Below are 115,343 nucleotides of genomic sequence, written 5' to 3'. Positions count from 1 at the left end.
AGCCATGGGTCTGTTTGAGGTTGAGGAGCGGCCAAGCTTGTTGCACGCAACCCGTGTTGGGTTGCCGAGTGTTCGTGGTGCCGATGTGTCGGTCACGTTAGACTTAATGGTCCATGATATTGATTTGGCGCGCTTGCTGTTTCGTGCTGAACCGGTTGCAATCACAGCAACACGCTTGGCTGGCCAGCCAGACAATCCAGATGCGGTCGAGGCTGTCTTAACGTTTGAAGGCGGCGGTGAAGCCCGCTTCCTTGCAAGCCGGGCAGCGGAAGAGCGTGACCGCCGCATGACGATCAATTATGCGGGCGGCGAGGTGGCGATTGATTTCATTGCTAAAAGCTTCAGCGACGGGCCCGGTTTTGGCCTGCATGCAGATTTTGCAACCCGCATCCCTGATCCCATGGGGGCAGCCACGGCGGACTTTATCGCCGCCATTCTCGGCGAGCGCCAAGTTGCAATTTCGGCGGTCGATGGTGCCGCAGCGGTGCGGATTGCAGAAGCAATCGATACTAGCACCAGAAAGGACCTTTGACCCGATGATAGAAGTGCGAGCTTGTGACATCTCAGATGTGCTCTTGATCAAGCCGAAGCGCTTTATTGATCAGCGTGGGTGGTTTGAGGAATCTTATAGCCAAACCGCTTTACTTCCGTGGCTCTCTGATCTTGTTTTTGTGCAAGATAATCATGTGATGACAGGCCCTGCCGGGACTATCCGTGGACTGCACTTTCAAGCTCCACCTCATGCACAAGATAAGCTAATTCGTTGCACACGCGGAGCGATCTATGATGTGGCGGTGGATATACGACTTCATTCGCCGACATTCGGGCGCTGGATTGGGGCTGAACTAAGTGCAGCCAACGGTTTGCAGATATTTGTGCCAAAGGGCTTTGCACATGGCTATTTGACTTTAGAAGACGACACTGAAGTCGCCTATAAAGTGTCATCTAGCTATAATCCCAAAGCCGAAGGTGGCGTCCGTTACAATGATCCATGGCTCAATATTGCTTGGCCACGGATAAAGGATGGTGACTATTTGGTTCATATCCGCGACCAAGATTGGCCACTATACCCAGATTTTGTAACACCGTTCGTGCCGACTTAACCCCATATTCGACATATGATGGGTTGGATGAAAAAAATGAAACTACTAATTACCGGTGGCGCAGGCTTTATTGGTTCGACTCTTTGTCGATACCTTGTCCAGCAGGTGGGTTGCGAAGTTATCAACCTCGATAAGCTTACTTATGCTGCAGACCTTCGCTCCCTTGCCGTTTTGGAAGGAAATCCAGCCTATCGGTTTGTTCAAGGCGATATTCTAGACGCCCAACTGGTTGCGTCCATTTTGAGGGAGTTCCAGCCGCAGGGGATAATAAACCTTGCTGCCGAGACGCACGTGGATCGCTCCATTGAAGGAGCCACCAGCTTCATTCAAACGAACATTTTAGGCACTTTCAATCTGCTCCAACAAGCTCGTGCCTTTTGGGATGGGTTATCAAAGGACGACAAGAGTGAATTTCGGTTTCTGCACGTCTCAACGGATGAGGTTTTTGGTTCATTAGGTCAGACCGGCTATTTTGAGGAAACCAGTCGGTACGCGCCAACGTCACCTTATTCAGCCAGCAAGGCATCCTCTGATCATCTGGTCCAAGCTTGGTACCACACTTTTGGCCTTCCGACATTGATTTCAAATTGCTCAAACAATTATGGACCATATCAGTTCCCCGAGAAGCTCATTCCGTTGATGATCATCAAAGGCATGCAGGATCAGCCTTTACCCGTTTATGGTGATGGGCAGCAGATTCGCGATTGGTTGCATGTGCAAGACCATGTCGAGGCCCTTTATCGAATTTTCACTAAAGGACGAATTGGGCAAAGCTATTTGGTGGGTGGACACAATGAGCAGAGCAATTTATCAATTGTACGCGCGATTTGCGAACGGTTGGATCACTATCGCCCAGAAGGATCTGCCTCCAAACAAGCTTTAATTCAATTTGTTCAAGATCGTCCTGGACATGATCGAAGATACGCTGTGAATGCTTCTTTGATTGCGCACGATCTCGGCTGGAAGCCAAGATTGAATTTTACTGAAGGGCTGGCTGCCACAATTGACTGGTACATATCAAACCAAGATTGGTGGCAACCCCTTATCGACAAATCCTATGACGGGCGTCGCTTAGGTCTTATTACGGGTTAGGGGCGTTTCTTTGACAGAGCTTCATTCCCGAAAATCTAAAATCCTCGTCGTTGGCGCGAGTGGTCAAGTCGCTAGAAGCCTCGCGGCCCTAAAAGATGATGCTTTGCAAATCTGTGCTCTTGGTAGGAACTTCTGTGACCTGAGTAACCCAGCGAGCCTTGAAGAGAGTGTGCGGCTCATCAATCCCGTTGGCATCATTAATGCAGGTGGTTATACACACGTCGATAAGGCTGAAAGTGAGCCAGAGCAAGCCTATCTGCTCAATCGGGACGGGCCGCTCGAACTGGCACGAGTGGCCAACCGTGCCCAAATTCCATTGATTCATTTTTCGACGGATTCGGTTTTTGATGGAACTATGGATCGTCCATATGAAGAGGCAGATGAGGCGCGACCCCTCAATGTTTACGGCCGCTCCAAGCTAGCAGGTGAACAGGCAATCCTGCAGGCTTTCCCAGAGGTGACAATCCTTCGAGTGTCATGGCTTTTTTCGCCGTGGGGACGAAACTTCCTTTGGACGATTTTGAACCTTGCAAAGGCCCCTAGGCGGATTCAAGTCGTAGCAGATCAAATCGGCTGTCCTACGCCGGCAACAGATGTTGCATTCGCGTCTTTGGCTGTCATGAAGTCATTGCTGGAGAAAGGCCCGAATGGCGGGCTATATCACATGACGGCCCAAGGCCCGGTGAGCCGACTTGAATTTGCCCATGCAATTCTGGAAGCAACGAGGTCATGGCGCGCGCCTCGAAGCGTCGAACTGGAACCGACTGCAACGCGTGATTTTCCAACCCCTGCCGCCCGCGGTCTGAACGCAGTTCTAAATTGTGCCCTCCTAAAGCAGACCTTTAACCTAGAACTTCCACACTGGCAGAACGGCCTTCTGGCAACTGTGGAGGCGCTCGCCATCGAGTTCAAGGGAGATTGAAATGAAGGGAATCATTCTGGCGGGTGGCTCAGGAACCCGGCTTTATCCATTAACCCTGGTTGTCTCAAAGCAATTACTACCGGTGCATGACAAGCCAATGGTATATTATCCCTTGTCGGTTTTGATGCTGGCGGGCATTCGAGACATTCTTTTGATTTCCACGCCTGCAGACACGCCGCGCTTTCAGGCGCTTTTGGGTGACGGCGGTCAATGGGGAATTTCTATTTCCTATGAAGTTCAACCCAAACCTGAAGGTTTGGCGCAGGCATTGATCATCGGTCGGGACTTCGTCGGTAGTGATTCATGTGCCTTGATTTTGGGGGATAACATTTTTTACGGGCACAATTTGAGCACCGCTCTGGCTTGCGCTGCTGCACAAACATCTGGTGCGACATTGTTTGCTTATCAGGTTGCCGATCCAAGTCGCTACGGTGTCGTCAGCTTTGACGAACAAGGCATTGCGACATCCATTATCGAAAAGCCAAAGGAGCCGGTCTCCAACTGGGCGGTTACAGGCCTTTATTTTTATGACAACAAGGCTCTTGAGTTTGCGACTGAGATTAAACCCTCCGCGCGAGGTGAATTGGAAATCACAGATGTAAATTCCTGCTATCTGAAAAGTGGAAATTTGCGCGTTGAGCGGTTGGATCGCGGTTATGCTTGGCTGGATACAGGGACGGTAGATAGCTTGCGCGATGCAGGTGATTTTGTGGCAATTATCGAGCGCCGCCAGGGGCTGAAAATTTGTTGCCCGGAAGAGATCGCGTTTCAAAAGGGCTGGATTACTTCCGAGGGCCTATTGAATTGCGCCGAAGCAATGGGCTCTAGCTCTTACGGGACATACCTAAAATCTTTGATTGCAAGACATCAGCGCATGTGAGCTTTGTTGTCATTGGTCGCTAAATGTGATGGTCGGAAGTGCGTTGTCTTGCATAAAACGGCCAATCAATGCGCTATTGAAACCTCAGCCATCAACGTTTTGACACGACGTTGACGTGGCTTTTTCAACACTTTACCCGGTTAGGTAATTATGAGCACTCTTCCAAGATCCGACATCGGCTTCATTGACCTTCTCGCCCAAAGGCGGCGGTTAGGTACGCGAATAGATGATGCTATTCTCAGTGTCGTCAATAGTGGGGCTTATATTATGGGCCCGCAGGTGCAAGCCTTTGAAGGGGCTTTGGCGGAGTTTGGCCAAGCGAAATACGCACTTTCTTGTGCCAATGGTACCGATGCTTTGGTCCTTCCTTTGATGGCCTGGCATATTCGTACTGGCGACGCCGTCTTTTGTCCGAGTTTTACCTTTGCTGCTACAGGAGAGGTTGTTCCTTGGCTTGGGGCTACCCCAGTTTTCGTCGATATTGATCCGGTTACTTACAATCTCGACCCATCCCATCTGGAAGCTTCAATTCAAGCAGTTCTAGCGGAAGGAAAGTTGACCCCAAAAGTCATTATCGCGGTCGATCTGTTCGGTCAGCCTGCGAATTATCCGGCAATTTCGAGTATTGCCAAAAAATATGGTCTCAAGTTAATCGCGGATTCGGCACAGGGGTTTGGGTCCACGCTTGAAGGCCACCACCCTATTCATTGGGCAGACGTGGCTACCACAAGTTTTTTCCCGGCGAAGCCTTTGGGATGCTATGGTGACGGTGGTGCAGTCTTGACGGACGACTATAATCTCTGGGAGGTCATGGACTCACTTCGCGTCCATGGGAAGGCCACTAAAAGCGATCTTAGTACGCAAAGCTTCGAGCATGATCCTAAATATCTGAATATCCGGATTGGTATGAATTCACGCTTAGATACCATCCAGGCAGCTATCCTACTAGAAAAACTAGCGATCTTTTCTGAGGAAATTGATACCCGCAATCGAATTGCTGCTCGATACAATGAATTATTGGGAGGATATGTTTCTGTGCCAACCTTGATCGAGGGCGCAGTGTCCACTTGGGCTCAATACACGATCGAACTTCCAAACCGCGATGGTTTTGCTGCGTTTGCGAGGACACGTGGTGTACCCACCGCTGCTTATTATCCAATTCCGATCCATATGCAGAAAGTATATAGCCGCTTCCCTGTCGGCCCAAATGGTCTTCCCGTAACTGAGAGCAAGGCGGGAGCAGTGATCTCCTTGCCAATGCACCCATATCTCGATGAGTCAACACAAGACTATATTGTCGAGACTGTACGTCTATTTGTTGGACGCAATGAGATTTAGCATGCGCCAGCCTACCAAGTGAATTGCCAATCCGGTTGGTCAATAGCTGCGTCCTAAGTGTTACTTTGACAGGAAAATCGCGGGAAGTCAGTATTTGGAAAGAACAATCAATAGTGTGATGTGTTTGTTTCTGCATGTAGATCAATCAAGGGTATATCTGTTGCGCGTAGTTTGCCCCATGAATTGACGACTGCTCGCCCTCGTTAGTCGGTCCGTGCTTGGAGGTCGGCCTTTAACTTATTGTTTTGTAGAAATTTTTTGACAAATTTGTGACGGGAATTTTATGGCCTTTGGCTCTCGATTTGGTGTGGAAAACGATGATGCGATCAGGTTGACTTCAAGAATCTCATCTGGCAAGACCCGCGAAGTTAACCATCCTTCTCGCTGTCGGAGCTAGGATGTGATTCCTTAGATGCAGGTTGGTATACTGATTCAGAAAGAGCTCCTGATGCGAAGCGATTTAAGTCAGACGTCGTGCGTTATCTTGGCTGGTGGCCTTGGCTCAAGGCTGTCAGAAGAAACTGGTACGCGACCAAAGCCATTGGTAGAAATTGGTGGGCGTCCAATTCTTTGGCACATTATGAAGATTTTTTCCCAATATGGGGTCAAGAATTTTGTGATTTGCTGTGGCTATAAGGGCTATATGATCAAGGAATACTTTGCGAATTATTTTCTTCATGAAAGCAACGTCACGATTGAAATGGGGAAGCCGACCATCTTTCATGAGGTGAATGCCGAACCATGGCGTGTAAGTGTTGTTGATACGGGTGAGCATTCTATGACTGGAGGCCGCATCCGGAGAATTCGAGACTATATTCCGCAGGATCGCCCGTTCTTCATGACATATGGGGACGGTTTAAGTGATGTGGACATTGGTGCGCTCTATGATTTCCATTCCGCACACGGAAAGAAGGCAACTGTCACTGCGGTGCGGCCTTTGGCGCGCTTTGGTGCTTTGGACCTGCACGGAACAAACGTCCGGGCCTTTAAAGAGAAGCCGAGTTCTGAAGGTGGCTATATTAACGGTGGCTTCTTCGTTTTGAGTCCGTCTGTCATCGATTACATCCAAGGCGACACCACCGTATGGGAGCAGGAGCCATTGGAGCAGATTGCGCGGGAAAATAATTTGGAAGCCTTCATGCACGAAGGCTTCTGGCAGCCGATGGACACTTTACGCGACAAGCAGCAGCTTGAAGACTTGTGGGTCAGTGGAAAGGCCCGTTGGAAGTTATGGTAAAAGTTCCTAACCATGCCTTTTGGAAAGGCAAGACTGTGCTTCTTACGGGGCACACAGGTTTCAAGGGTGCTTGGGCCAGCTTGATGCTGCACGAATTGGGCGCGAAGGTCGTTGGGTTTTCATTGCCCGGACCTGTAACCACCCCCGATTTATATGGAGCTGCGGGGCTCAGCCGATTTGTCGATGACCATCGCGGAGATGTTCGAGATGAGTCGGCACTGTTGAAGGTGTTTAATCTGGCGCAGCCAGACGTCGTTCTGCACATGGCTGCGCAGCCACTGGTTCGACTTGGGTTAGTAGAGCCAATTGAAACGCTTGATGTAAACATCATGGGTGTGGCAAAGATTCTCATGGCTTGTAAGGCGCAGCCTAGCGTGCGCGTTGTAGCCATTGTTACCAGTGACAAATGTTACGAAAACCGTGAACGCGTTTGGCCCTATCGGGAAGACGAGGCCATGGGCGGTAAAGATCCATATTCCGCTAGCAAGGGTTGCGCAGAGATCGTTACCTCTGCTTTTGCACGTTCATTCTTCAGTGATGGATCCGGGCCGCGGGTAATTAGCGTTCGCGCCGGCAATGTGATTGGGGGAGGCGATTGGGCGGAGGATCGGCTCATTCCCGATTTAGTGCGCGCCTACCAAAATTCTAACGAAGTTGAAATTCGCAGCCCATCAGCCGTTCGCCCGTGGCAGCATGTCCTTGAGCCGGTCAGCGGCTATCTGATGGCTATTGAAAATACGGCAGGGCGGGCATCTTGGTCAGGATTTGATTCTTGGAACTTTGGACCTACGCCGGGCGGTGAAATGACGGTAGCCGAAGTGGTTAGCGTCTTTCAGAATATTGTAGGCGGCCTACCTAAGGTTAATTTTGCGAAAGAGGCCGAACTGCAGTCGCAACGCAAAGAGGCTGGAATCCTGAGAGTTGACCCAACCAAAGCTAAGGTAGAGCTCAATTGGTCACCGCGTTGGGACAATGAAACCGCAATTAAGCTTACGACCGAATGGTATGTAAACGTCCTGCGCGGCCAAGATGCCTTCGATCTAGTGTCCTCAGAGGTAAAATCTTTCTTGGCTTGCTAAGTTGAGGCGCAAACCCAGCTGACTTAGAAACAAATCGAATTGGAAACCCCTTAAGGTGGGGTATAGGAGTTCAAAGTGGCAAAAAAGATCCCAGACTTTGCAGAACAAACAATCATTATGGGGGATCACTCAAGCGAAGAGGCGATTGCCTTGCGGGCTCAGATAGGAGAGCTCGTCGAACGCTATGCGAAGCTCGCCCATGCGCCAAAGCCATTTCATCCTGGCAGCGGTCGCGTCCCGGTGTCGGGAAAAGTTTATGATCATCGCGACTTACGAAACCTCGTCGACGCAGGCCTCGATTTTGTACTAACTACCGGTCGCTTTAACAAAGAGTTCGAAAAGCGTTTGGCCGCTTTTTTGGGCGTAAAGACAGCGATCACCGTAAACTCAGGATCTTCGGCTAACCTCGTTGCTGTTACCGCTCTAACTTCTGACTTGTTCCGTGATGATGCGCTTAAGCCAGGTGACGAAGTAATCACCTGTGCTACGGGCTTTCCAACAACAGTCAACCCGATCATCCAAAATGGTTTGGTTCCTGTTTTTCTTGACGTGGAGCTCGGTACTTACAATATGAGCATGCGACGTTTGGAGCAGGCTTTGAGCCGCCGAACGCGGGCTGTAGTTTTGGCGCATGCATTGGGTAACCCATTTAACTTAGCGGCCGTAAGCGATTTTTGCAAAAAGCACGGCCTTTGGCTTGTTGAAGACTGCTGCGACGCACTGGGCGCAACTTATGACGGCAAAAAGGTTGGGACGTTCGGCGTTGCTAGCACAGTAAGCTTCTATCCGGCACACCACATTACGATGGGTGAGGGGGGAGCAGTTTTGTTCTCAGACCCAATCTATAAACGGGCGGCTGAAAGTATCCGTGACTGGGGGCGTGATTGCTGGTGCGAGCCTGGTTTCGACAACACTTGTGGGCGCCGTTTTGATTGGCAATTGGGCGATCTTCCGGATGGTTACGATCACAAATATACGTACTCAAACCTCGGCTACAACCTGAAGATCACCGATATGCAGGCATCCGTTGGATTGTCGCAGCTCGATAGGTTAGAAGAGTTCATTGCAGCCCGGCGAAGAAATTTTGACTTGATCTGGGCTGGGCTAGCGGATCTACAAGATAGATTAATCCTCCCCCGAGCAACAGAAAATTCCGAGGCATCTTGGTTTGGCTTCCCAATTACGGTCCGTGAAGAGGCGGGCTATTCTCGTCGCGATGTCGTAGCACATTTGACGGCTGCAAAGATCGACACGCGTCTTCTGTTTGGCGGGAACCTTTTGCGACAGCCTTATATGAAGGGCCGGAATTATCGTGTCGTTGGTGACTTAACCCAGTCAGACGTCGTGATGAACTCCTGCTTTTGGGTAGGCGTTTACCCAGGCCTACAGGAGGAGCAAATTGCTTACATGGTCCGCGAGATCCGCAAGAGTGTCGGTGCTGGCTAGGTTGATCTGACATGCAATTTCGGTTTGCCAGAATATCCCACAGCTGGGGAAAGTCTCTGGTTTTCTGAACCGTTATTGCACGGGTCCCATACCTATCCATTCCAACATTTTGACTACCTACACAATCCATCAAGAAAACAAATCAGGAGAAATGCTATGAATTTGCGTGAACGAAAAATGCTGGACATCCTTAAGCAAGGTCGGGCCGAGTTTGGGTATGTTGCAGTAAAGGCTGAGTTTGAGGCGGAAGGTACTCGGACAGATGAATTGTTGCGCCTGATAGAGATAGCTCGGAAAGCTGACCTCAAGATTGGTCTTAAGATCGGTGGTTGTGAAGCTGTCCGCGACCTGCTGGAAGCTAGGCAAATTGGTGTTGAATATATCATCGCGCCGATGATTGAATCTGACTATGCACTATCAAAATATGTAGAGGCACGGGACAAGGTTTACAGTCCAGATGAGCAACTCGACACAGAGTTTTTGTTCAACTTAGAGACCATCAACGCATATAATGTGAAAGAGCAATTGATTGACCGCGCAGCCAAATATCATTTGGCTGGTCCTGTTTTCGGGCGCGTTGATTTTTCCGGTTCGCTTGGTCTGACCCGGGATGGTATCGATGGACCCAAGATTACTGAATACGTCACCACGGTTGGCCAACTGTGTAAGGACAAGGGTCTCTCCCTCGTGGTCGGTGGTGGAATTTCGATGGATTCCATTGAAACCCTTAAAGTAATGGGAGCTGTCCATTTGACGCGCTTCGAGACCCGCAAAGTGATTTTTGCAGGAACCGCTACCGATACTCCGAATTTGTCTGACGGGCTCTTGAATGCTGTACATTTTGAGATGCTTTGGTTGCAGAATAAGCGCGACTATTACGGTGCTATCGAGCGCGAAGACGCCAAGCGGATCGATATGTTGGAAAGCCGTTGGCGTATTTTGAGCTCAAATCGCTAAGTGTAGCGGTTGCCTTGTATCGCAACCGCTGAAGTCGAATTTTTTCGGGCCCATTTGTTTCAAATGGGCCCGTTTGTTTGCCTTTCAGCTTATCTGGACAACGGGTGGGTCGATAAGACTTTCAATTTGAGCTAGGCGCTGGGTCAGTTCCTGGATGGCGAGAACAAGTGGCCCAATAAACTGTTCATAACGCAGTCCTTGTTGGCTTTCAGGGTCAGTAGGGTCTGCTAAAGTCCAAGCTGCCCAATCTAGCTCGTTCGGAGTGGCTGCCCTGACATCCTGGGCCAAAAATCCGATGTGCGTGCGCTTGCCGGCTTTGGTTGTTGCTTGTGTACAGTTAATCCCATCCTCAACTGGTCCGGGCTCTAAAGTTTGAGCGCCACTTTGCCATCGGTAACTCACTGGGCGAAGGCTGCAGATGAATTTTAAGCCCAGCGGGCAGTCCTCGATATCTGTCTTCAGTCGAGAATCTGACGTGCTAATAGCACCGGTGACTGAGAAGATCGTCGACCACCTAGACTGCGCTGAACCTAAGTGTTGGGCATTGTCAGCACCCGGCAGCACTGCTCTTGTGTTAGCATTCAGAACAAAGAGATTCATTCCCGTTGTGCCAGCATCATTTAACGTCCCGAATACCAAATGATTATTGGTGAGGTATTGGCGGAAGTTACGAGCATCAGGGACGGCATCGGCTTCTTGGATAACAAACTCGGGAGATTGACTTTGCGCGATGTGTAATCGCCTTAAAGGGTTGCTAATCCCAATACCCGCTCCTACCGCCGTAATGTGCAGATCTTTCTCACCAACTTGAAGGCCAGCCGAAGGTAGGCTCAACGCGCCGCTCATACTGTCGCCACTTTTTGCGACGCGATCTTGGTTCGCGATCTCCCATTGCAAACCTGACCAAACGACAAGCCTCCTTTCATCAATTACCCACACCCGCCAGCCAAGTTTTGGGGAAAAGCAGCGCCAAGCTCCATCGACGAAGTAGGCCAAGAGATTGGGCGCAAATCCCTGCCAGTGGGGCCCAGAACACGCCATGGGCAGTATCCAGCATTGACCTTCAAGCGGTGAGGGTGGTTCACTCGCTAAACTGCGACTAAGGACACGCGCTTGCACCAACTGATCAAGCGCAATCAGGCTTTCATTTAGCGTTACGTGTTTCTCGGCCTGCGAAGCGAGAATAAAGGGCAAGCAGAGATTTGCGGTTTCAGCGGTCATAAGTAGCTCCAATTGTTTGGCCCTTAGCTTAGTAGCCAATACGCCTACGAGGATTGGGAGTGCCCTATCCCTCAAAGTCGATGACGGCCACTGCTTGCCGAAATTCTTCAGAGCCTTTACCAATTCAGCGTCAAAGTCGTGCTCATCCTCAAATAGGTTTGGGCGGAATGGCCCTTATACGGGGTCGGATAAATGGAAGATGTAAGTTGGAAAATGGATCGTGGCGGCAAGCCGCTCAAGCAACCAAATATGTTGTGATCGGGCCGTCAGGCTGGATTGGAAACGCTTTGCTATCTTGGCTTGGCAAATCAATTGGTGAGGAGTGGCGTTCCAAAACCAAATGTTACGGGTCATCAGCGCGCATGATTGTGGGCCCTGATAATCAACCTCTAGAAGTTCTGGCATTAGCAGATCTTCTTCAAGCAGATCTTTCCGGGGCCGTTGTTTTTCATTTGGCCTACCTTACCAAGGAAAAGGCGGCAGAACTGAGTGATGGCGAGTTTTTCAGTCGAAACCAAGCCATCGACCAACTTGTTCTTGATGCAATTACTGCCTCAATGCCAAAGGCAATCTTTGTTGCATCGTCAGGTGCTGCAGCAGACGCCCAATCTGGCAAGGGACGAAACCTTTATGGCGTAACTAAACTGCTGCAGGAAGATCGGTTTTTGGCCTACGCAGCCAAGTCTGGTTTGCCAACTTTTGTTGGCAGAATATTCAATATCGCTGGTCCGTACATTAACAAGTTTGATCACTACGCTGTTTCTTCTTTTGCACAACAGGCCATTCTTAGTGGTCAGATCAATGTTACGGCTTCAATCCCTGTATTCAGATCCTTTCTTGGGGTGATCGACTTAATTGAATTGGTCACCGCGGAATTGTTAACGGGTGCACCAGATTTGGTTCCAATTGATTTATGTGGTCATGAGTTATTGGAGATGGGTCAGATTGCGGCGACTGTCGCCCATGAGACAGCTGGTCTCACAAAAAAGCCTGTGGTTCCCATTTTCAGGCCTAAGATCGATTTTTCGCGCACGAGTTCCTACTTTGGTGATCCTAGACCAGCCCTTCAGCTTGCTCTCAAACACGACATTTCTTTAATGCCATTTCCGGTGCAAGTGCGAGAAACGATTGCCTATATGAGGACAGTCCTTTGACAATCAAGAATTCCCAAATTCTGCCATAAGCTTAGGCGACGATACAAATTGTATAGGGTGAGCCAGAACTTAGGCTTGGTTATTCCAAATCAAAGAGCATTGAACAAGTATTGAGATATCGAATGAAAGAGGAACGACTACAGGTGACAAAAGTTCAGCCCCTGCCAAAATTAGTTATGTTCGACTTAGACGGGACCCTTGTGGATACTGTGAGGACAACCGCCAGTGTTTTCTCACAAATTAGAAGTAACCGTGGCTACAGTCCTGTTGAACCAGATGTTTTGAAGCCTTACATCAGTCGCGGTGCTGAAGATCTGGTTGCTGCAGCCCTTGGTGAAGCCTTGGTGTGTCGCACTCGGGACCTTGTTGAATTCCGAACGCTCTTGGCACAGGCCGAGGCAAATCCAGATGAGATTTATGATGGCGTCCCCGATGTCCTCGCGGCTTTGGCTGAAATGGCAGTCCCGCTAGCAATTGTTACCAATAAGCCCCAGAGCTTGGCAGAAAAACTGCTCGCAGAACTTAAACTCGAGGTTTTCTTTGATTTGATTCTGGGAGGGGACGCAGTTGCGAACAAGAAGCCGCACCGTGATCATATTGATACCGCATTGAAGCATTTTGGGGTGGCAGCACATGAGGCTGTGATGGTCGGTGATAGTGAAATTGATCAATCCGCAGCTCTCGCGAGCGGCGTAAAGTTCGTTTTGTTTCGCCAGGGTTATGGCGGCTCCGCTTTAATGTCGTGTCAGCAGACGACTGGAGTAGACGAATTCAAGTCCGTCTTGGATGTGCTGCGAGGTTAAATGCATGTTTGTTTGACATCCACTTGCTTTCCACCACGCATTGGAAGCGAATCTATCAGCGAGTGCGACGTCTCTTAGCCCTTGGATTGAGCAGAGACGATTGTTGAATCACTTGTATTGGCGCTTCAAATATCTGAACACCTTAAGATTAAACTGTTCCGCATTAATCTAAGGAGCAGCTAAGCGAGCTCTAATCTGTGATTTGTTTCTTGATCTCTGAATTGTGTCATCACGGAAGCTACGGCCACCGCGGTTGGGTTTGAGCTCGAGCCCTTGCAGGTGCTACCAGCCGTAGAAAGGAAACCCCGGAGCCTGCCTCATATTAGCTCTTTGACCATTTCATAGACAAAGGGTACCGCTTCTGCATCAGTTCTGAGGATTTCAGCGAAATTGGGGTTTGAAATGAACATTCGGCCCCAAGTTATTAGATCTACGTCGCCGTCCGCCAGAATCTGCTCTGCCTGTGGCTTTGTCAGCGAGGCGCCAGCTATTAGCAAGCCTGGCCATAGTGGTCGCGCAAGCTTTACGACGCGTGCAGACGTGTCGAAGTAGTTCGCGTTCGCACAGCAGATATCGAGATTTCTGAGACCCAATTTCCACATGGCAGGCAACAAATAGTTGATCATCTCTTCCATGTCGGGCCAGTCATAAATCTCGCCCATAAAGCGGGATGGTGAAATTCGGACGATAACCTTTTCGCTTGGCGCAATTGCTAGAATTCGCTCCAACAATTCGAGGGTAAATCTACAACGATTTTCCACGGATCCACCGTACTGATCTTTACGATCATTGACTCGTGAATCCAAAAACTGATCAGGCAAATAGCCATTGGCACAATGTAATTGGATCGCGTCAAAGCCGACTGCTAGGGCATTGCGTGCTGCAATCTCAAAATACTGGTATACCTGTTCAATCCCCGCGGCGTCCAAAGCGACGGGTTGGCCAAACGGCTTGTTATTTTGACGATTTATACCCGCCGCTGCAACATTTGTTGAGCTAACCGGAGGCAAACCACCGGTATAGTCTGAGTGGGAGATCCGACCACAATGCCATAATTGGCAGGCGATCTTTGCGCCATGAGCATGGACCGCATCGATAACGGGACTCCAACTGTCCGCCTGCTCTTTTGTCGCAATGTGAGGGACATTATTGTACCCATCCGCACTTGGATGAATAACAACGCCTTCGGTCAAGATAAGACCGACCCCGCCTTCGGCTCGCTTTCGGTAATACTCTTTGATTTGATCTGTCGCTTGGTGATTCTGATCAGCAAAATTCCGAGTCATGGCCGACATGACAATTCGGTTCCGGACAGAGAGAGTGCCGTCTTTTTGGAATGGGCTGAAAAGGCCTGAATTACTCATTATGTGAGGCTCCCGCACGGTATTTATCGAAAAACTTGTCCTTTAGGTAGTCACAAAGCGCGTCGCGCCAAGGACGCTGTAGGTCAAAGCCTTCACTTTCCAAACGCTTGGAGACGAAGACCGCTCTCTGTGGCCGTTGACCATTCATGGTGCCTTCAACTTCCGACGCCTCAACTTTACGCAAACTTAACTTGTCGGACCAGCCTAGGCTCTCAACGATAACCTGTGCGACTTCATAGAAGCTTGCCTCGCCCTTTGAGGCCATTTGATAGGTACCATGCTTATCGGCTAATGCTAGGGCAATTGCGTTGCGGGCCAAGTCTACAGTCCAAGTCGGCTGCCAAATTCTATCGCCAACGGTGAAGCTTTGTCGGCCCTCCTCAATTGCTTCAGCCAAGACCGGAATAATCCTGCCTACGAAATTCTTGTCACGCTTGCCGCCACCGAAAAATCCAGCCATCCGAATAATGAGGGGTTTAAGTGTGTGCGTAAGGAATAGCCCTTCGGCTTCCAACTTTAGCTTGCCGTAAACAGATAAAGGCTCGGGAACCGTATCGTCATCAATCAGTTCATTTGCGTTCCCGAAAATCAAAAATGACTGCGGGTAAATCACTCTCGTTCCGGTTGCTTGGCAAGCCAATGCAACATGACGAGCACCATCTACAATCGTACGCCTGGCCTGCTCGACATTGGCCGCACAAGCCTCAACATTCACTAGGGCAGCGCAATGGAAGACAAAACCGGGGCTTGGCCCGCTACTAACCCAGTCAACCGCGCGCTTTACCGCATCCGGGTCCGTTACATCGAGCTCGGTGTGCCCCGGTGCCCAAACTTCAAAGTTTGCCAGTTCGTGAGCTACTTGCGCGGCATCTGAACCAAGCATACCTTCACCACCAGTAATCAGAATCCTGCTCGTGAGCCTTTGTTGTCTAAAGATTGGGTGATCTAGGTTCATTAAGGGTCCTATAATGTCCGCATTTGTGCAGGCAGATTTTGAGCTTCTATGATTGTTACTGATTTGTACTTTGCACTTAAAACATCACCTGTCGTCGCAAAAAGATATTCTTGCAACGGCAACTGCAATTCGGTGCATTGCCTATCGATTACACTCCTAATGGCACTGCGTTGCCTAGATTAGCGGTATCAGCATGTTTTCCGCTAATTCTTCGCGAGACAAGAAAGGCGCCAAATCTTCAAGTGGAGCCGAAACCATGCTGCCATCTTCAAGTCGGCGTGAGGCAGTTTTGGGAGCGAACACCTGGTTCTTATCGATCCGGACTTCGCAAATACCTGGCCCGTTTGAAGCTAGAAATGCTGCGATCTTTTCCGACATTCCCTCATGGGTTAGCAGCCGTTCAAACCCAAAGCCAAAACAATCAGCTATCTTCTTGAAGTCAGGGAAAGTCACGCCTGTTGTAGGTCCACACCCAACAACAAACCCATCAAAATAGTTTTGTTGTGCTTGTTTGATCGAATGGTACCCGTCGTTGTTTAAAATGAATATCTTCACAGGCATTTGGGAGCCTACGATAGTCTGCAATTCCTGCAGATTTTGCATGATGGAACCATCCCCAGCAATGCAAACAATGCGTCGGTCCGGATCTGCGATATGCGCGCCGATCGCCGCGGGCAGATCATAGCCCATTGAGGCAGATCCAGAATTTGTAAAGAGGCGCTGTCCAATCTTGAGTTCACTTGCTTGGAAGGTCACCACACAAGCGGTTCCGTCTCCTGTGACCACGACCTCATCGTCGTTCAGTTCTTTAAAAAGCGCTTGTGTAAAGCAATAAGGGTTTACAGTATCCTTGGTTTCCCAATATTCGGGAAGAACGGTCGAATAGCGCGCGACGCGCTCCCGCCCCCATGCCAAGTAGTCTGCATGGGCCTTGGGTGCCTTATAATCTTTCGTCAAGTCCAGCAGAATATCGATTAATTCGCTAAGATCTGCATGCACGGGCATATCGATCTTCAGTGTAGGCTTCGCCAGTTCGGCCTGATCGATGTCCACCATGATTTTATAAGCTGCACGCGCGAAACTTTGATAGTTATAGCTGACTTGGCGAATATTGAGGCGTGACCCAAATACCAGCAAGACATCTGCGTTTTGGACAACGAAATTGCCAGCTCGGTCACCAACTGAGCCAGGCCGACCCGCATAACAGGGATGGTCGTTGCAAAGTACATCATGCGCGTTCCATCCAGTAGTTACTGGGATTGAAAGTCGGCGCGCCAACTCTAAGAACCGATCCCGCGCCCCAGATAAGCGGACTCCCATGCCGACAAGCATAGCGGGACGTTTCGCAGCTTTCAGCCGTTCAAGAATCTCAACGGCTACAGTCTTGAGAGCCTCGTTTTGAAGTCGACCATACTCACTGGGGATTGCAAACTCTTTGCCATATCCTTCGACAATCGGATCGAATGCTCGCAGTTTGGCGGGTTCAATAGCAGCGCCTTGCACGTCGATTGGGATATCAATCCAAGTTGGTCCTGGCCGGCCAGATTGTGCCAACCAAAGTGCCTTCTCAAGTTCGAACCGAATATCAGCCGGATTTTGAACGATCACGGCGTATTTTGTTATTGGTCGGACCATCTCGATGATGTTTGCTTCCTGGTCTCCCAGCTGGCGCAATCTTGGTGCCGCATTGGTAAGGAGTGTCTCGCGCTTTACCTGACCAGAAACAACAATCATCGGGATTGAGTCGGTAAAGGCACCAAAAACACCATTAAACGTATTGATGCCGCCAGGGCCTGTCGTCACATTTACGCAAGCGATGCGATTAGAAAGTCTAGCGTAGCTTTCGGCCGCCATGGCAGCTGCCTGCTCGTGGTGGCAGCACACATAAGACAAATCGGGGTGCCGACCAAGTGCATCGTTGAGGTGCATGGCTCCACCTCCTGTCAGCATAAACACATGTTTTACACCATGTTGCGCAAGGCAACCTGCAACATAATCAGCTAAACGAATCTTTGACATGATTTGCCTGTTGTCCTTCAAGATTGAAGTTGCTTGTTTTATTGCTTGGCCCAGAAAGAATTGCCGCTATCCCTGCGCAATTTCACCTGTTTCTCGCATTTTTGTATTGAGAATGAGAGGCGTGGGCTTCTTCCGTAGTAGTTCATCTGGGTCGGAGGTCGCATAGGCCTCCCAAACATCTGCAGGTGGTCCGTCCATAATGATCCGACCAGAATGCATCCAAACCGCATGGTTGCAGAACTGATCCAATGCTTCTTTGCTGTGGGTTGCCATCACAAAAATTTTCGCATGTTCCGCGCGTTCTTCAATTCTTTGAGCAGCCTTCAACATAAAGTGCATGTCACCGGCGCTTAGAACTTCATCCACCAACAGAATGTCCCCCGGTAGAGACGTAGCGATAGCAAAACTCAATCTCACCATCATCCCTGAGGAATAGGTGCGGACCGGCAGGTCAAAAAAGTGCTGCAATTCGACGAAAGTTTCAATTTCCAAACAAATTTCTGCAGCCCGGCCTTTTGGGATTCCGAAAAGGCGCTGGATATTGAGCGCATTTTGACGGCCGGACTTCTCTGGATCTAGCCCTGCGCCGATACTCAATACGGACGCCAATAGCCCGTCGACGACTCGTTTTCCTTTTGTAGGATGGTGAATTCCGGCTAGGGTCCGCAACAATGTACTCTTGCCCGAGCCATTTCGCCCGACTATTCCGAGGCGTGTCCCTTCCCCCAGTCGCATGGTTACACCATTAAGGCCGCGAACATATCGAAGGCCATTCTTGGATGCTTGGGAGAACATTCCGAAAGCGGCTGAACGCGCTACAGCTCCGAGGATCGACACATCTCGACTTGATGAAACTACTGGGTAATGAACGTATGCACTCTCAAGTGCCAGATATGTAGCCATGATACCGTCAGATCCAGTAGCTCAATTGCTTACGATAATGAGAAAACGCCAACGTTCCGAACAGCAATACAAGTAAAGCTGTTGCACCAGCGACGATCCAATTGGTCGAAGAGGGCAATGTTCCCAACATTGGGGCGCGTACGACCTCTACGAGGTGGTAGACGGGATTCAAATCTGCCAGTTTTGCTTGCGCGCTGCCTTCTACGCGGCGCCAAAAAATTGGAGTCAGAATGAACAACGCACCCACAATGGAGGCAATGAGCGGACCCAAATCGCGATAGCGTCTACCAAGCACGCCTAAGCCCAATGCGAGGCCAGTCAACGTCAAATAGACCAAGAACAAGCCTGGAATGGCGAGAATAATGTTCGCATTGATCGGGTACTTAAAGATAATGATGACTGCGATAAAGACCAACATATTATGGGCAAATGCGAAGAAATGGCCAACTACTGCTCGATGAACGTGCAACGAAATTGGCAGATCATAAGCCATCAAAATCGGCATGGCCCGCTCATAAAGATTAGACGAGTCGCTCAGGCAGTTTGCGATCATCAACCAAATGGTTAAACCCGCCGCAAGATACACAATTTGATCTTGAAAGTCTGCTGACAGAACTAAAGATGACCACCAAGCATAACCCATAACAAATGCGGCGTGGGACAGAGTCACCCAAAATGGCCCAATGAGGGTACGAGCATAGCGACCAGCTAAGTCATCAATGGCCAAGCCAATCCAAGCTTGCCAATTCACATAACCCTGCCACAAGTCAGCACGAGTTGAAGTTACTGATTGCAACATGGATTTTTAGTTACCTTGCTAAGTTAAATGCCCAAAAAACACTGCTCTTTGCTTCGACAGCGATCCGAATCTGTTGGCTGTTGATCAGTAGATAAGCGCACGGCTTACCTTTTGAATGGGGTGTTTGCAAGGACCGATTAGCATCAACTGGGACCTTCAATTAGAAGGTAGCCAGCCCGCAGATTGTTTATTTCAAGCTTGCTTATTCACCCCGAAAGCTGGGCCAAGCATGTTTCGGCATTTCTGAATCCCGCCGGAGATGGCGATCCAAAAATGGGTCGCAAGCGAGTGCTTGACCCCACCTTATCATGAACTTAGCCCGATCAATTTGAATGCGCCTTGCGAAAGGGCCCCTTGAGGGACTGCCACGAGATGACATTTCAGGGTGGGTCCAGATTGAATCCCCAACAAGAATGCAAGATTCCGTCGTCAAAGCCGCGGCGCGGAGGCAAAGGTCAACGTCCCCACATTCGACGAAGAGTCCTTCATCAAACCCATAAAGTTGATCAAACAGATTCCGTGATAGGGCCATAACAGCCCCAGTGACTGCGCTGACAGCTCGGTGCGGCTTGATCCATGCTTCCATCAAGGTGCTTTCGATAGGCAAGCCTCTACCAAAATGGCCAACTAGTCCGCCCATTCCCAAAACTAATCCCGCATGCTGAACACCACCTTGGGGATAAACTAGGACACCTCCAGAGATTCGATTGGGAAAGGCTTTACTTGTCCGCAAGAGCGTCTGGAATGCGTCAATTGAGGTAGGCGCGACGTCATCGTTCAATAGTACAAGCTGTGTGCGATCTGATGCTTTCACACCAAAATTTATCAAGCGCGAAAAATTGAATGGTCCTTCTGCCCGTACGACTTGGACGCCTTGCTCCGCTAGGTCCATTAATGTTTTTGCCGTCGCGGGCATTTCCGAAGCATGATCCACGATGATGACCTGTGCACCTTGGCTGCAGACTGAACTGAGACCAGCGTGCCATAGGGCCGTTAAATGTTCCGGCTTATCGCGGCTTGGTATAACAATTGAGACCTCCGACCACACAACCGGACTGTCAAGTTTTTCACAAGCACCCTCATAAGCGACTTTGCTTGACTCAATTTTCGGCTGCTTAGCGACATATGTTTCCAAGGAATTGCGTCGTAACCTTGACATTATCGCACCGACTAGGCGCCAACATCGCCAAATGAGGTCGCCAATTGCACCGGGGGGAATTAGCGCGACGACTCGAAGTTTGCTTCTGGCTTCGGCTGATTGACCGAAAGCAAAAGCGCGCAAGCTTTTGCATTTTTGAGGCACATCAAGTCGGTGCACAGAAAGGGCAGTGCCAGGAATGCTTATCCCAACTTGTTGATTGCCATCTGGAGTTTGACTTCGAAAGCTAAGGTAGTGGTCAGGGCTTGCAGTTTGGGGATTAAAAATGCATGTCCATGCCCCTGATGCGGGCTTTTCCAAAGCGAAGATTAAACAACGTGTTCCCTTCTTTCTGCGGTGGCCGTCCATTTTTTGCCCGAATCCAGATTTAGCAAGTGCAAACTTACATCATGTTGTGCGCGCATTTTGGCTGAGAGTGAAGCGGGGTTAAAGGGGATTACTGAGCGTCTCGTGCTATCCTTGCAATGCGGGGCACTTAAGGTAACTGAGTGTTAACGGTCTCGCGTGGCCGATAAGCCATACTTCAACGCGCTCGGGCCTGATACCATGCTGCAACTCCATCATTGCGAATCTCGGTAGGCTTAAGATTAAGAGTCGTCAGCATCTAAGGCGGCAAGGCCCAGCTGCGACAAGGGGAAAAGATTTGGTCGTTTCAGAATATATAGCAGCAACCGCATTGCCACCCGGTAAAACTTGTATCTCTACCGCAGCTTTGTTGTATCCTAAGATGGGCAGTGGCGCGCCTTACTACATCGTTGCGCCTCCCTATACCCAAGACTCCGCTGGCGTAAAAATGCTCTATGTCTTATGTCACCTGCTGAACCTGTCAGGTGCTCGCGCATTTATCTATGTTTCGCCGTATTTTCGAAGCGCGGCAGATCTCGGGCCAGGGCTTGTCACGCCTGCATTAACGCCAGCGACAGTTGAGCTACACCGTGTTGCCGGTGAAACACCAATAATCGTCCTGCCGGAGACAATGCATGTTAACCCATTCAAAGGTGGGATTGTGGTGCGATGGGTGATGAATTTCACTGGCCTGCTAGGAGGACCAAATGCGTTCTCGGAAGATGAGTATATCTTCGCATATTCTGAGGTCATCGCGCGCACCATAAAAAACTGTGCGGGAAAGCTGTTTCTGCCCGGTTCGGACCCCCAGTTCTTCAAACCGCCTGAAGACAACCAACCGCGATCGGGGATTTGTTATTATGCGGGCAAGTATGTCGAAGTGCACGAACAGGAAGTGCCGGACCATCTTATTCGTAACGGCACAAAAATAACTCGTGGACCGGGCGGGCAAAGCCGTGAGGCTCTCCGCGAAATTTTCCAGACGCACGAAGTGCTACATATTTTTGAGAATACCGCTTTAGCAACAGAGGCTTTGCTTTGTGGTTGCGTTGTGGTCGCGAATAGAAATCCCTTCTTTGACGAGTTGATTGCAGAGGCTGAACATGGATCGGCTGGTGTGTGCTGGGACGATAAAGCCGAAAGTTTAGCCCAAGCCAAAGAAAAGCTAAAGGAGTTCCGAACAAATTATACGGCTTGCGAACAAGCAGCACTAGAAGGGGTAATTGAATTCTTTGAATGTACTCAGCGACTGGCTGCCAAGACCAATCTCACGGCGAAGCTTTCTATAAGCCGCCGTGTTAACTTAATTGCTGTATATGATTATTTCACATATGTGCTGCGGCAAGTCTTACGGTCAACAATTGAACAAGGTTTTTTTAGGACTTTCGGTTCTGTTTTTTTGAGTATTGCTCGAAAATTCAGAAAAAAATAGATATCGTTACTCGTTTATTATTGCTTAGGTTAAAGGGGGGGGCGGTTAAATCTTGTTGGTTTATGCACCAAAATCACCTTTCCCCATTGTATTGCACGCTTGCTTTCTTGACAGGCCGTCGGCCTCAGAAGTATCGGCTTTGAAGCAGTTTCGCCTTCTGGCTTAAGTAAATTTATCTAAGTCGATCATGCATGTGGATGCGGGCAAACAGGCAGAATTTGGGGAAATTCAATGGCAGTCAAAAAAGTTAACAACGAAACTTCATCCGTGGCCAAAACAACCGCAACGCGGGCACGCGGAACTGCCCAAGCGTCAGCCGATGCAACCAAAACAATCCCGCTGNCAGCGTTGAATCAGAAACTAACTGATTTGGGAATCCACTTTGTCCACACGGCCTAGTATCTGCATTCCCACTTATAAGCGCGGCAAGTTTGTGGAAGCGCAAGTTCGATCCGTTATCGAACTCTTTCTGAAGCGCGATGATGTTGAGGTCGAATTGGTCGTTGTGAACAATATGTCGCCAGATGACACAAAAAAGCGACTGGAAAAATTTTCTCATCCTAATTTCAAGCTTATCAATCGCACTCAGCATTATGATACGGCTGAGGAAAACATGATCAGGTCCCTCGAATTTCTCAGAGGCGATTATGTCTGGTTCTTAGGTGACGACGATCCGATCAAGCCCAATGCGGTGGACCGGGTGTTGTCAATACTTCAAACTCGCAACTACAGCTGCATTATCTTCAACTCGTCAACGATCTCCCCCGAAGGACATCTGATCGATATGAGGCCCATGCCGATGCATGGTCCGCAGGTATCTGGACCCATCGATGAAATTATTGAGATGATCGGCCTCATCAATACGTTTGCCGGTATCTCAAACATCATCCAGTTGAAGTCGCGCCTAGATGCAGAGCGTGGCTTGGAGTGGATGCGAACCTCAAAAATCTATAGCCATGTTGCATGGTTTGTTGAGGCCCATCGTGGAGAGAGGACTGCCTTTGTAAACCTTCCGCTGGTCTATTATCGGCAGAATGATTATTCTGATGGCCATTGGGATCGCGTAGCCGAGCGCTTGGGTGTTCAAAGCTTATTCTTCTGGTCTTTGGGGATCACACGTTTAGTCCAAAGACTGGTAGACCTTAATTGCCTATCAATACGTCAAGCGGGTCAAATATTTGAGTTGGCAAGTGGTGGGTTTCGATATCGCTTGATCGATGACATTGTTTTCAAAACCTACACTCAACTCCTGTCGTCCTGCCGGGCGGAGAGTGAACGCGAATTGTTCACCAGAGATGAGTTTAGTGAAATTTCTCAATTCGTTTTGAACTGTGATCCAAGCCTGTATAACCTCATTGAACTTTTGACAGAAGCCCACGAGGCAATCCAATCGGCGCGTGGTGATCAAAAGGGGATCAGTAATCTGTTGTCCAAAAATTCGTTTAACAGGTCCTTATTGGAAGACATCTCTAAGAATCTCAGCGAAAAATTCCTCCAAAGCTACGCGTCCAGCCAAAAGGAGGGTCAATTTGTGGGGCGGTGCATTGGCGTGATTTTTGGCTATTGCATCTATCGAATGCCCCAATCCTTTGTTGCCATCAAAGAGTCGGAAACAAGTATTCGAGACAAAGCCCTGAGCTTCGTGGATCCAATTGCTGATAAAGACCTTGTTTATATTGGTGAATCCTATGAAGATTTAGTCGATCAATTAATAATGAGACTAGAGCGGCAGAACGAAAGCACACCTAATCTTAACCCGATTTCGGGAGAGGCGGGCGCTGCAACGTTTGCAAGCTTGGATCCGTCAATTGTCACTCAGCTTCAAGACGCTGTTGCCGTATTCAAACGGCAGGCTCAGGAGAACGAAAATCTCCACGTTGCTGCTGCTACCCGATTATCGGCAATATATGATTCTACATCATGGCGCTTAACCGGCCCAATTCGAGCAATCTCGCGCTCGATTAAGGGGAAGGGTTGAGCCAGAAAACCCATCGGATTCATGGTTCTTCTGGAACTTTCTGTTGATAAATGACGACTAGGGTATCTCTTGTCAGCAGGCCGTTGTTGACCTCGTACCCAAAATTGCTCAGCGGTAACGGGTCTAAAACAACCCAGAACTAGGCGCCACAAGTTGTGTTTCGCCGGGCAGAAAGCGTAAGAATTATGGCAAATTCCTCGGCGGGACAAAAGAAGGCGCGAACCAAGTTTCGTCCTTTCCTGATGAACCATAATTTGCTTTTAGAAAGTGGTAGCAAAGACCCATTCTTGCTTGATGAGGCACTTCTCAAACTCAACGGCAATACTGGCAATGGTTATATCACCTATGCGCTTTCTCGCTTCATCGACTTCGATCCTGCTGTTGGCTTGGCGAACATGTTTGATAGATCGGCATTGGGCACAGACGTCGTAGAATACATTAATTCAGAATTCAGCCATGTGTTACTGGTTCTTCAAGACCAGCTATCAGCAGGTGCAAACGAGCTGAACTGGGACCAGCTTTATCGCTTCGTCGCGAAAATTGAACGGCCAATTGTTGCTTTCAGTGTCGGTAGTAACGCCATTAGTCAGAGTCCGCGTGAGATACGGGCATCTCTCTCTAGGCCGATGGTGAAGTTCTATCGATTGTTGGCCTCGAAGTCGGTTAGCCTAGGGGTTAGGGGCGCGATTACCGCAGACTTAATGTCCCTATTAGGCATTAAAAACATTGCGGCAGTCGGATGTCCAACTTGGTATGAGGCGGGACCTAAGAGAGTGGTGCCCTATCCAGAGCTCGATCGGACCAAACGGATCGTAGCAACAGGCTTGTTCTCGCATTTTGAGACGTCGAACATAGACTACATCCTTCAAAGTGAGGCAGCAGTCTTAAGGGCCACATTTGAGTCCGATATCACGAAGCCCGTACATGACGATTTCTCGAATATTAGCTATCCCTTCTATTATCCCTGCTTCGCTCGCGCCTTTTTTAGGGGCCGAATTTTTCTGGACCCGAGCTATCCAGATTGGAAGGCACGTTTTGGGCCCGATGTGTCTTTTGCGTGTGGAACACGAGTGCACGGGTCGATTATTGCCATGAACTCAAACGTCCCGGCCTTGTGCACTGCGGGGGATACCCGCTCTTTTGAAATGGCTGATCTCTTGAAGTTTCCGCTCAAAGCTGGGCATTGCGCGGCTGATTCATCGCTCGAGGAGCTCTATGAGATGGCAGATCCGACTGCTGCCAATTCAGCCTACTCAGGCTTGTACAACGCTTTTTGCGAATGGCTTGTGTCTTGTGGTCTTAAGTTGAAAAGGCCAAAGCGTACCCATGAGCCCGGTTGGGAATATGGTAAGCTACTTCCGCTCGACGACTTCCAGCGCTCGGATCGATTTATGGGTCTCTTCACAGCCTCGAAAGCCATCGGTGAAATCGGATAAACGCCTAGCCCAAGACAAGCTGTGACATTTCTGCCTTATGCTAATCGATAGCGGTTCTAACGACCTTGTATTTTGCGTTCCCAGGCCAAAGCTGCCGCGACAATATCATCCAAGTTCTCATACTTGGGCTTCCACGGCATCAGGGATTTGAGGTGGGCCGAATTGGCAACCAAGGACGGCGCATCGCCTGCCCGACGCGGCGACATTTTTGCCTGGATTGGATGGTTCAATTGCTTTTCCAAAGAAGCTAAGACTTCTAAGACTGAAGCCCCTTTGCCATAGCCGCAATTGGCGGTGACATTGGCCCCGCCCGCCAAGAGATGTTGCGCAAGCAGCACGTGTGCATCAGCCAGATCGCTGACGTGAATATAGTCTCGGACGCAGGTGCCATCGGGCGTATCATAATCGGTGCCATAGACCTCCATGCTCTGCCGCTTGCCGGTGGCCACTTCGCAAGCAACTTTAATCAGGTGTGTCGCATTCGGGGTGCTTTGGCCCGTACGGCCTTTCGGGTCAGCACCGGCTACATTGAAATAGCGCAACACGCCGACCGACAAGCCATGGGCCGCCGACATGTCGGCCAGCATCAGCTCGGTCATCAATTTGGATTGTCCATAGGGGCTGAGGGGTGCTTTGGGCGCGGTTTCGGTCAACGGCTCTGCACTGCCCGGCGCATAAACGGCGGCGGTTGAGGAAAAGATGAATGCCTTTACGCCAGCCTTTACCGCCTCTTGGATCAGTCCCAAGCTTTTGGCGGTGTTGTTCTCATAGTAAAGCCCGGGGTTTACCACCGATTCTGGCACAACGATGGAGCCCGCAAAATGCATGATCGCGTCGACCTTATGGCTGTTTAAGATCGTTGCGAGGGCAGCCCGGTCGCCGATGTCTATCTCAATCAAGGTCGCATTGGGGGGCACATTTCGCGCCACACCCGTGGATAGATTGTCCAGCACAACAATTTCATAGCCTGCATCCACACAAGCCCAAGCTGCGTGGCTGCCAATATAACCTGCCCCACCGGTGATTAAAATCTTAGTCAAATCGACGCTCCCAGATTAGCTTATGACCTATGGGCTGTCGTTGCATCAAAGTAAAACTACCCACTCAAAAGCCGCAGCTCACACCGGCAATTATCCAAGCCGTTTTGCCCAATCTGAACCGGCAAAGCGCAACCCCATGCGCTCTTGGCCTGCAGCATTGGGATGCAGATGGTCTGGCAGGTCCGCTTCATCGGCTGCCCCAAACAGAGTGAGGCCATCGAGGTAGGCAAGGTTGGCATCGCCGCCATTTTGCCGACGTGTGATGACATCTGAGATGATGGCCCGCGATTCGACCAAGGTCAGGGCGCCATCAGCCGCACTGTGAGGCCGCTCCGTCGTGCCATAGCTGGCCAGGCTATCGCGCATTAGGGGGCCAACGCGCGTCTCAAGTAACGGGCAGAAGATGGGCGAGATGACAAGCAAGGGGACATCGGGCTTGCCCTCGCGAATTGTATCTAAGAAGCTGTGCAGGGCGCTGGCGAAGACGCGCCGTCGCATGGTGTCAGCACCAATAATATTGATCCCGACTTCTAGGCTGATGGCATCAAAGGGCCCATCGCGCAGGCTGCGGGCGACAAAGCCGTCCAAGTGGCATTGGCCCGCCAAGCCAATATTCATCAAATCATGGCCCAAAGCGCGCGCGGCTACGGCAGGCCAGGTCCAAGACGGGCCTTTGGCTTCCATGCCATGACTGATGGAGCTGCCATAATGGGCCCAGCGCAGGCCACTCGGCTGTAGGCTCGGGAGAAGTTGTGCCCCGTCTGAGATCGATAATTCGAGAAGCTCCACTTGCGCCGATTGGGGCAACCAGAGTTCAAGTGCTTTGTGCCCAGCACCCAGATCGTCAATAAAGATTTCAGAGGCATTTCCGGGCACAAACGAGGGACCGGTCGGGGTAACAAGGATCGTATGCCCAGAGCTGGCCTCGGTTGAGGCCTTTTGGACCCCATCGACATAAAGCTCGAAGGTCACCGGCCGTCGTGGCGTGCCGGCGAGTTGAATGCCAGTCTCAAGCACCTTCAGCGAGAGTGCTTCGGCATCGGTCGTAAAACACAAGCGCACGCCGCTTGTCATACCCACCATCAGGTCCACCGCCGGATCTGGCGATTGCGCCCACGTCCACGCAGGCAGGCGCCATGCTTTCAAGCTCGATGAGGTTCGCACGACATGCATGGCCCCGCGTACGGACAAGGCGGCATGATCAAGCGGGACGGACTGCATCTGCATGGCTTCATTCGTCCGCTGGTTTGATCAGAGGGGGGTGAGGGCTGCCCGGATGTCGCCCATCGCATCTTTCAATGCGGTGCGGGCCTCTTCAACCGCGCGTTGCAATTGGGCTTCGCGCGCCTTTGCTGCGTCTAATTCTTCTTGCAACAGGGGATTTACGTCCGGTGTTGCCGGATAGCCGCGCGTTTCTTGTGCTTCGCGCAGGCCAGCTTGGTGGCCTTCTTCATAACCGGTCCGACGCGCTGTGTCGGTGACGCGCGCCATAGACGCCGCCAAGGCTGTTTCAAGGCGCGACAAGGCACTGTCGAAACGGACGAGAGTTTGATCCAGCGGAGGAGGTTTTCCAATGCTCATGACAAATCCCATAGCTTAGTCCTGCCAAAACCCCAAATCATCGGCAAGCAAACAGTGCCATTGGGTGGACGATTCGATAGATGATGGCTATAGCGACGCTACAAATGGCGTGGGCACTTTATACATGCCATGTTCCAGCAAAATAGGGCGAAAGCGCCTTGATTTTGTAGTTTTACTACGGAGATTAGTATGAGCGTGCGCGTCGCGATCAATGGATTTGGCCGGATTGGCCGCCTTGTTTTACGGTCCATCATCGAGAATGGACGAGATGATATTGAAGTGGTGGCGATCAATGATTTGGGACCTGCCGCGACGAATGCGCACCTGTTGAAATATGATTCCGTGCACGGTCGTTTTCCCGCCAGTGTCAGCGTTGAGGGCGACACGATTGTCGTCGATGGCAAGCCTATCAAAGTAACCGCCTTGCGCGACCCCGCAACTTTGCCCTGGGGTGAAAACAAAGTTGATATCGCCATGGAATGTACGGGCTTGTTTACCGCCCGTGATAAGGCTGCGGCTCATTTGACCGCTGGTGCCAAGCGCGTTTTGATTTCCGCCCCCGGTGAACAATCAGACAAGACCATCGTGTATGGCGTCAATCATCAGTCCCTCACCAAGGATGATTTGATTGTCTCCAACGCATCCTGCACCACCAATTGCTTGGCTCCCGTTGTGAAAGTCTTGAATGACGCCATTGGCATCGACAAGGGTTTTATGACCACCATCCACTCTTACACGGGTGACCAGCCAACCTTGGATACGATGCATAAGGATTTGTACCGGGCACGTGCGGCGGCTTTGTCCATGATCCCAACCTCAACCGGTGCAGCCAAGGCAGTCGGTCTGGTTCTGCCTGAATTGGCAGGGCGTTTGGATGGCGTGGCTATCCGCGTGCCAACGCCAAACGTATCGTGCGTGGACTTGAAGTTTGTTGCCAAGCGCACCACCACGGTCGATGAAATCAACGCCGCAATCAAGGCCGCCGCTGATGGTCCGTTGAAAGGTGTCTTGGGCTATACGTCAGACCCCAATGTCTCGATCGACTTCAATCATGACAGCCATTCATCGACCTTTGCTTTGGATCAAACCAAAGTGATGGACGGCACGCTGGTACGTATCCTGACTTGGTACGATAATGAGTGGGGCTTCTCGACCCGCATGAGCGATACTGCCATCGCTATGGCCAAATTGATCTGATGGATGTGACTGAACCCAAGCCTGATTTCACCCCGTCGCGCTTCATCAATGGCCTTGTCGAGGCAGGTTTGGTTACGGCCACACTTGTCCTCGCCCTCTTAGGTCTATCTTGGTGGGTTGCTGGTGTGATGATCGGCTTGGCCAGTGGCTGGTGGGGGTTTGTGCATAGGCTTCGCCTCAGTGGCATGCTTCGTGCGAACCCCGCCAAAGCAATCGGCACCGCAACTCTGGCCATCGTGTTCATCGTTTTTGTTCACGGCCTTGGATTTGGTTTAGGTGCGGCATTTCACGCGTTGATAGGGTAAAAATGACTTTTCTATCGCTCAAGACGGCGGATCTTCAAGGCAAACGCGCCTTTGTCCGCGTTGATTTCAATGTCCCAATGCAAGACGGTGTGATCACCGATGACACACGCCTCCGCGCCGCGTTGCCGACGATTGCGCTTTTGAGTGAGAAGGGTGCGAAAGTCATTCTCGCGGCCCATTTTGATCGCCCCAAGGGTAAAGTCGTGCCAGCCATGTCCTTGGCCCCGATTGTCCCTGCCCTTGCTGCCCTCTTGGATCGACAAGTTGCCTTCGCCGCTGATTGCGTAGGCCCTGTCGCAGAAGCCGCGGTCGCGCAGTTGCAAGCAGGCGAGGTGCTGTTACTGGAAAATACCCGCTTCCAGCCGGGCGAAGAAAAGAACGATCCAGAGCTGGCTAAGGGCTTTGCGCGTCTGGCTGATATCTATGTGAATGACGCATTCTCTGCCGCCCATCGCGCCCATGCCTCAACCGAAGGCTTGGCGCATTTACTGCCTGCTTATCCGGGGCTGTCGATGGCCCATGAGCTGGATTATCTCGATAAAGCGCTTGGCAACCCAACCCATCCCGTGATGGCCGTGGTGGGTGGAGCGAAAGTGTCCAGCAAGATTGATCTGCTTCAGAACCTTGTTTCAAAGGTCGATATTCTGGCGGTCGGTGGTGGGATGGCCAATACTTTCTTGGCCGCACGTGGGGCCCATGTCGGCAAGTCCTTGTGCGAGCATGATCTCCTCGACACCGCGCGCGCGATTGAGGCGCAGGCAGCAAGCAATAAGTGCCAAATCCTGCTTCCAACCGATGTCGTGGTGGCAGAAGCTTTTGCCGCCCATGCCCCGCACCGCACCTGCGAGATTGGCGATGTAACAGACCAAGAGATGATCTTGGATGCCGGGCCAAAATCGGTTGCTGCTTTGGCGGCTGCCTTAGAGACGGCCAAGACTTTGGTTTGGAATGGTCCTTTAGGCGCATTTGAATTGCCACCTTTCGACATTGGCACGATGGAAGCGGCCCGGACGGCTGCGGCGCTCGCGCGCTCAGGTCGCCTTGTTGCCGTCGCAGGTGGTGGCGACACGGTCTCGGCGCTCAATCAAGCCAAAGTTGCTGATGACTTCACCTTTGTTTCAACCGCCGGCGGTGCCTTCCTCGAATGGATGGAAGGCAAAGCATTGCCGGGCGTCGAAGCTCTTAAGCATCCATCCTAATCCAACTGTGTATCCAAGAGGACAGCTATGAATCTCGATCAACTCGTCGCGACCGCCAAAGCCATGGTCGCCCCCGGTAAGGGCATTTTGGCAGCGGATGAAAGCACCGCCACCATTCGTTCGCGCTTTGATGCCATTGGCGTTGAATCCACCCCCAACACGCGTCGCGACTATCGCGAGATGTTGTTCCGGTCGGAAAGGGCGATGAAGGACCATATCTCGGGCGTGATCCTCTATGACGAAACCATTCGCCAATTTGCCCGCGATGAGTCGCGCTTGGTCGATATCATCAAGTCGCATGGCGCTATCCCTGGCATTAAGGTCGATTTGGGCCCGCGCGAAATGCCTTTCTTCCCGGGCGAGCGGGTCACCGATGGCTTGGATAATTTGCGCGATCGTCTGCGCGACTATTATGTGCATGGGGCCCGCTTTGCGAAGTGGCGTGCCGTGATTGATATTGACGCCCGTCGCCCAAGTGCCGGTGCGGTCAAGGCCAATGCGCATGCTTTGGCGCGCTATGCGGCTATGTGCCAAGAAGAAAACATTGTGCCGATTGTCGAACCCGAAGTCCTGATGGACCTCGACCATGACATTAATCGCTGCTTTGAAGTCACCGAATATGTGCTGAAGAGCACGTTCCAAGCGCTTTATGAGATGCGGGTGCAATTGGAAGGCATCGTCTTGAAGCCAAATATGGTGATCGCCGGCCGTAAGTGTAAAACACAAGCCAGCGTTGATGAAGTGGCCGAAAAGACCGTTCAGTGCTTGAAGAATACGGTGCCCTCGACAGTCACCGGCATTGCCTTCTTGTCGGGCGGCCAGTCTGACATTGATGCGACGGCCCATTTGAACGCGATGAATGCCATGCATGCGCTTCCGTGGAACTTGACCTTCTCCTATGGCCGTGCGCTGCAGGCTGCCCCGCAAAAGGCGTGGTCGGGCAAGGAAGAAAATATCCCAGCCGCCCAAGCCGCTTTCTACAAGCGCGCCCATATGAATGGGCTCGCCTCGCTCGGCCAATGGTCGCGAGAGCTGGAAGACAAATAGTCAAAGGCTTAAGCCTGAAAAAATGGGGCACCAGATCGTCGGTCTGGTGCCCTTTTTGTTAGCTTGCAAGGCCCGCAATCGCTTTGGCCGTGGCAATCCAAGCAGGATGGGTCGAAATCGGGACGCACAGGATCTGCACCGCAATGATGGCGACAGCGCCCCAAACCGTGACAGGATGAAAGCGGCCAAGAACCCGCCGATCATAGATCAAAAAGGCAATCAGCAAGAGATCAATCACCAGCGAGGGTGGGAGTGTGACAAACACAGGCGGTGGTCCAACCGCACCGGGCGGGGTCATCAAGACCGCAAAGGGCCGCGCCATCGGGGCTTCCAAGAGCGGCACAAAAGAAAGGCTCATCAAACGGCTATGCCACTCAGGCCGATGCACATTCATGATCGCCAGCGTAATAAAGGCCGTGATGATGGCAATGCCTGAGAAAGTTACGATGGAAAAAGAGGCGGCTTGGGTGGCAAAGCCCGTTAGCTCGCCCTGCTTGATCGTATTAATGGCCGCCAAAACAATCGAAATGGCGAGCGCGGTAAATAGTGAGACCCCGGCTATCCCCCAGCTTCGATGGTCTGCCATTTTACGATTGGCCACGAAATTGACCTGCACGGCATAAAAAAGCACCCACGCAAATAAGAGGAAGCCGTGAATGTGCAGGATGGGTTTTCCGGCAAAGCTGCCGTCCATCAGCTTTAGCCAATAGGTCGGGATAAAGCCGCCAAAGGCCACGGCGACAAACACCCACGCCATCATCTGATAGAAGCGCCGTGGCTTCTGAGTTGTTTCAACTATTGTCATCATCGTCCCCCCAATAAAGCGCGCTGCCCGCCAAACCGAACAGGCGACCTGTTCTTTCACGCCATGTGGCCAATCGCCTCCCGCCACGCCTCAATCGAGGATGTCGCCTGATAGTCACGCTGCATCTCAGAGGTTAGGACTTCAATCATGGTGGAATTTTCAATCCAGAACTCGATCACGTCAAACATGCCACCGCGCGAACAGCGCACAGACCGCCAGTTTTCACGCTGGGCGATGGCCTCGATGGCTGATTGAGGTTTATGGCATTGGATCGCCAGATGCGTGGCACCATAGCGGGCGGGCTGCTCAAGATCTGTTGTGTCAAACATGGCATCGTCCACCCCGGGAACCAGCGCCCGACCCCGGGGATAGACCTCAATGCCAGAGCCACGCTCATCACCTGCCATGGCGATCCAAGCCCCCGAAACAGGCGCAAACGGTAAGGCTTCTCCATCCCAAAGCTCAGCTAAGACAGAGGCGACGTGTTTTGGATCGCCCGCAGAAATAGAGGCATGTAAAATCATCGGATACTCCTACAAAGTGCCGTTACGCGCGGCAGTAAAGATGGCTTGGATGGCCCGGCGTGCGATCTGGCCGGACTGGTCGCCCGAAAGGTCCCAATAATCGCGCATGGTAAGCCAAGCGGTGGCAGATTGGATCAATTGCACGCTGGCACACACCGTCAGCACCAAGTCTTCTGAAGCGTCTGGGCCAAGCTCGGCCCGTACTGCGCGGCGGATCGCGGCTTGGCGTTCATCATTGCGCGCTAATGTCATGGCCCGGCCTTGTGGCGAGAGGACCGCGCCGCGCATGATTTCGGCTTCTTCGTCAAAGGCAGGAAAGGCCTTCACGGGAAAGTCGAGCAGCGCAGCCAAAGTATCGGGGAAGCCCTCCTGGCCCAGTCGCGCCTTATGGGCGCGCCACCATCCCTCCAAAAGGGCTTCCTTATTGGGGAAGTGGCGGTAAATCGTCCGCTCGCCCAAGCCCGCCATTCGGGCGACTTGGGTAAAGGTTAGCTCTGTAAGTTCCACGTCCTCAAGACACCGGCCAACCGCATCCAAGATAATCTCGGCAGTGGCGTCACGCTGGCGTTCGCGATGGGTTTTGCTTAAAACTTCTTCCATGACAGTGATACTGTCATGATGGCAGTAGAACTGTCAAGTATAATCTGGCGGTGCTAGCGGTCTTGTAAAAGTCGGTCGATATAGTCGCGCTCATTCTTGTCGCGCTGCGGGTCTGCTTGGCGACGGCGCAATTCATCGCGCACATCGCGGGCGCGCCGCTTTTCAACACCGTCCGGGACTTTGGTAGCTTTGCCATCATCTTGTTTCGGTAAAGCCCGGCCAAGGGGGTCTGTCTCCCCACCCGCACCTGCTTGACCCTGTGGGTTCGACTCGGCGGCTTGTCTAAGTGCCTGTAACGCGCGCGCCTGGGCGTCTTGGGCGCGATTAAGGTCACCTTCGCGTAAGGCTTGCGCGGCTTCGCGCATGGCTTCAGCGGCTTGGCGCCTATTTTGGTCTTCCGCACTTTGTTCCTGGGATGGATCGTCTTGGCGGTTGCCGCCTAAAGCATCCGCCAACCCCTCTTGTTGATTGGCCAGATCTTCTGCTCTCTGACGGGATTGGTCAGAGGGTGGGGTCTCGCCCAATTGCTCGGTCTGATCCGATAGGGCCCGCTGTTGCCGCATCGCATCGTCAAGTGGCCCGCCTTGGCCTAGACCATTTGCTTGGCCAGACCCACCAGGGGCACCAGGCTGGAGGTTTTCGAGCAACTCGTCCAATTGGTCCAATTGCGCCAAAGCCTCTTCGCGCGAACCGGAACTACCGGATTCTTCTAGTTCCCGAAGGCGGTCTTCCAAATCGCCCGCGCTAATCTGTGGGCCAGATTGGCCTTGGTCGCCGCCTTCACCAGAAGCACCTTGCTGTGCCAATTCCTGTAGTCTCTCCCCCACCGCTTCGCGCAATTCTTGCGTCAATTGCTGGATTTCTTCCGGGGAGGCACCTTGTTCAAGGGCTTGTTTCAAAGCCTCGCGCGCTTGGGCGATTTTCTGTTGGGCTGGGGTCTGGTTGCTTGCCTCAATCTGTAACGCCATCTCCCACAATATCGGCGCGACACGATGGGCGTCAGCGACGTCGCGCGCGATGCTCAGCCGTTCGAGCGCATAATGCAGGCTCAATTGGCCCAGATCGCTCAAGCCCAATTGCTGCATTGCTTCGGCAATGGCTTCAAGGCGACGGGTTGCTTGGGCGATGCCGGGTGGGGCACCGGGCTGCGGGTCAGTCAAGTCAAGCTTGATGGGGCCAAGATGAAGGACATCACTTGCCGCTCCGCCCCCACTTACGGGTTCAAACAACGTGGCAAAGACCGGCAGCGGGCGCTGGTAGGGTCGCGCTTCTCGCAAGATCAAGAGGCGGACTTCTTGTAAGGCCGCCGCCAAGCTTGATTGCCAATTCCGCTCAGGCAGGGTGAGTTTCATGGTCTGTGAAGCAGTTTCTTGACCTAAGCCATCGCGCACCACGATTTGGGCTTCGACAGTTAGGCCCGCCAAAGCGTGGTCTTCAACCTCCAAAAAGACCCGTCTCGCGCCATTCTCGCCGGCAGCCCCCTCGAGGGGTATGGGCGTATCAAAGACGGAACGACCGGCCAATCCTTCGGGGACTTTCACCGGGCGGATACGCACAAAGGCTGCGGCGAGGCCATAATCATCGCTGGCCTGAAACGCGATATCGAGCCGGCCTTTGGGGTCAATTTGGATCGGTTTGGGCAGGCTTAGCTGGGGCTTCTGGTCTGGCGTTACATTCAAATGCCACTGGGCACGCGTGCCGAGGCGATCAAGCGTCAGGGTGCCAGAACGGGTAATCTCAATTTGGCCTTGCCACGCAGCACCCTGCGCCGGGCTTAGCCGCGTGCTGCGTGAGGGCCCGCGCAAGACCGGTGCCCCGCGCGCGCCATCGACACGGGCGGTTACTTTAGAGCCGACCGGCAAAGACACCTCGCGTTGGCTGCGGTCGAGCCGGATTAGGGGTAAGCCCGTATAAGCGGGCGGTTCGGCCCAAACCTCAACAACCAAGTCGCCGTCGCCGACCAAGGGCGATAAGTCAAACGTCAAGGCGCGCACACTGGCCACAGGGTTCAAGCAGCATAATCCAAGTGCCGCCAGCAGGGCCAAAGCCTTGGCGGCATCTTGCCACAAAAGCTTGGGTTTCACGGGGGTGGATAAAGCGGCTGCCGCTTTGATCAAGCGCGCTTGGTGCCAGGACCACAAGGCATCATCGCCACTGATGCGCCGATCCTCCCCCCCAGTCAGCGGGCGTAATTCTTGTAGGCCGGCGGCTTCTTCAAGCGCGCGCCCGGCCTCATGCTCACCCATCGGATGGAAGCGCTTCCAGCCGCGCCAGAACAAATAGGCACTGAGGAGCCAGGTTAGGCCCGCTCCAGCCGAGACCAGCGCTGCGGGTAGGCCCTCGATGAGGCTGCCTGCTGCGCCCACGATCGCGAGAAGACACAGAGGCGGCCATAGGGTTCTGAGGCCTTTGACCCGCGCGTCCGCACGCATGGTCCGCGCAATCGCACGACGCGTCGAAAGGGGAGGGGTGGTTGGCGCTAACACCTCACCCCTCTAGCACAGAGGCGGCTTGTTTGTGAATCGATTTGAACGCTAGGGCCCTGCGAGGTTTAAGGCTTGCTGGCGGCCGGTTTTGGCTTGGCGGCAATCGCCTCTAATTGCGCCAATAGACGGTCGGCATCGGGGGATGACCCTTTGGAAACGCGCGCCCATTGCACCGCGAGTTCGAGATTTTGCGGCGTGCCTTCGCCCTTGGCATTGACGAGGGCCCAATAAAAGGCCCCGTCCATATCGCCGCCTTCGGCGGCCGCCTTGAACCAGTGTGCGGCGCCCTTCAGATCGCGGGCCACGCCGCGCCCTTGGTACAGCATTAGGCCATAGTCAGCCGAAGCATCGGCGCGCCCTGCTTGGGCGGCTTGGCGCAAAAAGCCAATGGCTTTCAAGGGATCATCCATCGGGTCGGGATCGCCATCGGCATAAAGGATGCCCGCAGCATAGGCCGCATCCGCATCGCCATAGCTAGCTGCTTGCGCGTAAAGACTTGCCGCTCTCGTGCGATCTTTTGGGCCTGCGGCACCGGACAGAAACAAATCGCCCAAGGGTGCAAGCGCGTCTCTGCGGCCATTGGACGCTGCGCGCTGTAACATGGCAAGCGCTTCGCCCGGTGATGATCCGCCCTTCCGAGCTAGGCCTAAACGCGCCAACCCCAGCATCGCATCACTATTGCCACCAGTGATGGCACGGCGGTACCATCGCACCGCAGCTTCGGGCGTGGCTGTATCGACCAAGCCTTGCTCATAGATAGAGCCCGCTAAAGCGGCAGCTTTCGGATTGCCACGCGAGGCAAGGTTTTCAGCTTGGCTGAGCGCATCGCGATACTGACCCGCCCGCAAGGCCGATAGGGCAGCTTCCAGCGCGCGTTGATCGGCTTCAGCCTCAATGGCCATCGGGCTTGCGGGGGCTTGCGCCATCGCCTGCCCCGGCAACACAAGGGCAAAAGCAACAAAAGTCCGGCGCAGACGGCTTAGGCGCATGCGTCAAACATCTCCTTGAAGGCGGCACTGGCTGCGATAGGGCCTTGTGGCCAAGACCATAGTCCAGCCGACACAGCCAAGAAGTCTGCGCCAGCTTTCACAAGCTCTGCCCCGTTTTCGGGGTTGATGCCACCAATGGCTACGCATGGAATTTCCATAATCTCTTGCCACCACGAAAGTATGTCCAGATTGGCGCGCGTTGGTGCCACTTTTGTGGCGGTGTCGAAAAAAGCACCAAAAGCGACATAATCCGCCCCGGCTTCGGCCGCTTCCATCGCCAAATGGCGGCTATCGTGACAGGTGACGCCAACAATCCCATCCTTGCCAACATGATTGCGCGCCGCTGCCACGGTACCGTCCGACTGGCCAATATGCACCCCATCTGCGCCTGCAAGCTTTGCCAGGTCGGGGCGGTCATTCACCAGGCAGGCCACGCCTAAGTCCTGGGCCAGGGGAAAGATTGCGGCAGCTGCGGCGAGAATTTCAGCATCACTGGCTTCTTTCAGGCGCAATTGCAGGCAAGCCACATCGCCAGCTTCTATGACTCCCCCCAGGGTCTTGGCAAAATGCTCTAAATTCTCAATTTTCGGCGGCGTGATGAGATAGAGTCGCGATTTTGGACGGTCCGACACGAAGTTATGGCTCCTAAAGAGTGATTGGGCAGAACAGATAGCGGACAAATGCCGACATTGTGAGATGCACAACCACTGAGAAACAGGCACATGACGCGCCTTCAACGATTTCAGAGATGTCTATGACCCAAGCCACGCCTCCCGCCAAGCCTGCCCCCAACACCCAGCGAGGTTTTTTAGCCTGGGTTGAGCGGGTCGGGAACATGTTGCCCGATCCTGTTATGATCTTTGTTTGGCTGATTGGCTTCTTGATGGTGCTTTCAGTGATTGGCTCGGCGCTGGGCTGGTCTGCGTCTCTTGAATTTGCCGGGGAAAAGCCACCCGCGGGCGCGGTCTTGAAAGATGGGATCCTCATCTTTGAAGCCACCAGCCTGTTCACGGAAGACAATTTGAAGAAGTTGATTGTCGATATGCCGCGGACGCTAACAGGCTTTGCGCCGCTGGGCGTGGTTTTGGTCGTGATGCTGGGGGCTTCCGTAGCCGAACGGGCAGGCCTGTTCAGCGCCTTGATCCGCAACAGCTTACGCGATTTGCCCCGTGCATTCCTAACCCCTGTCGTCTGCTTGATCGGCATGACCAGCCACCATGCGTCTGATGCGGGCTATGTGGTGTTCATTCCCTTGTGCGGCTTGGTCTATGCTGCGGCGGGTCGCCACCCGCTGGTGGGGATAGCCGCCGCTTTTGCCGCCGTGTCGGGCGGCTTTGCCGGCAATATCACGCCCGGACAGCTCGATGTTTTGTTATTTGGCTTTACCCAAGAAGCCGCCCGCATCATCGACCCGACTTGGACTATGAACCCTTTAGGCAATTGGTGGTTCATTCTGGCCATTGTTGTGTTGTTCACCCCGATCATCTGGTTCATCACTGACCGGGTGTTAGAACCCCGCTTAGGGCCATGGACGGGTAGTCCTGACGATGATCTGAAGGCGGAATTAGCCAAGTCTGTTGTCACTCCCGAAGAAAAGCGCGGCTTGGCTTGGGCTGGCCTTGCAGCTCTCGTGGTCATTGGTCTCTTTGCGGCTTTGTCCTTGTGGCCGGGCTTTACCCCCCTGATTGACGAAAGCCAGAAGGGCACTGCCCAGCTGCAACCCTTTTATCAGGGTCTCATTGCGGCCTTCACCTTGATCTTCCTGCTGGGCGGTATCGCCTTTGGCATCTCCGTCAAGTCAATCCGCTCGTCTTCTGATGTGGTTAGCATGATGAATGAGGGCATACGCTCGCTAGCCCCCTATATCGTGTTTGCTTTCTTTGCCGCTCATTTTATCGCCATGTTCAGTTGGTCGAACCTTGGTCCGATTGCGGCGATCAATGGGGCCGCAGCCTTGAAGGAATTAAGCCTGCCAGCCCCCTTCCTGTTGGTCTGCGTCCAAGCGTTCTCGTCCTTCCTCGATCTGTTCATTGGCTCGGCTTCGGCGAAATGGAGTGCGATGGCCCCGGTCGTGGTACCCATGTTCATGCTGTTAGGGATTTCGCCCGAGATGACGACGGCCGCCTATCGGATGGGCGACAGCTATACCAATATTGCCACGCCCTTGATGGCTTACTTCCCGCTCGTCCTAGCCTTCTGTCGGCGGTGGGACAAGAATGTCGGCGTCGGCACGCTCCTGTCTATGATGTTGCCCTTTGCCTTGGCCTTCATGGTTGCCGGCATGGCGATGACCGCAGCCTGGGTCTATTTCGACTGGCCTTTGGGGCCGGGTGCCACGGTGCATTACACGCTACCAGGGGCCAAATAGAGGCCTCTGTTTAGCCGCGTTGGAATGGATAAAAGTCTGAACCCAAGTGCATAATTTGGGTTAGTTCGTCCAAAGCTGTCCGCCCTTCAAGAAGAAGGGCGGGGTCGGCCAAATCATCTGGCCCCAAGGTCTCGCGATAATGGCGGTTCACCCACGCGACCAGATCGTCATAGAGCGACCCATCGAGGACCGCCCGAGCACTTAAAGCCCCCAGCTTGCCCTCATCCAGCACCACCCGCAGCCTGAGGCACGCTGGCCCACCGCCATTGCGCATGGATTGACGCACGTCAACGAATTGTACCCGACCGATGGGCCCATTGCTGGCCACCAACGTTTCAAGATAGGCGTGGGTGGCCGCATTCTCGCGACATTCTTCCGGCGCGATCAGCACCAAACGATCTTCGCCCGGCACCGACAGCAATTGGGTGTTGAACAAATAGGATTTGATTGCGTCTGCTAAAGGCACCTCGGCCTCTGGCACCTCGACAATGGCCACCTCCATCAGGCCATCGCAGGCCCGCTTGATTGCCTCATAAGCGCCCAGCCGATCTTCAAAGGCATGTTCGTGACAGAACAAGACCTGCAAGCTCGCCACCGCCACCACGTCATTATGGAAAGCGCCCGCTTCAATGGCTTTCCGGCTTTGTTGCAGGTGCAGGACGCGGGCAGGGGCTAAGCCATGACGGCGGGCAATGGCTTCGCCGGTCTGCAAGGTTTGGCGGGCAGGAAAGCGCGTTTCTTGCTGGCCAAAGCCATTTCGGCCCCAAACGAAAATCTCAACACCCGCCTCGCCATGGTTGGCACACAGGCGCATGTGGTTGGCAGCCCCCTCATCGGCGAACAAGGGCTGATAGGGCAGGGCTTTATGTACAGCAAACTGGGCCGTATCGGCAAAGATGGCCCGTAAGCTGCGCTCAGTTTGGCTGGCCTCCAAGGCGCGATGGGGCATGGTTAGAAGATTGGCCGGGCTGAAATGCAGGCGGCCATCGCTGCAATCGGCGGCTGGCGACACGGTCGCCGCATTGGCGGCCCACATTTGCGCCGAGGAGGAAACATTGCGCACAAGCGCGGGATCTGCCTTCCACGCTTGTGCAAGAATCTCGGCGTCAGAACCGGAAAATCCAATGGCTTTCAGCGTGGGTAAATGCGGGCGCTCGTGGGGTGGCAACAGGCCTTGAACAAGGCCCGCATCGGCAAGCCTTTTGGCTTTGGCAAGGCCTTGTAGCGCCCCTTCCTTTGGCCGCGAAATGGCGGTTGCATTGGCGGCTGAGGCCAAATTGCCGGTGCTAAGCCCGCCATAATTATGGGTTAAACCGACCAAACCATCAAAATTTGCTTCAAACGCCAAGACCGACCCCCGTGAGGTGTTTCCATCACGGGCTATAGACATAGGCTTTGGTGTCAAGCCTGTTGTGCCAGCAATTTGGCTTGCTGCGACCGGTCGCCCCGAACCAACAGCCAAACGCCAATCCCTAAATTGCTCAACAAGGTGACCGCGAAAGCCATCGAGCTTTGGATGGGCGTGTCTGGCCATCCAAGGGTTACGATTGAACTTCCCAGAATGAGCGTGGCACCCACAATGGCTATGGCGGAAAGAAGGCGTGGCAAGAGACGGGCTCGAAACAAGATAAAAAAGCCAATCAAAGTCGCGAAAGCCAATCCCATCGCCCCTAGGTCAAAAGCTGCATTGGAAACATTGCGCAACACCTGGTGCAAGGCCTCGGCCCCCGGCTGTCTTAAAAGATTGGGTGTTATCTGATTGTCGACCATGGCAAAGCGGATGGCCCAAGCCACAGTCGCGCAAATGGCTTCAAACAGACGCCAACCTAGAACGAGCCCCGCAGCCAGGGGGCTAAAAGGTGCGATCCACAGGGCGAAGGTGACGGCAAGCCCGACGCTCAAGAGGCTCGAGGCCCCATAGCTGAGCAGCGCGAGACGATAGAGGCCTTCGTTTTGAGCAATCTTCGCGCTCGTGGCGGCAAAGTCACCGGCTATCACAAAGCGACTGGCAATTTGAAACCCGGCCATATGGGTAAGGGTCACTATCAGGAGGAGGAGGCCGGTTAGCCGTGCGAGCGTCCAGAACTGCTGCCGTGTGGTCATAGGGGTGGTCCCATGTCAAAGGAATAAAAAAGGGCCACCGACACGCGGTCGATGGCCCCATCTGTGCGCTGGCTTATCTGGCCTTACAAGGCTCGGCGGCGGCGGATCTCGCTGGCGGCATAGGTGAAGGCACCGGCTACTACCAAGCCAATCCAGAAGCTGGGCTCTGCCAAACTATTCGATAAATGTGCCAGCACCTCAGCGACGGGGATGGTGGGGATATGCTCGCTGCTAGGCTCAACCATACGACCTATGCCATTGGTCATTGGCTCTCCGATGAGACGGCCAACAGGTTCCCACAGAGCGTTGAGGACCTTGTCATCATCATCACCGCGATAGGCAATAGCCATATAGACCAGGGGGACCACGAACAGGGGGGCAAAGGCTGCGACGAAGGGCATTTTGGGGGCCCAAGCGCTGACCATGGTGACCCAGCCATAAACCGGCAAAGCCCAGCCAATATAGATCAAGAGTCCAACCGCCAGAACCGTCCACAATTTCGTAGCATTGAGGAAGATGGTTGCCGCGCTGATGCCGGTGATCCCAACATTGCCGATGGTTGCAACCGCAAGGCCCGTGATGGCAATGTGCAAGACAATCGTCACAGCAAAAGCGAAGAACAACCCAACCCCCACGATGGAGACAAGCTTAGCACTGGTGGTCTGAAGATCGCTCACCGGCATGGATTTCCAGAATAAGATGGTGCGATCCTTTCGCTCGTCATGAAGCGCTCCTGCGAGCACAAACAGGATCGAGATCAATGCGATTGCCAAGGGAAAGGCCGCTGCTGCTGCCGTGCCGACAGGAAGAATGGCTTCAAGGCCCGCCTTTGCCTTTGGATCAATTGTTTGGTCCAAGGTTTTGGTTTCGCCATCGGGGCTGGTGATGGTGATTGTTCCATCTGGGCTGCGTTTGACGGTCGCTGTGCCCTCGCCAGTATCAACGATCACCCCAGCTTGGACACCTTGATGTTGTTGTCGGGTGGCAAAATCCTCAGGGTCAAAGCCAAAGCGGGCATTGCCGGTCAGGGTCGCAAAGGTTGTTACCACAAGCAGGATCGCTGCGATCACGATGGGGGTGATGACCAAGGCACCACGATTATCGGCCATATCCCGCCGAATGAGGGTCAAAAACTTGTTCATGAGAACACTCCCGCAGGAAGGGTAAAGCTGATAACAGCGGTTTGAATATTCAGGCCAGAGGCGGGGTCAAACGACCATTCGACGCCACCAGCCCCTAAGAGGACGAGACCAACCAGCGCCAGTACGAAACCGGATGTGCGGGCCAGTTTGACGACAATGTCGCCACTGGCGGGCGCTAAGCTGCGGTTGGCACCTGTGCCGGAAGCGTTTGCAGCTTTGCCTGGAAAGGGTCGGCCTTCGGCCGGTGCCTGACGTTGGGCTAAGGTAAAGAGTAAACCTGTAATCATCATCTCCCCCTATTGTGCCAAAGCAACAAACAAATCGGCGAGGCCAACTCGACGCGGTTCGCCAAAAGCCTTCAAGCGGTCGGCGGGAACGCCGTCGAACACATAAGTGGTGCGTCCAAGCAGCGAGCGACCATAAAGGGGACGCAGGGCTTCTGCGTCGGCCTTTTGGGTGTCGAGGACATCGACGGCCAAAAAGCGCTCCGCAATGACGTCCATCGAGGCATCGAGCGTAACTGCGCCATCACGAATGAAAATCGCATGGCTTAAGATGGGTTCGACTTCATCGACTTGGTGGGTTGTGATGATCACCGTGCGGGTTTCGTCAAAGAAGTCCGACAAAATTGCATCATAGAAGCCGCGGCGATTGACGATATCGAGGCCAAGCGTGGGCTCGTCCAGAACCAAAATGCGCGCATCAATCGCCAGGGCAATCGCCAAATGGACTTGCACAATCATGCCCTTCGAGAGCGACTTGACCTTAGAGTCCAATTGAACGGTCGTGGTTTTGAGGCGGGCCACAGCTTTGGCTTGGTCAAACTTTGGGTGCAGCCCTGCGACCCAATCCAGCAGATCCGCGACTTTGGCCCAGCGGGGCAGGGTGGCGACATCGGCGATGAAGCAGACTTGCTCCATCAAAGCGGCCCGTTGCATCAAAGGGTTCATCCCCATGACTTGCAGATCACCTTGATAGTCAGACAAACCGAGCAGGCAGTTGAGCAAGGTGGACTTACCGGCACCATTGGCCCCAATGACGCCAACGATGCGGCCCGCTGGGATCTCGAGGTTGGTAGGCTTCAGCGCTTGCTTTTTGCCGTAGTTTTTCGCCAAGCCCTTGGCCGAAATCAATACTTCCGTCATTGCCCATTCCCCTCAACATCTTTCAGCAATTCCTGCACGCTTAAGCCCAAGCGCTTGATCCGTGTGACCACGACCGGCCATTCTTCCTTGAGGAAGGTCGTGCGTTCGCTGGCGCTTAAGCCTTTGCGCGCGCCATCGATCACAAACATGCCGAGCCCCCGTCGACGTTCAACCAGACCATCATCGGCCAATTCTTGATAGGCCTTCGACACCGTCAGTGGATTTACTTGGAGGTCTAAAGCGACTTGCCGAACAGACGGCAAAGGCTCTCCTTCCTTTATACCGCCATCCAGAATGGCAGACAGGACCCGGTCCTTGATCTGCCGCCAGATGGGTTGATCGTCGCGCCAAGCTTGCGTCATAGACAACTCCCATTAAGCCAGAACTTGCTGTTCTAGCGTTCTGGTGTGTTGGTATAGTAATACACCATCCCTGTCAAGCGGCTTTTTTGGGTAGAGTTGAAAGAGAGTCAGCGCCGATGATGTGTGAGTTGCGAGGGGGGCTATGCCCTCCACTGTTGCTCAGGTGGACCGTCATCTTCGACCCCTCGTGCACGAGGAATGGAGAGTGCCATCTGAAAGGTTTTGGTGCAGGCCCTGCCTGCACCAAAGGCCATAGATTAGCATCCCCGATTGGCTGCGCCATCGGAGATACCAAGCTTTTAAAAGCCTCACCGCACCGGACGGGCTCGCGCGGCGCTGAAATAGATGGCGTTCATAACCAGTGAATCGAGGCCATCGGCCATGCCGCGATACGTGGGGTCTATGGTGAAAGCGACGACATAGCCGCGCCCCCGCGACTGAACGGCCAGGGCAGGTTTGAACGCCAATTGACGGCCAATATCATCCCACACAATCCCGCTCGCTTTGATCTGGTCTGGCCCGGCAAAGCGCACGACATTGTCGCCCACATCAGCAGTCAGCGGACGGTAGATGTCTGAACCCGCCACCATCATATACAGTCGCGGCGCAATCCCGGCCGTTAGCCAATGATCCTTGGCGGTTTCGCCACGCAGGATGGCGCCATCCAGTTCGGTGGGATCGCGGCTGGTTTCCACAATGGCTTGCTTATAGGTCGTTTCATCGGGAAAATTGATCCCCTCGACGCCAGAGGCTCCCGGCTTGACCTTGGGCTCAGGCAGGCGGGCGCGCGCTTCCGCCTCGGTCACGGTTGCCTGCTCGCGGCGCAAGCCGATGAGATCGACATCCGGCTCTGCCAGCCAGCCCGTCGCAGTGCCAAGCGAGATCAGGACCCCGCCATTTTGCACGAAGTTACGTAGATTGCGGGCACCGGCTTCACCCAAAGCCGCCCCGTAGCTGCCTTCGCCATCGGGTAGGATAATCACATCATAGGCGCTCAAGGGCTGGCTCGCCAAACGCCGAATCCGTACGGGGGTGACGGGCACGCCAAACTTGCGTTCTAGAACATAACGTGTCGCCCCGGCCGAATTGCGGTCTGTCGGGCTGTCCCAGGCCAACAGGATACGCGGGTTACGCAATTTGACCGCTTTGTCTGAGCCTAGGCTGGGTCCATCGGTGACCCAAGACGAATTAAAGCCTGTCAGAATGGCACCCGTCTCGGCAGCAAGGCTTGAAAGCTGGTTGGTGAGGTCTGCTTCATTCTCGCTGCGCGTGACCACCAAACTGCCTGCGGGATAGGCTTTGCCGTCCAAGGTGAAGGCTTCTTCCATCTTACGAATTGTCAGGCCGCGCTGCAGCGCCTTGGCCATAAAGCGGGAGGTGGCGGTTGAGCCCGAGGCCGCCACAAAGGCGACTTGTGCATCAGGATTGATGACTTGGCCGGGCTGGATCATGGCGGTGCTTGCCTTCTGGCTCGCCACGCTGGGATCGGTAGCGCAACCGACTGTCTCGACATTATAAAGGAAGGGCAACGACCAGCCCGTCACATCATAAATCTGATCCCCAAGGCCCGCGCGCCGCCGGCGCTGCTGTTCGGCGACAAAGCTTGCCTCCATCGCCGTATCAGGCTCCAACAAGTTACGGATCAAGCGCTTGGTGGGCTGTGCGGCTGAAATGACATAGGAGCCAGCTGCAAAGGTACGGCCACACGCGGTGAAATTGGTCGTGCTGCGATTGACCTCAATGCCCTGTCGGGAGAGCAAAGCAGCCAATTTGTCGGTGCTGGACTGGTCGGTCTGGGTTGGCAGGATATAGGATTTCACCGCCTCGCTCTTCCCCTCGGCAATAGCCGAGCGGCGGAACTCGTAGAAGGAACGCACAAAGCGCCCGCGCTCACGCGCAGCCACTTCGATGGTCGACAGGACGGCGATGAATTGGCTTTTGACGGTGTCGCGGAAAGTAAATTGGCTGCCGTCCGACCGTTTCGCCACCATGCCACGGGAAGAGCCCTGCTCAAACGTCATGGAGATTGTGCCTTGGGCCGTCGGCCACCCGTCACCATAGCCCGGATAGAAGAGGTCATAGCTCTCACGGGTGAAATAGGGCAGGCCGAATTTGTCAAACCAGCGACCATTATTCTGACCCAAGAGATTTTTCAGGGCGAGTTGCTCACCCGTCACATGAGGATTGATCGGCTGGGCTTCGGGCGGGAAGAAGAAGCTGCGGTCGCTGCCCATCTCATGGCTATCAACCATAACGACTGGGAAATAGTTCAAGATCGCCGCCGTGTGCCCCCGCGTCTCAGGCTGGGTAAGCGCAAACCAGTCGCGGTTGAGGTCAAATTGCATGTGATTGACGCGCCCACCGGGCCAAGGCTGGTCGCGCTCAGCCGAAAGAGGATCACCATTGGGGATCATGCCAGTGCCACCCAAATTGGTGCCGATAAAGCGATCACGGCCATCGGGATTTTGGATGGGCACAAGGATGATCAGTGTATTGCGCTTGATCTCTGCCATGCGCGGGTCGCCGCGCGCGGCCAACAAGTGATAGGCAAGTTGGAGGGCAGAATCAGCCGGTCCAATCTCGTCGCCATGGACCGAATAGGCAAGCCAGACGACAGCGGGGTGGCGCGCGATAATGGCTTCGGCTTCGCCGGCAGCCAGTTTACGCGGATCGGCAAGCTTTTGCGCATCCGCTTGGATGGCGTCGAGTTTAGCAATTTTGTCGGGGCTACCGATGGCTGCATAGATTAAGCGCTTGCCCTGCCACGACCGGCCATAGTCGAATATCTTCATTTGATCGGGCGCATGGGCGGCCAGCGCTTCAAAATAGCGAATGATCTGGGCGTGGGGCGTGATTGCTTCGCCAATCTGATAGCCCAAGACGCTTTTGGGGGACGGGACGGCCGGGTCGTAATTGGCACCGGGCCAGTAAAAATCAGCAGGCACAGGCGGGACCGTGCCGACGGCCCCGAGCTCCTCATGCGGGATGGCCTGGCTTTGGGCAAAGCCTGCCGCAGGCATGAGGGCTGTTGTGGCGATTAAGGCCAGCATCAAGCGAGATTTGAACATGTTATGCCCCCAATTTGCAAAAAGCCATCCGGCGACTCTAGGTCTAGAGCGCCCGCAAAAGGCGTTCAAGCTTTTGGGGTGCTTCTTCTGGGCTGGGAATTAGGCAACAATCGCTTCGTCGCGATGATCAGACCCTTCGCTCATTTGCGTTGCCCGCATCAGGGCATTGGCGAGGGCTTCGGCGCTGATGGGTTTGGTCACGAAATCGGTCATGCCAGCGGCCATGCACTGGTCGCGATCTTCCTTGCGCGCATTCGCGGTCAAGGCGACGATGGGGGTATTGCGATTGAGGCCATGACCTTCACGGACCCGCCGCGTTGCGGTCATGCCGTCCATGATGGGCATTTGCACGTCCATTAAGACGACATCGAAGGCCTGCAATTCCATCGCTTCCAGCGCCTCGACACCATTGGTTGCCCACATGGTGCGGACTGGCCAGAGGTCCAGCATTGCTGCGAGAATTTGCCGGTTAAGCGCATTATCATCGACGGCCAAGACTTGGAGGGGCCGACTAATCTCGCTCTCCCCAGCCGTTTCTAAAATAGCATCTTCCTGTTCGAGCGTCGCTTCAAACCGCGCCTCGAATAAGAAGACGGAGCCTTTGCCCGGTGTTGAGGCAAGGGTCAGATCGCCTTGCATCTGTTGGGCCAAGGACTTGGCAATTGCGAGGCCCAAGCCTGTGCCGCCAAAGCGGCGCGTGATGGTGCTATCGGCCTGGATAAAGGCTTTGAAAATGGAGTCTTGACGGTCCAAGGGGATGCCGACGCCCGTATCCCCAACCTCAATGCCCACGCGGCATTCCCGCCCCTGAGTAACGCTGGTCAACCGGATTGTGACGCCACCCGAAACGGTAAATTTCACCGCATTGGAGACCAAGTTAAACACGATCTGACGCAGGCGGGTGGGGTCGCCAATCACCATGTCCCAGTCCAACTGGGAGGTGTCGATCTTGAGATAGAGGCCTTTTGACGCCGCATGAGGACCCCAAAGGGTCTCTAACTCACGCGCCAATTGCTTCAAGCTGGTCGGATGTTTTTCGATTTCAAGCTGGCCTGCTTCAATCTTGGCATAATCCAACACGTCATTGACCATCGCCATCATCAAGCGACCGGCTTCGTTGAACATGCGCACATAATTGGCTTGGGTATCATCCAGTTTGGTGCGCGCCATCAGTTCGGCTGAGCCTAACAAGGCGTTCAAGGGCGTGCGCAATTCATGGCTCATCATCGCCAGGAAGCTCGATTTGGCTTCATTGGCATGCTCAGCTGTTTGCTTGGCAATTTCGAGCGCTTCTTCGCGCGCGCGCCGTTCGGTCTCATCGCGCAGGGCGATGATGCGGAAGGCGGTGCCGTCAACCGTCCCCAAGCTGAAGGTCGCCGAAATCGGCACGTCATGGCCGGCGCAATGGCGACCATTGAAGGTGCAGACCTGGCCTTCATTGAGGTGGGCTGGATCGATGAAGCGCGCGATAGGGTTGCCGGCCACCGCGCGCGCATCTTCGACGCCAAAGGCTTGGGCCGCAGCATGGTTCATCAGCAAAATCTGATTATCTGCGTCCAACGTGATCAAAGCATCACGCGATTCAAGAATATAGCGCGTTAAGGTTTGGCGGGCTTCTAGCGCAATTTGCGCGTTCAACTCCGCCATTTCTTCTGACATCAAGGTGATAGAGCGTTCAAGGCGATGGCGCGCACGTGCATCATCATCATAGGCTGATGAGATCAGAGCATAGAGACGCTCCTGATCCAAAATCCCATTTTGATCAGTGCATTGTTCGATCTGGCGTGCCAGCAGGCTGTGCATTAGGCCGCCTCGAACACCGTGACAGTCATGGTCTGGTTGTGCAGATTACATGTGCCTTGGAAGCCGTTGGGGGAGATTTCGCCGTAGGAGTAGAAGCCCGCATGGGCAATGCCACCGAGGGCGTCCACCACTGCGCGCACTTCTTCGGTCGCCCGCTGTCCCAAAAGCAAGCGCCGTCCAATGCACGAGACCAGCATCGCAAAGCCCGCATTTTCTCCACCAGCTGCGGCGAGGCCTGCCTTGCCTGCCCCTTCGATCAAACCATTGGTCTCGCCCACCATCAATTGCGCGGTCCAGCCTTCAGGCATGTCGCCAGCAAAAGTCATGGCACCCGTTTCTTCGTCGATCCCAAGGATCGTGCGGACGACGGTGTCGGCGGGATTGGCCGGATTGCTGACCTGAAGCGGATAGAAGAGGGCCGAGCCCGGCAGTTTCTCGGCTTCATCGCCAAGATAGCGCTTATAAAGCTCTAGGGCAGATTTGTTGTCCAGCTGGTAGAGGGTGTTGCCGTCCGACTTAGTGATCCTGCGCATCGGACCAAAGACTTCCCAGCCACCGAACGAGCCCGTGCGCAGGCGCAAGCCCGCGCCAAAGAAGGCCACAGCCACAACTTTTCCGGGGCTCATCGGGCCCGAACAGCCGACCAAGGTCTCGCCGAACCGGTCTCCGTCGCCGGCCAAACCGCCATTGATCGAGGCGTGAGGACCCAAGATATTGCGGAAGCCTTCCACCAAGGCTGACCCATTCACGCGCGCCCCATCCGATACGATGAAGACACCGGCTAGGTCTTCGCCATGGAAGCGGCTGGCAAGGGCTTCGCCAATGCCAAAGCTGTCGCTGGCGACGGCAATATCGGCTTCAACCACCTGAATGCTAACATTGTCAAAGCCCAACAGCGCAGCAAACCCGCCACCCACATAGGCTTGGCCATTGGCAATTTCGCCACCGGTGGTGCAGCCAATGACTTGGGCATTGGGCAACAGAGCCTTTAGTTCAGCAAAGGCCTGGGTGGTACGAGCCACTTCGGGATCGAGGAAGGCGAAAACGACTTCAAAAGAGTTTGGATCGAAGCCCACTGGGACGTCCCAGCCGCCTTGTTGAAAATGCAAAACATGGTGGCGCATCTGGTCCCCCCCTTATTCTTTCGAGGACCATTTAACGCAAAAGTGATTGATATTTCGTTGCGCGCGGCCTGTTATTACAAACAAAGCGCGCTGAAACCTAATAGGCGTGGAGCTTTGCCCAGCGATCTCGGTGGAACCCACTTGATCCGTAGACGGTTTCTAAAACCCGTGCCCGCTTCAAATAAAAGCCACTGTCATGGGCGTCGGTCATACCGATCCCACCATGCATTTGGATCGTTTCATTGGTCACGAGTTGCAAAGTGTCACCCGCACGGGCCTTGGCCAAACTGACAGCTTCGCCGACCCCTTTGCCGCGTTCCATGGCGTCGATGGCCGCGACCACACAGGATTTTGTCAATTCGATTTCGACCAGCATGGCCGCTGCGCGGTGTTGTAGGGCTTGGAATGAGCCGATCAGCTGTCCAAATTGGGTGCGGGTTTTGAGATAATCATGCGTCATGTCAAAGCTTGCCCCAATGAGGCCCATCATTTCGCAACACAGCCCAATTCTGCCATGATCGAGAATGAGGTCGAGCGTTGTCTCGTCCAAGGGCTTGCCGCCTAGATAGGCCGCATCATCCAGCGCGACGGCTTCAAAGGTCACATCTGCCAAATCACGGGAATCAACCCCGGCCAAAGCGTGGCGTGTGACGCCTTCAGCCTGGCCGGCCACCAAAAAGGCCCCAAGGCCGGTTTCAGTTTTGGCGATCACGATCAGGGTTTGGGCGTGTGCCCCATCAGGCACAAAGCGCTTCTTGCCCGAAAGGCTCCACCCCTTGGCGGTCTTGGTTGCTTGGGTATCGATCTTGTGCGGGGCATGATGGGCCCCTTCATCCAGTGCCAAGGCAAAGCTGTGGCTGCCGTCGGCAATCTTCGGCAAGAACGCGTCTTGCTGGGCAGAATGGCCCTGTAGCTTCAAAATGGTCGCACCCATCAGGCCCGTTTGAAACAAGGGCGAGACGCCCAAGGTGCGGGCTTGGGCTTCCAAGACGAGGCCCATCGCGCGCAACCCCATGACCGAGCCGCCATGGTGTTCCTCGATCAAAGCCCCGGCAAAGCCCATAGCTCCAATCTCGCCCCAGAGCGCGGGATCGAGGGTTTCTTTAGCGTCGCGCAGCTTGCGGAAGCTGGCCACGGGCGCATGATCGGCGAAAAACCCGTCTGCTGCGTCTTTCAGAAGGGTTTGGTCTTCATTGAGTGAAAATGCCATCGGGGCCCCTCCTATTGATGATCGCGCAAGCCGAGCACACGCTTGGCCACGATGTTTAGATTGACTTCTGAGGTGCCGCCTTCAATCGAATTGGCCTTGGCGCGTAGCCAATCGCGTGTGGCTTTTAGCGCTTCTGGGCGATAGCCTTCGCCCTCCCAGCCCAGACCTTCCATGCCCAAGGCTTCTACCAAAAGCTCAGTCTTGTCTTGGTTAAGCTTGGCGGCTGCAATCTTCAGAACTGACGCATAATGCGAGACTTCGGCCCCGGCCTTTGCCTCTTCTTGGCCCCGGCGCATGGTCAGGTGGAAGGCACGCTCATACATGCGCTGCTTCGTGATGCGCGACCGCAGATCGCTATTGGCCAGCTTGCCATTTTCCAGCCCAATCGATTCCTTAGCGGCATCGACCAGATCAAGGCCAGCGCCACTGCCGAAGCCTGACGCCGAGATATTGGTGCGCTCAAATTGCAAGATGCGTTTGGCAACGTCCCAGCCCTTATTCTTGGGGCCCAGCATCTGGCTGGCGGGCACGCGCACATTGGTGAGGAAGGTCTCGCAGAAGGGCGACGCGCCTGAGATCAATTTGATCGGCCGGGCTTCCACGCCGGGGGTCTTCATGTCGAACAGAAGAACAGAGATACCCTCGTGCTTTGGCGCATGGGGTTCGGTCCGCACCAAGCACAACATCCAGTCAGCATGGTTGGCGTACGAGGTCCAAACCTTCTGCCCATCGACGACATAATGATCGCCATCAAGGACGGCACGCGTTTGCAGGCCTGCTAGGTCCGAGCCAGCCCCAGGCTCTGAATAGCCTTGGCACCACCAGGTGCGGCCATGCACCATGTCTGGCAAATAGGTTTGCTTTTGCTCTTCGGTGCCGAATTCCAAGATTACCGGACCAAACATCCAGATGCCAAAGGACAAGAGAGCGGGGCGGGCATGGATGCGGCGCAATTCATCCTGCAGCACGCGGTTTTCTTCCCCGGTCAGGCCGCCGCCACCATAGGCTTTCGGCCAAGTCGGTGCGGTCCAGCCCTTTGAGGCCATGGCTTCCAACCAAATTTTCGAGTCGGGGTTTTTAAAGGTGGCATTGCGACCGCCCCAAACCGTTTCACTCTCAGGCATGGGGGTGCGCATAGAGGCGGGGCAGTTGGCTTCCAGCCAAGCCCGCGTTTCGTGTCGAAAAGTCTCAATGTCGGTCATGATGCCTCCGCTCACCTTGATGGGCCGCCTCTGATGGGCGTTAGCGTTTAATTAGAACCCTTGGCAGGCGCTGACTAGCCCCCAAACTGGGCTCATTGCGCGTCCACCTTTTAGCGGATCGGGCCAGACAGGGTGCCGGTTTTAAATCCCAGCAGATTCACTGCATGGACCAGCATAAAGAGGGCTGCGACCCCGCAGATCAGCGACACCGTCGTCCAAGGGATCAGGCGAACTTTGCCAAATTGTGCGGGTCTTGAGGCGCGCCACGACGCAAAGGCAAATCCGCAAAAGCTGGTCATCATAAGAATTAAGGTTGCTGCCCAATCCAATGCTGCGGCTCGCTGATTGCAGGTTGATGTTTGGCAGAAGTGGCCGTGCGTAGCCTTGCCTCTGCGCCATGCTTGGTTTTGTCCCAGATTGAAGGTGAAAGATAGATGCGCCAAATCGCCCGACACAGCACGGGGACCTGACAGGCTTGGTATAGGGGGAAGGCAAAGCAGGCGGTCCACAGGCTGCGCCGCCCATCTCGCTGAACCGCTATAAGGCCGACATAGGCTTGGCTGAGCCCCATGAAACACGTCCAGAGGGCAATGTGACCCCACTTGCCATCGACCGCTTGTCCAAGGGCGGCGAGGCTTGATAGCAGCATCACGGCTGCATTGAGCGGCCCAGAGCCCAACCCCAAAAAGAAGGTCAGCAAACCAGCACCACCCAGTTGTTTGGCTAATCTCCTGGGCATGCGCAGATGCACACCGATGGTTTGGATATGGCCTTGGATCCAGCGGCCCCTTTGGCGCACCCACCCGCCAAAGGTCGGAGCCCCCTCTTCATAAGTTGCACTTTCAATCAAGCGGCTCGTGAGGCCATGGCGGGCAAGCCTAATCCCCAAATCAGCATCTTCGGTGACATTATAGGGGTCCCACCCGCCAACAGCGCGCAGAAATTCGATATCAAAGTGGTTTGAAGTGCCGCCGAGCGGCAGAAAATGCGACAGATGGACGAGGGCAGGCAAGATCAAGCGGAACCATATGGCATAGTCCAATGCAAATTGACGGCTGATCCAGCTTTCCTTCTCATTCCAGATCACCAGCGGGGCTTGCACCACGGCCAAATTGGCCGGCCCCGTCTGAAAGGCCTGCCACGCTTCAGAGATTTGACCGGGCGCGGGCAAGTCTTCAGCGTCATAAACGGTTAAATAGCGTCCGCGACAAAAGGGTAGCGCCGTCTGGAGGGCTTTTGGCTTGGTGCGCGGGCCTCCCTTTGGAACACGAACCAAGGTGAATTTGACCTGCGCTCGCCAGAGGGCGAGAGCTGCCAAGGTCTCTGTATCATCCGCCTCGCAGGCAAAAACCAAGTCGAGCTTATTCTTCGGCCAATCCAGCTTGCCAATCGCCCGCAGAAGGGACGGCACAGAGCCTGCCTCATGATAGAGGGCAATCAAGATGGTCCACACAGGCTTTTCAACAGCCAAATTGCAGGCGCGATCGGCCGGTGGCGATCGTTCCGGCAGCAAGGTCGCCCATAACCGAAACAGGCCCAAGCCGAGCGCCAGAGACATCAGCGCCCATTCGACGAGTTGCCGGTCGAGTTGCATCAAAGTCGCAATCAGCATTCCGGCGCAGGTCAGAAGAATGAGCGTGGCAAATAGCCGCCCCGCAGGCTTGGCAGCGGATAATTGTGGGTCGATCTGGGCGAGCCGACACAGCGCTTGTGCCATGGCACGCGCCACGTCATCTGGCTGGGGATCGCCCCCTGACGAAAATGGGGTCTGACCTAATTGGGCTGTTTTATCTGGGCTTTCTGCCATGTCTCTCGCTTTCCTTTGGCGAAAGACACACCTCCCATTTCAGCATTCGCCCCGTCCCCATGAGTCCAAACAGACCTCAGATTGTCTAGCTATTTTTGGTTGATTCGGTCGCGCCATTGCGTTCAACCTGCACGCGGGTGGATCAAGCGGTTGCGTGCGTCGGCAGGGCTGGCTAGAAGCGGCTAACGAAATTTTGTGCTGCACAGGGGACATTTCATCCATGAACGTTCATGAACATCAGGCCAAAGAAGTCCTCGCAAATTATGGCCTTCCCGTTCCTCCAGGCATTGCGGCTTTCTCGGTAGAAGAAGCCAAAGCCGCCGCTCAGAAACTGGGTGGCTCCATGTGGGTGGTGAAATCGCAAATCCACGCCGGTGGCCGCGGCAAGGGCAAGTTCAAGGAACTGCCACCCGAAGCCAAGGGCGGGGTACGCCTTGCCTTTAATCTCGATGAAGTCGCCGCTCACGCCAAAGATATGCTGGGCAATACGTTGGTGACTGTGCAAACCGGGCCAGCTGGCAAGCAAGTTCAACGCCTGTATATTGCGGGCGGCGCAGACATTGCACGCGAACTCTATCTCTCGGTTCTGGTGGATCGTGGAACCGGCCGCGTCGCCTTTGTGGCGTCTGAAGCTGGCGGCATGGACATTGAGACGGTCGCCCATGACACGCCCGAAAAAATCTCCACCATCGTCATTGACCCAGCCGTTGGCGTTACCCCAGCTGACAGCGCCAAGGTTGCCAAGGCTTTGAACTTGGACGCTGGCCAAGCCGATGAATGCCACGACCTCTGTGTGAAGCTCTATACCGCATTCACCAAGGGCGACATGGAAATGTGCGAAATCAACCCGCTGATCGTCGAAGAAGGCACCGGCAAGCTTGTTTGCTTGGACGCCAAGATGAGCTTTGATTCCAACGCAGAATTCCGTCACCCTGAATGGGCCTCCATGCGCGACCTGTCGGAAGAAGACGATAAGGAAATCGAGGCCTCCAAATATGACCTCGCCTATATCGCGCTCGACGGCACGATTGGCTGCATGGTCAATGGTGCAGGCCTTGCCATGGCCACCATGGACATCATCAAGCTTTATGGCGAAGAGCCTGCCAACTTCCTCGATGTCGGTGGCGGCGCGACGCGCGAGAAGGTGACGGCAGCCTTCAAGATCATCACGGCGGACCCCGCTGTGAAAGGCATTCTGGTCAATATCTTCGGTGGCATCATGCGCTGCGACGTCATCGCAGAAGGTGTGGTTGCAGCCATTACTGACGTGGGCCTGAAGGTTCCTTTGGTCGTGCGCTTGGAAGGCACCAATGTCGAATTGGGCAAGCAAATCCTGCGCGACAGCGGTCTAGCAGTCGTTCCAGCCGACGATTTGGCCGATGCAGCGCAAAAGATCGTCGCGGCGGTTCGCAAGGCGGCTTAAGGTCACCAAATTCGAAACTAGAGAAGATGAGGGCCCCATCGTCGATGCGGGCCCTTTTCTATGCCAGCGCCAACTGGCACTTTCGAGAGGCACAGGTTAAAGGGTCGCCATGTCCTCATCGAATCCATCCGTATCCCGTCTTGAACCGCTCGACATTTCCGTTGTGGTCCCAGTTCATAATGAGAGTGGAGCTGTGGCCAGTCTGGTGCAAGAAATTGCGACGGCCCTGGATGGCTGGGCCTATGAGATGATTTTCGTCGATGATGCGTCCAAGGACGATACCCATGCCAAGCTGATCGCGCTGAAGGCCACCTATCCGGCCTTGCGTGTCCTCGCCAACCGCAAGAATGCCGGTCAAAGCCGCGCCATTATGAATGGCGTCTTAGCTGCACGGGCCCCCATCATCGGCACGCTGGATGGCGATGGGCAAAATGACCCCGCCGATTTGCCGAAGCTTCTCCAACAGATCAATCGGCCAGACGCGCCGCAGGGCTTAGGCTTTGTCGGTGGGCGACGGGTGAAGCGGCAGGATAGCCAAGCCAAAAAGATCGCCTCGCGGTTTGCAAACCACGTGCGCCAAGCCTTGTTGCGCGATGGGGCTGATGATTCAGGCTGCGGTATCAAAGTGATCCGGCGAGAGCTATTCCTGCGCTTGCCCTATTTCGATCACATGCACCGTTACATGCCGGCCTTGGTGCAGCGCGAGGGGGCGGTGGCCGAATTTGCAATCGTCAATCACCGTCACCGTTCAACCGGGGCTTCCAAATATACCAATTTAGGTCGCCTTTTGGCCGCTTTGACCGATTTGGGCGGGGTCATTTGGCTACGGACGCGCCGCCGCGACTTCGGCCATGTGGACGAAACCTAAGTGTCGGTTCACTCTGCTCCCCAGCGCATAAGATAAATGGGTGATTCGCAGCCATGCTGGTGTTGAGACGTATCTTTGAGATGGTGCCGATCTTGACGATCCCTGTCTTGATCTATGCGCTATTCGGCGGGGTGACCGCCTCGACGCGTGGGCCCGATGTCTTCACCCAATCGATTGAGAAGGGTGTCTTCTTACTCACCATGCCCTCGGGTGCGCCTTGGGCGCTGTCAGGCGGCGATCTGCTCTTGATGATGGGCTTGATCATTTTGTTCTTTGAATTGACGCGCGGGGTTGGTGTCAGCCGCTATGCCATCATCCACCACACCTTGGCAGTTTTGTTAGCCCTTTCTTGTGCTGGGGCATTTTTGATGTTTGAGGCGTTTGCAACCTCAACCTTCTTTCTTTTGACCCTGATGTGCTGGCTCGACATGATTGGTGGCGTCATTTTCAACATCGCCAGCGCGCCATCTGGTGGGCGCGGGGCATCCAATTACGATTCCTACGGGGATTAAGCAGATTGGCCCTTTTCTTTGATGCTGCCTGGTTCAAAGCGCGTCTGGCCGCGCTCAACCTGCAAAAGGAAGATATGGCCCGGGCTGTAGGCTGGACCCAAGAAGAGCTTGCTTTGGTCTTTAAGGACCAGATGGAAGTGCGAGCGAGAGACGTCGAGTTGCTCTCAGCCCTCTTGGATGTGCCGGCGAGCGAAATTGCCAATCGATGCGGCATCTCAACCCCGATCTCGGCAAAGCAAGCCAGCCAAGAAGTCCAGATTGAGCGCTTGATACAGCGCGTTGCCACCCTCGAAGCGAAAGTCGCGGCATTAGAATTGGCGCTAAAGGAGCGTTAGACGACCAATTGCACCCGGCGCGTCTGACGCATCCGGGCTTGATAGGCTTTTGCGCCCCGCAGGGCTGCAAAGGGATCCTCGCCCGTTAAGCCTGCTTCCACCAAGACATGAATGGAAAAGCCTGCCGCTGCGCTATGGGCATCATAACGGCCACGGTCCTGGGTAGCTTTATCAAACCGCGCCCGGCCGGCATAATCTTGGCTGGACCCTTTAAGGTCGTCGGGGATCGCCTCAATCGCCGGCACAGCGGTGACTTTGTGCCGATATGGCACAGAAGCGTAAGCTGCATAGGGCGTGAGACTGGTCATAACCCGCTACTCGCAGGTCATGTGCCAGCGGCTCAACCAAGATCGTTTAATGTGCGCGTGTTAGGTTCTTGGCGGCAATCGCATGCACTTTGGCCGTGGCGCCCGATCCGCTGGGCATCAGTGCGTGGACCGGGCCATGGAACAGACCCTCAAAGGCTGGGTCAAACAGATTGAGGCCACCGGTAAAGGCCCCAAAGGCGGGCATGATCAGGCTGCGGCCATCGGTTACAAAGCAGCGTCGCCGGATACTGCCGCCGCGCTTACCCGTCACCCGGGCGCAGGGGTGCAAATGTCCCGCCACCTCGCCCGCGACGTCGCCAGTCGGTTCATGCCGAAACACCAAACCGTCATGAACCAGTTCATGGGTGCGCTGCCCCGCCAGCCAAACGGGGGGCTCTGGGTCATGATTGCCCTCAATCCAAATGGTTTCAGCTTGGCTGACCAAGTTTTCCAGCTTGGCCCGATCTGTGTGGGCTAGTCGGTCGCCTGCACCCAAATCATGGAAGCTATCGCCCAAGGCGATCAGCACTTTGGGGGCGAGCTGCGCGATCAGAACCTCCAGCCGCCGCAGGGTCTCTGCCGTATCAAACGGCGGCAACATCACCCTCCTCATAGCAAAGGCAGACCCCTTTTCAAAATGCAGGTCCGAAACGATGAGGGTCTGCGTCCGCGGCAGAAACAGCGCAGCCTCTGCCAAGGCCACAACTGGGGTCTTATGGAGCTGGAAGGCATGACCCCGCATAAGCCGCCCCTATTTGGCCGGTTCAGCCGCGCCTGCTTTTGCGGCCTTCTCAGCCTCTTTTTTCAGCTCATCGCGCTCGGTATCCAAGAGGCGTTGGGCCGGGTGGCTCTCGGACTGACGCCACACTTTCGGCAATTGGCAAACCCGCACGGACTTTTCGAACACGCTGCCCAACACCATGGTCGAGCCCGACCGAATAGCGACCGAGGCACCCGAGAAGCCGTCCTTGCCGTCCTTGAGATAGACTTGATCAATCTTGCCACCTTTGCCGGTGGGCGAGGGCTCTAGGATTAAGATCTGGCTGGGAGAAGGCTTGGCGGGATTACCCGCATGTTGAATAAAGCTGAGCATTTTGGGATGGGCGGCCATCCACACAATGCCCTCTGGATCGACGTCGAGATTGTCGATCCCCGTGCCCAGCAACGCGGCATCACGCCGTTTGATTGCCCCTGTGGCGGGGTCGCGATCATAGAGGAAAATGCTGCGGCTTAGGGTAGCGCTGGCATAAAGTGTCTTGCCATCGTTGGAGAGTGCCAGCGAATTGGCAAAGCCCAGCCCGCCTTCCAATTTTTTGCCTGCACTGCCATCAAAGTACCAAATCGCACCGCTGCGATCATCGCCTGTGATAAAGCTCAAGCTCTCCGATAAAGAGCCCCGCTCCAGATCGCTTTCGCTGGTGGCGTAAAAGCTATTTTCGCCCGTAGCCACAATGTCATTGATACGGGTGAGGCCTTGGACCGACACGGTGCGGCGTAATTTCAAGCTGCCATCGGCTTGCGCATCAAAGATCTCAACCGTGGTTCCGCTAGGATCCATCGTCCCCTTGGGATGGTTTACCACCATCAGCGTCACTTTGCCGTCTGGTCCCCGGAATAAGGAGGTGCCATGGGGATGGAAAGCTGCGGGCTGGCCGCCGGTCAGGTCCTTCAGTGGCCCCGGGCTTGCCAAGCTGGCGACGGGCAGGCTGTAAATCGCGCCGCGAACGGGCTTGCCCTGCGCGGCTGCGCGGCGGTCATCGGACGCCACATAGATACGCCCATTGGTACGATCAATCGCCATATCCTCTGCGCCCGGCATGCCGGCTATATCAACACAGCTGCCATCAAAAACGGGGACCAAGGTGGTGAATTCACCCGCGCGGGCCGCCGTGCGGAACCACGTGTAGGACAGGATCCCAACAATCGCGACACCGGTTAGAAGAATAATCTGTGAGGGTTTCATCAACCTGACTTTCACGCCTGAGTTTGGGTTTCAAATTGTAGCTTTGCGAGATGGGCATAGAGGCCACCTTTGGCCACCAATTCACTGTGCGTGCCTTGTTCGGCAACTTTTCCGTCTTCCAACACAATGATCCAGTCGGCGCGTTGAACGGTGGCGAGCCGGTGGGCGATCACCAAAGTCGTACGGTTGGCCATGGCCTCGTCAAAGGCCTTTTGCACTAAGCGCTCGTTTTCAGCATCCAGCGCACTGGTTGCCTCGTCCAGCAAAAGGACAGGGGCATCACGAACGAGGGCGCGGGCAATCGCCAGACGCTGACGCTCCCCGCCTGACAGGGCGCGCCCCCGATCGCCAATGGCTTTGTCATAGCCACCCAAGCGGGCAAGAATAAAGGGTTCTGCCTCTGCCCGGCGTGCGGCATCTTGGGCCATGTCGGCGGTCGCGCCTTCATTGCCGAACACGATATTGTCCATCGCCGTGCCGGTGAATAAATCTGGATTCTGCGACACATAGGCAAAGCGGTGCCGCCAGGTGATGGGGTCTGTATCGCGCGCATCAATCCCATCCACTTCAATCGCACCAGAGGCGGGGTCATAATAGCGCAACAAAAGCTTGAACAAGGTCGACTTACCAGCCCCAGACGGGCCAACAATCGCCACTGTCTGGCCGGGCTTTACCTCAAAGCTCACACCTTTGAGCGCGCTACGCTCGCCATCGCTGGGATAGGCAAATGCCACATCCTTGAAAGAGACTAGGCCTGGTGCCTCCGCCGGGAAGGCGACAGGGATGGCTGGGGCAGCAATTTCCGGCACTTCATCCAGGATTTCTGACAAGCGCTGGGTCGCACCGGCCGCTTTTTGCACATCGCCCCAAACTTCTGCCAAGGCCCCAACACCCGACCCGGTCAGGACCGAGAGGATGACAAATTGCGTTAGGGCCCCTGGCGTCATCGAGCCCGCTAAAACCGAGCGCGTGCCTTCCCACAGCACAAAGGAAATCCCGCAAAACACAATGGCAATCGCCACAGCTGTCATCAGGCTGCGGGCGGCAATCCGGCGGCGGGCGGCGGCAAAGCTTGTCTCAATCGCCTGTCGAAAGCGGGAACGCGCATAATCTTCCCGACCAAAGGCTTGCACGGTTTCAACCGCGTCTAGGCTTTCGGACGCCTCAGCAGCGGCTTCTGCAACACGGTCTTGGGCAGAGGTGGAAAGCGCCCGCACGCGGCGGCCAATGGTAAATAAGGGCACCAAAACCAAGGGGATAATCAGCAAGACCATGAAGGTGAGTTTTAGGCTCGTCACCACCATCATCGACAAACCACCCGCCAGCATCACCAAGTTGCGAATGGCAATTGAGGCTGAAGAGCCAACCAGTGACTCAATCAATGTGGCGTCGACCGTCAGGCGCGACAGAGCTTCGCCCGTGCGAACGCGCGCGAAATACGAAGGCGATAGGCCGATCAGGCGGTCATAGACATCGGCGCGCAGGTCGGCGACGACGCGTTCCCCCAGTTTTGTCACGAAATAAAAGCGCGAGGCTGAGAAGACCGCCATGCACAGTGCCACGGCCACCAGCATCAAAAACCACTGATTGACCGCTTCTGGCGTAGCCGTCGCAAAGCCGCGGTCAACCAGTGCGCGGGCAGCAACAGGCAAGGCGAGGGTAGCGGCAGCGGCAAGCAGTAGGAAGATGGCTGCGGCGGCAAGGTCTTTTGGACGGCGCTGGATATAGGGGATCAGGCGCGTCAGCGGCCGCAAGTCAGAGCTGCGGCCCCGTTTGGCGGCGGCATCAGCGGTCAATTCGGCTTGTAGGGCACCGCGACTGGGACGATCCTCGACGACGCGGCTGGCAGGGGTATCGGTCATGGGCAGGGAGTTAGCACGCGCGCGCCCCACGTGAAATATTGTCAGCAGTTAAATTGATTGCCTGTCCTCTGCGCACGACCTGCGCGCCACACTAGACTCAGAGGCGATTTTCCTCTAACCGCGCCGCTCTATTTGGTTCAAAGCCGCTCTCAACACCGCGCGCCCGATCCGGGCCTGCGCGCAGGACACGAAGATGAAAGCCGATACACACCCTAACTATGATTTCATCACCATCGTGATGACCAATGGGACCACTTATAAAACCCGCTCGACCATTGGTGGCGAGGGCAAGTCTTTGTCGTTGGACATCGACCCAAGCGTGCATCCTGCATGGACTGGTTCGACCAACACGCTTCTTGACCGCGGTGGCCGCGTTGCCCGCTTCAAGGACAAGTTTGCCGGTTTCATGAAGAAGTAGGCATTTATCCGGTTGGTTTAACTGGATAGTTACGCAGATAGGTTAAAGCGCTTGGGATGCTCCGGGCGCTTTTTTCTTTTGTATCTCGTTCTATTGCACGCCGTCTCGCACTTGCGTTCATTCTATTTGCTTTGCCGGTCTGTTTTTTGACGGCACAACTTATTCAAAAGCAAAATCAGGAAATTGCGTTCTCACAAGCAGAGCTCGATGGCGCACGTTATTTAGAGCCCTTGCTGTTTTTGCATGCCACCATGGCGAATGCCGCCTCGTCTTTGGCTGACGAAAAGCCTGCCCCGCAAAACCTTCAGCCTGCTCTCGAAAAGGTGTTGGAAGCCCGCGCCCGGGCGCCCCACACGTTGCAGTTTCAAGATGATTTTGCCGCCGTGAAGGCGGCTGTCAGTGATCTGAAAGACATGAAAGTCTATGATCCAGCGCGGGTTCGCGACATCCTCGCGGCCAGTCAGAGACATTTCGTTCGGGTGGTGGAACGCTCAAATCTCGTCCTCGATACAGAACTTTCAACCTTCTATCTCATGCAGGCTGTTGCTTTCCATGCGACACCGCTGATTGAAAAGATTGGTTATTATGGGTCGGCCAAGGCCCATATGCATGAGCCGGGCGTGACAGCAGAGAATTCATTCTGGCGGCTGGTGGCCAAGCATCAAGGCAATCTGAATGCGAAGACTCAGGCTTTTGAGGCCTCCATTGATGACGCGGTTCGGGTGTCTGATGCAGCCCGTACGCGCGAACTCGGATTGGCTGACTTAAAGCTTGCCACCATGCAAGAAATTCAAAGCCTGATTGAGGATCCAGACCCAGCCAATGCCCAAACCAATGCGCAAATCGCTCGAAACTCAGTCGTGCGGACTGCCTTGGCCGCCAATCAGGAACTGATCCGAGGGTTGCAAGTCCGAATTGCTCGCTTGGAAGCCAGCCAAAATTATGTGCTAGCAGCAACACTTGGCCTCTTCTTAATCGCCCTGCTTGCGGTGTTGACAGTTGTTCGCGACGGGGTGGTCCAACCTCTGGCCCATCTAACCAAAGCAATGCGGAAAGTCGCGCAGGCAGACTTTAGTATCGATCTGCCCTATCAAGAGCGGGCCGATGAAATTGGTGGCATGGCCCGCGCTTTGAGCGTGTTTAAGGAAAATGCTCTCGCCCGGATTCGTGCGGAGCATGCAGCCCAAGCTAAGTCGGAATTCTTGGCGATGATGAGCCATGAAATTCGCACCCCCATGAACGGGGTCATCGGCATGGCGCAAGCCTTGATGAAAACGCCGATGAAAGAAGACCAGCGCAAAATGCTGTCGGTCATGAGTGAGTCGAGCGACATGTTGTTGCTGCTACTGAACGACATTCTCGACATGTCGAAGATTGAAGCGGGTAAGATCGAACTTGAATCCATTCCGTTCAATCCCGAAAAACTGGTGACCTCTGCGGCTGATTTGTTTGACGCACGTGCGTCAGCCAAAAACATCCAGTTGAGCGTGCAGATCGCGCCCGATGCCACCGAATGGCGCTTGGGTGATCCCGCCCGTTTGCGGCAAATCGTGTTTAACTTGGTCTCTAATGCCATCAAATTCACCGAGCTTGGTGTGGTCACGATTTCACTGACGCTTGGGCCCGCGCGGGAATTGGTGGTTTCAGTCGCGGATACAGGTATCGGCATTCCATCAGAGCGCTTGCCGCATTTGTTTGAGAAATTCACCCAAGCCGATTCCTCGCACACCCGTCTCTATGGCGGCACGGGGCTTGGCTTGTCGATCGTAAAGGCGATGACCGAAGCAATGGGAGGTGTGCTTTCGGTGGACAGCCAAGTTGGGATTGGCTCTACTTTCACCTGCAGCTTGCCGCTCAAAGTCGTCTCGGCGCCCTTGGATGAGCCCGAGCTTTTGTCGCATAGCCAGCCACTGCTTGGCCCAGAGCATGAGGATGCGGGGCAGCTTTCGTCGGCCCACCCTTTGCGCGTGCTGGTGGCCGAAGACAATCAAACCAATCAATTGGTTTTACAGGCCCTCTTATCCAGCTTCGGCATGGATTTGGTTTTTGCACAAAATGGCCAAGAGGCTTTAGAGGCGTGGCAGAGCAATCATTTTGACGTGATTTTGATGGATATGCAGATGCCCGTCATGGATGGGGTATCGGCCATTCGGGCTATTCGAGCGGTCGAGATCCAAGAAAGCCGCGTGCGAACCCCAATTGTGGCGCTGACAGCAAATGCCTTGCAACATCAGATTGATGCGCAGATTCAGGCGGGGGCAGATGCCCACGCGCCCAAGCCCATTCATTTGCCGAGTCTGTTGGCATCGATTGATGCCGCCATGTCGGCGTGCGACTTACATCGCGAAACTGACTTTGTTCAGTCAGAGGCACCCAGCGCCGCCTGAAGCCGCATTAATTGGGCATTGACCGGATTTTCTACCGGTGTTTCGCTGGCTTCAAATAAGCTGACTTCCATGCGATCTACCCGATCATAAAGCCGCTTGGAGCGTTCAAGAAGATCGAGCAGGCGGGCAGGCAATTCGGCCAACGGTTGCTTGTCGGCGCTGCACACGGTCCGTGCGCCGAGACGATATTTTGGATCATGAGCGTCGCGCGCGGTCATTTCGCCTTCGCGCACAGCCCGATGTACCAACAGCCATGATGCAGCTTGCATCAAACGGGTCGTCAAACGCATGCTTTCAGACGCATAGGCCAAGGCTGCCGCGCGATCGAGGTTACGCGCCTCTTGGCGACCATCGCCATCGAGATAGGCTGCGGTTTCCTCGACCAAGTCCATGCCTTCGCGGAACATACGTTCAAAAATGTCCGAGCTCGCAAAATCTGCGATCCGATCAAACGCTGTTTTCTGACCCAAGGTCTGTTTTGAAACTTCCGTCAACATGCGGCATTCCGCCCTTCTTTAATCTCAGTCTTTAACCCGCAAACTGCCGCGGGCCAAGTGCTTGATCCGGAAAGCCCCATTTTGGGGCCTTTTCCATTTCAATCCCGAATAGTCCCATTCCAGCAACCAAAGCTCCAGCCCAGAGCGCCGGTTAGAATGGCGGAAGCACCGTGCTTCCTGTTGCCATTCCAGCAAAGGTCGTGCCGTTTTTGGGTCTAGCTTGTCTTAAAAAAGGAATCCGCTGCCTTTTTGCTGCCTTCTTTCGCCTTAATTAGGTCATTTATCTGCCGAATTTCCGCCTCGAGGTCAGAAATGCGCTCTTGAAGCTCGCGGATCGACAAATCCTCTAAGCGTATGGACTGGGGTTTTGACTTGGCGAATGGGTCATCGTCGAGCATGAGTAGCCTCCTGATCCCATTTTGGCGCCGGAGTCTCAATTTTGACAGCCCTTCCTGATAAAATGCGTGCGATTGTTGCATCTCCAGGCGCCCCTTTGCGGGTTGAACAGATTGATCGGGCGGTTGCAGGCCCCGGCCAAGTCCTGATCAAAATCGCCTATGCGGGGATAAATCGGCCTGATTTGATCCAGCGCATGGGTGCCTATCCCCCGCCAAAGGGCGCACCTGAGACCATGGGCTTAGAATGTTCAGGCGAAATTGTGGCACTTGGCCCCGATGTTTCGCACTGGAAGCTAGGCGATAAAGTGTGCGCCCTTTTGCCCGGTGGCGGTTATGCCGATTTTGCGTGGGCCGATGAAGGATCGTGCATGGCTGTGCCCGAAGGCATCAGCCTGTTGGAGGCCGCAGCGCTGCCAGAAACTGTCCTGACCGTCTGGGCAAATGTGTTTGAGCGCGCAGCCCTGCAGCCCGGCGAGGCCTTTTTGGTTCATGGTGGGGCCTCGGGCATTGGCACCACCGCCATTCAAATGGCCAAAGCGCATGGCGCCAAAGTCTTTGCCACCGCAGGGGGTGCTGAAAAGGCTGCGCTTTGCGCCAAGCTGGGCGCAGACGTTGCCATTGATTACCGCGCCCAAAGCTTTGCCGACGTCGTCAAAGCCGATGGCGGGGTCGATGTGATCCTCGACATGGTGGGCGGGGCCTATGTTCAGCAAAACCTCGACTGTCTGAAGCTGGATGGGCGGTGTGTGCAAATCGCTTTTCTACAAGGCCCGCAAGTTGACCTGAACCTGATGGCCCTGATGCTGAAGCGCCTAACCTTGACCGGCTCGACCTTGCGGGCGCGGCCGGTCGCCGAAAAAGCGCGCCTCGCTCGCGCCGTTGAGGCCCATGTCTGGCCTTGGGTGGCAAAGGGTTTGGTCCGTCCCGTTGTGGATTCAGTGTTTGACTTAGAAGATGCCGAAGTCGCCCAAGCCAAAATGCAAGCCAATAGCCATGCTGGGAAGATCCTGTTGAAGGTCTCAGGCTAGAGCTTTGGTGCTGGGATCGCGTGCCTGCCCTAAGGCGAGGTGAGATTCATCTCCCGATTACCGCCTCTTTCGGTTTGCAAGTCGAGCGGGCTGCGCTAACACGGCGGCCAACATCTTAGTTGTAAGCCGAGGGCCTCATGTCGATCCTGATTAACAAAGAAACCAAGGTAATCTGCCAGGGCTTCACCGGGAAGAATGGCACCTTCCACTCCGAACAAGCCCTTGCCTATGGCACGCGCATGACGGGTGGGGTCAGTCCCGGAAAAGGTGGGCAAACCCATCTTGGCCTTCCTGTGTTCAACTCGGTTCAGGAAGCCAAGGATGTGGCTGGGGCCGATGCGACAGTGATCTATGTGCCACCTCCGGGGGCCGCTGCTGCGATCATCGAAGCGATTGAAGCTGAGATTGAGTTGATCGTCTGCATCACCGAGGGCATTCCTGTTTCAGACATGGTGCAAGTCAAAAGCCGCTTAGAGCGTTCGAAGTCGCGCCTCATTGGGCCAAACTGCCCCGGCGTCTTGACCCCAGATGAGTGCAAGATCGGCATCATGCCCGGCTCTATCTTTAAAAAGGGCAATGTCGGCATCGTGTCGCGTTCTGGCACCTTAACCTATGAAGCCGTGTTCCAAACCTCAAACGCTGGTCTTGGCCAAACAACCGCGGTTGGTATTGGTGGCGACCCAGTGAAGGGCACGGAGTTCATCGACGTGTTGGAAATGTTCTTGGCTGACCCCGAAACCCAGTCGATCATTATGATTGGTGAAATTGGTGGCAGCGCCGAAGAAGATGCCGCTCAATTCATCCTTGATGAAGCCAAGCGTGGCCGCAAAAAGCCAATGGCAGGCTTTATTGCAGGTCGTACCGCGCCTCCAGGCCGTCGCATGGGCCATGCTGGTGCGATTATCGCCGGTGGCAAGGGTGGTTCGGAAGATAAGATTGCAGCTATGGAAGCCGCAGGTATTCGCGTGGCACCATCGCCTGCTGCATTGGGTTCAACTTTGTTGGAAGTTCTTAAGGGTTGATGTGCTTTAAGCTTACATAAAGCAGTCGCCTGAAAAGCGAATGACTATATAGAAGTAAATGTGTGACGGCCGGGCAAGGCCGACTTCCTTCGCCCTGACCGACCGTCCCCACGAATGGACGGTTGGCTTATGGCAGACGACATGCGCAGTGCGCAAAATTCCGCACTCCTCGACACCTCATTCCTCTATGGCGGCAACGCTGTTTTCATTGAACAGCAATATGCCAAATGGGCGGCCAATCCCGCTTCGGTTGACGCCTCGTGGGCCAGCTTCTTTGCCGGGATGGGGGATGGGGCAGGGGACGCGCAACGCGCTGCCAGCGGTCCTTCTTGGAAGCGCAATGACTGGCCTAAGTCTGAAGTCGGCGAATGGGTCGCTACGCTCGATGGCAATTGGGCGCTGATTGAGCCCAAGATCGAAAAGAAGCTGGCGGAAAAAGCCGCAGCCGCCCCTGCCAATGCCGGTAAGCCCGTCTCGGAAGTTGATGTGATGCGCGCCACACGCGACAGCATCAAGGCTTTGATGATGATTCGCGCTTTCCGCATTCGGGGCCATTTGGCCGCGAAGCTCGACCCCTTGGGTCTCGATGAAGGCCGTGAGCCCCAGCCAGAGCTGCAACCTGAATCCTACGGTTTTGGTCCTGAAGATATGGATCGGCCGATTTTCATCGATTTCGTGCTCGGCATGGAATATGCCACGCCCCGCCAGATGCTGGACATCCTCAACCGCACTTATTGTTCGACGGTCGGTATTGAGTTCATGCACATTTCGGACCCGGCGGAGAAGTCGTGGCTGCAAGAGCGGATCGAAGGCCCAGACAAGAGCATTGCTTTCACCAATGAAGGCAAAAAAGCGATCTTGAGTAAAGTCATCCAAGCAGAAACCTTTGAGAAGTTCCTGCACAAGCGTTTCCCCGGCACCAAGCGCTTTGGCTTAGATGGTGGCGAGGCGCTTATCCCCGCGATGGAACAAATCATCAAGCGCGGTGGCAATTTGGGCGTGAAAGACATTGTTTTGGGCATGCCGCATCGTGGCCGCTTGAACGTGTTGTCGGCTGTGATGGGCAAACCCTATCATGTCATCTTCCACGAATTCCAAGGTGGCTCTGCCACGCCAGATGATGTGGATGGCTCGGGCGACGTGAAATATCATATGGGGGCTTCGTCGGACCGCGCGTTTGACGGCAATAGCGTCCACTTGTCGCTGACGCCAAACCCATCCCACCTCGAAATCGTCAATCCAGTCGTTTTGGGCAAATGCCGCGCCAAAATGATGACGCACGGGCCTGTGAAGGCTGATCAATTCCGCGCCGTTATGCCGCTTTTGTTGCACGGTGATGCGGCCTTTGCAGGCCAAGGCGTGGTGGCAGAATGCTTTGCGATTTCCGGCGTTCGCGGCCACCGCACTGGCGGGACGGTCCATCTGATCGTCAATAACCAAATCGGCTTTACCACCGCACCGCGCTTCTCGCGCTCGTCGCCCTATCCCTCAGACGTGGCTTTGATGGTGGCGGCCCCTATCTTCCACGTGAATGGCGATGATCCCGAGGCGGTGGTGTTTGCGGCGAAAGTGGCAACCGAATATCGCCAGAAATTTGCCAAAGACGTGGTGGTCGACATGTTCTGCTATCGCCGCTTTGGCCATAATGAAGGCGATGATCCCACCATGACGAACCCCGTCATGTACGCCAAGATCAAGAACCAAAAGCCAACGCGGGAGCTTTATGCCGCGCGCTTGATCGAACAGGGCATTGTCACCGCTGAAGAAGTGGAAGCCGAAGTCAAGGAATTTGAAGCCTTCCTCGAAAGCGAGTTTGAGGCCGCCAAAACCTATAAGCCCAATAAAGCCGATTGGCTGGACGGTGTGTGGTCGGGCCTTGGGTTGCCAGAGGGCGAAGACCGCCGCGGCGACACCAATCTTTCGATTGAGAAGTTGAAGGATTTGGGCACCAAAATCACCAACATCCCGACCGGTTTGACGATCCACAAAACGGTGGAGCGCGTGGTGCAGGCGCGTCAAAAGATGATTGAGACGGGCGAGAATGTTGATTGGGCTCTGGGAGAGCATTTGGCCTTTGCCTCGTTGCTGGACGAAGGCTTCCCCGTGCGCCTGTCGGGCCAAGATTCCTGCCGTGGCACTTTCTCGCACCGCCACAGCCATTTCGTCGACCAATTGACCGAGCAGCGTTACACGCCGCTCAATAACATCTCGCCGGCCCAAGCCCAGTATGAAGTGATCGACAGCGCTTTGTCGGAAGAAGCGGTGTTGGGCTATGAATATGGCTATTCCCTGTCTGCCCCCAACAGCCTGACCATTTGGGAAGGCCAGTTCGGCGATTTCGTGAACGGGGCCCAAGTCGTTATTGACCAGTTCATCAGCTCGGGTGAGCGGAAGTGGTTGCGCATGAGTGGCTTGGTGATGCTGTTGCCACATGGCTATGAAGGCCAAGGGCCAGAGCATTCCTCGGCCCGCTTGGAGCGCTTCCTGCAGCTGTGCGCGGAAGACAATATGCAAGTGGTCAATTGCACGACGCCAGCCAATTATTTCCATGTGCTGCGCCGCCAGATTCATCGCCAGTTCCGCAAGCCTTTGATCGTGATGTCGCCCAAGTCGCTGTTGCGCCACAAGCGGTGCGTCTCGACCCTGGCGGAAATGGGTCCTGGCTCCTCCTTCCACCGGATTTTGTGGGATGATGCGCATTACCGCCCTGAGACCACGGCCGTGACCCTGAAGCCAGATTCAGAGATCAAGCGCGTCATTCTGTGCTCGGGCAAAGTCTATTATGATCTGTTTGAAGAGCGCGAGAAGCGCGGTTTGACCGATGTGGTAATCCTGCGCGTTGAACAGCTCTATCCATTCCCGGCCAAGTCCATGATTACCGAATTGTCGCGCTTCAAGAATGCCGAGGTGATTTGGTGCCAAGAAGAGCCAAAGAACATGGGCGCTTGGAACTTTATGGAGCCCAATATCGAATGGGTTCTGGGTAAAACAAAGAATAAAGCCAAGCGTGCGGCTTATGTTGGTCGCCCCGCTTCGGCCTCCACCGCTGCTGGTTTGATGAAGAAGCATATTCGCGAACTTGAGACCTTCCTCAATGAGGCGATGACCTACTAATCATCTGGCTAAACTCGTCTTCGATCCTTACCTGGGGCCTGTTGCCCCTTCACCATTCTGACTCCGCTGGAGGTTTTATGCTCGATATCGTCGTCCCCGTTATGGGAGAATCCGTTGCCGAAGGCTCGATTGGTTCTTGGTCGAAAAAGGCCGGTGATGCGGTCAAAAAGGATGAGCTGCTGGTCGAGATCGAAACCGATAAGGTTGCACTGGAAGTTGTGGCACCCGCCGATGGGGTGCTGGCTGAAATCCTCGCAACCGATGGCGCAACCGTAACCCCCGGCATGGTGATTGGTCGGGTAGAAGCCGGTGCGGCCGCAAGCCCAGCTGCCGCCAAGCCCGCCCCAGCCCCCGTTGCAGCCCCCGTTGCAGCTCCTGCGCCGGCCGCAGCGGCACCCGCCGCCACGCATGACCCGATGCCATCGGCTGCGCGTGCCCTAGAAACCGCAGGTGTGCCCGCCAGTGCGGTAACCGGCAGCGGCAAGGACGGCCGGATCACCAAGGGCGATGCCTTGGCCGCTGTGGCGGCTTTGGCTGCGGCCCCTGCCCCCGTCGCTGCAGCCCCGTCAGCCCCGCGGGCTTTGGGTGCGCGCGAGGAGCGTGTGAAGATGACGCGCCTGCGTCAAACCATCGCCCGCCGTCTGAAAGACGCACAAAATACCGCCGCCATGCTGACGACTTTCAACGAAGTCGACATGACCAATGTCATGGCCGTGCGTAACAAATACAAAGACATTTTTGAGAAGAAGCATGGCGCAAAACTGGGCTTCATGAGCTTCTTTGTAAAAGCCTGTATCGTCGCTTTGAAAGACGTGCCGGCTGTAAACGCCGAAATCGACGGCACCGACATTATCTATAAGAACTTCTATGACATTGGCGTCGCGGTCGGCACCGATAAGGGTCTGGTGGTTCCTGTTCTGCGCAATGCCGAAGATTTGGGCCTTGCCGGGATTGAAAAGGGCATTGCCGATCTCGGCAAAAAAGCGCGCGATGGCGCTTTGAGCATCGATGATATGCAGGGCGGCACCTTCACCATCTCCAACGGTGGGGTTTATGGTTCGCTCATGTCCACGCCAATCCTGAATGCGCCGCAGTCGGGTATTTTGGGCATGCATAAAATCCAAGATCGTCCGATGGTTGTGGGGGGGCAGATCGTCGTTCGCCCGATGATGTATCTGGCCTTGTCTTATGATCACCGCATTGTGGATGGCAAAGAGGCCGTGACCTTCCTTGTGCGCGTGAAAGAGTGCTTGGAAGATCCAGAACGTATGTTGCTCGACATCTAATCAGGTCGCGCGCGCCGTGGCTGAAGCTTTTGGGCTGGGATGGATGGCATGCTAACCCTCGCCGGGATTATTGTTTTTCTCTATGCGGTCTCCAGCATCCTGGGGCTGTGGCTGTCGTCACAGGTCACCAAAGTGCTCGAGGGTGAGGGACCGATCCCGGAAGCTTTGGCCGAGACCCCGCAACATCACCTCGACTTAATGGCCAATTATGCCATGGGGTGGCGGGCCGCGGCTTGGCGTGTTTCGATTGGGGCCCTTGTTACAAGTCTGGTTGCACTGGCTTTTTCAAGTTCCTTGGCCTTTTGGGCCTTGGGCATTGCGCTTGCCATTGATTCCATCTTGTTCATGACGTGTCGTGATATCCGCCTCATTCTCTACAAGACCACACCCATGGAGCGCTTGGTGGATGCGGCCCAATGCGTGGCTCTATTGGCCAGCTTTACCCTCTTTTTCTGGCTTACCCTCACAACCGCTTTGGCTTGAGAGGGTTTGGGTTGGCCAATTGCAGAATTTAAACCATCCCTCAGTAGCGATTGCCGCCCAAGGGGCGTAAGAGCGGTCGCTGACATCATGCAATCAGGAGCGTTTCATGGCAGAACAGTTTGACGTCGTCATCATCGGTGGCGGTCCAGGGGGCTATAATTGCGCCATACGGGCAGCCCAACTGGGATTGAAGACCGCCATTATCGAAAAGCGCGGCCGCTTGGGCGGCACCTGTCTGAATGTGGGTTGTATCCCATCCAAAGCCTTGCTGCATGCCTCAGAAGCCTATGAAGCAGCCCAACATCACTTTGCCGATATGGGCATTGAGGTGACGGGCGTCTCGCTCAATCTCGAAAAAATGCTGGCGCAGAAGGATGATGCCGTCGATGGTTTAACCAAGGGCGTTGAGTTCTTGATGAAAAAGAACAAGATCACTTATCTGGTTGGCAAAGGTGCGATTGCGGGGCCAGGCACAGTCTCGGTGACTGCGGCTGATGGTGCGGTCTCCAGCCTTGCGACTAAGAATATCGTGATCGCCACGGGGTCTGACATTTTGTCATTACCCGGCGTGACGATAGATGAAGAGCGCATTGTGTCGTCCACGGGCGCATTGAAGCTCACTACTGTTCCCAAAAAGATGATTGTCATTGGCGGGGGCTATATCGGCCTTGAAATGGGTTCGGTCTGGCGTCGATTGGGGGCAGAAGTGACGGTGGTGGAATATCTCGACCGCATCACGCCGACGATGGACGGGGAAGTCTCAACGCAATTCATGCGCATCCTGAAGAAGCAGGGCATCATTTTTGAACTGGGCACCAAGGTCACCCAAGTGGAAAATACGGGCTCTGGTGTGAAAGTCACCGTGGAACCGGCCAAGGGCGGCGATAGCAAAGTGCTGGAAGCCGATGTTGTTTTGGTCTCGATTGGTCGCAAACCCTATACAGAAGGTCTGGGCCTTGAGACGGTGGGTATTGCCACCGATGCACGCGGCTTTATTCCCTCCACCCATTGGGCGACGACGGCGCCTGGTGTCTATGTGATTGGCGATGTGACCTATGGCCCGATGTTGGCGCATAAGGCCGAAGAAGAAGGGGCTGCTGTGGCTGAAATCATGGCCGGCAAATCGGGCCATGTGAATTTCGACGTCATTCCAGGCGTGGTCTATACCAATCCAGAAGTGGCAAGCGTGGGTAAAACCGAAGAAGAATTAAAGACGGCTGGTACGCCCTATAAGGTCGGCAAATTCCCCTTCATGGCCAATAGCCGCGCCCGCACCAATCATGAGACCGATGGCTTTGTGAAAATCCTCGAGCATGCTGAAACCCGCCGTATTCTGGGCGTGCATATGATTGGCGTCGGCGTAGGTGAAATGATTGGCGAGGCCTGTCTTGCCATGGAATTTGGGGCTTCGGCTGAAGATATTGCCCGCACCTGTCATGCCCACCCAACCATGTCGGAGGCCATGCGCGAAGCAGGTAAAGCCGTCGATGGCTGGGCCATGCAAATGTAAGCCCTTTGGGATGAGGCCAAAGGCTCCATCCCATAATCTGTGCTCAGCGGGAGGTTTGCCATGGCGACCACGACAATCCAGACCCCTCTTACGCTGCCTTGCGGGGCTGTCTTAAAAAACCGTCTGGCCAAAGCGGCCATGACCGAGGGCTTGGCCGATAGCCGGGGTGTGCCTACCTCTGGCTTGGTGCGCTTGTATCAGGGCTGGGCGCATGGTGGCTGTGGCCTTCTGATTACCGGCAATGTCATCATCGACGCGGACCATTTAGAGCGGCCCGGCAATGTCATCCTGTCCGCTTCACCCACGCCAGAGGCCGAAGCAGCCTTGCGGGCTTGGACACAGGCGGGCACCGCGCAGGGCACGCATTTATGGGCCCAGATCAGCCATGCAGGTCGGCAAACCCAGAAAATGGTCAACCCAACGCCCAAGGCACCCTCGGCTGTCAAATTAGGGTTGCCCGGCGGCCAATTTGGCGAGCCCCAAGCCATGAGCGCAGCGGAAGTTGCCGCCACCATCAGCGCCTATGTGCAGGCGGCGCTGACTTGTCAGGCGGTCGGCTTTACCGGCGTCCAGATTCACGCCGCCCACGGCTATCTTTTGTCGTCATTTCTCAATCCCTTGGCCAATCAACGCAGCGACCTCTATGGCGGCCCGCTTGAAAATCGGGCGCGGCCTTTGTTGGAGGTGGTGCGCCAGACCCGCGCAGCGGTGGGCCCCAGCTTTGCGATTGGGGTAAAACTCAATTCGTCAGACTTCCAAAAAGGTGGCTTGACGACCGAAGACAGCGTGCAAGTGGCTAAATGGTTGCAAGAGTTGGGCGTCGATCTGCTGGAGGTCTCCGGCGGCAATTATGAGGCCCCAGAGATGATGGGGATGGAGGGCCTCGACCCGACAGCCCCAAGGCCTATGAAAAGCGCTTCGACTTTGGCGCGGGAAGCCTATTTCATCGACTTTGCCCGTAATTTACGCCGCGAAGTTACCATGCCCATCATGCTCACCGGTGGCCTGCGCACGCTTTCGGGCATGCAAGCTGCCTTAGACGAAGGCGTGAATGTGATCGGCATCGCCCGGCCCTTGACCATCGTCCTGAAAGCCGCCAACGCCCTGCTTGATGGCACATCGGATCATTTGCCAGCTTGGGAGCAGAAACTGCAAGAGCGGCCAGGTTTCTTCGGACCAAAGTCGCCCATTAAACTCATCCGCACCATCCAAGGCTTTGCTGGCATATATTGGTATTATAGCCAATTCTACCGCCTCGGCCGCGGTCATCCGGCCGAACCAAACCTGTCACCCCTCAAAGCCATGGGCGAAGTGACTGGCTGGTCCAAGCGCCTGATCCAAGCCCGCCGGGGTGGCCCGCCCGTATCGCCAGTTTGAAGTCTGCCGAGCTTTCTTTAGACCTCACGGCTTTAGGTTTGTCTGCTGGCGCCGGGCGGCCGGGGCCATGATAAACTCAATCTGCTCTGGATGGTCGACCCAAACGCTCGGCCCATTGGAATTGCGCACATAGCCGCGCACGCGGATTGTGCGGCCCTGTAATGCCAGAATATCGCCAGCCCCACCGCGCCAACGCGCAAAGGCCGTTTCGGGCACAATGGCGGTCACGTCGGACTTGTCGTCTGTGCCAAAGTTTAAAAAGATCACCTTGCCACGCTGGCTGGCCTTTTCGACTTTGCCTTCCATCAATTGAAAGCTGTTGAGGCCGCCTTGAAGGGCCTCGGGCGTGGCATAGCGGACTTGATAGGGGCCTGCAGTCCAGATGCCTTTACCAGCCCGGCGTGCTTCGCGCTCTGCCTGCCACAGGTCACCAATCGCGCGGCGATTGTCGGCATAGGTATGGACCCGCGCGAGACCCTGTTTGAGCAAATCTGATTGAACCCAAACAGGCTCTTTGCCTAAGCCCTGCGGCACAAAGACATGGGCGATGGCCCGCCCGCGACGATCCCGCCTCAAGCCGTCATAATGCAGCTCAACCTTCTTGCCCAAGATCAGGCCTTCAAGTTCGCGCGTCGCCCGTGGACCCCAGCTATCACCTGGGCGAACGCGTGGTGCCTCCACCTCCGCCAGACGAACCTCCAGCCCAGAGTCGAGGATGAAACTATCCCCGTCCAGCACTTTGCTGACCTTCCCCGTCTCCCCGCGCTCAAAACGCGGGGCGGCGGCCGTCATTGCGACAAAAGCACCTAACAACCCGATTAATTTCATAGACTTATCTAATCTCATCACACGCCCTGCCTTTTAAAGTGCTGCGAATGAAACGAGCCTATGTTCATGTTTTGATCTTGTCGAGTCTTATTTTAGGTACTCTTATTGGATTTCATGATTTTTGGATCTAACCGTATGAAACGCCAGTTAATTTTTCTGACAAAGTCCATAGCTCGTGCGCCGCCTTCTGGTCCACGGCATGATCGCGCACCTCGCCATAGGGATTGCCGCCTTCGACATAGCGCTTGGCAATGTCGCAATCTTCGCAATAAACCCCGCCGATCCCCTCAAGCTGTGGCGAGGTGGCGCACCACACGCTGGTGGCTGCCCCCTGTTCGGGCGTTTTGAACAGCGGGCTCAGATTGCCCTCTTTATCCATCCAGCCCATGGCGATCATTTCTTCTTGGGGCAAATGGCGCTGCAGATTGGTCATAATGCCCCCGGGATGGACCGAGAAGGCGCGAATGCCATGGGCCTTGCCGCGCGCATCCAGTTCTACGGCAAACAGGCTATTGGCGCTTTTGGCGCGGCCATAGGACAGCCATTTGTCATAGGGGGTGGTTTCAAAATTCGGGTCTAAAAGATCCACACCACCGATCCGGTGACCAATTGAGGACACCGACACAACCCGTGCCCCTTTGGCTGCCACCAGATTGTCCCACAACCGGCCCACCAATTGGAAATGCCCCAAATGATTGGTAGCAAATTGGCTCTCATAGCCCCGGCTGTCGCGGGTCAAGGGATTGGCCATAATGGCGGCATTATTGATCAAAATATGGATGGGGCCACTCATGCTTGCGCCAAAGGCGTCAATGCTGGCAGGATCACTCAGGTCGAGGGCGGCAATCTCAATCTTTCCAGCAACACCGGCAAGTTCGGTCGCGGCAGTATCGGGGCGGCGAGCTGCGACAATCACGCGTGCCCCAGCGCTGGCAAGCGCCCGCACCGTCTCCAGACCCAGACCAGAATAACCGCCCGTCACCACGGCCGTCTTGCCAGCCAGATTTATACCTTGGATGACATCCATGGCCGATGAGCGCATCCCAAAGCCGGAATTGAGCGGTTTTTGTACTTCTGAAACGTGCGCCATGATCGCCTCCCATTAAGCGTGTTTTGCCCTATGTGTGGACCAAGTCAGTGCCGATGCAAAGCCAAAACTTGTGGGATCTCTGCGCTGCAGACCTGCAGTGGCCGATCGTCTATCCACTGGTCTTGCCGAATCGTGGTGATAAGGTAAGCAACGCCCAAGATAGGACCAGAAACTTCATGGCTGATGGACATTTTTCCCCCGCGACAGAGACTGTTCCTGCCACCCATGCCGACCGTGTCTATCAGGCCTTGCTGGCTGATATATTGGAAAATGGCCAAAAGCGGGAAGACCGTACGGGCACCGGCACCTTGGGTGTGTTTGGGCGGCAGATGCGGTTTGATTTAGCCGATGGCTTTCCCCTTCTCACCACCAAGAAGCTGCACACACGCTCCATCATTATTGAGCTCTTATGGTTCCTGCGCGGGGAAACCAATATTGCTTGGCTTAAAGAAAATGGCTGTTCGATCTGGGATGAATGGGCAGATGCTGAAGGCGAGCTGGGCCCGGTTTACGGCAAGCAATGGCGGTCTTGGGCCGCACCTGATGGCCGCTCTATCGACCAGATCAGCCAATTGGTTGGCAATCTGAAGTCCAACCCTTGGTCGCGTCGCCATGTGATTTCGGCTTGGAATCCAGCCGATGTCGACGATATGGCGCTGCCGCCCTGCCATTGTTTGTTCCAGTTCCACGTCTCTACCGATGGCAAATTGAGTTGCCAATTATACCAACGCTCGGCCGATGTGTTTTTGGGCGTACCCTTCAATATCGCGTCCTATGCCTTATTGACCCTGATGCTCGCACAAGTGACGGGCCTGAAACCGGGCACATTTGTGCATACATTGGGCGATGCGCATTTGTATCTGAACCATTTGGATCAAGCGCGGTTGCAAATCTCGCGTGAGCCTATGGCCCTGCCGCGCATGGTGCTCAATCCAGAGATCACAGACCTGTTCGGCTTCAGCTATGAGGATTTCAAGCTGGAGGGCTATCAAGCCCACCCGCACATTAAGGCCGCGGTTGCCGTTTAAGCCAGACTAGAATTTCAACCACGACTTTTTGGCAGAACTTGCCGTATCTTCATCCGTATCCTCGTCAGCGCCCAAGCCGTCAAACGCGCCAATCCCTGGATCATCGGGCACCATAGGCTCTGCCTCGCCACTGGCGACGCGGGTGGCTAAGGTGCGTTCAGTCAAGGCCGCAAGCTCTGGAGCGACCAAGCGCTCGGTATCAGAGCGTTCAAGGCGGGGATGGATCAATAGGCCGCGCTCGCCATAGGATTCGATTAAACGCGCCCAATCGGCATCCTCATAGGCAAAGGCGCTGCCATCGGGATCAAGGTCTGACCAGTCTGGTTCACGCGGGGCGTTAGAGCCCTTTGCCAACCATTCCCGCGCGCCTGCTTCATCGCCCGAGGCTTTGGCCGCAGCCGCGCGCAGGGCCAGAATCCGGGAGGTAGGCCGCTCGGCCAATAAAGGTTCTAAGGCTTGGATCGCCGTCACCGCATCTTGGCTCAATAAAGCCTGCTCAACTGCCAGAATGCGGCTTTCGCGATGATTGGGGTTGAGGCGGATCAGCCCATCCAGCCAGCGGGCTTGGGTTTGTGGGCTTTCTTCGCTCTTCAGATCCTTATAGGCAATCGCCAAAGCAGGGTGGGGCGAGGCTTCCCACGCGGATTCCAAGGTTCCTGCTGCCTGCCATTGCTTCCCAATAATGGCTTGCAGGCGGGCGGCCATCACAGCAGCAGGGGCAAAGCCTGCCGCGAATTTGCTGGCGCGTTGGGCAAGTTCAAGCGCTTGGGCTGGCTCCATCATGCGCTCTGCCCGGTGCGCCGCGGCGGCCAAAACCACAGCCCGTCTGCGCGTCGCCGTCTTTTGACCAACCAAGCCACGCTTCTCGGCATCATCGAGCGCAGCCAATGCGCCATCCCAATCGGCCGCCAAGACACGGCGGTTAAACAGGAATTCAGCAGGCCAAGGTGCCTTTTTCGAGCTTTGCAACGCGGCTTCCGCATGGGAAATGGCTGCGGCCAGATTGCCACGATTAAGGGCAAGCTCTGCCAAGCCCCGGCGGGCGGCAACGCCATAGCCCGCCACATCGGTCAGTTCGCCATAGAGGCGCTCGCCAGCTGCCCCGTCGCCCGCCACAACAGCAGACTTGGCGGCCAAGAATTTCGCACTGGCGGCATCGGGGGCAAAGCCCAAGGCCTTTTGCGCCTGACGGCGCGCTTCTGAAATCTCACCGGCCTCAAAGGCGGCCATGGACAGACCCAATGTGTCCAAACATTTTTTGCGCGCATTTTCCTGTTGCGCGCGCTTCATGCGTCCGGGCAAGCTCCACAGCCAGCCGATAAAGCCCCAAGTTGCCGTCATCAGAATGGTAATGCCCATCAAGATCGCAGCAGCAACGCCCGGACTGACGCTGACCTTACTCAGGCCATCATTATAGACAATCTCGCCGGGCTGGATGGCCAGAAAGATAAAGCCTGCCAGCATGGCTAGTCCCAAAATGATCAGGACGATCAATCGGATCAGTTTCATGGCAGGTTTCCTTGCTTTTGTGGGGCAGGAGGCGCTTTAGGAGCCCCAACAGGGCCGGGGGTTGCAGGAATAATGCCAATCGGGGCGCTATTTGCAGCCGCTGGCGCGGGGTTTGCTGCTTGCGGCGGCGGGGCGCGTGTACCCCGCTCAACCGCACCTCGTACGGCAGCCAAGCGGCTCTCTAAGGCCAAGCGATTTTGTGCCCCGGTGATCCATTCGGTGACGACTTCCGGGGCAGGGCTGATGGCCTTCACTTCTTCCACAGCAGCAGCCAGATCACCCTGATCCAGTTTCACTTTGGCCCGCAACAAGCTGGACTGGGCGCTGGTGCCATTGATATCGGCCACTTTTTCCACCCGCACCAGATCGGCAAAAAAGCCCTTGATCCAACCCCAAAAGCCGCTTTCCTTTTGGGCGGCGCGGTCGCTGGCAACAATGGCGGGTTCCAGCGCAGTGAAGCGTTCTTGCAACAGCGTCCGGGTCGGTACGCCCTTGCGGGCAAAATCCTCTAAGGCCGCCACTTCGGGCAAGCCCGGCAAGGCCGCGCGCACCGTTTCAAATTCGGGCCAGAAGGGGCCAGGCCTGCTGGCTGCTTCAACCAGATTAATAACGGCAAAGGTCACGCCGGGTGATGGGGCTTGGGCGGCTTGGCTTTGCAGGGTTTGGACCATGATTTTCAGGCCCGCAATTTCAGCCTGCAGACTGGCGATGATGGCCCCACCTGCTCCCGTTGGGTCCAAGGCCGCTAGACGTGTCTCGATGGCGGTAACCCGGCCTGAAACCCCTTTGAGTTCGCCTTCTAAAGCAGCCGTATCCACGGTTGGTGCAGGGGCTGTTGAAGGGGCAGGTGCAGCGGCAGGTGCAGCGGGGTCAGCTGGTCCGGGTGGTTGGGTTTGGGCGGCAGCAGGCTTTGCTCCCTCAAGGCGAGAGACCCGCCCCTCCAGGGCGGCCAAGCGTGCCGCAACAGCGGCGACTTGCGCGCCAGACTCACTTTGGTCTGGCGCAACCAATTGGCCCAATCCGATCTGCTTCATCATGTTTGGCTGGCTTAAGGCAACCAGCGCCAAAACGGCACCACCGCAGGCTGCGGCCGTGGAGAATAGCAGGACGGTGAAAAGCCCAACCCCACCGCTCCGCCCGCGCGTCGTTTCGCTGGGCGTTGTTGGAAAGACCGGCGCGCTGACGCCTGACTCCGCCGTTTTAGAGCTCATCGCGCTACCTGCCCGCAATTGGGCATCCAAAAACGGGTCTGAAACCGGCCTTTTTTCAGCCTTCGGCTCTGGCGTTACAGTCGAATCAAGCGGGTCTGGGGGAATTTTTTCTTCAGCCATACTCTAGTTAAACTCTGCTGCGCCCATTCACTCAAGGCTTTGTTTCTCAACTTCGTCACGCAAGGCATCCATCAGCGCTTCTTCATCGGGTGTTTCCGCGACGTGGGTTGACTTAAAACCCAATTCTTCCAGAGGCTTAATGCAAGCAGCCGACAGGCCCACAATGCGCCATGCCGCCAAACCCACCCCACGTTCGCTTACAGCAGAAGCAAGCCTGCGTGCCCCTGCAGGCGAATGGATCAGGATAAAGCCGCTGTCTTTGGCCAACAGGGCCACAATATTGGCTTTGAAATCAGGATGGTCATGGGTGGCATACACCTCCACATGGCGCGCTTCAAAACCACAGGCGCGCAACATGCCTGTCACATCGCCCGCCACTTCCCGGCCCCGCAAGTGCAATAAGGCGCCCCGCCTGGGGCTCATGCGGTCGGCAGCCAAGACCGCCAAAGTCGCCCCGTCGCCACCGGCAGAAATCACCGTTTCAAAGCCCGCCGCAATGGCTGCTTCGGCCGTGGCATCGCCAACCGCATACAGGGGCAAGGCCTTCAGCGTCTCAGTCACCTGAATGGCTCGGGCAGCCGCCGCACTGGTCATCAACAATGCTTGTACGCCGTCAAGGTCGAGGGTGGCAGGGGTGATTTCCACCCGAGCTGCTGGCATGATTAGCGGGCTCAGTCCAAGGTCACGCACCGCCTCTGCAGTGGCATGGGCCCCGGGTTCCGTCCGCGTAATCACACAGGCTTTCATCTCATCCATGCGCCCCTGCGAAGGCATTGCCAGCCATGTGCTTGACCTTTTGGCCCAGCTCTGTGCCCAGCGCCTCGGCCTTATCTTTTGTGGCATGGGCAAGGGACCCATCAAGGCGCCACCGCTCTTGCCCATCGGCCTGCAAGGCTTCACCGATAAAGGTCAATGTGCCCGAGGCGTCCAAGCTTGCCAGCGCACCAATGGCGGTGCGGCACGACCCGTCTAGGGCGGTCAGGAAGGCCCGCTCGGCGGCCACTTCAATCTCGGTTACAGGGTCTGCGATCTTGGCAAAGGCTGCTGCCGTTGCCGTATCGCCTGCGCGCGCTGTAATGGCCAACGCGCCTTGGCCGATAGCTGGCGGCATGGCGACGGGGTCCAACAAGACATGGGGCACATCGCTAAAGCCCAGTCGCGCCAAGCCTGCGGCTGCCAACAGGGTTGCATCGCATTGGCCTGCCTTCAGTTTCTCAAGCCGCGTGCCGACATTGCCGCGTAACGAGACGATGGTCAGATCCGGGCGGGCATGCAGCAATTGCGCGGCCCGTCGCAGACTGGCAGAGCCGATCACCGCTCCGTGCTTGAGATCCTCAAGCCCGGCACCTGAAACGGTCACCAACGCATCGCGGCGGTTCTCTCGTTCAGGTCCTGCCAATAGCACGATGCCATCTGGCAATTGGGTCGGCACGTCCTTGAGGGAGTGAATGGCACAATCAATCCGGCCATCCAACAACGCATCATCAAGCTCCTTGGTGAACAGACCTTTGCCGCCCGCTTCGCTTAAAGGCCGATCCTGAATGCGGTCGCCTGTCGTGGTGATTGGCACGATGGGAAGCTTATCGTCTATCTCGGCGCTTGGAATTCCCAGCGCTTTGGCCAATAGGGCGCGCAGTTGGCCGGTCTGGGCCAGCGAAAGAGGAGAGCCGCGAGCACCAATGCGCATGATAGGTTCCAGTTCAGAGCGTTGCATCTCTTACTAATCACCCCTAGTGGCAAGGCAGGTCAAGCTTCGGAGCCAGCATGAGCCGACAGATACCCACTTCTGATCCACAAATCGTCCTTGGACTGGAAACCAGTTGCGATGAAACTGCTGCGGCTGTGGTGGCTTTGCAGAATGGTCGGGCGCGGGTTTTGTCCAGCATTATCGCCAGTCAGATTGAGGCCCATGCGCCCTATGGCGGGGTGGTGCCCGAGATTGCAGCCCGCGCCCATGTTGAGGTGATTGACCATGTGATCCATCAGGCCATGACCCAGGCAGGCCTCGGCTTCCAAGATTTAACCGGCGTGGCGGCAACTGCAGGGCCTGGCCTGATTGGTGGGGTGATGGTGGGCCTGTTGACGGGTAAGGCCATTTCCTTGGCGCGCAACTTGCCCCTGGTGGCGGTCAATCATTTGGAAGGCCATGCCCTCTCGCCCCGGTTGGAAGCCGATGTGCCCTTTCCTTACCTATTGCTGCTGGTGTCGGGCGGGCATTGCCAGCTCTTGCGGGTTGGCGGGCTGGATGCGTGTGAACGCTTGGGCTCGACGATTGATGATGCGGTGGGCGAGGCTTTTGACAAGACCGCAAAAGTTTTAGGGCTAGGCTATCCCGGTGGGCCAGCGGTAGAGCGGGCGGCGCGGACGGGGGACCCCAAACGGTTTGACTTGCCCCGCCCCCTTAAGGGCCGGCCCGGCTGCGACTTTTCCTTTGCCGGCCTCAAGACGGCGGTTGCGCGTGAGGCAGCGGCGTTGGGCACCGTTACGGAGCAGGATATTGCCGATCTTTGTGCCAGTTTTCAGGCCGCTGTTGGCGATGTTTTGGTGGATCGCACGCGTCAGGCCATCACGGCCATGGCGCTGCCAGAGGGGCAGACTGGCCGCTTTGTCGTCGCAGGCGGGGTGGCAGCCAATCTAACGCTGCGCAGCCGATTAGAAGCATTATGCGACACGTTTGGCTGGTCCTTTTTCGCCCCGGCCTTGGCCTATTGTGGCGATAATGCTGCGATGATTGCCCTTGCCGGGGCAGAGCGTTTGGCCCAAGGCCTGTCGGATGATTTGGATGCGCCAGCCCGTCCGCGCTGGCCCTTGGATGGCGAAGCTGCGCGCGCTGCCCCCATGTATAAGACGGGGCGTAAGGGGGCGAAGGCTTAGGCCTTTTGGGCAGCCACTTGCTTTTTCTCTGCGGCGGCACCGTAGAAGCCAACCCGGAACGGCCCAAACCAAAAGACTTTGCCAAGCCCGCGCCACATCTTGTCATAGGCCCAAGCTAAACGCTCATGCCGGGTCACCCATAAGAGGGCGACCAAGGGTGCCAGCGCCAGCGCCTGCGCCACGCCTTTGACCATGGAAAACACCATGCGCCCATAATCCCGGTCGGCCCGATGATACCATTGGCCGGTGGTGTTATGGCCAAAGGCAAAGGCACGCTTGGTCAGATAGGCCCAAGTCGCCCGGCTGGGTGGCACGTCTTCATAGACCCATGCATCCTCAGCCCAGCCGAACCGGCCACCTTTGGCCACCACTTCGCGCCATAAAATATCATCCTCGCCCCCGGTTTCATTGGCAGCCGGGTTGAAGGGCTCTGCCTTGGTGAAGACGGTTTCGCGCTTTAAAAAACAATTGCCGCAGCCATAAGGAATGTCGATCAAGCGCGTTGGCCCATCAAGTCTGCGGGAAAAGAAGTTTTGAAAATAGGTGTGCGGCACGTTGTGCTCAACGGGCAAGCGGGCTTCAATCGGGCCAAACACCACATCCGCACCCGTCTCCTGTTGCGCTCTGACCAGATTAGCCAGCCAATTTGGCTTGGCCACTTCATCATCATCCAGGAAGGCGATGAAGGCACCGCGCGCAAGGCTGACGGCCTTGTTGCGTGCATTGGCGACCCCGGCGGCGGGCTCGACCGCATAGATGAAGGGCGTTTGACCCACCTCTTGTGCCAAGAGGTCTGCCGTGGCTTTGCAGGATTGTTTGGCATCATTATCGACCAGAATGATCTCCAGCGATGGCGCATTTTCTTGACCCAGAATGGAGCGCACCGCCGCCAAGGCACCGTCTGGCCGGTGAAAGGTTGGGATGATCACGCTGATAATGGGTGCCTCAGACGCCGTTTTGGTCACTTGATATCTGCCTCTTTGGCAGGCGTGACGCTTCGGCACCCCCGCTTCCTGCTCACCTTATCGCACAAAAGGGTCGCTCATTCCTTACCAAGTCTAGCGCTTCACACAGGAAAATGCCGCCAAAGCGGGGGGCTTTGGCGGCGGAGTAGCACGTCCGATTTTGGGGGGGGGAGACGTGGGGCTTGGGAAAAGGTTGGCTAGAAGGCTTGGGCCGAAGCCCGATGTTCTGGGCTTAGTAGCCAGCTGCCCGGGCTGCCAATTCGCCAACTGGGGCGAGGATGGAGAGCACGAGGAAGGCTGCCAAGGTTAAGCTCCAGAGATGTGGGTTCGAATTTGTGTTGGTCATGGGGAGGATCCGTTTCTGTTTTGTGTGTTTATGCAGTCTATATAGAAAAACGCTGCACGCTTGTCAATGAACAATTTGCACATCGTTCATTAATTAGCAGTAAGGAAACAGGGAGCGGCTTTGGGAGGGGTGTCGGCGGGTCTTTAGAGGGGACAGCCTATGGCGTGCAGCCTGACTGGACTGCACCAAAGCTTTCGGGATGAAACTTCACCGCAAGGCTGACGGGCCCGATGACGTCCGCCCATCGGGGACCTCGTGCCGCAAAGTCCTTTGGGGTCCCCGCTCTTTGCTTCGGTTTCGGCGGGAATAAAACGCACCCATCCAAGCGGGCAATGCGCAGGGCTTCTTCGGATTAGCGCTTGAGAAGGCCGCGATAGAGCAAATCCATGGTGCCTTCGAGTTCACGCCGGAGCATATCAATGCGGAAGCAATTATAGAGCTGAGGGAAGCGGAACTTCATGGTGGCGCATTGGATCATTTCAGCCAATTCGTCGAGATTGTCGCACGGGTCAAAGGATCCCTCCTCAATGCCGTCTTTCAAGATTTTCTCAAGATAGACCCGCTCTGCCGCTAGCCGCCGATTTGAATAGGCTGGGCGCTCTTGGGTGATCGCTTGGGCAAGCTCAAACAGCTTCTTGTTTTTATCAATCATATTGAACGTGCGTTCCAGCACCGTACGGTGGAACTCGCGCATCCGCACTTCGGCTGGGCTGGCGGACTCGACAATCCCTTCCATAATGGCATCTTCCTCGACCTCATGGGCGCGGGCAAAGGCTTCGGCAATATCCAGCTTGGAAGGGTAGAATCTGTACAGATTTCCCGTCGACATCTTGAGGTCGGCAGCGATCTCAGACATCGTTGTTTTATTGTAACCGTAATGGTCGAACCGCCGGCCAGCGGCTTCCAGAATACGATCGCGGGTTTCTGCTTTGTCATCCATGCGAAACCCCTTAGACTAAAAATAATGAACAATCAACAAAATGTTCAGTTTTTATGAATCTGACGGCGGCGTCAAATTTTTCGGAGGGAAACAGGCACAAAATGGCAGAAATTGGCATCCTTGGAGCAGGGGCTTGGGGCACTGCTTTAGCGCAAGTAGCCGCCACCGCGGGCCACACTGTCTGCCTTTGGGCGCTCGAGCCCGAAGTTCTGGACAGCATTGCGACGACTGGCGAAAATAGTCTTTTCTTGCCCCAGGTTAAGTTGTCTCCTCGCATTCGTGCCACGGGTCATTTAGCCGATTTGGCCTCGTCCGATGCTATTTTGGCGGTTGTGCCAGCCCAATTCATGCGCCAGACTTTAAGCGGGCTCGCCCCTCATGTGCGGGCAGGCACGCCTGTCGTTTTGTGCTCCAAAGGCATTGAGCAGGGCACGCAGAAATTGATGACCGATGTGTTGGCCGAAGTGCTGCCAAACTGTGTTGGCGCTGTTTTATCGGGGCCGAGCTTTGCCAAAGACGTGGCCGTCGGCCTGCCCACAGCGGTTACTTTGGCGTGCGGGGACTCACAAATTGGCGCGCGCTTGGTTGAGTTGATCGGCATTGCGACTTTCAGGCCCTATCTCGCAACCGACCTGGTGGGGGCCGAAATCGGCGGCGCGGTGAAAAACGTCTTAGCCATCGCCTGTGGCATGGCCGAAGGCCGGGGCCTTGGCGAAAGTGCGCGCGCAGCCTTGATCACGCGCGGCTTTGCCGAAATGACGCGGCTTGGCGTCGCCATGGGGGCGGACGCCCGCACACTGGCCGGCCTCTGCGGCTTGGGCGATCTGGTCTTGACCTGTTCAAGCGCCACGTCGCGGAATTTTGCTTTGGGCTATGCTTTGGGCCAGGGGCAGAGCTTCCAAGAAGCCACAGCGGGCAAACGCAGCATCGCCGAAGGGGCCTCCACCGCCCCAGCGCTATTAGAACTTGCCGCCAGCAAGGGCGTTGCCATGCCGATTTGTGAAGCTGTCGCTGCCATCTTGGCTGGACGGGTTGATGTCGCGCAGGCCATTGGAAAGCTTCTTTCGCGGCCATTCAAGGTGGAGGCAGACTAGTGACCCTATTTCTTTTGACATGCTTGGATCATGCAGGCGCTTTGGACAAACGTTTGGCGACGCGCCCAGCTCATCTTGATTATGTCGCCAGCTTTGGTGCCGCGGTGAAGTTGGCCGGTCCTGTTCTAGATGCACCAGACGGTGGGCCGATCGGGTCGCATTTCATCCTCGATGTCGCCGATCAAGCTGCCGTGGAGGCCTTTGCCGCCAACGATCCCTATGCGCGTGCAGGTGTATTCAAGTCCCACACCATCCATCCGTTTCGTGTGGTGGTTGGGAATTTATAGGGGCAGGAGGGGCCATCTAGACCCCCGCGTCCCTCTAGCGCCCCGGCGTCACGTGGATGACGTGTTCGGCTTCTTGCAAAACCCGCGCGCGGGTCCACACGAACGGCACGTAGCGGCCGCTGGCCCATAGTGGGAAGAGGTCGCGATAATGGGGGCTGGCTGGATCGCCCGATTGGCCGGGATTATTGATCACCATGCTATTGTCCCACGCCCCCACATCTATCACCAAGCGCACCGAAGGGCCGGAGGCAAATTTATAGTCACCCGTCCAGCTTGTGGCATTGGGGCTTGTGCCGCTGCCCCCGATGGGGAAGGGGCCGACGCGGCGCTCTCCGTCGCGTCCGGGAATGGGCAACGCGGGCTTGAAATCCGCAACATGTAAGCTTCCCCAGCGCCATTGGCGCGCGTCTTGCCCCAGAAGACGCTCAGCCTCAGCCCAAGCAAGCCCAAGCGATTCCAGCAGGATTTCGCCCCGCTTTTGGGCGGGATCCGCGCCCAGTAAGGATCCAGCCTCCAGCACGGGAATGACTGAGATTGCAGGCGGACGGCCAAAGGTCGCGCGGGCTGCTTCGGGCACCACATGCTTAACCGCACTCTCGCCCACAAAGCGGCCTACCCAAATCTCAAACAAGGCCGCAGCGGCAGAGTCCACGCCCATAGAGCCATCCCACCCGGCTAAGAGTGACAGGGCAGAGACTTCGGCTTGGCTTCGCCCTTTCAGGTCTTTGAGGAGCGCCACCGTGCGCCGCGCGAAGGGGGAGGTGACATCATTCTGAAGCGCCATGGCGTCGGCGATGCCAAACTTGGGTTTGGACCGGATCACTTCATGGATGCGGGTCGCCCGGCTCGGGTCGGCCCATTCCAAAGCCAGAAAGTGGGGATAGCCCGCAGGCACATTCCTTTCATTGGCGGTCGCAATAAAGCCCTCTTTCGGATTGTGCTGGACGGGCATGCGCTTGGGGTCGAGCAAGCCAGTCCAATTGTAGGCATCGCCAGCCGGCACAGGCAACAAGCCATCACCGGTTTTGCGGATGGGAACAAAGCCACCTGGTGCCCAGCCAATATCGCCCTTCTGGTCAGCATAGAGCAAGTTTAGAGGCGGCGCGCCCCAATGGTTGCGGGCGACCAAAAACGCATCCCACGACTTTGCCTGAAAGGCCCAAGCCGCGTTGAAATAGGCAGAGCCGCCGGGCTGACTCCAAGTCGTGCGTAAGGCAAAGCTGCGCTGGGTTGCGGGATCTTCATACAGGATTGGCCCATCGGCACTGAATTTTAGCACGACTTCTTGGCTGGCTTGGCCTTTGATTTCGATGGTCTCGCGGACTGTTTTCAAGGCGACTTTGGCGTCGTTGACGACCAGATCTTGTTGGTCAATTGCAAAGATCGTCAAAGCCCAAGCAATCTCGCCATTATGGCCAAAGCTGATTCCGGGTAGTGCCGGTTCGCCTGCCCCTGCCAGTTTTAATTCGGGCGTATCAATATGGGAGAGATAGCGCAGATTGGGGATGGATTGGGCGCGATGGGGGTCATTTGCCAGGATGGGCCTGCCCGTAGCGCTGCGCTCTGGGCCGATCACCCAATTGTTGGAACCTTCTTGGCTTTCGTGATCGTGACGGGCCATAACCAAGACTTTTCCGTCAAACTTCACGTCGGTGGTGCCGAGCGTGAAAGTGTCGAGGACCGCTTGGGGAATGCTGCAGGGGTCGAGGCCTTGCGGGATTTTAACGTCTGTGGCCGGCTCTAGCCTGCGCCGTAAAGGCTCTAGCTTCACATCCCCACCGCACAGCGCGCGGGCGCGGGCCACTTCAGAGGTGAGGTTTGAAGCCAATGCATTCGAGCGAATGCGCACCACATCATCCGCTTCCCAGCGCTCTGGCCTTGTGCCGGTTGCGACAAATTCGATGGGAAGCTTTTGGTGTCCGCGCTCGGTCTCTAAAATATAGGCATTGATGCCCGCAACAAAGCTTTCAGTCCACGCCTTGGCGTCAGATGGATAGGCATTCCATTCGGCGGCCATATCGCCGCGATAGAGGAGGAGGCGGGCTGCACGGTCTTGTTCGACATAGCTTGGGCCAAAGCTGGCGGTGAGGCGGCCGAGCCCGCGCTTGCGCCACAAATCTATCTGCCACAGCCGGTCGCGCGCCACAGCATAGCCTTGCAGGAAGAAGCCATCGCGCGCATTGGCCGCATAAATATGGGGAATGCCAGCCCGATCCATAATGATCTCGCCCGACTGGGATAGACCCGGCAAAGTCCGGGCTTCTTGCGTCACGCTGGGCGGCAAACTTTGCGCATGGGCTTGGCCTGCGGCCAGCAAGGTCAGGAACATGGGCCGCATTATCCAAGGCTTCATCGCGGGCTCTCCGTTGGCACCAAATGCCAGCCTAATCATGGTCCGGTGAAAAGACCATCCGCCATCGGCTCATTTAATTTGAAATCGCGCCACACAATCTCATTCTGTTTCACCCCGTTGTAATACAGGCGGATGCGGCCAGGCTGGACCCACGATAAGCCGGGCTTGCGATAGAAATTGGAATAGATGCGTTCATGCCAGCCGCGCGGCGTGGCAAAGCCGACTGACAGGATGGCATAATCGGCCCGCGAGATACCAAACAAGGTCTTGGCTCCGGTGGGGTCTGTTACTTCGATCCGATAGACCGGCTGGCCGTCAACCAGGTCATCGGGCTGGCGGGCAAGGGTAAAGCCGGGGTCCAAGGCAAAGCGGATGACGCCAAAACCAAAATTTTCCGCCCATTGCTTATCTGCCGCCGACGGGGGCAAAATGCCATCTGGGCCATAGGTCCGCGCGCCATCAAAGGCCAAGAATGTCACGATTTTGCCACCCCGACGGCTCTCAATCCGTACTTTGCCATCGGCATTATGGGCTTGGGGTTTAAACTCGGGATAGACGCGCCACATCTTGTGGCTCTCATGAATCAAGGGCGTACCGTCTGGGGCATAAAAAGTGCCATAGCCTTCCAGAAACAGGGTCGTGGGGCGACGCCAGCTTTCCCCGCCCGCTTGGGCTGTTGCGCGTTCAACGATGGTTCGCGCGCTCAAGGCCGGGTTCTCCATCCGTGCGCCAATTAAGGGCTGATCCGGCCCCGGCGGGGGCAAGCCTTTTGCGCAAGCCGATCCAGCTGCGATCAGGGCGATTATGAAGGCTGCAAGCGCGCGCATCAGGCCACCTCAACCACTTGCACATCGGCCTCTGAGATGGCTTGTCGCGCAGCTTTCAAGGGCTGGTACTCAGGGCTATTCCAAAAGGCCTCAATGGCGGCTTTGTTCGGCCACTCCGACACAACAACCGACAGGCCATTGGCACGCGGCCCTTCAAAGCTCTCACACCCCGGCCCGCGAACAATGTATGTGCCGCCAAAGCGGGCAATCAAGGCTGCTGTTGGTTTGCCATAGACTTCCAAAAACCGCTCGCGATCATGAACCCGCACGGTGACAATCATATAGGCTGGCATGGTCCGTCCTCGACTCTTGGTTTGCTGGCTTCCATAATTTCAGCAAAAGATATATCCATTGCTTTCTAGGGAGGAAGCAAGTGAAACTTTTGCGCGCTGCGACATTAAACGTCCGTGATCTGAAACGGTCTGAGGCTTTATACCGTGACTGGCTGTTTTATCGCACGGTCGAGAGCGGCGTATTGGCGCGCGACCTTGCTAGTTCGTGGGGTGCGCCCGAAAGCGCGGGCCTGCCTTATGTGGTGATGCAGCCTGAAAGCGGGGCTGAGATTTATCTGCGCCTGATCGAGGATCAGCCCCATCCCGACTATGAAGCCCTCAAAACCTATGGCTGGGCGGCCATTGAAATCTGTGTCAAGGACGTTTTGGAAGTGAATGAACGGATGCTGCAAAGCCCGTTCAAAATCATTGGTCCGCCGCGTGAATTGGATGGCATGCCAGCCATCTATCCGATGCAAGTTCAAGGCCCGGATGATGAGATCGTCTATCTTACGCAAATTCGCGACGATCTGCCCATGTATGATCTGCCGCGTGCCACCAGCTTGATTGACCGCCAATTCATCCATGTTTGCGCGGTCTCTGACCTTCAAGGTGCCCTGAACTGGTGTCAGAATGTGCTGGGGCTGAGCTTTGGGCGGGACATGGACATTGTCTATACGATGCTGGCCAATGCCTTTGGCGTGCCCTATGAGCAGAAGTTCACCATCGCAACCCTAACCCACGCCCGCGATGTCTTTTTTGAGTTTGACCAATTGCCTCCAGCCGCAGGGCCGCGCCCTGGCTGGAAGGGTCGATTGCCGCAGGGGGTTAGTCTTTCGACCATTGTGCTGCCGGACTTCCGCGAGCGGGTACGCGAACACGCTAAATGGCTGATTACGCCCCCGACCGTGCATCAGGGCGAGATTTATCAAGGCAGGCGGGCGGCCACCCTGCGTGGTCCAGATGGCATTTTGTTTGAAGTGGTGGAGTTATGAAGCAGGTCGTCCTGAAGCACATCCTGACGGCGCGGCCCTGTGCCCATGATTTTGCGGTCGTGGAGATGGATGCCCCCGTCTGTCCAGGGGGCGGGGTTCTGGGGCGCGTCGTTCATCTCTCGCTTGACCCCTATGTCGGCTCGCGGCTGCGCGGTAAGCATATGGGCGAACCAGCCCCACGGCCGGGTGTCGACCCGATCCCCGGAGCCGCAGTCTGTCAGGTCGTGGAAAGCAAGGCCGCAGGCGTCAAAGCCGGGGACTGGGTGCATGCCATGGAAGTGGGCTGGCGGGAAATGGCCGATCTTGGCCCCGGCAGCTTTCGCCTGCTCAACCCAAATGCTGCCCCCTTGGCGGCTCATGCAGGTGTTCTGGGCATGCCGGGCCTGACGGCTTGGGCGGGGATAACGCAATTAGCCAAAGTAGGCCCGGGCGACGTGGTGCTGGTCGATGCTGCGGCAGGCCCAGTCGGTGGCACGGTGGGCCAAATTGCGCGCATCAAAGGGGCAAAGCATATTGTCGGTATTGCAGGTGGTGCAGAAAAATGCGCTTTGGTGACAGAGACCTACGGCTTTGACGCCTGTATCGATTATAAAAGCGACGGCTGGGAGCAAGCGCTGACGGAAGCCTTGCCAGAGGCACCGACCGTCTATTTCGAAAATGTCTCCACCGATATGGCGTCTAAAGCCCTGATGCGCTTGGCGCTGTATGGGCGGATGGTCTTGTGCGGGCTTGTCGATCAATATCATGCAGACCAACCCCCGCCCGGCCTGAATGCGGGGCTGATCGTGGGAAAGCGCGCCCATGTTATGGGGCTGGTCGTCTATGACTTCTATCCGGTGTGGGATGCCTTTGTGAAAGAGGCCAGCGCGTGGATCCATGCAGGTAGCCTCATCTATCATGAGGACCGCGTGACCGGTCTAGACCAAGCTCCCGCCCTGTTTGAGCGGCTCGTGCAGGGCCAAAACATCGGCAAGGCTGTTGTCGGTGTCGCGCCGGAATAGCAGACAAGGTGCGCTCTTTTGTCACTTGTGCGAAAGGATATATCATTTAAGCTGAGACAGAACCATCAAGGGGAGGTCGAGGGGAAACATGGTCATCAATGAAGTCGATGTGGTGCGCTGGCTGCACATATTGGCCATGGTCTATTGGTTGGGTGGTGAGTGGGGGGTGTTCCAAACTTCCTACCATGTGACCAATCGCGACCTTAGTTTGGACGAGCGTCGCCGCCATATGGAGACCGCCTATCGCATTGATATTTTAGCGCGCACGGGCATTATTCTCCTGCTTCCGCTTGGGCTGCACATGGGTCATCTCTATGGCTTTGTGCCCTTCTTGGATGGGATTGGCCTGGGCATGATGTGGGCCTTGGCATTGACTTGGTTGGCCTTGTGTTGGGCCGCCTTTATCAAGCGCGAGACCGATGCCGGCATCGCCCTCACCAAGCTCGATGAGAAAGTTCGCTTTGCCTTGATCCCCGCTCTCTTTGCGGTATCAATTCTTGCCTTCTTGGGCCATGGCCCTTTAGCGATTGAGACGGGCTCTTACTGGTATCCCGCCAAAATGTTCACCTATGCGCTGATGCTGGTGTTTGGCTTGGGCCTGCGCTTTATCATGCGGGAATGGACGACCTTGTTTCGGGTACTGGCCGAAGGGCCGAATCAAGCCGCCCAAACCCAATTGGAAATCTCCATCGGTCGCGGCCGCATGATTGCTTATTGCTATTGGATCGGGATTGCCACCACCGCCTTTTTTGGCGCGGTGAAGCCTTTTTGAGTGGGGGGCCTGAAACGTCAAACGCCCGACCATGAAGGCCGGGCGTTCAGACGATCAGCGCAGGGCACGCCGGGTCTGCGCCGGGGAGAAAGCCGGCGATGGTAATGCGGTCGCGGACTGAAAGCGGGGGGACGACGCCAGTCCGGATGACCTGCATCCATGAGTTGCAAGATAGACACATTCCAAAACAAAAGCAAGATTAAAAGTATTTAATTGTTGCGTGTGACGCAATTGTCACAATTTCGCGAGCTTTAGTTTTTGGGATCATATTTGCGGGTGGGCCCTGGCGTGGCAAACAGGCTCTGATTGATCGCAGCCCCGGTGGAAGCTTCGACCAAGCGCACGCGCGTGACGCGGCCTTGACGGTCCGCAATCGCCCATTCGCGCAATTGCTTGGCGGTGTCGTCATACGTGATGGTCAATTCGCCATCGGCCTGCCGCGCCTTATCGCGCACGGCCATGATGGTCATGCCGCCACGTTTTTCTACCCCGGTAACCAACACGTCCTTCTCCAAGCTCACATTGGCTTTCAGCAGGAAATACAAGGGCGTTTTGCGCAGAGGATAGCGGTCGGTTGTGCGCAAGCGCCTGTCTTGCAGGCTAACCGTCGCGCCATCCGAGATCAGCAAGAGCGGTGAGGGGGCGTCATATTCAAACCGCACTTTACCGGGCCGCTGCAACCAAAAGCGCCCGCCGACCGTGCTGCCATCGGGATTGGTCTGCAGGAAACGGCCTTGGATGCGGGTGATGGCATTGATCGACTGCGCCAGTGAGGCAATCGCGGCGGTGCGCTGGGCACCGGACAAGGCTTGCGCTTGGCCAATGCCCGGCATCAGGCCAACAAGTCCTGCTAGGAGTAGGTGACGTCTGTTCATGGCTAAGCTCTAGCTTTCCGATACGGCGATTTTGCGGCCAAGTGGAAGACGTGACTGCGGCTGGGATGGGCCCAAGCTTCACCCATGATCCGGCAACAAGATTTCGCGTTTGCCGGCATGGTTGGGTGGGCTGATCATGCCTTCTTGCTCCATGCGCTCAATCAAGCTGGCCGCGCGATTATAGCCCAAGGATAGGCGACGCTGGAGGTAAGAGGTTGAGGCTTTGCGGTCGCGCGCGACAATAGCAACCGCGCGGTCAAACAAATCATTGCCAGAGCCTGCCATGCCATCGAGATCAGCCCCATCAGCATAGGGATTGTCGTCGTCCGCATCGGCGGTGATTTCGTCGAAATATTCCGGTGCGCCTTGTGCCTTCAAGCTGGCGACGATTTCTTCCACTTCCTTGTCGGCGACAAAGGGGCCATGCAAGCGGCGCATTTTTCCACCTTGCGCCATATAGAGCAGGTCGCCTTGGCCCAAGAGTTGTTCGGCACCCTGTTCGCCCAGAATGGTGCGGCTGTCGATTTTCGAGGTCACCGAATAAGAGATACGGGTCGGGAAATTGGCTTTGATTGTGCCGGTGATCACATCGACTGAGGGGCGCTGGGTTGCCATGATCAGATGGATGCCAGCGGCCCGCGCCATTTGTGCTAAGCGCTGCACAGCGCCTTCAATATCCTTGCCAGCGACCAACATCAGATCGGCCATTTCGTCGATCACCACGACGATATAGGGCATATGTTCAAGCTCAAAGGTCTCGGTCTCATAGATTGGCTTGCCGGTTTCCCGGTCCCAGCCGGTCTGCATGGTGCGCGAGAAGGTTTCATTCTTGGCTTGGGCTTCGGCCGCGCGCTGGTTATAGCCACCGATGTTGCGCACCCCGATCTTGCTCATTTTGCGATAGCGATCTTCCATCTCGCGCACCGCCCATTTGAGTGCGGCAACAGCCTTTTTCGGATCGGTCACAACCGGGGCGAGCAGATGGGGAATGCCGTCATAGACCGACAATTCCAGCATTTTGGGGTCGATCATGATGAAGCGGCACTGCTGGGGCGTCATCTTATAGAGAAGCGACAGGATCATCGCATTGATGCCCACCGACTTACCAGAGCCGGTGGTCCCTGCGATCAATAAGTGTGGCATGCGGGCCAGATCTGCGACCGAGGGCTCCCCACCAATGGTTTCGCCCAAAGCCAGTGGCAATTCTTGGCGACCGCTTTCATAATCTTGGGTCGACAACAGGTCGCGCAGATAGACGGTTTCGCGCCGGGCATTTGGTAGTTCGATCCCGATCGCATTGCGTCCAGGGACCACCGCGATCCGGCAAGCTTGTACCGACATCGAGCGCGCCACATCATCCGCCAAACCAATCACGCGGGCTGATTTGACGCCAGCGGCAGGTTCCAGCTCATAGAGGGTAACAACCGGGCCCGGGCGGACGTTGAGGATTTCGCCCTTAACGCCAAAATCGCTCAAGACGGTCATCAACAGGCGGGCATTTTGCTTCAAGCCCGCTTCATCATGATGGGCTACACGTGGCTTTGGCTTGGCCAATAGGTCGAGGCGCGGCAATTGAAAGTCTGGCCCTGCCGGATACATGGGCAGAACCCCCTGGGCCTCGCGGCCTGCACGTTCGGACTGGCGGGGGGCTTTGGGCCGCTCAATGGGAATATCGCCAGCGAGATAGCCAGGGGCTTCATAGCTGGTGGTGTGAACCTCGGGCTCCCGCCAGACATCGCGCGCGACACCGGCTTTCGCGTCTGTTGGGGCAAAGCGGGCGGCGATGGAGGCCACATCATGGGGGTCGATGTCACGTGTTGCCACAGGGCGCTCAGACTTCTTGCGCGCGCTGCTGGTGCTTTTGCGGGCCGGAGCCTTGGTACCGCCAAAGCGCGCCGTCACATCATCGGCGGCGACCCGCAGGCTGGCCCAGCCATAGGTCGCCGCATCAATCGCGGCATCCAGGTCGCTGCGCTTTAATTGCATCGCTACTGCCCCGCATGCCAGCGCCATCGCAAACGCGATGACCGCACCAAAGCCTTCCCCACTTTGGGCCCCGGCGAAGGGCAGGGCAAGGACGTGCAAGACGGCGTCACCAATCAAGCCGCCCAGCCCGGTTCGCATTGGCCAAGAAGGGGCATGGGGCAGGCCCGAAACGGCGGCCGCAAACATCACAACACCAAGGGTCGCCAACCAAGCCCGTAGGCGCAAGCGGGGAACTCCACCTGGTCCATGCAGCAGAGCAAGGAAGCAAAAGCCGATCAAGGCCAAGAGGGCCGGGATGATACCAATACCCAGGATTTGCAGTACAAAGTCGGCCAAAGCCGCGCCAGGCTCACCCAACCAATTGCTGACTTTCTCGCCGCCCGCCACATTCCAACTGGGATCTTGGGCATTGAAGGTCAGGGTTGCAAGGCTGATGGCCGATCCTGCTACAATGCCAGCACCCAACAGCCCGTCACGTGTGACGCGCTGCCGCCATTGCAAACCATCCATCTTTGACCGTGTGCGCGCACCCATGTCACAATCCCATAAGCCAATAGCAAAGGGCCCGAAGGGGCCCCATTGTCCTAAGGGATAGAAAGGGTTTGCGTGGTTATCACCGAGTTAAATTAACTCTTTTTTTCTGAAATTAGGGGCCGTGAGTCTCAGTTCGCCGCGCAAGCATCCATAAAGCTGGCCAATTCCAGGTCCAAATTCGTGATCCCATCGGCATCATGGGTCGCCAGAAGGACATGGACCTTCGCATAGACATTGAACCATTCGGGATGATGGTCCATCTGCTCGGCCTTGAGAGCCACGCGCGTCATCCATCCAAAAGCCTGTTTGAAATCGGCAAAATGATAGGTTTTTTCGAGTGCGGCACGCCCCGCAACCTCTTGCCAGCCTGAAAGGGAAGCGACGGCTTCTGCCGGGGTAAATTTCGTCAAATCGCGTGCCATGTCGTCCTCATCGAGCTGCCACCTACAAAAAACCCCTCCCAATTTGGGAGGGGTTTGTTGGGGTTAGGCCGGGGAAGGTTCAGGACCGGTGGAGGTTGTCCCGCCACTCTTCTTGCCAATGGTTGGCAAAGCCGAAGAAGGCCCGGCCGGTGGCCGTGTGACGGCGTCATCACGCTTGATTGAGCCACCTTCGAGCAAGATCTTGATCTCCTCGCCCGACAGGGTTTCATATTCCAACAAGCCTTGCGCCAAGATTTCCAAATCGGCCCGGCGCTCTGTCAGAATGCGGGTTGCTTCGGCATTGCCCCACTCGACCAAGCGGCGAACCTCTTTGTCGATGGTTTGGGCGGTCGCTTCCGACACATTCTGGGTGCGCGAGACTGAATGGCCCAAGAAGACTTCCTCTTGGTTCTCCCCATAGGCAACCGTGCCCAATTCGTCGGAGAAGCCCCAACGTGTAACCATGGCGCGCGCCAAGCGGGTGGCTTGCTCGATGTCTGACGAGGCACCAGACGTGATGGCGTCTTTCCCGAAAACCAATTCCTCGGCCACACGACCACCCATCATCACGGCCAAGCGGCTCATCATTTGGCGGTAGCTGAAGGACAATTTGTCCCGCTCGGGCAATTGCATCACCATGCCCAAGGCGCGGCCACGTGGAATGATGGTGGCCTTATGGACAGGGTCGGTATGGGGAACGGTCAAAGCCACCAAAGCATGCCCGCCTTCATGATAGGCCGTCAGGCTCTTTTCTTCGGTCGTCATCGCCATGGTTTTGCGCTCAACACCCATCAGGATTTTATCCTTGGCGTCTTCGAACTCTTGCATGGTGACCAAGCGGCGGCCACGACGGGCAGCCAACAGGGCCGCTTCATTGACGAGATTCATCAGGTCCGCACCCGAGAAGCCAGGGCAACCGCGGGCGATGGTCTTGGCATCCACATCAGACGCCAGTGGCACATTGCGCATATGGACTTTCAGAACCTTCTCGCGGCCCGAGATATCGGGCAGACCGACGGTGACTTGACGGTCAAAGCGGCCGGGACGCAGCAACGCTGGGTCCAACACGTCAGGGCGGTTGGTTGCAGCGATGATGATGATGCCTTCATTGGCTTCAAAACCGTCCATCTCGACCAGAAGCTGGTTCAAAGTCTGCTCTCGCTCGTCATTGCCGCCGCCAAGACCGGCACCGCGATGGCGGCCGACCGCGTCGATTTCGTCAATGAAGATGATGCAAGGCGCATTCTTCTTGGCTTGCTCAAACATATCGCGCACGCGGCTTGCGCCGACGCCCACAAACATTTCCACAAAGTCAGAGCCTGAGATGGTAAAGAAGGGCACATTGGCTTCGCCCGCAACCGCACGCGCGGTCAAGGTCTTACCCGTGCCAGGCGGGCCAACCAGCAGCGCACCTTTGGGGATTTTGCCGCCCAAGCGCTGAAACTTGGAAGGATCCTTCAAGAAGTCCACGACTTCTTGCAATTCCTCGCGCGCTTCATCAATGCCTGCGACATCGTCAAAGGTCACTTTGTTTTTGTTTTCGGTCAGAAGCTTTGCCTTGGACTTACCAAAGCCCATAGCCCCGCCTTTGCCGCCACCGCCTGACATTTGGCGCATCAGGAAGAACCAAAGGCCGACCATGATGAGTAAGGGCAATAAGTTCGCGATCAGCGCGCTCAAGAATGGCGTGCGTGGCACAGATTCGGCGCGAATTTCGACATTGGCCTTCTCAAGGCGTGCGACAAAATCCGTCGCTTGAGCGGGAACCATGGCAACGAAAGGCCTATCATCCTGCAGACGACCACGGGCTTGGTCGCCAACAATGGTGACTTCCTTCACCCGCCCATTGTCCACTTCGTCCAACAGGGCAGAATAGGCCATCGTCGTCATGGAGGCAGAAGGGGAAGGGCGGTTCATTAAGGTGAACACTGTCACCAGTGCCAAGGCCAAAAATCCCCATATTGCAAGATCGCGCAGCTTCATCGTTATCTCTTTCTGAAATCACCGCCCCGGTGGGGGATGATCAACTACCCAGCACCTCATGTCAGGGCGGGTGAGTCTAACATAGTCGTTCAATCCAATGATGTAAGCCCGTCTTCTGCGCGAATCCAATTTAATTGGGTTACAAATTCGTGTGGTTGGCGTGAAACGGCAAAAAGACGCGCCCATAGGCTCTGGGATGAGAGGCCTTTGGCGGGGCTCTGGTCCCGCCGCACCGGGGCCAGTTTGGCCAGAAGATAGGCCCCTCGCTGTACAAACAAGACACCGCCCAAAGTTCGTGCACGCTGCGGATTAGCCGCAAGCGCGCTCCATAAACGCCTGAGTTTGTCGGCCTCTGGCGGGCGATCAACTGGGGTAAGGCTATAGATCAACCAGCCCAAGGCCCGTTCGGCCATCACGGCCTCTGCATCCCAAAAGCCTGCCGCGTCCACCTGCCAGCCTGTGGCGGAGTTAGACAAATTGCAGCGTGCAAGAAGCGCCCGGGTTGCTTGTTCTTGGAGCCTGCGCAGCGCGTCGGCCGTGGCCGCAAGGCGGATAATCCGGTCTAGATTGACCCCCTGGGCGGCCATAGCTTGCACCCGTTTCCGTGTCCGAATGCGGGCAAAATCAAGATTCTGATTGCTCTCATCTTCCAGCCAGTGTTGCCCGTTGCGGCTCAGCCACACGCGTAAATCAGCCCGTTTCAGCCCCAAAAGCGGCCTTGCGAGCAGGTTTGGGGCTTCAGGATCTGCGCCGGGGTTTATCGCCAGCTCTGTCATGCCAGCCAGCCCATCCAAACCGGTTTGCCGTGCAAGCCGCCAGCAAAGGGTCTCCACTTGGTCGTCCCACGTATGGCCAACCAAGATCACTTTTGCCCCGAGGCGGGCCGCAACTTGGGCAAGGGCCTGGTAGCGCGCGTGGCGCGCCCATTCTTGTAGACCGCCTGTGGCGGGCCTCTCGGCTAGCTGGACCACTTCACCTGTTAGGCCTAGCGCCTCAGCCCATTGGATGGCTTGGGCGGCGTCTGCCGCCGAACTGGGCCGCAATCCATGGTCAATCGAGACCGCATGCACAGCGCCGCCGCGGGCCTTCGCCCACGTGCCGGCAAAGTGGCATAAGGCCATGCTGTCGCCGCCGCCCGATAGGGCTATGAGGAAAGGGCCGCCGAAATCTTGGTGCCAGTCATCCAGCTTACGGAAGAGGGCGGGTAAGGCTTGGTCGATGGGGCAAGAGGCACCCGTTTCCACGCCTTTGGCCGCTAGGTGGTCGGGCATGGCGACCGCGCCACTTCGGCATCTGCCCGGGCCTTGAGTGTTGGGTCTGGACTTGGCGTGCGGCGTCTAAATTCCGCCAGCGCTTGGCAGCGCATTTTCGAATTGCCCAATTGACCAAAAGCGCCCGCCAACCGAACCAGCGATTCTGAGGCCCGTTGCCCCTGAGGTGCGGCATCTAAATAGCTTAAATAGGCTTCCGCTGCAGGTCCCCATGCCGACTGGACGAAGCGGGCTTCTCCCAAAAGCCAGCGGCCTTCAATGCCTTCGGGCGCGGTTGGAAATGTGCTGACCAGCGTGTTCAGATTGGTTTCTGCCGTCAGATAATCGCCGCGCTGTAATGCCAATTGGGCCGCGTTGAACAAGGCCTCGGCGCTGGGCGGTGGGGCAGGCTCTGCGGTCAGGGCTTGTGCTTCGGCTGGCACGGGGGCGCTGCTCTCAACCGTCGCAGGCTCTGCTTTCGCCAGCGCTGCGTTGGCGGCACGTTCGGCTTCGAGTTCCCGCACCAATTGGGCGTGGCTTTCGCGCTGCTTGGCCAATTCGGCTTCGAGAACTTCTATCCGGCCTGTCAATTCAGCGGCTTGGCGCTCAACCTGTTCCAGGCGGATGATCAAGCGCGCCGAGATGGGTTCGGCTGAAACAGGCGGGATCACGACCGGGGTCGGCCCGCTTGGCTTGGCCGCAGGAGGCGGGTTTGCACCGCGCGCCTGCGCCCAGACGGGTTCAGCCATCGCCATCACGCCCGCCCCAACCATCCAAAGGCTTAGGCATACCCCAGTCAACAAGCGGGGCTTTGCCGCATCGCGTGAGGGTTTTGCCAGGTGGCGCTTGATCGAAGGGGCGAGGTGAAATCTGGCCATGATTAATCCAGCAGGATCGTGTGCGCGTTCCGGTTGACGGCCCAGCCTTCTGGATTTGGACGATCATCAATCGGGCGTTCCTTGCCGTAAGAGACGGTTTCAATCCGGTCTGGGCTGATGCCAAGGCTGGTTAGAAAGTCGCGCGCTGCGCTGGCGCGGCGGGCACCCAAGGCCAAGTTATATTCGCGCGTGCCGCGCTCGTCGCAATTGCCAGCGATCAAAACGCGCTTGCCCGGATTGGCTCTGATCCAAGCAGCTTGGCGCGTCAGGATCGCGCGGGCCTCGTCTGTTAGATCAAAGCGGTCGGTCTCGAAAAAGACCCGCTCGCCTGCTTCGGCGATAGAGGCAAACGGAGACAGCGCCTCGCCCCCACGCATCGCATCTGATTGGCCAGCGTCAGGCGCAGGGGCAGCCGGAGCCAAGGGGGCTGAGGCTACACCGCTAGCGGCGGCAGGTGCGGTTGGCGCGACCGTTGGCGCTGCTTCAGCATTGGCGCTCGCCACGGGTGCGACCGTTTCTGGCACGATTGGCTGGGCCGGTTTCGTGCTGGCGCAGGCTACCAAAGCAATGCTGGAGACCAGCATGAAGGAGAGCGAACGAATCTTTGCACCGGAGACTTGCGGGATCAGGCTTTTCGAAGGGGTCATAACAGGCTCCAAGGATGAAGGATGGTCAAAGGCTAGGGTCGAAGGTGACAGGTGAAGCTACTAGGGAAGGATCGCAGACCAGCCCGGATCTGAACCGGGACCGGACCAAGGGGATTTTCGAAGATTGGTGCCAGAGACATCAACAGTCCATAGGCTGGGGGATTGGCCTGGACCACCTTCGCGTTGGAACATGATAACACGGCCATTGGGCGACCAAGTCGGCCCCTCAACCAAATAGGCCTCTGCCAAAATCTTCAAGTTGGAGCCATCGGCCGCCATCACGCCAATCTGGAATTGCCCCCCTAATTGGCGGGTAAAGGCAATCAAATCGCCCTTGGGTGACCAGACGGCGGTGGAGTAACGGCCTTCGCCAAAGGTTAAGCGGCGCACGCCCGACCCATCGGCATTCATGGCATAAATTTGCGTGCTGCCGCCGCGGTCCGAGGTAAACACAATCCGATCGCCATTGGGCGACATGTCGGGCGAGGTGTCGATCGCGGGATTGCGCGTCAATTGTGTTAGTTTGCCCGTGCGGAGACTTTTGATGAACACATCTACATCGCCATCGCGATCTGCACTGAAAATGATTGACTGGCCATCCGGGGTAAAGCGCGGCGCAAACGCCATATTGCCGGGAATGGCCACCGCTTCCTTGCGCCCGGTCTCAATATCGACGACCCAGATTTTGATGCCACGATCTGTCAAAGCCGAATAAACGATTTGTTGGCCTTGCGCATTGAAGCGCGGGTTCAGCACTTGCTCGGTACCATCGGTCAAATAGCTTGGGTTTGCCCCGTCTTGATCCATCACGGCCAATCGCTTGACCCGATTGGTGCGGCTACCGCTTTCAGCAACAAAAACGACGCGGCTATCAAAATAGCCAACCTCTCCGGTCAGTCTCCGATAGATAGCATCTGAGACCTTATGGGCGATGCGGCGCCAATTCTCATCGGTTGTCGAAAACTCAAGGCCCAGCATCTGGCTTTCGCCATAAACGTCCCACAAGCGAAACTCCACACGCAGTCGGCCAGCGCTTGAATTGCCGCGGCCAATCACCAGCGCTTCGGTTTTGATGACACGCCAATCGGCAAAGCGCGGTGCCACATTCACATCCATATCGCGCTGCAAGAAGGAGTCTGGATTTTGCACTTGGAACAGGCCCGAGCGGGCCAAATTATCGCGGACCGCATTGGCGATGGAACTGCCATGGGGACCCGAAAAATCCGAGATGGCAATTGGCATGGGCCGCCGATGGCCCTCGGTCACGCTCACATTCAGTTGCGCGAAGGCCGGCGTCAGGCAGGCGAGGGCAAGCAAAATACCCGTTATCAGCCCACGGATTGCGCGGGTCAGGGGCGGGTAGGAGAGGGAGTGCGATATCATGACCGGTTTCTTGACCCTAGAAGATGAATATTTTGCGGCAAGGAAAGACAATTTTTCGTTATGGACAGCTTTCGGTTAAGGCCGATCAGACTTGCGGGGATCAAAGTCAAAATTGACCAAGCGCCATTGTTCATAGCGATTGGCAGGCAAGGAAAATGGCGCGCATTGCCGGACAGCGCGCAGCGCATCTTCAATCGCCAGCAAAAGCTTGTTGTCCGCACCTGCCTTACTGGATGGGCGGATGAGTTTTGGATCTCGGGCTAGCGACCCATCGGGCTTGAGCTCGATTTGCAGGGTGACCACTAAGCGGGGCGAATTTTCAGCCGGTAAGCGCCAACATTCATAAATTTGCGCCCGAAGTGCGGATTCAAGATCGCCTGCCAGCAGCGTGCCGCCCCCGGCGCGACCTTGCTTGGCAGATTGGCCTGCTGCGGCAAGTTTGGGCGCTCTGCGCCCACCTGAATCAGCCCCACTGGCAGCGGCACTGGCGGCGGCAAAGTCAAAGGCTGGTTCGGGTCTCGCCGGTGCGGTGGTCTTGGCTTTGCTTGGCAGGCTGGGCGCGGGTTGGTTTGGCGATGTTTTGGGCGTGCTCGCCTTGGTTGGTGCTGGCTGGGGTGTTGCTACTTTTTGGGCAGGCTTGGGTGGCGGCGCCTTTTGCGCAGGCTGTGATGCCGGCGCCGCTGGCGGGGTAGGGGTTTCTTGAGGTGTAGGTTCTGGGGTGGGTGCCGTATCCGATACGGGTGCTTCTGCAACCGTCAACGGGCTGTTTTCTTCGCCGGTTCGCACCGTTTCTGCCGCGGTTTCTGGACCAATGGCGCTGGGTGTATCGGCGACAATAGCAACCGGAATAACGTCTTCGGGCGTGAAGGCGGGCGGGTTCTGCCACACGACCAGACCCAGCGCGATAATGCCCGCATGCACAAGGGCTGACACAGCAACGCCCGGCCCAAGGGAACCAGGTTCCTGCCACTTCAGACTGGCATAAGAGGGGTCACTGGCGCGCATGCGCTCGGGGCCTATCCTATTGCTCGACCGTGTCGGTCACCAAGCCTAGATTGCGATAGCCCGCAGAATTCACCCGAGCCATAACTTGCATCACAATCCCATACGGGGCTTTCTCAGCAGCGCGAATAAAGATTCTGCGATCATAGCCTTCACCGGCCAGAGCCGTCAGACGCGGCAATAATTGGTCATAGGCCACCACTTCATTCTGCAAATAGACCTGGCCATTGGCGAGGATCGTGACCGTCAGCGGCTCTTGCTCGGTCGGCAAGCTTTTGGCTTCTGTTTTGGGCAGATCAACCGGCACACCCACCGTCAACAAAGGCGCTGCCACCATGAAGATGATCAACAACACCAACATCACGTCCACAAAGGGCGTCACGTTGATGTCGCCCATAAAGCGTCGACCCCGTCGGCCACGCCGCCCGCCTCCGCGTCGTGCTCCTAATCCGGCCGCCATCTTAGTTCGGGTCCTGCAAGCGGCGGGAAACCCGCGCGATCACATCATCGCTCAGCGCGTCCAGACGGGTGGCAAAGCGGTCTAAGCTGCCTGCCAGCCAATTGTAGAAAATCACCGCTGGGATTGCGGCCAAAAGGCCAAGTGCCGTGGCAAACAAGGCTTCTGCAATACCAGGCGCGACCACGGCCAAATTGGTGTCGCGCGATTGGGCGATGCCACGGAAGGCATTCATAATGCCCCAAACGGTACCAAATAGTCCGATGAAGGGGGCTGAGGACCCAATCGTCGCCAGGATCGCAAGGCCGCGTTCAGCACGCGCCATTTCCCGTGCGGTGGCTGCTTGCATCACCCGTTCCATGCGCTCAATCGCCCGGCCTAAGCCAACTTCGGTTTGGTTGGGAATGCGGCGCGCAAGGCGGGCTTCAGCCATGCCCACAGCAACCACCCGGGCCATGGCATCACCTGGCTTGGCGCTATCCTCAATGGCATCAATCCCGCGACCTTCAGCCAAGGCAGCTTCAACAACGCGGGCTCCGGCTTCCAGCTTGCGGATTTGCAACCATTTATCGATCGCGACTGCCCATGACCAGACCGAAGCCAAAGCCAAGCCAATCATGACGGACTTTACGATCCAATCGGCTTTGAGGAACAAATCGAGGAAGGAAAAGCTTGTTACTGTTGCTACCGCGTCCATACACGCCTCACTAATGGGTTCATGGGTCAGCTCTGCTCGCGCGAACAGAAGTTAGGAACGAGACTATTAGAATCGACACCTAGAAAAGGAATACGGCTTCAGTGCGGCGATAAAGTTAATATCTGATGAGAAAGCGGCAAAAAGCGGTTGGGTGAAGCCAGTTGGCACAGCCGCCACGCTCCACATCGGTTTGGCAGTTTGAAACCGCCCTTTGTCTTGACTTTATTCTCACAAACCCGTATCCGCGCCCCTCTTCTGGCTAGTCTGTCCCGTTCCCGGCCCACGATGATGATGTGGGCTGTAGGGTCAAGGCAAGGCAGAAATCACGAATTCGCCGATGAGCACTCTTCTTCGAGGGTGACAAGGCTTTAACAAGAGAGAAATCGCCATGTCGCGCCGTTGCGAATTGACTGGAACCGGACCAATGGTTGGCCACATCGTCAGCCACTCCAACATTAAGACCAAGCGTCGCTATTTGCCAAACCTGCAAGACGTCACCTTGGCGTCGGACGCTTTGGGTCGCGCGTTCAAATTGCGCATCACCATGGCAGCCCTGCGCTCCGTGGATCACAATGGTGGCCTTGATGGCTATATTGTGAAGATCGACGAGACCAAGATGTCGGACCGCGCACGCAAGATCCGTCGCGACATCAAGGCAAAGCTGGCTGAGCAAGCGGCTGCCTAATTCTGGTTTTGGGCCGTGGTCGTCCACAACCCAAGCCCAACAGGCTTAAAAGCGCGACCTTTCGGGGTCGCGTTTTTCGTTTGAGCCACGCTGCGCGACAGACTTCTGTGCCGCGCTTGTGTGTCCATCCCTCGACCGACCCGCCCATGTCATGCTAACCGCCGCGGTCTCATGCGCCTGACCCAAGATCGTCTCTTTCGTGTTCTCGACCGCTTTGACGAGATCGATGCCCGTTTGTCTGTTTGTTCAGACGGGGGCGAGATCATGCGTCTGTCTAAGGAGCGCTCTAGCCTTGCCCCAGTAGCAGACGCGATCCGCGCGCTTGAAAAGGCGCGCGCTGAGCGGGTGGAGTTGGAGCAAATGATCTTCGATCTGCCCAGCCACGATGAAATGGCGCAGATGGCCCAGGCCGAGCTCGAACTCCTGCGCGCATCCATCCCGACCATGGAGCAAGAGTTACAAATCTTGCTCTTACCCAAGGATGCCGACGACGAAGCCGATGTGATCTTGGAAGTGCGCGCCGGGACCGGTGGCGATGAAGCTGCTCTCTTCGCAGGTGATCTTTTTCGCATGTATCAGCGCTATGCCGCCACGCGCGGCTGGCGGGTTGAAGTGGAAAGCGTTTCAGACGGGGAAATGGGCGGCTATAAGGAAATCATCGCCTCAGTATCGGGCGAGGGGGCCTTTGGCCGTTTGAAGTTTGAGAGCGGTGTGCATCGGGTTCAGCGCGTCCCCGTTACCGAAGCAGGCGGGCGTATCCATACCTCTGCTGCCACCGTCGCCGTTCTACCGGCGCGTGAAGATGTGGAGATTGAAATCCACGAAAAAGACATTCGCATCGACACGTATCGTTCCTCCGGCGCGGGGGGGCAACACGTCAACAAGACGGATTCGGCGGTCCGCCTGACCCACATCCCCAGCGGGATCGTGGTGACCTCGTCGGAAAAGTCGCAGCACCAAAACCGCGCCAATGCGATGCGGACTTTGAAGGCCCGCCTCTATGAGCAACAGCGCGCGGCCCTTGCCGCCGAGCGTTCTGCCAGCCGCCAATCTCAAGTCGGCTCTGGCGATCGGTCTGAACGCATTCGCACCTATAATTTTCCGCAAGGCCGCGTCACCGATCACCGCATCAATCTGACGCTCTATAAGCTCGACACGTTGTTGGAAGGTAGCGGCCTAGACGAAATGATCGAGGCGCTCATCGCCGATGACACGGCCCGCCGCTTGGCAGAAGCCGACGACTAATTGCCCGCATATTTGATCGAACAGCCGTAAGCCGCCGTTGCGCGGATGGCGGGGGCTTGTTTGTTTTTGACCGCTGTGATCGCCTCGCGCACATAATTACGCGGCACAGCCCCTGCGGGCAGAACCGCGCGCGGTTGGTCGTCAATCGCCCCGGCATAGACAATATGGCCCGTCTCATCGATCACAAACATATGCGGGGTTGTCCCGGCACCAAAGGCGCGACCGACAACCCCGGTTGGGTCCAGCACTTTGGCGGTGGGTTTAGCGCCTTTTTCGGCGGTGAAATAATCGGCACCCCGCGCATCCTGATAGCCTTGCTTGCCTGGGGCGGAGGAAAAGATCGTCAACCACACAACGCCCTCTTTTAGGGCGGCGGCTTGAACTGCTTGCATCGACCCGCTGTTATAGTGCCGCGCGACATAGGGGCATTCAAAATTGGTCCATTCCAGAACGACAATTTTGCCGCGATAGGCGCTTAAGTTAAATTTGCGTCCACTGGTGTCCTGCATCGAAATGCTGGGGGCCATGGCACCGGGGACCGGCGGGACGCCCTTGGTTTTAGGATGGGAATTGGGCTCGGTCGGGGAAAACATACCGCCTGCGCGACTATCGACCAAAGTGAAGCTTGCCAAAGCCAGTGCGGCTGCTAGCCAAACAAATCTCATCGGCTTTCCTCCTAATTCAGGGCGGCTTTGACCATTTCTGCGTTCAAGAGCTGCGGTAGGATCTTGGGTTCGGCCACACCGGGCTTATAGACCAGATAAAGGGGTACACCCACACGCCCGTGGCTTGCCAGCGCTTGGGCAATCACATCATCGCGACTGGTCCAGTCGGCGACCAGATAGACGGCCTTCTCGCCATTGAGGGCTTCGCGCACGTCAGGATCGGCAAAGACCGTGACTTCATTGACCTTACAGGTCACGCACCAGTCAGCGGTGAAATTGACGAACACGGTCTTGCCCTCTTGTTGTAGGGCCTCGACGCGGGCAGGCGTCCAAGGCTCGCCACCCAAGCTTGTGGCAGCAGCATCGGCGGCTTTTGCAGGGGCTTGGGTGACATAGGCCCCGGCCCCAACAAGGCCTGAAATCAGGATCACGAGGGCAAGGGCTCGCCCCGCTTTGCCCTGCCAAGTCCGCCAAATCCATACCGCAAGGCCTGCAAACAAAACGCCACCCAGAGCTGCCAAAACCCCTGTTTGACCAACTTGGGCGCTACTGACCCAGATCAACCAAATAGCCGTGGCGAACATAGGGAAGGACAAGGCCTCGCGTAGGCGGCTCATCCACGGCCCGGGGCGGGGCAAAGCGCGCATGAGGCCCGGCATGAAGGTTAGCGCCACAAAGGGTGCGGCAAAGCCCACGCCCAAGGCTGCAAAAACGCTCAAGGCCCCAAGCGCGGGCTGGGTTGCGGCAAAGCCCAAGGCCACGCCCATGAAAGGCGCGGTACAGGGGGCGGCAACCACGACGGCCAAGACGCCGGTAAAGAAAGAGCCTGCATGCCCGCTTTTGCCCGCAAGGCCTGCGCCTGCGCCCTGTAGCGAGGTGCCAATTTCAAAAAAGCCCAACAGATTGAAGCCGATCAACACCATCAAGACCGCAAGGCCAACGATGATCGCAGGCGATTGCAGTTGAAAGCCCCAGCCAATGGCCATGCCGGCGGCTTTCAGGCCGATCAACAGACCGGCCAGCCCAAGGAAACAAGCCAGCACCCCAAACCCATACCATAAGCCGTGCGTACGGGCTTCGGCCTTGTCGCCGTGAGAAGCCTCCAGCAAGCCCAGGGCCTTCATGGAGAGGATCGGGAAAACGCACGGCATCAGGTTTAAGATCAATCCGCCCAAAAGGGCGAAGAAGAGCGCTTGCAAAAGGCCAATGTGCCTGCTGCCGTCTGCAGCCGTTCCCGCAACCGCCGCTATCGGGGCGGCAGCGATCAAATCGGCGCTGAGGCGATAGGCTTTGCCATCAGTGCCTTCGCCAATCACCAAGACACCCTCAAACGGGCCAACAAAGGGCTCTGGCAGTGACTTGGACTTTACCAGATTGAGACCAAAGCCATCCTTGCCGCGCACAAATTCTTGCGGTGCGGCAAAATCAACCAAGGCACCGATCTTCAGCTCGTAGGGGAAGAAATAGGCTTTACCCGCAGCAGGTACACCTGTGACCACCAATTGCAGGCCGCCCGCGCCGAGATCAGTCAGATGCGCCTTTCCCGGCAAGGGCTTAGGCAGGCCGGAGAGGGCAGATTGGATGGCCGACGCATCGCCACCATCGCGCTTTTTGGCTTCCACGGGCAAGGTGAGCGCCACGCTGCCTTCGCCTGGAATACAGACGTCTGCGCATTCAAGCCACGTGGCATCGACCTTCAGCGACAGGCTGGTGCCCGGCTTGGCCGAAGCGGGAATTTGCACTTCAACCGGCAGAACAACCGAATTGGAAAAGCCATAATTGACGAGTGGGCCAAAGGGGATGGCGGTGGGGGCTGGCCATTTGATCTCGCCCGCCTTCACCCCGTCCGGCAAAGTCCAGGTCAGATACGTTGGCTCTCCAGAATCGCCCGGATTGCGCCAATAGGTATGCCAGTCGCGCGCGATCTTTTGCCGAATGGCCAGGTGGAAGACATCACCGGGCTGAACTGCCGCCCGCTCGCTGATCAGCGTGATCTCAACATTTTGCGAGCTGGCGCTGACACCAATCGGCGTAGAGACCGCAGCAGGCACTTGCGCATGTGCCAAGCTAACCCAACAGAGCAAGAGCCAGAGTGCCAAGAGGGCGCGTTTCATACAGACAGTCCTTTTCCAGCCTTACTTAGCGTCCTTCGAACTTCTGGCCAATGGCGCGGGTCTGGGTCGCGCAGAAAAACACTGTGATGATGGAAACTAGGGCTGGAAAATCCGTGCGAAATAACCCACCGTCATGGCTTCGGATGAAAACCCTTTTGGGCGGCCGAAAACAGAAAGGACTTCTGCGTGAGCATTTTGCCGAGACAACCAGGATGGTGGTTTGAAGATATCATTGTCGGGCGGACCTATGATTTCGGTGCAGCTTTGGTAAGCGCAGAGGATATAGCCCTGTTTCACGAGCGCTTTGCCCCCAATCTGCCGTTAAAGGCCAGCGAGAAGGGCCGCGAAGGGGCAGGGCCGCGCGCAGCGGAAAGCCATATCTACGCCCTGTGGCGGCGTATGCTGTGGGAAGAAACCCGCGAATGGCCGGTGCTGCAGCGCTTGGGCCAAGACGCCTTGCGCTATTATAAAGCGGTTTATGCCGGGGAAGAATTATCGGTGCGCCTGACCTTTCTGGCGACCGAAGATCGCAATGACCGCGAAGGCGTGCTGACCGCCAGCCACGAAGTGCAAGATCAAGATGGCCTCTTGGTGATGAGCGTCATGACCCGCACCCTCATGGCCAAACGACCGCCGAAGGCTGGCTAATCACTCCGTCCCGGTCACTTTATCCCAAAAGCCCTTGGCTTTATCGAAAAAGCCTGTGTGCTCTGGATGGCTCTTTTCGCCGCATTGGCCGGCAAATTCGCGCAATAATTCCTTTTGTCGGGCAGTTAAGTTGCGCGGGGTTTCGACGAAGAGTTCGACATGCATGTCGCCACGCAGGGCTGATTTCAGTGTTGTCATGCCATGATGGCGCAGGCGGATGCGCCGCCCGGTTTGGCTGCCTTCCGGGATATCCAGTTCGGCCTTGCCGCCATCAATTGTGGGGACTTCGATCTTGCCGCCTAAAGCCGCAGTCGTCATGGTGACGGGGATGCGGCAATAAAGGCTTGGGCCGTCGCGCTCAAACAAGTCATGCTTCTTGACCGACAAGAACACATAAAGGTCGCCGCGCGGGCCACCGCGGGCACCCAATTCGCCTTCACCGGTCAGGCGGACGCGCGTGCCATCTTCAACCCCAGCCGGGATGGCGACCGACAGGGTGCGTTCCACTTGCTTGGTGCCATGGCCGTGGCAGGATTTGCAGGGCTTTTTGATGATGGTGCCACGGCCATGACAGGTCGGGCAGGTCCGCTGCATCATGAAGAAGCCCTGTTGGGCGCGAACTTGGCCCGTGCCGCTACAGGTTGGGCACACTTCGGGGCGGGTACCAGGCTCTGCGCCAGAACCATCGCAGACATCGCAGACCTGATTGGTCGGGATGGTCAGCTCGGCGTCCTTGCCGCGGAAAGCTTCCTCTAGCGTGATTTCAAAGTCATAGCGCAAGTCTGCACCGCGCGCCGGGCCTGCGCGTTGTTGGGTGCGTCGACCGCCAAAGACTTCGCCAAAAATGTCGCCAAAGACAGATTCAAAAATGTCGCCAGCATCGCCTTGGAAGCCGCCGCCACCGCCACCGCCCATGCCGCCATTGAGGCCCGCCTTGCCATAGCGATCATAGACTGCGCGCTTTTGCGGATCAGACAGGGCTGCATAAGCCTCGTTAATGTCTTTGAATTTTGCCTCAGCCTCGGCATTGCCGGGGTTTTTGTCGGGGTGCCATTGCATGGCCTTCTTGCGGTAGGCGCTTTTCAGCGCCGCCTCGTCCGCATCACGGGCTACGCCCAGAAGATCATAATAATCGTCGCTCATAGGATCCCCGAATAAGAGCAGGTTTAATGGCTAGAAACGCTCTGTGCCGCTGGACGTGTCTCAGCAAACACCTGGGGCTTGGCTTGAGGGAGGGAGAGGCGGTGCGTCCGTCAACCAAGGCCCGAAGCTTACCCCCTTGCGCACGAACCTCGTGGCCCATGCGCAAGGGGGTATTTCGATTACTTCTTGTCGTCGGTGACGTCTTCGAAGTCTGCGTCGACAACGCCGTCATCGCCGGCATCTTTTTTCGCATCGGCTTCGGCCGCATTGGCTTGTTGCTCGGCATACATGGCTTCGCCAATCTTCATGGCAGCCTGCATCAAAGCTTGGGTCTTGGCCTGGATGTCTTCGACATCTTCACCCAAAGCTGCTTCTTTCGTAGCGGCAACGGCGGCTTCAATGGCTTCGCGATCGGCGACTTCCAGCTTGGTGCCGAATTCGCTCAATTGCTTTTCAACCATATGGATTGAGCTTTCCGCGCCATTCTTGGCTTCCACCAAATCGCGCTTCTTCTTGTCAGCTTCGGCATTGGCTTCGGCGTCCTTGATCATCTTTTCGATGTCAGCGTCGGACAGGCCGCCATTGGCCTGAATGCGGATCGACTGCTCTTTATTGGTTGCTTTGTCCTTGGCCGAGACCGAGACAATGCCGTTGGCGTCAATGTCGAAGGTCACTTCAATCTGTGGCACGCCGCTAGGTGCGGGTGGGATGCCGACGAGGTCGAACTGGCCGAGCGACTTATTGTCGGCTGCCATGTCGCGTTCACCTTGGAACACGCGGATGGTCACGGCGGACTGATTGTCATCAGCGGTCGAGAACACTTGGCTCTTCTTGGTTGGAATGGTGGTGTTGCGCTCGATCAGGCGGGTGAAGATGCCGCCCTTGGTTTCGATGCCCAAAGACAGGGGCGTGACGTCCAGCAGCAGCACGTCTTTGACGTCGCCTTGCAGCACGCCTGCTTGGATCGCTGCACCCAAAGCCACCACTTCGTCAGGGTTCACACCCTTGTGTGGCTCTTTGCCGAAGAATTGCTTCACGGCTTCTTGCACTTTTGGCATGCGGGTCATGCCGCCGACGAGGACGACTTCGTCAATATCGGCCGCCGTCAGGCCCGCATCTTTCAACGCAGCTTTGCAAGGATCAATTGTGCGCGAAACCAGATCATCGACCAAAGCTTCCAGCTTCGAGCGGGTCAGCTTCAGATTGAGGTGAAGCGGGCCGGTCGCGTCCATCGTGATGAAGGGCAGGTTCACTTCATATTGCGCGGTGGTCGACAGCTCTTTCTTGGCCTTTTCAGCCTCTTCCTTCAGACGTTGCAGCGCCAATTTATCATTGCGCAAATCAACGCCTTTTTCCTTTTTGAACTCGTCGGCCAGATAGTCGACGATGCGCATGTCAAAGTCTTCCCCGCCGAGGAAAGTATCGCCATTGGTGGAGCGCACTTCAAACACGCCGTCGCCGATTTCCAAGACGGACACGTCGAACGTACCACCGCCCAAGTCATAGACAGCGATGGTGCGGTTACCACCCTTGTCCATGCCGTAAGCCAAAGCCGCAGCCGTTGGCTCGTTGATGATGCGCAGCACTTCCAGACCGGCAATCTTACCGGCATCCTTCGTGGCTTGGCGCTGGGCGTCGTTGAAATAGGCAGGCACGGTGATGACGGCCTGGGTCACGGTTTCGCCCAAATAGGCTTCTGCCGTTTCCTTCATCTTGGTCAGGATCATGGCCGAGATTTCAGAAGGGCTGTAATCCTTGTCGCGACCGGTCACATAAGCGTCGCCGCTGGGGCCCTTGGTGATTTTGTAGGGAACCAGATTGATGTCCTTCTTGACCATCGGATCGTCAAACGTGCGGCCGACAAGGCGCTTGATGGCGAAGAAGGTTTGTTCTGGGTTGGTGACAGCTTGACGGCGAGCCGGTTGGCCAATCAGGCGCTCTCCATCTGCAGCAAAGGCGACAACCGACGGTGTGGTGCGCGCACCTTCAGAGTTTTCAATCACTTTGGCTGATTTGCCGTCCATGATGGCTACGCAGGAATTGGTCGTCCCGAGGTCGATACCGATGACTTTGCTCATGTTCTTCTAGTCCCTTAAAAGCGGACACCGATCTTTTTGTCCCCCATGCGGAAGCCCAAAAGAACGGCTATAGTGTTTTGCCAGTAAAATGCCCGTGAGGGGCGCTGAGGCTCATATGGTGTCGCAGTCTGGGACCGCAAGGCTAGAAGGTGAAATGCGTGGGTAGCCAATTACATTCGGGTTTTGACTTCCTTCCCGCCTATCTGGATCGGGCCGAACAGGAGGCGCTGTTGGCGACCCTTCAGCCTTTGATAGAAGCCGCCCCATTCTTTCGCCCCACCATGCCCAAGACCGGTAAAACCTTCAGTGTTGAGATGACCAATCTGGGGTCGCTTGGCTGGGTATCGGACCGCGTGGGCGGCTATCGCTATCAGGCTACCCATCCGGTTACGGGGCTGCCTTGGCCGCAGATTCCCGACGTGCTGCTCACCCTATGGCGACAGGTCGCCAATTATCCGATCCTGCCAGAAGCCTGCTTGGTCAATCTGTATCGGACGGGTGCGAAAATGGGTCTGCACCTCGATGGCGATGAACGCGACCCTAAAGCGCCTGTGGTCTCGGTGTCCTTGGGGGATCAGGCCATCTGGACACCCGCAATAACTGTGATTTCGGCGACGCG

The 115,343-nt window shown here is 55.9% G+C and carries 105 protein-coding genes (1 of these 105 running past the window's edge); 44 read left to right on the top strand and 61 right to left on the bottom strand.

All coding sequences use genetic code 11. The features are described 5' to 3' along the window. The 10 genes from B7364_RS17095 to B7364_RS17050 all read left to right on the top strand — a co-directional run. Positions 1-532 carry the 3' portion of a Gfo/Idh/MocA family protein gene (locus B7364_RS17095; protein ID WP_085341259.1) on the top strand. It extends 395 nt beyond the left edge of the window, so the window shows 532 of its 927 coding nt (coding positions 396-927); its start codon lies off the left edge, out of view; its stop codon occupies positions 530-532. Between the two features lie 4 nt (positions 533-536). Further along, complete coding sequence (gene rfbC / locus B7364_RS17090; RefSeq protein WP_106407678.1) at positions 537-1,103, top strand: dTDP-4-dehydrorhamnose 3,5-epimerase; 567 nt, start codon at positions 537-539, stop codon at positions 1,101-1,103. A 36-nt stretch (positions 1,104-1,139) separates the two neighbouring features. Continuing rightward, the gene (gene rfbB, locus B7364_RS17085; protein ID WP_085341365.1) at positions 1,140-2,195 is read left to right on the top strand and encodes a dTDP-glucose 4,6-dehydratase; all 1,056 of its coding nucleotides are present in this window, start codon (positions 1,140-1,142) and stop codon (positions 2,193-2,195) included. A gap of 10 nt (positions 2,196-2,205) precedes the next feature. Further along, positions 2,206-3,117, top strand: coding sequence for a dTDP-4-dehydrorhamnose reductase (gene rfbD, locus B7364_RS17080; protein ID WP_085341258.1), 912 nt, complete (start codon positions 2,206-2,208; stop codon positions 3,115-3,117). A gap of 1 nt (position 3,118) precedes the next feature. Beyond that, complete coding sequence (gene rfbA / locus B7364_RS17075) at positions 3,119-3,997, top strand: glucose-1-phosphate thymidylyltransferase RfbA (protein WP_085341257.1); 879 nt, start codon at positions 3,119-3,121, stop codon at positions 3,995-3,997. Between the two features lie 150 nt (positions 3,998-4,147). Further along, positions 4,148-5,335 carry a DegT/DnrJ/EryC1/StrS family aminotransferase gene (locus tag B7364_RS17070; RefSeq protein ID WP_085341256.1) on the top strand — a complete coding sequence of 396 codons (1,188 nt, stop codon included), beginning with the start codon at positions 4,148-4,150 and terminating at the stop codon, positions 5,333-5,335. Positions 5,336-5,783: 448 nt separating this feature from the next. Further along, positions 5,784-6,572, top strand: coding sequence for a glucose-1-phosphate cytidylyltransferase (gene rfbF, locus B7364_RS17065; protein ID WP_085341364.1), 789 nt, complete (start codon positions 5,784-5,786; stop codon positions 6,570-6,572). Beyond that, positions 6,566-7,651: a CDP-glucose 4,6-dehydratase gene (gene rfbG / locus B7364_RS17060; RefSeq protein WP_085341255.1), complete on the top strand. Its 1,086-nt coding sequence runs from the start codon at positions 6,566-6,568 to the stop codon at positions 7,649-7,651. Before rfbF ends, rfbG begins: the two co-directional genes overlap by 7 nt. 75 nt (positions 7,652-7,726) lie before the next feature. Next, positions 7,727-9,097 carry a lipopolysaccharide biosynthesis protein RfbH gene (gene rfbH / locus B7364_RS17055; RefSeq protein WP_232780942.1) on the top strand — a complete coding sequence of 457 codons (1,371 nt, stop codon included), beginning with the start codon at positions 7,727-7,729 and terminating at the stop codon, positions 9,095-9,097. 156 nt (positions 9,098-9,253) lie between these two features. Continuing rightward, complete coding sequence (locus tag B7364_RS17050; RefSeq protein ID WP_085341254.1) at positions 9,254-10,054, top strand: aldolase; 801 nt, start codon at positions 9,254-9,256, stop codon at positions 10,052-10,054. Positions 10,055-10,138: 84 nt separating this feature from the next. Here B7364_RS17050 and B7364_RS17045 read toward each other — a convergent pair whose 3' ends face one another. Further along, on the bottom strand, positions 10,139-11,275 hold the full coding sequence (locus B7364_RS17045; protein ID WP_157893778.1) for a DUF2793 domain-containing protein: 1,137 nt from the start codon (positions 11,273-11,275) through the stop codon (positions 10,139-10,141). 206 nt (positions 11,276-11,481) lie between these two features. Here B7364_RS17045 and B7364_RS17040 point away from each other — a divergent pair, with 206 nt between their 5' ends. Both B7364_RS17040 and B7364_RS17035 read left to right on the top strand, forming a co-directional pair. After that, positions 11,482-12,429, top strand: a complete 948-nt coding sequence (locus B7364_RS17040) for an NAD-dependent epimerase/dehydratase family protein (protein WP_157893777.1) — start codon at positions 11,482-11,484, stop codon at positions 12,427-12,429. Positions 12,430-12,551: 122 nt separating this feature from the next. Beyond that, positions 12,552-13,232 (top strand): HAD family hydrolase, encoded by a 681-nt coding sequence (locus B7364_RS17035; RefSeq protein ID WP_085341251.1) that lies wholly within the window; start codon positions 12,552-12,554, stop codon positions 13,230-13,232. 317 nt (positions 13,233-13,549) lie between these two features. Here B7364_RS17035 and B7364_RS17030 read toward each other — a convergent pair whose 3' ends face one another. From B7364_RS17030 to B7364_RS18435, 6 genes are all read right to left on the bottom strand, one after another. Next, positions 13,550-14,596, bottom strand: a complete 1,047-nt coding sequence (locus B7364_RS17030) for an oxidoreductase (RefSeq protein ID WP_085341250.1) — start codon at positions 14,594-14,596, stop codon at positions 13,550-13,552. After that, positions 14,589-15,551, bottom strand: a complete 963-nt coding sequence (locus B7364_RS17025) for an SDR family oxidoreductase (protein ID WP_085341249.1) — start codon at positions 15,549-15,551, stop codon at positions 14,589-14,591. Before B7364_RS17025 ends, B7364_RS17030 begins: the two co-directional genes overlap by 8 nt. Positions 15,552-15,725: 174 nt before the next feature. Next, a complete protein-coding gene (locus B7364_RS17020) occupies positions 15,726-17,570 on the bottom strand; it encodes a thiamine pyrophosphate-binding protein (RefSeq protein ID WP_085341248.1) in 1,845 nt (614 codons plus the stop codon). Positions 17,571-17,636: 66 nt separating this feature from the next. Further along, complete coding sequence (locus B7364_RS17015) at positions 17,637-18,473, bottom strand: ABC transporter ATP-binding protein (protein WP_085341247.1); 837 nt, start codon at positions 18,471-18,473, stop codon at positions 17,637-17,639. 7 nt (positions 18,474-18,480) lie between these two features. Next, positions 18,481-19,272 (bottom strand): ABC transporter permease, encoded by a 792-nt coding sequence (locus B7364_RS17010; protein WP_085341246.1) that lies wholly within the window; start codon positions 19,270-19,272, stop codon positions 18,481-18,483. Positions 19,273-19,474: 202 nt separating this feature from the next. Next, positions 19,475-20,431, bottom strand: coding sequence for a glycosyltransferase family 2 protein (locus B7364_RS18435; RefSeq protein ID WP_408606359.1), 957 nt, complete (start codon positions 20,429-20,431; stop codon positions 19,475-19,477). A 643-nt stretch (positions 20,432-21,074) separates the two neighbouring features. Between B7364_RS18435 and B7364_RS17000 the strand changes: the two genes are divergently transcribed. The 3 genes from B7364_RS17000 (at position 21,075) to B7364_RS16990 (ending at position 25,622) form a co-directional block, all read left to right on the top strand. Beyond that, positions 21,075-22,208, top strand: coding sequence for a glycosyltransferase family protein (locus B7364_RS17000; RefSeq protein ID WP_157893775.1), 1,134 nt, complete (start codon positions 21,075-21,077; stop codon positions 22,206-22,208). A 382-nt stretch (positions 22,209-22,590) separates the two neighbouring features. Then, entirely contained in the window at positions 22,591-24,186 is a 1,596-nt protein-coding gene (locus B7364_RS16995) for a glycosyltransferase (RefSeq protein WP_157893774.1), read from the top strand. A 185-nt stretch (positions 24,187-24,371) separates the two neighbouring features. Beyond that, positions 24,372-25,622 (top strand): polysaccharide pyruvyl transferase family protein, encoded by a 1,251-nt coding sequence (locus B7364_RS16990; RefSeq protein WP_085341242.1) that lies wholly within the window; start codon positions 24,372-24,374, stop codon positions 25,620-25,622. 56 nt (positions 25,623-25,678) lie between these two features. Here B7364_RS16990 and galE read toward each other — a convergent pair whose 3' ends face one another. From galE to B7364_RS16975, 3 genes are all read right to left on the bottom strand, one after another. Beyond that, entirely contained in the window at positions 25,679-26,662 is a 984-nt protein-coding gene (gene galE / locus B7364_RS16985; protein WP_085341241.1) for a UDP-glucose 4-epimerase GalE, read from the bottom strand. Between the two features lie 90 nt (positions 26,663-26,752). Then, positions 26,753-27,883, bottom strand: a complete 1,131-nt coding sequence (locus B7364_RS16980) for a GDSL-type esterase/lipase family protein (RefSeq protein WP_157893773.1) — start codon at positions 27,881-27,883, stop codon at positions 26,753-26,755. 30 nt (positions 27,884-27,913) lie between these two features. Next, on the bottom strand, positions 27,914-28,243 hold the full coding sequence (locus B7364_RS16975; protein ID WP_157893772.1) for a hypothetical protein: 330 nt from the start codon (positions 28,241-28,243) through the stop codon (positions 27,914-27,916). A 189-nt stretch (positions 28,244-28,432) separates the two neighbouring features. On the opposite strand from B7364_RS16975, the gene gap reads away from it, so the two are divergent. Genes gap through B7364_RS16955 form a run of 4 tightly spaced genes read left to right on the top strand, consistent with a single transcriptional unit; the run spans position 28,433 to position 31,991 of the window. After that, positions 28,433-29,440, top strand: a complete 1,008-nt coding sequence (gene gap, locus B7364_RS16970; RefSeq protein WP_085341238.1) for a type I glyceraldehyde-3-phosphate dehydrogenase — start codon at positions 28,433-28,435, stop codon at positions 29,438-29,440. Next, positions 29,440-29,745, top strand: coding sequence for a hypothetical protein (locus B7364_RS16965; protein WP_085341237.1), 306 nt, complete (start codon positions 29,440-29,442; stop codon positions 29,743-29,745). Before gap ends, B7364_RS16965 begins: the two co-directional genes overlap by 1 nt. Before the next feature lie 2 nt (positions 29,746-29,747). Continuing rightward, a complete protein-coding gene (locus B7364_RS16960) occupies positions 29,748-30,944 on the top strand; it encodes a phosphoglycerate kinase (protein ID WP_085341236.1) in 1,197 nt (398 codons plus the stop codon). 27 nt (positions 30,945-30,971) lie between these two features. Further along, positions 30,972-31,991 (top strand): class I fructose-bisphosphate aldolase, encoded by a 1,020-nt coding sequence (locus tag B7364_RS16955; protein ID WP_085341235.1) that lies wholly within the window; start codon positions 30,972-30,974, stop codon positions 31,989-31,991. Between the two features lie 58 nt (positions 31,992-32,049). On the opposite strand, the gene B7364_RS16950 is transcribed toward B7364_RS16955, so the two are convergent. From B7364_RS16950 to thiE, 6 genes are all read right to left on the bottom strand, one after another. Further along, positions 32,050-32,799 (bottom strand): hypothetical protein, encoded by a 750-nt coding sequence (locus B7364_RS16950; RefSeq protein ID WP_157893771.1) that lies wholly within the window; start codon positions 32,797-32,799, stop codon positions 32,050-32,052. Between the two features lie 53 nt (positions 32,800-32,852). Next, on the bottom strand, positions 32,853-33,320 hold the full coding sequence (locus tag B7364_RS16945) for a hypothetical protein (protein WP_085341234.1): 468 nt from the start codon (positions 33,318-33,320) through the stop codon (positions 32,853-32,855). Positions 33,321-33,329: 9 nt separating this feature from the next. After that, a complete protein-coding gene (locus tag B7364_RS16940; protein ID WP_085341233.1) occupies positions 33,330-33,920 on the bottom strand; it encodes a TetR/AcrR family transcriptional regulator in 591 nt (196 codons plus the stop codon). A 53-nt stretch (positions 33,921-33,973) separates the two neighbouring features. Next, positions 33,974-36,406 (bottom strand): DUF4175 family protein, encoded by a 2,433-nt coding sequence (locus B7364_RS16935; RefSeq protein ID WP_157893770.1) that lies wholly within the window; start codon positions 36,404-36,406, stop codon positions 33,974-33,976. Between the two features lie 65 nt (positions 36,407-36,471). Then, positions 36,472-37,395 (bottom strand): tetratricopeptide repeat protein, encoded by a 924-nt coding sequence (locus B7364_RS16930; RefSeq protein WP_085341231.1) that lies wholly within the window; start codon positions 37,393-37,395, stop codon positions 36,472-36,474. Continuing rightward, entirely contained in the window at positions 37,386-38,027 is a 642-nt protein-coding gene (gene thiE, locus B7364_RS16925; protein WP_085341230.1) for a thiamine phosphate synthase, read from the bottom strand. The genes B7364_RS16930 and thiE overlap by 10 nt, the downstream gene beginning before the upstream one ends. Positions 38,028-38,149: 122 nt before the next feature. On the opposite strand from thiE, the gene B7364_RS16920 reads away from it, so the two are divergent. Then, positions 38,150-39,763 carry an AbgT family transporter gene (locus tag B7364_RS16920; RefSeq protein ID WP_085341229.1) on the top strand — a complete coding sequence of 538 codons (1,614 nt, stop codon included), beginning with the start codon at positions 38,150-38,152 and terminating at the stop codon, positions 39,761-39,763. Positions 39,764-39,773: 10 nt separating this feature from the next. Here B7364_RS16920 and astB read toward each other — a convergent pair whose 3' ends face one another. The 13 genes from astB to B7364_RS16855 form a co-directional block, all read right to left on the bottom strand. After that, positions 39,774-41,153 (bottom strand): N-succinylarginine dihydrolase, encoded by a 1,380-nt coding sequence (gene astB / locus B7364_RS16915; RefSeq protein WP_085341228.1) that lies wholly within the window; start codon positions 41,151-41,153, stop codon positions 39,774-39,776. A gap of 11 nt (positions 41,154-41,164) precedes the next feature. Further along, positions 41,165-41,866, bottom strand: coding sequence for a DUF4386 domain-containing protein (locus tag B7364_RS16910; RefSeq protein ID WP_085341227.1), 702 nt, complete (start codon positions 41,864-41,866; stop codon positions 41,165-41,167). A gap of 83 nt (positions 41,867-41,949) precedes the next feature. Further along, complete coding sequence (locus B7364_RS16905) at positions 41,950-43,008, bottom strand: hypothetical protein (RefSeq protein WP_085341226.1); 1,059 nt, start codon at positions 43,006-43,008, stop codon at positions 41,950-41,952. After that, the gene (locus B7364_RS16900) at positions 43,005-43,298 is read right to left on the bottom strand and encodes a hypothetical protein (protein ID WP_085341225.1); all 294 of its coding nucleotides are present in this window, start codon (positions 43,296-43,298) and stop codon (positions 43,005-43,007) included. The genes B7364_RS16905 and B7364_RS16900 overlap by 4 nt, the downstream gene beginning before the upstream one ends. A 6-nt stretch (positions 43,299-43,304) precedes the next feature. Next, on the bottom strand, positions 43,305-44,153 hold the full coding sequence (locus B7364_RS16895; protein ID WP_085341224.1) for an ABC transporter ATP-binding protein: 849 nt from the start codon (positions 44,151-44,153) through the stop codon (positions 43,305-43,307). Further along, entirely contained in the window at positions 44,150-44,515 is a 366-nt protein-coding gene (locus B7364_RS16890) for a GntR family transcriptional regulator (RefSeq protein WP_085341223.1), read from the bottom strand. Before B7364_RS16890 ends, B7364_RS16895 begins: the two co-directional genes overlap by 4 nt. Positions 44,516-44,823: 308 nt before the next feature. Continuing rightward, on the bottom strand, positions 44,824-47,583 hold the full coding sequence (locus B7364_RS16885; protein ID WP_085341222.1) for a M14 family metallopeptidase: 2,760 nt from the start codon (positions 47,581-47,583) through the stop codon (positions 44,824-44,826). A gap of 99 nt (positions 47,584-47,682) precedes the next feature. Then, positions 47,683-49,386 carry an ATP-binding protein gene (locus B7364_RS16880; protein WP_085341221.1) on the bottom strand — a complete coding sequence of 568 codons (1,704 nt, stop codon included), beginning with the start codon at positions 49,384-49,386 and terminating at the stop codon, positions 47,683-47,685. Beyond that, on the bottom strand, positions 49,386-50,510 hold the full coding sequence (locus tag B7364_RS16875) for an FIST signal transduction protein (protein WP_085341220.1): 1,125 nt from the start codon (positions 50,508-50,510) through the stop codon (positions 49,386-49,388). The genes B7364_RS16880 and B7364_RS16875 overlap by 1 nt, the downstream gene beginning before the upstream one ends. Before the next feature lie 97 nt (positions 50,511-50,607). Continuing rightward, positions 50,608-51,720, bottom strand: coding sequence for an acyl-CoA dehydrogenase family protein (locus B7364_RS16870; RefSeq protein ID WP_085341219.1), 1,113 nt, complete (start codon positions 51,718-51,720; stop codon positions 50,608-50,610). Positions 51,721-51,731: 11 nt separating this feature from the next. Then, entirely contained in the window at positions 51,732-52,922 is a 1,191-nt protein-coding gene (locus B7364_RS16865; protein ID WP_085341218.1) for an acyl-CoA dehydrogenase family protein, read from the bottom strand. A gap of 110 nt (positions 52,923-53,032) precedes the next feature. Then, a complete protein-coding gene (locus B7364_RS16860; RefSeq protein ID WP_085341217.1) occupies positions 53,033-53,224 on the bottom strand; it encodes a hypothetical protein in 192 nt (63 codons plus the stop codon). A 5-nt stretch (positions 53,225-53,229) separates the two neighbouring features. Then, entirely contained in the window at positions 53,230-54,729 is a 1,500-nt protein-coding gene (locus B7364_RS16855) for a glycosyltransferase family 2 protein (protein ID WP_085341216.1), read from the bottom strand. Positions 54,730-54,949: 220 nt separating this feature from the next. Here B7364_RS16855 and sucC point away from each other — a divergent pair, with 220 nt between their 5' ends. The 4 genes from sucC (at position 54,950) to B7364_RS16835 (ending at position 57,867) form a co-directional block, all read left to right on the top strand. After that, a complete protein-coding gene (gene sucC, locus B7364_RS16850) occupies positions 54,950-56,152 on the top strand; it encodes an ADP-forming succinate--CoA ligase subunit beta (protein ID WP_085341215.1) in 1,203 nt (400 codons plus the stop codon). A gap of 109 nt (positions 56,153-56,261) precedes the next feature. After that, positions 56,262-57,020: a glycosyltransferase family 2 protein gene (locus B7364_RS16845; protein ID WP_085341214.1), complete on the top strand. Its 759-nt coding sequence runs from the start codon at positions 56,262-56,264 to the stop codon at positions 57,018-57,020. 53 nt (positions 57,021-57,073) lie between these two features. Then, on the top strand, positions 57,074-57,532 hold the full coding sequence (locus B7364_RS16840) for a hypothetical protein (RefSeq protein ID WP_157893769.1): 459 nt from the start codon (positions 57,074-57,076) through the stop codon (positions 57,530-57,532). 5 nt (positions 57,533-57,537) lie between these two features. After that, entirely contained in the window at positions 57,538-57,867 is a 330-nt protein-coding gene (locus B7364_RS16835) for a helix-turn-helix domain-containing protein (protein WP_085341212.1), read from the top strand. On the opposite strand, the gene B7364_RS16830 is transcribed toward B7364_RS16835, so the two are convergent. The 4 genes from B7364_RS16830 to B7364_RS16815 are packed head-to-tail and all read right to left on the bottom strand — an operon-like array spanning position 57,864 to position 62,000. Beyond that, positions 57,864-58,175 carry a hypothetical protein gene (locus B7364_RS16830; RefSeq protein ID WP_085341211.1) on the bottom strand — a complete coding sequence of 104 codons (312 nt, stop codon included), beginning with the start codon at positions 58,173-58,175 and terminating at the stop codon, positions 57,864-57,866. The genes B7364_RS16835 and B7364_RS16830 overlap by 4 nt on opposite strands. A 46-nt stretch (positions 58,176-58,221) precedes the next feature. Continuing rightward, positions 58,222-58,917 carry a ligase-associated DNA damage response endonuclease PdeM gene (pdeM, locus tag B7364_RS16825; protein ID WP_085341210.1) on the bottom strand — a complete coding sequence of 232 codons (696 nt, stop codon included), beginning with the start codon at positions 58,915-58,917 and terminating at the stop codon, positions 58,222-58,224. Between the two features lie 9 nt (positions 58,918-58,926). Next, positions 58,927-60,138 (bottom strand): SMP-30/gluconolactonase/LRE family protein, encoded by a 1,212-nt coding sequence (locus B7364_RS16820; protein ID WP_085341209.1) that lies wholly within the window; start codon positions 60,136-60,138, stop codon positions 58,927-58,929. Positions 60,139-60,149: 11 nt separating this feature from the next. Next, on the bottom strand, positions 60,150-62,000 hold the full coding sequence (locus tag B7364_RS16815; RefSeq protein WP_085341208.1) for an ABC transporter transmembrane domain-containing protein: 1,851 nt from the start codon (positions 61,998-62,000) through the stop codon (positions 60,150-60,152). Positions 62,001-62,193: 193 nt separating this feature from the next. Between B7364_RS16815 and rpmE the strand changes: the two genes are divergently transcribed. Together rpmE and B7364_RS16805 are read left to right on the top strand one after the other, a co-directional pair. Further along, entirely contained in the window at positions 62,194-62,418 is a 225-nt protein-coding gene (rpmE, locus tag B7364_RS16810) for a 50S ribosomal protein L31 (protein ID WP_085341207.1), read from the top strand. 146 nt (positions 62,419-62,564) lie between these two features. Beyond that, the gene (locus B7364_RS16805; RefSeq protein WP_198534306.1) at positions 62,565-64,805 is read left to right on the top strand and encodes an ATP-binding protein; all 2,241 of its coding nucleotides are present in this window, start codon (positions 62,565-62,567) and stop codon (positions 64,803-64,805) included. Here B7364_RS16805 and rcdA read toward each other — a convergent pair. Next, positions 64,778-65,302, bottom strand: coding sequence for a protease adaptor protein RcdA (gene rcdA, locus B7364_RS16800; protein ID WP_085341205.1), 525 nt, complete (start codon positions 65,300-65,302; stop codon positions 64,778-64,780). The two genes, B7364_RS16805 and rcdA, sit on opposite strands and share 28 nt — an antisense overlap. Before the next feature lie 215 nt (positions 65,303-65,517). Next, a complete protein-coding gene (locus tag B7364_RS16795) occupies positions 65,518-65,700 on the bottom strand; it encodes a DUF1192 domain-containing protein (RefSeq protein ID WP_106407676.1) in 183 nt (60 codons plus the stop codon). A 41-nt stretch (positions 65,701-65,741) separates the two neighbouring features. On the opposite strand from B7364_RS16795, the gene B7364_RS16790 reads away from it, so the two are divergent. The 7 genes from B7364_RS16790 (at position 65,742) to B7364_RS16760 (ending at position 75,520) form a co-directional block, all read left to right on the top strand. Beyond that, complete coding sequence (locus tag B7364_RS16790; RefSeq protein WP_085341204.1) at positions 65,742-66,728, top strand: NAD(P)H-quinone oxidoreductase; 987 nt, start codon at positions 65,742-65,744, stop codon at positions 66,726-66,728. 137 nt (positions 66,729-66,865) lie between these two features. Beyond that, positions 66,866-67,750 (top strand): succinate--CoA ligase subunit alpha, encoded by an 885-nt coding sequence (gene sucD, locus B7364_RS16785; RefSeq protein ID WP_085341203.1) that lies wholly within the window; start codon positions 66,866-66,868, stop codon positions 67,748-67,750. Between the two features lie 129 nt (positions 67,751-67,879). Further along, entirely contained in the window at positions 67,880-70,864 is a 2,985-nt protein-coding gene (locus tag B7364_RS16780) for a 2-oxoglutarate dehydrogenase E1 component (RefSeq protein ID WP_085341360.1), read from the top strand. Positions 70,865-70,941: 77 nt separating this feature from the next. After that, positions 70,942-72,150 carry a 2-oxoglutarate dehydrogenase complex dihydrolipoyllysine-residue succinyltransferase gene (gene odhB, locus B7364_RS16775; RefSeq protein ID WP_085341202.1) on the top strand — a complete coding sequence of 403 codons (1,209 nt, stop codon included), beginning with the start codon at positions 70,942-70,944 and terminating at the stop codon, positions 72,148-72,150. A gap of 48 nt (positions 72,151-72,198) precedes the next feature. Then, on the top strand, positions 72,199-72,633 hold the full coding sequence (locus tag B7364_RS16770; RefSeq protein WP_157893768.1) for a hypothetical protein: 435 nt from the start codon (positions 72,199-72,201) through the stop codon (positions 72,631-72,633). Between the two features lie 106 nt (positions 72,634-72,739). Next, entirely contained in the window at positions 72,740-74,143 is a 1,404-nt protein-coding gene (gene lpdA / locus B7364_RS16765) for a dihydrolipoyl dehydrogenase (protein ID WP_085341200.1), read from the top strand. 60 nt (positions 74,144-74,203) lie between these two features. Continuing rightward, a complete protein-coding gene (locus B7364_RS16760; RefSeq protein ID WP_085341199.1) occupies positions 74,204-75,520 on the top strand; it encodes an NADH:flavin oxidoreductase/NADH oxidase family protein in 1,317 nt (438 codons plus the stop codon). 24 nt (positions 75,521-75,544) lie between these two features. Here the strand turns inward: B7364_RS16760 and B7364_RS16755 are convergent, their stop codons facing one another. Continuing rightward, on the bottom strand, positions 75,545-76,348 hold the full coding sequence (locus B7364_RS16755; protein WP_157893767.1) for a thermonuclease family protein: 804 nt from the start codon (positions 76,346-76,348) through the stop codon (positions 75,545-75,547). A gap of 127 nt (positions 76,349-76,475) precedes the next feature. Continuing rightward, positions 76,476-77,438: an oxidoreductase gene (locus B7364_RS16750; protein WP_085341197.1), complete on the bottom strand. Its 963-nt coding sequence runs from the start codon at positions 77,436-77,438 to the stop codon at positions 76,476-76,478. A 176-nt stretch (positions 77,439-77,614) separates the two neighbouring features. Between B7364_RS16750 and B7364_RS16745 the strand changes: the two genes are divergently transcribed. Beyond that, entirely contained in the window at positions 77,615-78,466 is an 852-nt protein-coding gene (locus tag B7364_RS16745) for a thymidylate synthase (protein WP_085341359.1), read from the top strand. 6 nt (positions 78,467-78,472) lie between these two features. Here the strand turns inward: B7364_RS16745 and B7364_RS16740 are convergent, their stop codons facing one another. The 4 genes from B7364_RS16740 to hemC are packed head-to-tail and all read right to left on the bottom strand — an operon-like array spanning position 78,473 to position 83,020. Further along, on the bottom strand, positions 78,473-79,975 hold the full coding sequence (locus tag B7364_RS16740) for a heme biosynthesis HemY N-terminal domain-containing protein (RefSeq protein ID WP_085341196.1): 1,503 nt from the start codon (positions 79,973-79,975) through the stop codon (positions 78,473-78,475). Beyond that, positions 79,972-81,306, bottom strand: a complete 1,335-nt coding sequence (locus B7364_RS16735; protein ID WP_085341195.1) for a COG4223 family protein — start codon at positions 81,304-81,306, stop codon at positions 79,972-79,974. The genes B7364_RS16740 and B7364_RS16735 overlap by 4 nt, the downstream gene beginning before the upstream one ends. A 27-nt stretch (positions 81,307-81,333) precedes the next feature. Beyond that, positions 81,334-82,062 (bottom strand): uroporphyrinogen-III synthase, encoded by a 729-nt coding sequence (locus B7364_RS16730; protein ID WP_157893766.1) that lies wholly within the window; start codon positions 82,060-82,062, stop codon positions 81,334-81,336. Continuing rightward, positions 82,055-83,020 carry a hydroxymethylbilane synthase gene (hemC, locus tag B7364_RS16725; protein WP_198534305.1) on the bottom strand — a complete coding sequence of 322 codons (966 nt, stop codon included), beginning with the start codon at positions 83,018-83,020 and terminating at the stop codon, positions 82,055-82,057. The genes B7364_RS16730 and hemC overlap by 8 nt, the downstream gene beginning before the upstream one ends. A gap of 50 nt (positions 83,021-83,070) precedes the next feature. Here hemC and tsaD point away from each other — a divergent pair, with 50 nt between their 5' ends. Further along, positions 83,071-84,180: a tRNA (adenosine(37)-N6)-threonylcarbamoyltransferase complex transferase subunit TsaD gene (tsaD, locus tag B7364_RS16720; protein WP_085341193.1), complete on the top strand. Its 1,110-nt coding sequence runs from the start codon at positions 83,071-83,073 to the stop codon at positions 84,178-84,180. Here tsaD and B7364_RS16715 read toward each other — a convergent pair. After that, positions 84,177-85,145: a glycosyltransferase gene (locus tag B7364_RS16715; RefSeq protein ID WP_157893765.1), complete on the bottom strand. Its 969-nt coding sequence runs from the start codon at positions 85,143-85,145 to the stop codon at positions 84,177-84,179. The genes tsaD and B7364_RS16715 overlap by 4 nt on opposite strands. 698 nt (positions 85,146-85,843) lie before the next feature. After that, complete coding sequence (locus tag B7364_RS16710; protein ID WP_085341191.1) at positions 85,844-86,431, bottom strand: TetR/AcrR family transcriptional regulator; 588 nt, start codon at positions 86,429-86,431, stop codon at positions 85,844-85,846. Positions 86,432-86,532: 101 nt separating this feature from the next. On the opposite strand from B7364_RS16710, the gene B7364_RS16705 reads away from it, so the two are divergent. Both B7364_RS16705 and B7364_RS16700 read left to right on the top strand, forming a co-directional pair. After that, a complete protein-coding gene (locus tag B7364_RS16705; RefSeq protein ID WP_085341190.1) occupies positions 86,533-87,525 on the top strand; it encodes an NAD(P)H-dependent glycerol-3-phosphate dehydrogenase in 993 nt (330 codons plus the stop codon). After that, entirely contained in the window at positions 87,525-87,812 is a 288-nt protein-coding gene (locus tag B7364_RS16700) for a YciI family protein (protein ID WP_085341189.1), read from the top strand. Before B7364_RS16705 ends, B7364_RS16700 begins: the two co-directional genes overlap by 1 nt. Before the next feature lie 34 nt (positions 87,813-87,846). Here the strand turns inward: B7364_RS16700 and B7364_RS16695 are convergent, their stop codons facing one another. From B7364_RS16695 to B7364_RS16685, 3 genes are read right to left on the bottom strand one after another with little or no spacing between them, the layout of a single operon-like run. Beyond that, complete coding sequence (locus tag B7364_RS16695) at positions 87,847-90,165, bottom strand: penicillin acylase family protein (protein WP_085341357.1); 2,319 nt, start codon at positions 90,163-90,165, stop codon at positions 87,847-87,849. Between the two features lie 35 nt (positions 90,166-90,200). Continuing rightward, the gene (locus B7364_RS16690) at positions 90,201-90,992 is read right to left on the bottom strand and encodes a hypothetical protein (RefSeq protein WP_085341188.1); all 792 of its coding nucleotides are present in this window, start codon (positions 90,990-90,992) and stop codon (positions 90,201-90,203) included. After that, complete coding sequence (locus tag B7364_RS16685; RefSeq protein ID WP_085341187.1) at positions 90,992-91,285, bottom strand: DUF1330 domain-containing protein; 294 nt, start codon at positions 91,283-91,285, stop codon at positions 90,992-90,994. The genes B7364_RS16690 and B7364_RS16685 overlap by 1 nt, the downstream gene beginning before the upstream one ends. Before the next feature lie 80 nt (positions 91,286-91,365). Here B7364_RS16685 and B7364_RS16680 point away from each other — a divergent pair, with 80 nt between their 5' ends. The 3 genes from B7364_RS16680 (at position 91,366) to B7364_RS16670 (ending at position 94,032) form a co-directional block, all read left to right on the top strand. Next, positions 91,366-92,259: a VOC family protein gene (locus B7364_RS16680; protein WP_085341186.1), complete on the top strand. Its 894-nt coding sequence runs from the start codon at positions 91,366-91,368 to the stop codon at positions 92,257-92,259. Next, entirely contained in the window at positions 92,256-93,260 is a 1,005-nt protein-coding gene (locus tag B7364_RS16675) for an MDR family NADP-dependent oxidoreductase (protein WP_085341185.1), read from the top strand. Before B7364_RS16680 ends, B7364_RS16675 begins: the two co-directional genes overlap by 4 nt. A gap of 88 nt (positions 93,261-93,348) precedes the next feature. Beyond that, positions 93,349-94,032, top strand: coding sequence for a hypothetical protein (locus B7364_RS16670; RefSeq protein ID WP_085341184.1), 684 nt, complete (start codon positions 93,349-93,351; stop codon positions 94,030-94,032). 251 nt (positions 94,033-94,283) lie between these two features. On the opposite strand, the gene B7364_RS16665 is transcribed toward B7364_RS16670, so the two are convergent. From B7364_RS16665 to B7364_RS16615, 11 genes are all read right to left on the bottom strand, one after another. Next, a complete protein-coding gene (locus B7364_RS16665) occupies positions 94,284-94,907 on the bottom strand; it encodes a LolA family protein (RefSeq protein ID WP_085341183.1) in 624 nt (207 codons plus the stop codon). A gap of 78 nt (positions 94,908-94,985) precedes the next feature. Further along, positions 94,986-97,427 carry an FtsK/SpoIIIE family DNA translocase gene (locus B7364_RS16660; RefSeq protein ID WP_085341182.1) on the bottom strand — a complete coding sequence of 814 codons (2,442 nt, stop codon included), beginning with the start codon at positions 97,425-97,427 and terminating at the stop codon, positions 94,986-94,988. Positions 97,428-97,555: 128 nt separating this feature from the next. Continuing rightward, complete coding sequence (locus B7364_RS16655) at positions 97,556-97,849, bottom strand: 4a-hydroxytetrahydrobiopterin dehydratase (protein WP_085341181.1); 294 nt, start codon at positions 97,847-97,849, stop codon at positions 97,556-97,558. 63 nt (positions 97,850-97,912) lie between these two features. Beyond that, positions 97,913-99,832 (bottom strand): ATP-dependent zinc metalloprotease FtsH, encoded by a 1,920-nt coding sequence (ftsH, locus tag B7364_RS16650; RefSeq protein WP_085341180.1) that lies wholly within the window; start codon positions 99,830-99,832, stop codon positions 97,913-97,915. Between the two features lie 89 nt (positions 99,833-99,921). Continuing rightward, complete coding sequence (tilS, locus tag B7364_RS16645; protein WP_085341179.1) at positions 99,922-101,103, bottom strand: tRNA lysidine(34) synthetase TilS; 1,182 nt, start codon at positions 101,101-101,103, stop codon at positions 99,922-99,924. Beyond that, complete coding sequence (locus B7364_RS16640) at positions 101,088-101,960, bottom strand: tol-pal system YbgF family protein (RefSeq protein WP_085341178.1); 873 nt, start codon at positions 101,958-101,960, stop codon at positions 101,088-101,090. Before B7364_RS16640 ends, tilS begins: the two co-directional genes overlap by 16 nt. A 2-nt stretch (positions 101,961-101,962) precedes the next feature. Continuing rightward, complete coding sequence (locus tag B7364_RS16635) at positions 101,963-102,607, bottom strand: peptidoglycan-associated lipoprotein (RefSeq protein WP_232780941.1); 645 nt, start codon at positions 102,605-102,607, stop codon at positions 101,963-101,965. 60 nt (positions 102,608-102,667) lie between these two features. Further along, positions 102,668-103,990, bottom strand: a complete 1,323-nt coding sequence (gene tolB, locus B7364_RS16630) for a Tol-Pal system beta propeller repeat protein TolB (protein WP_085341177.1) — start codon at positions 103,988-103,990, stop codon at positions 102,668-102,670. Positions 103,991-104,065: 75 nt separating this feature from the next. Further along, the gene (locus tag B7364_RS16625) at positions 104,066-104,995 is read right to left on the bottom strand and encodes a TonB C-terminal domain-containing protein (RefSeq protein ID WP_085341176.1); all 930 of its coding nucleotides are present in this window, start codon (positions 104,993-104,995) and stop codon (positions 104,066-104,068) included. Between the two features lie 16 nt (positions 104,996-105,011). Continuing rightward, the gene (locus B7364_RS16620; protein WP_085341175.1) at positions 105,012-105,452 is read right to left on the bottom strand and encodes an ExbD/TolR family protein; all 441 of its coding nucleotides are present in this window, start codon (positions 105,450-105,452) and stop codon (positions 105,012-105,014) included. A gap of 1 nt (position 105,453) precedes the next feature. Next, positions 105,454-106,146 (bottom strand): MotA/TolQ/ExbB proton channel family protein, encoded by a 693-nt coding sequence (locus B7364_RS16615; protein WP_085341174.1) that lies wholly within the window; start codon positions 106,144-106,146, stop codon positions 105,454-105,456. A gap of 388 nt (positions 106,147-106,534) precedes the next feature. Here B7364_RS16615 and rpmB point away from each other — a divergent pair, with 388 nt between their 5' ends. Then, complete coding sequence (rpmB, locus tag B7364_RS16610; protein WP_085341173.1) at positions 106,535-106,831, top strand: 50S ribosomal protein L28; 297 nt, start codon at positions 106,535-106,537, stop codon at positions 106,829-106,831. Between the two features lie 171 nt (positions 106,832-107,002). Continuing rightward, entirely contained in the window at positions 107,003-108,076 is a 1,074-nt protein-coding gene (gene prfA, locus B7364_RS16605) for a peptide chain release factor 1 (RefSeq protein ID WP_085341172.1), read from the top strand. Here prfA and B7364_RS16600 read toward each other — a convergent pair. Both B7364_RS16600 and B7364_RS16595 read right to left on the bottom strand, forming a co-directional pair. Next, on the bottom strand, positions 108,073-108,741 hold the full coding sequence (locus B7364_RS16600; protein WP_085341171.1) for a redoxin domain-containing protein: 669 nt from the start codon (positions 108,739-108,741) through the stop codon (positions 108,073-108,075). The genes prfA and B7364_RS16600 overlap by 4 nt on opposite strands. Positions 108,742-108,752: 11 nt before the next feature. After that, positions 108,753-110,855, bottom strand: a complete 2,103-nt coding sequence (locus tag B7364_RS16595) for a protein-disulfide reductase DsbD family protein (RefSeq protein ID WP_085341170.1) — start codon at positions 110,853-110,855, stop codon at positions 108,753-108,755. Positions 110,856-111,041: 186 nt separating this feature from the next. Here B7364_RS16595 and B7364_RS16590 point away from each other — a divergent pair, with 186 nt between their 5' ends. Continuing rightward, on the top strand, positions 111,042-111,503 hold the full coding sequence (locus B7364_RS16590; protein WP_085341169.1) for a MaoC family dehydratase: 462 nt from the start codon (positions 111,042-111,044) through the stop codon (positions 111,501-111,503). On the opposite strand, the gene dnaJ is transcribed toward B7364_RS16590, so the two are convergent. Further along, complete coding sequence (gene dnaJ / locus B7364_RS16585) at positions 111,504-112,646, bottom strand: molecular chaperone DnaJ (RefSeq protein WP_085341168.1); 1,143 nt, start codon at positions 112,644-112,646, stop codon at positions 111,504-111,506. 179 nt (positions 112,647-112,825) lie between these two features. After that, positions 112,826-114,724 carry a molecular chaperone DnaK gene (dnaK, locus tag B7364_RS16580; protein ID WP_085341167.1) on the bottom strand — a complete coding sequence of 633 codons (1,899 nt, stop codon included), beginning with the start codon at positions 114,722-114,724 and terminating at the stop codon, positions 112,826-112,828. Between the two features lie 158 nt (positions 114,725-114,882). On the opposite strand from dnaK, the gene B7364_RS16575 reads away from it, so the two are divergent. Further along, the coding region (locus tag B7364_RS16575; protein ID WP_106407673.1) for an alpha-ketoglutarate-dependent dioxygenase AlkB at positions 114,883-115,343 on the top strand (461 nt) is incomplete at its 3' end.

Source organism: Aquidulcibacter paucihalophilus, from assembly GCF_002105465.1.
Lineage (GTDB): Bacteria > Pseudomonadota > Alphaproteobacteria > Caulobacterales > Aquidulcibacteraceae > Aquidulcibacter > Aquidulcibacter paucihalophilus.
The sequence above is the reverse complement of the archived record's forward strand: the minus strand, read 5'-3'. Positions and strand labels throughout refer to the sequence as shown.

Excerpts from the sequence above, each read along its gene's own strand:
- rfbC (WP_106407678.1), top strand. The coding sequence starts at position 537 with ATGATAGAAGTGCGAGCTTGTGACATCTCAGATGTGCTCTTGATCAAG.
- rfbB (WP_085341365.1), top strand. The coding sequence starts at position 1,140 with ATGAAACTACTAATTACCGGTGGCGCAGGCTTTATTGGTTCGACTCTT.
- rfbA (WP_085341257.1), top strand. The coding sequence starts at position 3,119 with ATGAAGGGAATCATTCTGGCGGGTGGCTCAGGAACCCGGCTTTATCCA.
- B7364_RS17070 (WP_085341256.1), top strand. The coding sequence starts at position 4,148 with ATGAGCACTCTTCCAAGATCCGACATCGGCTTCATTGACCTTCTCGCC.
- rfbF (WP_085341364.1), top strand. The coding sequence starts at position 5,784 with ATGCGAAGCGATTTAAGTCAGACGTCGTGCGTTATCTTGGCTGGTGGC.
- rfbG (WP_085341255.1), top strand. The coding sequence starts at position 6,566 with ATGGTAAAAGTTCCTAACCATGCCTTTTGGAAAGGCAAGACTGTGCTT.
- B7364_RS17050 (WP_085341254.1), top strand. The coding sequence starts at position 9,254 with ATGAATTTGCGTGAACGAAAAATGCTGGACATCCTTAAGCAAGGTCGG.
- B7364_RS17045 (WP_157893778.1), bottom strand. The coding sequence starts at position 11,275 with ATGACCGCTGAAACCGCAAATCTCTGCTTGCCCTTTATTCTCGCTTCG.
- B7364_RS17035 (WP_085341251.1), top strand. The coding sequence starts at position 12,552 with ATGAAAGAGGAACGACTACAGGTGACAAAAGTTCAGCCCCTGCCAAAA.
- B7364_RS17030 (WP_085341250.1), bottom strand. The coding sequence starts at position 14,596 with ATGAGTAATTCAGGCCTTTTCAGCCCATTCCAAAAAGACGGCACTCTC.
- B7364_RS17025 (WP_085341249.1), bottom strand. The coding sequence starts at position 15,551 with ATGAACCTAGATCACCCAATCTTTAGACAACAAAGGCTCACGAGCAGG.
- B7364_RS17020 (WP_085341248.1), bottom strand. The coding sequence starts at position 17,570 with ATGTCAAAGATTCGTTTAGCTGATTATGTTGCAGGTTGCCTTGCGCAA.
- B7364_RS17015 (WP_085341247.1), bottom strand. The coding sequence starts at position 18,473 with ATGGCTACATATCTGGCACTTGAGAGTGCATACGTTCATTACCCAGTA.
- B7364_RS17010 (WP_085341246.1), bottom strand. The coding sequence starts at position 19,272 with ATGTTGCAATCAGTAACTTCAACTCGTGCTGACTTGTGGCAGGGTTAT.
- B7364_RS18435 (WP_408606359.1), bottom strand. The coding sequence starts at position 20,431 with ATGTCAAGGTTACGACGCAATTCCTTGGAAACATATGTCGCTAAGCAG.
- B7364_RS16990 (WP_085341242.1), top strand. The coding sequence starts at position 24,372 with ATGGCAAATTCCTCGGCGGGACAAAAGAAGGCGCGAACCAAGTTTCGT.
- B7364_RS16980 (WP_157893773.1), bottom strand. The coding sequence starts at position 27,883 with ATGCAGTCCGTCCCGCTTGATCATGCCGCCTTGTCCGTACGCGGGGCC.
- B7364_RS16975 (WP_157893772.1), bottom strand. The coding sequence starts at position 28,243 with ATGAGCATTGGAAAACCTCCTCCGCTGGATCAAACTCTCGTCCGTTTC.
- gap (WP_085341238.1), top strand. The coding sequence starts at position 28,433 with ATGAGCGTGCGCGTCGCGATCAATGGATTTGGCCGGATTGGCCGCCTT.
- B7364_RS16965 (WP_085341237.1), top strand. The coding sequence starts at position 29,440 with ATGGATGTGACTGAACCCAAGCCTGATTTCACCCCGTCGCGCTTCATC.
- B7364_RS16960 (WP_085341236.1), top strand. The coding sequence starts at position 29,748 with ATGACTTTTCTATCGCTCAAGACGGCGGATCTTCAAGGCAAACGCGCC.
- B7364_RS16955 (WP_085341235.1), top strand. The coding sequence starts at position 30,972 with ATGAATCTCGATCAACTCGTCGCGACCGCCAAAGCCATGGTCGCCCCC.
- B7364_RS16950 (WP_157893771.1), bottom strand. The coding sequence starts at position 32,799 with ATGATGACAATAGTTGAAACAACTCAGAAGCCACGGCGCTTCTATCAG.
- B7364_RS16945 (WP_085341234.1), bottom strand. The coding sequence starts at position 33,320 with ATGATTTTACATGCCTCTATTTCTGCGGGCGATCCAAAACACGTCGCC.
- B7364_RS16940 (WP_085341233.1), bottom strand. The coding sequence starts at position 33,920 with ATGGAAGAAGTTTTAAGCAAAACCCATCGCGAACGCCAGCGTGACGCC.
- B7364_RS16930 (WP_085341231.1), bottom strand. The coding sequence starts at position 37,395 with ATGCGCCTAAGCCGTCTGCGCCGGACTTTTGTTGCTTTTGCCCTTGTG.
- B7364_RS16920 (WP_085341229.1), top strand. The coding sequence starts at position 38,150 with ATGACCCAAGCCACGCCTCCCGCCAAGCCTGCCCCCAACACCCAGCGA.
- astB (WP_085341228.1), bottom strand. The coding sequence starts at position 41,153 with ATGTCTATAGCCCGTGATGGAAACACCTCACGGGGGTCGGTCTTGGCG.
- B7364_RS16910 (WP_085341227.1), bottom strand. The coding sequence starts at position 41,866 with ATGACCACACGGCAGCAGTTCTGGACGCTCGCACGGCTAACCGGCCTC.
- B7364_RS16905 (WP_085341226.1), bottom strand. The coding sequence starts at position 43,008 with ATGAACAAGTTTTTGACCCTCATTCGGCGGGATATGGCCGATAATCGT.
- B7364_RS16900 (WP_085341225.1), bottom strand. The coding sequence starts at position 43,298 with ATGATGATTACAGGTTTACTCTTTACCTTAGCCCAACGTCAGGCACCG.
- B7364_RS16895 (WP_085341224.1), bottom strand. The coding sequence starts at position 44,153 with ATGACGGAAGTATTGATTTCGGCCAAGGGCTTGGCGAAAAACTACGGC.
- B7364_RS16890 (WP_085341223.1), bottom strand. The coding sequence starts at position 44,515 with ATGACGCAAGCTTGGCGCGACGATCAACCCATCTGGCGGCAGATCAAG.
- B7364_RS16885 (WP_085341222.1), bottom strand. The coding sequence starts at position 47,583 with ATGTTCAAATCTCGCTTGATGCTGGCCTTAATCGCCACAACAGCCCTC.
- B7364_RS16880 (WP_085341221.1), bottom strand. The coding sequence starts at position 49,386 with ATGCACAGCCTGCTGGCACGCCAGATCGAACAATGCACTGATCAAAAT.
- B7364_RS16875 (WP_085341220.1), bottom strand. The coding sequence starts at position 50,510 with ATGCGCCACCATGTTTTGCATTTTCAACAAGGCGGCTGGGACGTCCCA.
- B7364_RS16870 (WP_085341219.1), bottom strand. The coding sequence starts at position 51,720 with ATGGCATTTTCACTCAATGAAGACCAAACCCTTCTGAAAGACGCAGCA.
- B7364_RS16865 (WP_085341218.1), bottom strand. The coding sequence starts at position 52,922 with ATGACCGACATTGAGACTTTTCGACACGAAACGCGGGCTTGGCTGGAA.
- B7364_RS16860 (WP_085341217.1), bottom strand. The coding sequence starts at position 53,224 with ATGATGACCAGCTTTTGCGGATTTGCCTTTGCGTCGTGGCGCGCCTCA.
- B7364_RS16855 (WP_085341216.1), bottom strand. The coding sequence starts at position 54,729 with ATGGCAGAAAGCCCAGATAAAACAGCCCAATTAGGTCAGACCCCATTT.
- sucC (WP_085341215.1), top strand. The coding sequence starts at position 54,950 with ATGAACGTTCATGAACATCAGGCCAAAGAAGTCCTCGCAAATTATGGC.
- B7364_RS16845 (WP_085341214.1), top strand. The coding sequence starts at position 56,262 with ATGTCCTCATCGAATCCATCCGTATCCCGTCTTGAACCGCTCGACATT.
- B7364_RS16840 (WP_157893769.1), top strand. The coding sequence starts at position 57,074 with ATGCTGGTGTTGAGACGTATCTTTGAGATGGTGCCGATCTTGACGATC.
- B7364_RS16830 (WP_085341211.1), bottom strand. The coding sequence starts at position 58,175 with ATGACCAGTCTCACGCCCTATGCAGCTTACGCTTCTGTGCCATATCGG.
- pdeM (WP_085341210.1), bottom strand. The coding sequence starts at position 58,917 with ATGCGGGGTCATGCCTTCCAGCTCCATAAGACCCCAGTTGTGGCCTTG.
- B7364_RS16820 (WP_085341209.1), bottom strand. The coding sequence starts at position 60,138 with ATGAAACCCTCACAGATTATTCTTCTAACCGGTGTCGCGATTGTTGGG.
- B7364_RS16815 (WP_085341208.1), bottom strand. The coding sequence starts at position 62,000 with ATGACCGATACCCCTGCCAGCCGCGTCGTCGAGGATCGTCCCAGTCGC.
- rpmE (WP_085341207.1), top strand. The coding sequence starts at position 62,194 with ATGAAAGCCGATACACACCCTAACTATGATTTCATCACCATCGTGATG.
- rcdA (WP_085341205.1), bottom strand. The coding sequence starts at position 65,302 with ATGTTGACGGAAGTTTCAAAACAGACCTTGGGTCAGAAAACAGCGTTT.
- B7364_RS16795 (WP_106407676.1), bottom strand. The coding sequence starts at position 65,700 with ATGCTCGACGATGACCCATTCGCCAAGTCAAAACCCCAGTCCATACGC.
- sucD (WP_085341203.1), top strand. The coding sequence starts at position 66,866 with ATGTCGATCCTGATTAACAAAGAAACCAAGGTAATCTGCCAGGGCTTC.
- B7364_RS16780 (WP_085341360.1), top strand. The coding sequence starts at position 67,880 with ATGGCAGACGACATGCGCAGTGCGCAAAATTCCGCACTCCTCGACACC.
- odhB (WP_085341202.1), top strand. The coding sequence starts at position 70,942 with ATGCTCGATATCGTCGTCCCCGTTATGGGAGAATCCGTTGCCGAAGGC.
- B7364_RS16770 (WP_157893768.1), top strand. The coding sequence starts at position 72,199 with ATGCTAACCCTCGCCGGGATTATTGTTTTTCTCTATGCGGTCTCCAGC.
- lpdA (WP_085341200.1), top strand. The coding sequence starts at position 72,740 with ATGGCAGAACAGTTTGACGTCGTCATCATCGGTGGCGGTCCAGGGGGC.
- B7364_RS16760 (WP_085341199.1), top strand. The coding sequence starts at position 74,204 with ATGGCGACCACGACAATCCAGACCCCTCTTACGCTGCCTTGCGGGGCT.
- B7364_RS16755 (WP_157893767.1), bottom strand. The coding sequence starts at position 76,348 with ATGAAATTAATCGGGTTGTTAGGTGCTTTTGTCGCAATGACGGCCGCC.
- B7364_RS16750 (WP_085341197.1), bottom strand. The coding sequence starts at position 77,438 with ATGGCGCACGTTTCAGAAGTACAAAAACCGCTCAATTCCGGCTTTGGG.
- B7364_RS16745 (WP_085341359.1), top strand. The coding sequence starts at position 77,615 with ATGGCTGATGGACATTTTTCCCCCGCGACAGAGACTGTTCCTGCCACC.
- B7364_RS16740 (WP_085341196.1), bottom strand. The coding sequence starts at position 79,975 with ATGAAACTGATCCGATTGATCGTCCTGATCATTTTGGGACTAGCCATG.
- B7364_RS16735 (WP_085341195.1), bottom strand. The coding sequence starts at position 81,306 with ATGGCTGAAGAAAAAATTCCCCCAGACCCGCTTGATTCGACTGTAACG.
- B7364_RS16730 (WP_157893766.1), bottom strand. The coding sequence starts at position 82,062 with ATGGATGAGATGAAAGCCTGTGTGATTACGCGGACGGAACCCGGGGCC.
- hemC (WP_198534305.1), bottom strand. The coding sequence starts at position 83,020 with ATGCAACGCTCTGAACTGGAACCTATCATGCGCATTGGTGCTCGCGGC.
- tsaD (WP_085341193.1), top strand. The coding sequence starts at position 83,071 with ATGAGCCGACAGATACCCACTTCTGATCCACAAATCGTCCTTGGACTG.
- B7364_RS16710 (WP_085341191.1), bottom strand. The coding sequence starts at position 86,431 with ATGGATGACAAAGCAGAAACCCGCGATCGTATTCTGGAAGCCGCTGGC.
- B7364_RS16705 (WP_085341190.1), top strand. The coding sequence starts at position 86,533 with ATGGCAGAAATTGGCATCCTTGGAGCAGGGGCTTGGGGCACTGCTTTA.
- B7364_RS16695 (WP_085341357.1), bottom strand. The coding sequence starts at position 90,165 with ATGAAGCCTTGGATAATGCGGCCCATGTTCCTGACCTTGCTGGCCGCA.
- B7364_RS16690 (WP_085341188.1), bottom strand. The coding sequence starts at position 90,992 with ATGCGCGCGCTTGCAGCCTTCATAATCGCCCTGATCGCAGCTGGATCG.
- B7364_RS16685 (WP_085341187.1), bottom strand. The coding sequence starts at position 91,285 with ATGCCAGCCTATATGATTGTCACCGTGCGGGTTCATGATCGCGAGCGG.
- B7364_RS16675 (WP_085341185.1), top strand. The coding sequence starts at position 92,256 with ATGAAGCAGGTCGTCCTGAAGCACATCCTGACGGCGCGGCCCTGTGCC.
- B7364_RS16670 (WP_085341184.1), top strand. The coding sequence starts at position 93,349 with ATGGTCATCAATGAAGTCGATGTGGTGCGCTGGCTGCACATATTGGCC.
- B7364_RS16665 (WP_085341183.1), bottom strand. The coding sequence starts at position 94,907 with ATGAACAGACGTCACCTACTCCTAGCAGGACTTGTTGGCCTGATGCCG.
- B7364_RS16660 (WP_085341182.1), bottom strand. The coding sequence starts at position 97,427 with ATGGGTGCGCGCACACGGTCAAAGATGGATGGTTTGCAATGGCGGCAG.
- B7364_RS16655 (WP_085341181.1), bottom strand. The coding sequence starts at position 97,849 with ATGGCACGCGATTTGACGAAATTTACCCCGGCAGAAGCCGTCGCTTCC.
- ftsH (WP_085341180.1), bottom strand. The coding sequence starts at position 99,832 with ATGAAGCTGCGCGATCTTGCAATATGGGGATTTTTGGCCTTGGCACTG.
- tilS (WP_085341179.1), bottom strand. The coding sequence starts at position 101,103 with ATGCCCGACCACCTAGCGGCCAAAGGCGTGGAAACGGGTGCCTCTTGC.
- B7364_RS16640 (WP_085341178.1), bottom strand. The coding sequence starts at position 101,960 with ATGGCCAGATTTCACCTCGCCCCTTCGATCAAGCGCCACCTGGCAAAA.
- B7364_RS16635 (WP_232780941.1), bottom strand. The coding sequence starts at position 102,607 with ATGACCCCTTCGAAAAGCCTGATCCCGCAAGTCTCCGGTGCAAAGATT.
- tolB (WP_085341177.1), bottom strand. The coding sequence starts at position 103,990 with ATGATATCGCACTCCCTCTCCTACCCGCCCCTGACCCGCGCAATCCGT.
- B7364_RS16625 (WP_085341176.1), bottom strand. The coding sequence starts at position 104,995 with ATGCGCGCCAGTGACCCCTCTTATGCCAGTCTGAAGTGGCAGGAACCT.
- B7364_RS16620 (WP_085341175.1), bottom strand. The coding sequence starts at position 105,452 with ATGGCGGCCGGATTAGGAGCACGACGCGGAGGCGGGCGGCGTGGCCGA.
- B7364_RS16615 (WP_085341174.1), bottom strand. The coding sequence starts at position 106,146 with ATGGACGCGGTAGCAACAGTAACAAGCTTTTCCTTCCTCGATTTGTTC.
- rpmB (WP_085341173.1), top strand. The coding sequence starts at position 106,535 with ATGTCGCGCCGTTGCGAATTGACTGGAACCGGACCAATGGTTGGCCAC.
- prfA (WP_085341172.1), top strand. The coding sequence starts at position 107,003 with ATGCGCCTGACCCAAGATCGTCTCTTTCGTGTTCTCGACCGCTTTGAC.
- B7364_RS16600 (WP_085341171.1), bottom strand. The coding sequence starts at position 108,741 with ATGAGATTTGTTTGGCTAGCAGCCGCACTGGCTTTGGCAAGCTTCACT.
- B7364_RS16595 (WP_085341170.1), bottom strand. The coding sequence starts at position 110,855 with ATGAAACGCGCCCTCTTGGCACTCTGGCTCTTGCTCTGTTGGGTTAGC.
- dnaJ (WP_085341168.1), bottom strand. The coding sequence starts at position 112,646 with ATGAGCGACGATTATTATGATCTTCTGGGCGTAGCCCGTGATGCGGAC.
- dnaK (WP_085341167.1), bottom strand. The coding sequence starts at position 114,724 with ATGAGCAAAGTCATCGGTATCGACCTCGGGACGACCAATTCCTGCGTA.